We start from the raw sequence: 115,343 nt of genomic DNA, 5'->3' as shown, positions 1-115,343 counted from the left end.
TCATTATTAAAAACTCCTCCATAGTATGAATTATATGTTTATATTAACGGTTCCATAGCTTTATGACCTTTACAGCCCAACAAGTTTCACACCGGCAGTATATGCGTCCGATAACGCCGTGGGGTGATCGAGGATAGCTCCCTTGTGTTCTATACCAAGAAAACCCAGGGTCTCATGCTCAGGAGCGCTGATTGACCTGAAAAAGGCCTTTGCCGTTGCTTCGCTACAGCTGATACCAATCTCTTTTTTCATCCCTCCGGCGATAAGTAAAAGCCCCTTCCTGCCATACTGCCCTCCGGAAATTTCCCTCTTTAAAAGGTATTTTTCGCACCAGAAGGCCTGGCACCTGTCAATCATGATTTTCGTTTGAGCAGACAAACCCAGGAAAAAAACGGGTGAGGCGATAATAACCCTGTCCGCCCCCCTGATTGCACCGTAAATTTTTTCCATATCGTCATGGTTTACGCATATCCCCGTTTCTTCACAACCACCGCAATTCTGACAGGGTTTTATGTTCATGAGGTTAAGCCTGAACAGAACAACATCATGCCCACCATCATAGATAGGCTTGAGTGTTTCTCCGAGGAGGAGGTCCGTATTCCCCCCCACCCTCGGACTGCCATGGAATGCAACAACATTCATTGTATTGTTTTATTCGACTTTGTAAAACGCCATCTTCTTTGCGCCGCACACAGGACATACATCCGGCGCTTCGTGCTCTATGGTAGCCCCGCAGACCTTACAGATATAGTAATCTGTTTCTTCGTTTTTTCCAATATTGTCGAGGGCCTTCTTATAGAGCGCTGCATGCATTTTCTCTACTTCATTTGCAATGTGGAAGCTTCTCAATGCACCGTTATTGCCTTCTGCCTTTGCATCCTCAATCATAGCAGGATACATGTGCTGGAACTCATGTGATTCGCCGGTTATCGCCTCCTCAAGGTTCTCTTTTGTGCTCTTTATGCCTTTCAACTCCCTGAGATGGTTGTGAGCATGAACTGTCTCGGCTTCTGCCGCTGCCCTGAAGAGTTTTGCAACCTGTTTGTAGCCTTCATCATCGGCCTTCTTTGCAAATGCAAGATATTTCCTGTTCGCCTGCGATTCCCCGGCAAATGCTTCTTTGAGGTCGTTTTCTGTCCTGGACATAATTACCTCCATTTTTTTAGCGTTTAGCGGTCAGCGGATAGCTTCTGAACCTCTTTAATATACGCTCCACGCTCTACGCTATTATTAAAAGTTTTTATGGTATTCCTTCACCTTCGCTGCAAACTCTTTCCCGAATTCGTAACATTTCTGCTCGTCGTCAAGGGTTGGCTTGTACTGGACCTGAACACCGGGCTCAACAATTTCGAGACCCATCTTCCTGAATGACTCGTAAGCCTCCTTTACAGCACCGCCACCCCAGCCGAAGCTGCCAAAGGCGCCGGCCATTCTCCCTTTAGGCCTCAGTCCCCCCAGGTGATACAAAAATTCTGCCACGGAAGGGAACATGACGTTGTTCATAGTAGGGGTGCCTATGAGGGCGCCTCTTGCCTTCCAAAATTCCTTGATCGCTTCGCTCATAGGGGATGAACGAAGCTTTATAACCCTGCAATCTACACCCTCGTCCTTTATCCCCTGCATAATGGGATATGTCATGTGCTCTGTGCTGTGCCACATGGTATCGTAAATAACTGCCACACGGAGATCCGCCTTATTGTTCGCCAGATCGAGGTACTTCTGAATGATCTTACCGGGGTCCTTTCTCCAGATGATGCCGTGGTCAGGGGCTATCATGTCGATCTCAAGGCCGGCCTTCACAATATCTGCAATCTTTGTTTTAATGAGTTGGCCAAAAGGCATGAGGATGTTTGCATAATAATCGACAATCGCATCTTCCAGCTCAAATTGCGAATGGCATTCCATAAACTCATCATCAAATCGCGCTGCAGTTGCTATGTGCTGCCCGAAGGCATCCTGGGAGATGAGCAGTTTCGCCTCCTTAACATATGTCACCATAGAGTCAGGCCAGTGAAGCATTGGTGTTTCAAGGAAAAGGAGGGTATATTTCCCAATGTTCAGGGTATCACCGTTCTTCACGACCTTGAATGTCCATTGCGATGTGTCAAAATAACGTTCGATTCCTTTCTTTCCCCTCTCGCTGATATAGATGGTTGCTTTGGGAATGAGCTTCATAATCATGTCGATACTGCTCGCATGGTCAGGTTCGATATGGTTTACCACGAGGTTCTGTATCTTGGATATATCAACAATTCTTTTTATATTTTCTACAGTTATAGAGCAAAAATCATGTTTTACTGTATCTATGAGCGTTACCTGTTCGTCTTTAATAAGATAGTTGTTGTATGTCGTTCCGTTCTGTGTGATATACCCGTGGAAATCCCTTATACCCCAGTCAATCGCTCCGACCCAGAAAATGTCAGGTTTTATTTCAACTGGCTTCATGTTACCTCCTTTTCAAAAAACAGTTTCAATATTATTATTGATTAACCCTAAAATATCAAGGGAATATTTGTCCCAAAAAGCTTGACTCTCATCATCATGCTTTGATAGTATTCTTCAGCCAAAACTCATCCAAAATCCCGGAGAAAGGAATAGAAAATGAATATACCAAAAATTCAAGGAATAGATAAGGTTCTCATTATCGGTTCAGGGCCTATTATCATCGGACAGGCATGCGAGTTTGACTATTCAGGTACCCAGGCATGCAAAGCGCTGAGAGCAGCAGGATACAAGATCGTACTCGTCAATTCAAATCCTGCCACCATTATGACAGACCCAGGCATGGCCGATGCAACATATATTGAGCCGTTAACGATTGAGGCTGTCGAAAAAATCATTATAAAGGAAAAACCACAGGGATTACTCCCTAACCTCGGTGGCCAGACGGGATTAAATCTCGCTGCAGCCCTTTCAAAGAAAGGTATCCTTGAGAAGCATGGCGTCCAGATTATCGGGGTCAAGGCAGATGCCATTGAGCGCGGCGAAGACAGGGATGAATTTAAAAAGACGATGAGCAAGCTCGATATACCCATGCCGGAAAGCGCCCTCGCCTATTCTGTAGAGGAAGCTCTCCAGATCGCCGACAAGCTCGGCTATCCTGTTGTTATAAGGCCGGCATATACTATGGGGGGTACAGGAGGAGGCATTGCTTATAATCAAGAAGAGCTGAAGATAATCAGTTCACGAGGAATTTCCGTAAGTCTCATCGGCCAGGTACTCATAGAAGAGGCGGTAATAGGCTGGGAAGAGCTTGAACTGGAGGTTGTCCGGGACGCCGATAATAATATGATTACCGTATGTTTCATCGAAAATATTGATGCTATGGGTGTCCACACAGGCGACTCCTTCTGCTCCGCACCCATGTTGACCATCTCTGAAAAGCTGCAGAAGAAACTTCAGGTATATTCTTACCGCATCGTCGAGGCCATTCAGGTTATCGGCGGGACAAATATCCAGTTTGCCCATAATCCGGTTGATGGCAAGGTAGTTGTTATCGAAATCAACCCCAGAACCTCCCGTTCATCAGCCCTTGCATCAAAGGCCACAGGATTCCCGATTGCCTTTATCTCTGCAAAACTCGCAGGAGGATATAAGCTGAGCGACATTCCCTACTACCGCGGCGGGACACTCGACAAATATACACCATCAGGGGAATACGTGGTTATCAAATTTGCCAGGTGGGCCTTCGAAAAATTCAGAGAAGCAGAAGACAAACTCGGAACCCAGATGAAGGCAGTCGGCGAAGCAATGAGCATCGGAAAAACCTATAAAGAGGCTTTTCAAAAGGCAATTCGGTCCCTGGAAATCAAAAGGTATGGATTAGGTTTTGCGAAGAATTTTAATGAATTGCCTGTTCAAGAGCTTATGAGGCTACTCAACGAACCTTCGTCAGAACGGCAATTCATCATGTACGAAGCCCTGAGAAAAGGCGCCACAGTAGATGAACTTTTTGAAAAAACAAAAATAAAACATTGGTTCATCCAGCAGATGAAAGAATTGGTGGAATTAGAAGAGGAAATCCTGCAATACAAGGGGAAAGAATTTCCCGACGAGCTTCTCGTCAAGGCCAAAAAAGACGGATTCTCAGATAAATACCTTGCACAGATCCTTGGCATGAAAGAACCGGATATCCGTAACAGGAGGATTGCCCTTGGTATGGCTCAGGCTTGGTGTACTGTGCCGGTGAGCGGGGCGGATGCCGCATACTACTATTCCACATATAACGCCCCTGATGAAGTGAAGGTAAGCGACAGGTCCAAGGTGATGATTCTCGGCGGCGGCCCGAACAGAATCGGTCAGGGCATAGAGTTTGATTATACCTGCGTTCATGCAGCATTTACGCTCCGTGATGAGGGATACGAATCGATTATGGTAAACTGCAACCCAGAAACAGTTTCAACAGACTATGACACATCGGATAAGCTCTATTTTGAACCCCTCACCGTTGAAGATGTGCTGAGCATCTACAACAAGGAAAAACCCATCGGCGCTATTGTCCAGCTATTGTCCAGTTCGGTGGTCAGACACCCCTTAACTTAGAAAAGGAGCTGGAAGAGGCAGGCGTGAAAATCCTCGGTACTTCTCCGGAAAGTATCGATCTCGCCGAAGACAGAAAACGGTTTAAATACATAATTCAGAAGCTCGACATCCCGCAACCCGAAAGCGGCACTGCAGTGACCCTTGAAGAGGCGCTGGAAGTAGCAAAAGAGATTGGTTATCCCCTCGTCGTGAGACCCTCCTATGTCCTTGGCGGGAGAGGCATGGAAATCGTCTATGACGATACAACGCTCACAAAATATATAAACGAAGCGGTTGATATATCACCTGGTCGGCCGATTCTCATCGATAAGTTTCTTGAAAATGCCATAGAGGTTGAGGCAGATGCCATTGCCGATGGAGAAGACGCCTTTGTCCCTTCCATCATGGAACATATCGAACTGGCAGGCATCCACTCCGGTGACAGCGCCTGCTCAATTCCGCCCAAGACAATCCCGGAAAAACATATTGCCACTATAAATGAATATACACGGAGAATCGCTATCGAACTGAAAGTTGTGGGACTTATGAACATCCAGTACGCAATCGCCGACGATACCGTTTATATACTGGAGGCAAACCCCAGGGCAAGCAGGACTGTCCCATTAGTCTCAAAGGTAACGGGAGTTCAGATGGCACGTATTGCCACACAATGTATGCTTGGCAGGAAACTGAAGGATATGAATCTCACCCATAAAGAGTATCCTCACGTGGGCATCAAAGAATCTGTCTTTCCCTTCAACATGTTCCCCGAAGTCGACCCAACGTTAGGCCCTGAGATGAAATCTACCGGTGAGGTGCTCGGTATTGCTGACTCTTTCGGGCTTGCTTACTTCAAATCCCAGGAGGCAGCAAATCAGAAATTACCGGTACAGGGTACTGTCCTGATTACGGTATCACCAAGGGATCAGGTTTACGTTCTGGACGCAGCAAGGCTTCTGCATGGGCTGGGGTTCAAGATCGTCGCTACTGAGGGTACCAGGAATTTTCTCATGGAGAACGGGGTTCCCGCACTGCATATTAGAAAAATACATGAAGGAAGACCGCATATAGTAGACGCAATACACAACAAAGAGATCCAGCTTATCATTAACACACCCATCGGCAAGTTCAGCATGTACGATGATTCCTATATCCGAAAGGCAGCAATACATTATAAAATCCCCTATATAACAACAACTGCGGCAGCCAAGGCAGCAGCAGAAGGGATTAAGGCATACATCGAACAAAAGGGAGATACAGGCGTCAAGTCCTTGCAGGAGTACCATAAGGACATTCGTTGATTACCGGGCTTGATTAATCCCGATGTACTGACTATACTTAATAATAGCTTGTAAAATGCTTATGTCTGAGAATTCATCTTTAACATTATGTTTTAAGGGCGCCGGAATTATGAGTTTTGTAAGCACAAAGTTAGGATTTGCAAACATAAATCTCAAATATGTTTGGTTAGACTTTTTTTAGAAAGGAGAACAATCCATGGATGAAAAAGAACGCCTAAATGCATTGGAAGTAGCCCTCAATAACGAGATGAAAGAACGTGAATTCTACCTGAAACATGCGGGTCAGACAAAGAACCCTCTCGGCAAAGCCATGTTCAAGCAGATAGCCGATGAAGAGCTCGAACACTACGAACGTCTGAAAGAGCTCCATAAAAAATGGAAAAAAAAGGACAAATGGCCCGAAACCATTCCCCTCACGGTTAAAAACACAAACATCAAAGAAATCCTTGTCAACACATTCAAAAACATCGACAAAACCGCAAAGGCCGATGCCGGTGACCTTGAAGCGGTCAAAATCGCTGTAGACTTTGAAGAAAAAGGAACACAATTTTACGCAAAATTAAGAGATGCCAGCACCAATCCAAGGGAGAAAGAATTTTTCGAGCTCCTCGCCATGATTGAAAATGAGCATTACCTTTCACTGCGAGATGCAGAAGAATATTTCACCGACCCTACATCATGGTTCATAAAGGCCGAGCATCATACGATGGATGGAGGGTAGCGAAAACCAGTAATCAGTTATCAGTAGTCAGTAGTCGATAGGCATAAAAAAACCAAATGCAGATGGTAGATGCCCCCTTGATCTTCCGGAAGGCCTCTATCAATCTTTCGTCCATACATCCAATCCTCCTTTTTTTGACCATATTTTACTATATATTGCCGGGGTAAGGCATAAATAATCTCTCCTGATGGATATAACGTGGTCACCATTTTCTTCTTGATTTTACGCTTTGAACGGATTATTTATCATCAAAACCGGGGGTGTTTATGAAAATATTAATAGTATCAACTGCGATTATCTTTCACGCTGTTCTGTCAGCGTCATACAATTGTGCGGCCACCGACATTGTAGACAGGATGGCTGAATGTGCAAAAATAGAAAGTAATAACGAGCGGTTGAAATGTTTCGATAATCTGGCCGGACAGAAGACCCCGATGAAGACAACCGCCCAGCCGATACCTTTAAAAACAACCGATGCTGAGATAACACCCGCAGAAAAAACCGCCAGAATTGAAACAACCCAGGATAATTCCAAACCTTCAATTATGTCAAAGCACTGGGAGTTAGATCCTTTAAGCCGGAAAAGTGCCCAGCTTATCAGGATTCATCGCCCTAACTATATCCTGCCGGTCGCATATAACTCCTCATTGAATAATGACCCTATTCTGGATGTTGACCGGAATGCGAAGGCGCAAAACACCGAGGCGAAATTTCAAATAAGTTTTAAGGTAAAGCTCTGGGAAGATGTCATGGACAAAGACGTTGACCTTTGGTTCGGCTATACCCAGCTTGCCTTCTGGCAGCTTTACAATTCAGCCTTTTCCTCGCCAATCCGTGAAACTGATTATGAACCCGAGTTGCTCCTCAACTTCCGCACTGATTATGATATCCTCGGTCTGAAGGGGCGTATCATTAATGTCGGGTTAAACCACCAGTCGAATGGCCGTGCGCAACCCCTATCCCGGAGTTGGAACCGTATTGTCGCAAATTTCGGATTCGAGAAGGACGATTTCAACCTGCTGCTGAAAACATGGTACAGGATACCGGAAAACTCCAGCGATGATGATAACCCTGATATTAACAAATATATGGGATACGGCGAGATATGGGGGACATATTATTGGAAAAAGCACAGGTTCAGCGCAATGTTTCGCAATAATCTAAGGATCAATGAGAACAGGAACGCTGTTCAGCTTGATTGGAGCTTCCCCTTTCCTTACGCAAAAAGCGACCGGGTCAGCGGCTATGTCCAGTATTTTAACGGCTACGGGGAAAGCCTGCTCGATTATAACGCAAATGCGAACCGCATAGGTATTGGTGTCATGCTCACAGACTGGAACTGATAATAGTTTCTTTACTGATAATCCTTATTTTTCAGCGCCTGCCGTGGCCTTCAGGAATTTTTGAAGGAGCGCCTGTACCTCTTTTCCCCTGAAAATTTTATTTTCTTCCATCTGCGATGCCTTATTACGGAAAGAAGTAACATCAGGTTTTTCATCCACAATTATTCCGGCTGCCTTTATTTTTGCAAGAAAATTTGCGGAATTCTCACGGCTCCACCGCCTCTCGTAACGGGCAGCCTCCTCCATGCTCTGCCGAATAAGCTTCTGGTCTTTTTCGGGCAAGTCCTGGTACCATTTGAGGCCAGCCACACCGATATGCGAAGAGTAGACATGTCCTGTAAGAGAAAGATATTTTTGTCCCTTGTAGAAATCATCCAGCCAGATAGCTGAAAGGGGATTCTCCTGACCATCCACGGCTCCCGATTGCAAATCCTTTACCAGCTCATTAAGATCTCCTATAGGTACCGGGTCGGCTCCGAATAACTGCCATAATGCCTTGTGCAGTGCAGACTCCATGACACGAATCCTGAGACCCGTCACATCCACAACACTGTAAACAGTCCTTTTACTGTTCGTGAGATGCCGGAAACCGTTCTCTGAAAAGGCCAGCCCCTTGAATCCCGCCTTCTCCAGCGTCTTCAAAAGCTCTTTCCCCAGAGGACCTTCAAGTACGCTGTCAACCTGTTCATAGCTTTTAAACAGGTACGGGTAATCGATGACACGCACTTCAGGAAGAAATTGATCAAAAGGGCCCGATGTAATAATCCCCATGTGAACCTTGTTCGCCTGAATCTGTTTAAGGATTTTCACTTCAGTACCGAGAGATCCGCTATCATAGATTTTCACTTTATAGGCGGAACGGCTTTCAAGAAGTTCTTTGAATTTATCCGCACAGATGTTCTGGGCAGCTCCCGGTCTTGTGACAACCCCTAATTTTATTTCTTGAGACCAGATGACACCTGAGTAAATAAAGCATACAAAAAACAACGTTATCACCATCCACTTAAACGCTCTCATGACATCCTCCATTTTAAATAACCAATCATCAATCTTCCAAATTACACCTGTCTGCCTCGGCCAAGGCACAGGCAGGAAAGTTTGAATAATTGGCACCAAACCGACAAAAAATTATCAAATTGGGCACATATAGTCTATAAAAAAGCAATCAAAAAATACCTATTAATTAATAAATATTACTTGACAATAATCTTTATTATATTATAATTATTCTCATAAAGATAACGTTCTCAGGTGATAAATGATTAAACGCGAAGATATTGATATGAAGTTAACCCCACAGCGGCTTGCAATCCTTGGTTATCTTGATGGAAACACCTCTCATCCATCAGCAGCAGATGTATTCAGGGCAATTGCATTAAATTTTCCAACCATGTCCATAGCCACTGTTTACAATACACTGGAAACCCTCAAAGAGAAAGGGGTTGTTAAGGAGCTCGGCATAGATTCCGATAAGAAGCGTTTTGATCCAAATCCTGAGCCGCATCACCATTTGATTTGCTTAAACTGCAAAGAAATCATTGATGTTTTTTCCTATTTCTCCCTTGACTTACAGGAAAACGAAAAATGTGGTTATGAAATAGTTGGCAACCATGTGGATTTTTACGGCATTTGTCCGAAATGCAAAGAAAATAAGAAGCTTGATCCAAATATGACATAAATAAGGAGGTCGTTATGGTTTATATGTGTTCTGTATGTGGTTATCAGTATGAAGAAAAGCTTGAGAAGTCAGAATTCGAAAAGCTTCCCGAAGATTGGCATTGTCCTATCTGTAATGCACCAAAGAGTGCATTCCAGAAAGCGAATTCTTAAAAACAGCGCTACTGTAGGGCTGTCTTCAAACTCCTTCCCCTCCCCAACCCCCGTTTGCCTCCCCCCGACCCCGGGGGGAGGCCCTCTCAAACCTTGTGTGAAAACTCTAAAATAAGGGTTAAAATAATGATACAATAAACCTTGCAGGTTCAGTATGAATAAACCGGTTTAGATGTTCAGTGTTCAAGATTCAAGGGTAAAAACAGAGGACGTTAAACTTGGAACATCGAATAATAAAATGGGTTTGCATAGGAGGGTGAAATGGAAAAGAAGGTATTGGTACCCGTTGCAGATGGCACTGAAGAACTGGAGGCAATAACCATAACCAATGTTTTACGGCGCGCCGGTGCAGATGTTACTGTGGCATCGGTAAATAAGTTTCAGGTGACATGCTCGCGGGGAATAAAACTCATTGTAGACAAACCAATCGGCAGTTGTATAAATGAGAACTATGACCTTATTGCATTGCCAGGTGGTATGCCGGGAGCAGAAAAATTGCGGGATTCCGAAGAACTGACAGTTATGTTAAAACACCAGCAACAGGAAGGAAGACTCTATGCCGCCATTTGTTCAGCCCCTGCGGTCGTTTTTAAGCCCCATGGACTCCTTGATGGAAGGCAGGCCACTTGCAATCCCGGATTTGTGCATGAACTGGATATTAAAGATTCCGTTGAGAATGCCGTTGTTGTTGACGGCAACTGTATTACAAGCAGAGGCGCTGGAACCGCAATAGAGTTCGCGCTGAAACTGGTTGAATTGTTGTATGACAAAGAAAAGGTCCGTGAAGTTGCCAGCTCCATGGTCTTCAATAAGATTTGACAATACATTAAATTAACAATACATTTATGGTTAAAAATGCGGGAGATGTAGATGCAGGAGGAAGAAAAGATACGAGAAAAACTTTTAGAAGAATTCGGGGAAATACAGCAACAAGCTCATACGGACGAAAAACCCGAAACATTGCACAATCACCGGGCACACGAGCGCCTTGAAAAACTCGTGGATGAACGGCTGGCAGAAATAAGAATCATAAACAGACAGCTTAATCAGGAAATATCACAGAGAATGCAGGCAGAGGAAACGTCCAGGTCCATAGCAAGAGAATGGCGTGACACCCTCGACGCAGTTCAGGATGCCATCTGGCTCATGGATATAGATCAGACCATCATCCGCTGCAACCAGGCCGCAACAAGGCTGCTCAAGGAAGATTATAAAAAAATCGTTGGAAAAAAATGCTATGAACTCTTTCATGGCGCAACGAGACCCGCTGATGGCTGTCCTTTTTTGCGCATGTACAAATCCAGAAAAAGAGAGACAGCAGTCCTGTCGAAAAATATCAACTGGTTTAAGGTATCGTTAAATCCGCTGAAAAATAACGCGGGAAAAATTACCGGCGTTATCCACGTTACCGCTGATATCACCCATACAAAAAAAAGCAGTGAGGCACTGAAGGAATCAGAAGAACGCTACCGGAATGTCTTTACGGGCGCTAAAGATATTATTTCTACCATCAATAGCGAGGGAATCATCGTCTCCTTAAACCCCGCCTTTGGGGTTATCTCAGGATGGTCTACGGATGAATGGCACGGGCAGCATTGCACCGCGCTTGTGCACCCTGATGAGGTACCGGATATTATGGTGCTGCTCGAGAATGCACGCTCAGGAAAGGAAATGATACAACCCGTAGTGGTGAGATTAAAAACAAATTCAAACAGTTACATAACCGTTGAATTCCTCGCAACGCGCTTATACTCCCGTAAAAAATTAACGGGCTTCCTTGTGATTGCCCGCGACATTACAACGCGATCCCCTGTGTAAGCCCCTGAATAGCTCACGCTGTGAGCGAGAAGGGGAGGCTCCGCGGGCTTTGCCCGTGGAGGGGGCGACGTGAGCCCCTGTAATAGTTTAAAAATACAACTTCAGGATAGGAAAACCGATATCACCCCTGTATTCAGGGTTGCTGAGAAGGTTGTCCCTGTTCTGGTCATACATATTATACCTGTCCGTGGCGCCAGCCTTGAATTCGTCCATATTTATTTTTCCATCCTTATTTCTATCCAAAAATTCATACTCAATAGCCGCATTAGGGTCTTTTGCTGTATTGAATTCATGCCTATCAATAACGCCATCCTTGTTAGCATCATATTCGTTGAATTTTGAAGTTACCGCTGCATCGTATTCATCCCTGCTTATATAACCGTCTTTATTGAGGTCAGCCTTTTCGAATGCATCCTCCTGGGAATATGCATTTCCAATCAATATACATAAAAATGCAAAAACTATAACCGCTATCTTCATATTTTTTCTCCTGGCATCCTGCCTCTATTGCTGGGGCTTGCGTCGCCCCCTCCAGCAGCAAAAGCTGATAGAGCCTCCCCCTCATGCTCGCTTATGCTCGCAGCATAAATTCCAACACCCGTGGAATGCCAAGGGTGTTGGAATTTATTTGACATAATATCCCTCAATTTCATCATACTGTACCCTCACTGTGGGGTACGCCTCATCCTGCCTTTGCCTGGCATCTTTCACAGGCACATCTTTATTCTTGCCGGTTGCCTTTTCCAGCATCGCTTGTGACAACTCATCGCTGGAAATATATCCGTCCTTGTTCTTGTCAATAGCGTCAAAATCCATGGCGTTGCCCATTCTGTCCATCTTATTGAATTCTTCCCTGTTGATCATGCCGTCTCTATTAAGATCATACTGATTGAACGTCGAAAGGACGGAGGATCGATAATCCTGTATGTCCTGCATACTCATATTACCATAATTTCTCATATCTATTCCCACGCCCACAGATGGGACATTCTGTCGAAATGTGGAAAGCACCGCAGTTTCATAGTTCTGCTGACTGATATTCCCGAGGTTTGTTGTATCTACCCGTCCATAGGGGTCAGGCTGGGCATAAGCTATTCCTGCTGTGAACAAAAGAAATAATATTGGTAATACCATCTTTTTCATATATTCTCTCCGGCATGTTTTTTTCAGAGTAAACCTATTTTGAAATTATTTCAATTATTTTCCGTTCTCCAATCACACATCACTCTCTCTTGGCCGTTCAAACGGTTCAAGCGGTTTGTCTGTCCCGGAACGGTTCTGCCCGGGGAACGGCTTAAGCTGTTTGAACGGTTAATCTACTAACACCCTTAATTGTTCTTCAAATTCCCTCGATTTCTCTTCAAATTTATGTGTCATTTCTTCTAATGCATCGAAGAGCGTCTCGATAGTATTTCTTGCCTCGTGAATCGCAATAGACAGCGATGCTATTGTCTTTCCTTCACCTACCTGTGATGCCCTTATAAGGGATGCATTGTCCTGCTCTATCTGTCTTTCCAGCGCTGTTATCCTGTTTTCAAGTTCAGTTATTTTTTTCTGTAACGGGTTCAATGCCCTGGACCGCTCTGTGATGATCCTGGCACGCATTCGTCTCATATCTTTCTGTATGTCTTTCCGGTTTACAACCTTGCTTCTCGTTTCTGCACGTTCAATAGGTTCAAGCTCCCCTCCTGCCCTTTCGTCTTCCCACCCGATACGTTCAAGAAAATCACTGTATGAGCCCTCAAAAAGGCTCACCCTGCCGCCGTCAAAGACAATCAGCCTCGTTGCAACAGCATCCAGTAGCATTTCGCTGTGTGTAACAAGGATAACAGCACCACTATATGCATCTATGGCCTCAACAAGAGCATCCACAGACTCCACATCAAGATGATTGTCCGGCTCATCAAGCAATATAAGGTTCGTGGGACTCACAAGCAGTTTCCCAAGCAAGACCCTGCTCTTTTCACCACCTGACAGAACGGAAACCTTCTTTAATGCATTATCACCTTCGAACATCATAGAACCACAGATATTCCTTGCAGCGCCAAGGCTATGCTCGGGATGGACACTCAATATCTCTTCAAGAACGGTCTTTTCAGGGTCAAGGCGGTCGATATTCATCTGTCCGAAATAACCGGGCTTCATATTCAGGTTGGGTCTGATTGTCCCCTCTTTCGGGAGAAGTTTTCCTGCCAGCAGGCTCAGAAAGGTAGTCTTTCCCTTGCCGTTTTTTCCGACTACACCGATCCTGTCGTGTTTCTTCACCGCCATGCCAAACCCTTCAATGAGAGGATTCGAATCCTCCGAAAAGGAGAAGGAGATGTTTTCCACCTCCATGAGCCACTTCCCGGAAAAGGGCGCTGCCTTAAATTCAAAATCAAGATTTCGCGCCTCATGGAGTTTCTCACGCTTTTCCGTTTTCTGCAGGGTTCTAATTCGCGACTGCACCGCCTTGGCCCTTGTGGCCTGCGCCCGGAAGCGGTTAATAAACTGCTCTAACTCTTTCCTCTTTCTCTCATCGTTGATTCGTGTTTTTTCATAGACTTCTTCGTCCTGCAATATCTGTTGATACAGCTTTTCCGTGCCCCCTGTTATCTTTCTTATCTTCTGCCTGTGAATACCCATTGTATGCGTTGAAATGGCATCCATGAATGCCCTGTCATGAGTCACGATGACCAGTTCATTCTTCCAATTTCGTAAAAATTGAATCAGCCATCGCACCGATACAATGTCAAGATAGTTTGTGGGCTCATCGAGGAGGAGAAGGTTGGGCTTTGATACAAGGATCTTTGCAAGGTTTAATCTCACCTGATAACCGCCTGATAGAATCTTTGGATGACTATTTAACTCATGGGGTTCAAAACCAAGACCAAAAAGGATGGATTTTGCCTTATAGGTCTCATCGCTCCCGTCTTCAGGGGTTTTAAGGTTGAGACAGACCTCTTTTAAAACAGAATTTTCGGTGAAGTTTATATGTTGAGAGAGATGACGGATTCCATAATTCTTCGGAATGGCTACATCACCGGAATCGGACTCTTCTTCCCCGAGTATAAGCCTGAGAAGTGTCGTCTTCCCTGAGCCGTTCCTCCCTGCAAGACCTATCCGTTCACCGGGGTTTATCATGAAGGAAACGTTGTCGAAGATGACCTGCCTGCCGTATGTCTTGGTAAGGTTGGTTACTGTGAGCATCAGGACAAGAATATAATTGATTAACGGTGATTAGTAAAGAGGGGTCTTACGTTTTGTCGATTACGGCTCGCACCTTCTTCAAAAGTTCATCGGGCAAGAGGGGTTTTGAGATATAATTTATTCCAATATTCTTTACTCCCTTATCAAAGACGATATCGGCAGTGTAGCCGCTGATGAAGAGCACGTGAGTGCCAAGCTTTATCTTTTGAATTGCTTCATTCACTTCTTTCCCGTTTTTCTTCGGCATTACCACATCAAGAATAACCATACCAATTCTGTCTTTGTTCTCTTCAAAGGTGTTTATGGCAGCTTCCCCGTCAATGGCTTCAATAACTGTATACCCCTTGCTTTCAAGTACCATTTTTGTAAGTATCCTTACATCTGCATTATCTTCAGCAAGGAGAATCGTCTCGTTTCCGCCTTTAATATCCTCCTTCACCATTACTGCGGGTCTCTCTGACTTTATTCTCACGAGAGGGATGTATATGTTGAATGTCGTTCCTTTTCCCGGCTCGCTATAGACATTTATATGTCCGTTATGCTGTTTAATGATGCCATACACAATTGCCAGACCTAACCCTGTCCCTTTACCCACTTCTTTCGTAGTAAAAAAAGGTTCAAATATTTTGTCGATCATGCCCTTGTCAATACCGATACCTGTATCAGAAACAGAAATGAGCGCGTAGGTTCCTTCTTTGCCAAAGGCGTTCCTCTTAACAAAACCATCATCCATAACGAATTGCCGTGATTTTATGTAAAGCCTGCCGCCATCCGGCATTGAATCTCTTGCATTCGTGGCAAGGTTCATCAACACCTGATCTAACTGTGTCTCGTCTACCAGTACCATTAAATCGGCATCGGCAAGGTCGGTTTTCAATTCAATGTCTTCAGTTAAAAGTCTCGCCAGAATCTTTTGCACTGCATGGATAATATCATTCACGTTATGCGGCTTCAGTTCGATAACCTGCTTCCTGCTGAAAGCCAGAAGACTGTGAGTTAACTGGGCAGCTTTTTGCGCCGACGCGAGTATCTGTTCAACATAAATCCTGGTAGGGTCGCCTACATCCATTTTTATTCGCAGAAGATCGCTGTATCCAATGATTGTGGTTAAAATGTTGTTGAAATCGTGTGCTATACCGCCGGCAAGCTGACCGATGGCCTCCATCTTCTGCGCCTGAAGGAGTTGCATCTCAAGCCTTATTTTTGCATCTTCAGCGTGTTTTCGTTCTGTGATATCGATAAGGGACGCCACATGCCTTTTTGTTTCCGGGATCATTGCAGATGTAATAAAAACATTTCTTACATCACTTTTCCGGTTTACAAACAAAAATTCATAGCTGCGTGGAGCAGCATCAGGCTCTATCCTTCTCAATCTATGGTATTCCTTCATCCTCTCAAGGTCATCCCTGTGGGCGAACTCCATCCAGCTTTTTTTGCCCTCAATTTCTGCCTTTGAATACCCCCAGAGCCTTTCAAACTCCGTATTTACCAGGGATATCGTTGTATCGTCCTCCACAATCATCGTTGCCGTTCCCGTATTCTCAAAGATTACCCTGTATCTCGCCTCCGAGACAATTAATGCCTCCTCTGCAACTTTGCGTCTCGTAATATCCCTCAAAAATATGATATTTACCGTCTCACCCCGGTACATCATTGTTGTTGCAGATACTTCAATATAAACAATTTCGCCGGTCTTTTTTATCCCCTTAAATCCATAGTTTGAGGGCACCTCTTCCCCTTTTATCCTATTCCTGCTCATTTCCGTTACCATTGAAACATCATCGGGGTGGACCACAATCTCCACAGGCTTTCCGATAATATCTTCCGGTCTGTCATAGCCAAAGATCTGGACAAACCTTTTATTGACATAGAGATGGGTATCTCCTTTCACGATGGCGATACCGTCATTAGAGTTTTCCATGGCAGTACGGTAGCGTTCCTCTGATTCCTTTAACGCCTCCTCTGCCGTTTTTCGTTCCGTGATATCGACGGCGATACCCCTCAGCCCTGTTGGCTGCCCTTCCTTCACGATGGGGGCAGAATAGACATACATGGAAAAGGTTTCCCCATTCTTGCGCAGGCCCGTATACTCTTTTCCGGTCACCATTTCGCCCTTCATTATTATTCCGATATCTTGCATGGCCCTTAAACGCTCTTCAGGGACAACCATGCCAACAGCATTCATACCCTTTGCCACATCTTCCTCTGTATACCCAAATTGGTCAAAACTATGGCGGTTCACATATGTAAAATTACCCTGTCTGTCCGTTTCAAAAACCGTCTGCGGAAGGAGGTCAGCAAGCTCTCTGAACCTCTCTTCGCTTGCCCTGAGGGCCTGTTCTGCATGTTTTCCCGAGGTAATGTCCAGCGCTGTAAAAACAACGCCAACGGATAAATCCGATGGGTCTATGGCTGCAGAACTGAGAAAAATGTCTATAACCGTTCCATCTTTTTTTCGCCACCGCGTCTCTATAGATCCTTTTCCTTTACCTCTGATTTCTGCATATTTTTCTGTTCCTACACGGGTAAATTCCTCATTATCCGCATAAAGGATACGTGCGCTCTTTCCTATGAGGTCTTCTTTTGAATAGCCGGTCATAGCCGTAACGTAGTTATTTACCCACACGAATACGCGGTTTATGAGAAGTCCTACCCCGATAGTCGCAGCACGGAGTATGCCCTGCAGCATAGCCTCATTCTTTTTTAACTCTTCTTCAATGGTTTTCCGGCTTGTAATGTCCTCATGGGTTCCCTCGTAACGGATAATCCTGCCTTTCTCATCCCTTATCGCCCTTGAACTTGTGGAAACCCACAGTGTTGTGCCGTCCTTCCGGTAGATCTCGTGTTCAAAGTTTTCTACAACCCCCTGTCCTTCCATGAGACGCTTGTATTCCTCGCGCTCTTCGGGTCTCACATAGTGCTGACCCCCAATGTCTGCAATGGCGAAAATCATCTCTTCCGGAGAAGAATACCTGCACATTCTCGCCATTGCGGGGTTAACACTGACGAAACGCCCCTCAGGCGTGCTCTGGAATATTCCCTCAACGGCATTTTCAAAGATGCTCCGGTATTTCCCTTCACTATCCCTGAGCGCCTGTTCTGCTGTCTTACGCTCTGTAACGTCCCTGAGATATGCAAGGGCAACCTTTTCCCCCTTGTAGGTAATCATGGCGATTGAAGCTTCAAAATAGACTATGCCACCATCTTTTCGCACAGCCCTGAACTCATATCTGGAAGGTGCAGGTTCTCCCCGGTTCCGCATTGTGTTATAACTGATCATTCGTTCACGGTCGTCAGGGTGAACAAAACTGCCGAAGGGTTTGTTTAATATTTCGTTACCATCTTTTAATTCAAAGGTCTCCAGGAATATTTTATTAACGTATATGTATTTGCCTTCTTTCACCATGGCTACACAGTCGTTAGAGTTCTCAATGGCAACCCTGTATCGCTCTTCCGACTCCTGCAATGCCCTCTCTGCCTTCTTCCGCTCGGTAATATCCGTGGCCACATGAATGATCCGTTGCAACCGGCCCGAATTATCATATACCGGCGTACATGATACCAGAAAGGTGCCGTGGAGTGTCTCCATCTCCATTTCTATCGTTTCTGCGTGTCCCGTAGATATTATTTTTTCAAAGGGGCAGCCTTCAGGGGGACGATCGGTTCCATGGAAGAGTTCGAAACATCTTGTTCCGAGAATCTCCTCTTCCGTTTTTCCGATGGCATCAAGAGAGGCTTTGTTAGCTGCAATAATCCCGTGCTGAGGGTCAAGTATTATTGCGGGCTGAACCATCCCATTGAAGAATATTCCCCATTCCTTCTGCATAAACTGGTTATTCTCTTTTTGTTCCTTAGGTTTTTTGCCTCTCATTTAAGTTTCCCCACGCAGGGCCTGCATTTTAATGAAATTGATATGCCTCATCTCAATAATATCATCTAAACACTTTTCGTCAAGATATTAAAATCACATAAACAAAAAAAGTGGGGGTTAATTTATAGGCGTTGCACGCATTGACTCTGCAGATAATCGAGTACTTCCATGAGGTTATTAAACAATGGGTGATCTTCTTTTTCGTTCCAGGCATTCCGCAAGCCGACCCTCACAATCCCCGCCTGCTTTGCCTTTTCGAGGGTAACAGGGCTATCGTCAACAATTGCCCAGCATTTATTAAAAAGGACGGTTTTATCGTAACTCAAGTGCACTTCATTAAATGAAAGATCGTTTATCATCAACCATTTCCGGGTAGCATCGAAGGTCCCCTTTTCTCTGTGGCTTGCAATGATGATATAAAATCCTTCTTCCTTTAAATGTGCAAGAAATGCCTTTGCATCGGGATAGGGGGTGAAGGCATCCTGTCTGGAATGAATATCCTTCAAAATCCCATAGAGGATCCTTTCCGAAACAAATCCCCTCCAGAAATCCCAGGCATACCATCCTGAGGGAGGAGGAATGTCCGGGTTGACATCATGCAATTTTTCATAGAAGACCGGCGCCAGATCCCAGAGTGTATTATCGATATCGACAATGATTTTCCGCATGGGGACTTATTATATACCTTTTTTCTTAAATACTCACGTTTTAATCCCGACAAACAACAATTTTCAGTGAATCTGCAACTACTTGAGATTGCTTTCCCCTCGTCTCGCTTCAACCTTCAGCCTGCCTCTTTTCCCCTTTCGACCGTATACACCTATGACGAAAAATATTTCAGGAAGATTGGAGGGTTGGATATTTTAAGGCCGTAGTTCAACTTATCGCGTTTCTTGGCTCCCATCAATTACCAGTCTTCTATTTTGTCGTTCACATTCAACTCGATAAACAACTTTTCATACTTGGTTTTCCATTCGATATCGCTTTCTGAAATTTTGGTATATCCCATTTTCAATATTTCGACCGCCTTCTTCTTTTTTCCAGCCAGGAAAGCTGTCGATCCAAGTTGATAGAGCTCGACCGGATTGGTGTCTGAGGCAAATGGATTAATGGCTTCCCCCGCGTATTCATATGCTCGGCGATAGAGCCTTTTTTCAATACTTATCAAGCTCATTTGTTTGTAAATACGTCTCTTTTCTTCGTTGTTAGCTCTCAGTAATGCTAATTGTAAATTATCCATTGCTTCTGAGGGCATATTCAATTTATGAAGCGATGCCGCTTTCAACGAATAGCCAACTGACACTTCGGGGAAATTTTTGATTATGGTATCTGCATGCTTGAGGGCTTGCCTGTAATTGCCTTCGCTGCTGCAAATTTCTCCCATAAGCTGGTTAGTCAGGAGACCATCCGGATAGACCTCAAGCAGTCGGGTTATTTCTTTGACTATCTCATTACGATCAGGGGCTTTTGCGATAGACTCCATCTTTCTTCCTGGAAATTCCCAAGGATCAACCGCTCTTAACTCGTAGGCAACAGCAAGTTCTGGCAGGAGATCCCTATTAATATAAAGTATCTCGGCTTCGTCAAAAAAAACTGGTCGATATTGTGGAAATCCTGATATCACCGTCCTGAACTCCCTGTTATGCTGTGGAACCGTAATGAAGGAAGGATTGTACTTGTCCAATACCTTCTTCAAAACCGGCTTGCTGGAGAAAAGGTTGAGGGCAGCGAACATATCCTTATCTGTAAAGAGGAAAGGAACTTCCATGTCCATGAATATCTTGCATTTAGGATACAGCATCCATTGAAGATAGCCACCATTATTGGGATGATTCAAGACATTGCCACCAACCGATACCTGATTCAGGAATGCTGCAATTCCCCGTGGCAGATTAATATGAGACACCGGGTACTGCGGCAGAACACGAAGACCGTGTTTCATAACTACGAATGGCAGAACTGTGATCAAAGATATGCCTAAGATATACATAACCTGTTTCCATCTGTCCGAGCGGGGGAAGGTAATTCGCGGAAAATTATCCATCAGAAGCGGCAACGACAGAAGCGCGAATTCATATTGGAATCTCAGTCCTCTCTGCATTAGATAAATCCCGCACACACACATAATAAAGTGACTTACTCTTATTTGTCGCTTCACCAAACACGTAAGAAAAGCAACAACTACCAACAGCAGCAATAAATTGAATACCGTCAAATCAGCGGACATTCCGCTGAACACCTTCAAGGAAAACAGATCCTGCACTGGTATGGCTCTGAGCTCTGTTATATACAGAGACGCGTAGTCTGTGGCGACGAAGGGCACACGCAACAGGCTTATACCGTATGGGTTAAGCAGGAGAAAAGTGGGCGAAACAGCTATAACTGCATGGTACAGAACTTCCCTTCTGGCTGGAATGGTCTTGGAATTTATGTGCGTAATTATGAACTCAGCAACATACGCAAATACAATCAGCAGGAGTACCGGGTATTCGATACCGTGCAGGTTGCCCCACAATACAATCAGAAAGGGCAAGATATAGGTGGCTTTCCGGAGCCGAAATTCGATAATATAAATGGTTGAGAGTATGAACAGATACGTGAACATATGCGGCCGTATAATATGAAACCGTCCCTGGAGAAACAGGAAATAAAGCACAAAGCAGGTCAATATATAGATATCTGAGTTGGCAGTTCTCGGTACCCTGGTCATATAGAAAAACACTATCAGGGCTACTCCGAGATAGAGTAGTGCCCGGACAGCTATCAGGCCATAATAACCTGATACGTCATAAACCTTAAATACCAGGACCTGAAACAACCAGAAATAATCTGTCCAGGGCCGCTCGGGTGAAATAAACGAGAAAAAATTATTACGAGGCAGTGAATTGGTTTCAAGTATATATCTTCCGCTATTGAGGTGGTACCACAAATCAGTATCAAGCGGGACAATAGGCAACCTCACAAAATAGTAGAATCCGCTCATTAGAAGGCTTCCGATAAAAAACACGTGATACCAGGTTAGACCGAAGATACACTCGGTACTGGCAAGCCGGACGAATCCCTTGACGCTTTGCAGTACAAAGCTTCTTTTGTTTTTGAACCACTCTATGAAATTTATTTTTTTATTGCTCATGTGGTTGGCACACAGGATGCTCGCCTTATGGCGTTCTGGCCCATGTTCCAAGAGCAGTGGCGTTGCCACCGGTACGCGTGAAGGTGTAGGTGGTACCACTGATTACGTTAGTCCAGGGACCGGCACCGGCAAATGTCACTCCCGTAACATTGGCGACCACATTAGCGCCGGTAAAGTTTGCAGCAGGAACCACACCGGTAAGCTGACCAGAAAACAGAATGTTTTCAGAACTCCGCAAAGCGGATAATATACCGTCGGCTGTCGCATCTTTCGCCTGGGTCTGCATGTTAATATACTGCGGAATTGCGACGGCCGCCAGGATGCCCAGGATGATGATGACTATGATAAGCTCAACAAGTGTAAATCCTCGTGTGTCCATTTTCTTCAGCTTCATCTCGAATACACCCACAATCTGTTCTCAAAAACTATTGTTTCAACGGCATTTGCTTCTATGCTTAGCATTGAGTGATGCACGGAGGCCGAATTGATCGTCCCGTACATCGTTCAATGCATGGTTTTAACCCCTTATGGCGTTCTGGCCCATGTTCCAGCTTCAGTGGCGTTGCCACCGGTACGTGTGAAGGTGTAGGTTACAGTACTGATTACGTTAGTCCAGGGACCTGTGCCGGCAAATGTCACTCCCGTAACATTGGCGACCACATTAGCACCGGTAAAGTTTGCAGCAGGAATCGTACCCACGAGCTGGCTTGCAAACAAAACGCTCTCTGCACCCTTTAAACCAGCTAAGATGCCGTCTGCCGCTGCATTTCTCGCCTGGGTCTGCATGTCAATGTACTTCGGGACTGCAACTGCTGCGAGGATACCAAGGATGATGATGACTATGATAAGCTCGATTAAGGTAAAACCTTTGTTGTTTCTTAATGTTTTCATATTTTATGCCTCCTTATTTTTTTCTTTCCGTCTTAAATTCCCTGAAACAATACAATCGTTGCCTTTTCTCACCTCCCTCAATGTCTTTATCATAAGAAAATGCTCCATTTAATATCCTTCCTGTTCCTTCCTGATAATCATGACAATGTACTTTGCAACCTTCATGCCACGTTCAGGACGTTGAGCGGATAGCGGATAGCCCCCGCCAAGCGAGCCCCCACTGCGTGAGGACAGGAACAGGCGTAGAGCTTAGAGCGGGGAGCGTATAGCATATAGCGGGAGTGTGGAGCTACAAAAATTGTAGCAAAGCAACAATTTAGCTCAGAGATCATAGCTGATAGCAAAGGTATTAAAACCATGAGCTATGAGACATAAACCATGAGTTATGAGTTATGAGCCATGCGGCAAGGATGAACTTGGAATTAATTTGACTTCCAGATGGCAACCAACAGCATGAGCATACTTTTTGAGGGTGGTCAGGGAAGGAGCATGCTTGCCCGCAGATTCCAGGCGTGAAACGGCGCTTTTAGTCGTCCCCATTAATTCTGCGACAGCTTCTTGGGTAAGGCCCGCTTTTGAACGCGCCGCAAGCATCTCACGGATAAGGGTGTACTCTTCTCCCAAATCTTCGTATATCTTCCTGAACCCTTCCCGCCTTTTGGCATTCTTGAGAAATACCTCGTGGTCATGGGAAATAGGTTGATATTTCAATTCAGCCATTCTGCACCTCTTTCATCCTTTTCCGGGCAATCCTCAAATCCTGCTCCGGGGTATTTTGTGTTTTCTTTACAAATGCATGGAGTATCACAACACGCTGGCCGGCAATAAAACAATACAACGCTCGACCAATGCCTTCCCTACCGCGTGGCCTCAACTCGAAAAGTCCGCCACCAATGGCACGTGAATGCGGCATATGTATATTAGGTCCGAACTCCATTAGCAACTCTACAATTCTCGCATAATCCGCCAATATACCGTCGGGCCAGCTTTCGATCTCAGCCTTGACACGCAAATGAAAATACTCAATAGAGTAGCTCATAGAATAAAGGTTAGCATATTTGCTAACAACCGTCAACTGAACTTTGGAATATTATGTAAACCATCAGCTATTCACTATTCACTGCATCTAAAATACCATACTTCTTTACCCGATACCACATGCTCCGCTCGGAGATCCCAAGGCGTTTTGCAGCCCTTACCTGGGAACCGTTTGTCTTTTTCAGTGCGTCAATGACCATTCTTTTTTCCAAGGCAGATATCGCATCATCGAGCAACGTATCGGAATATGCCTTCCCGTCAAGCCTGTAATCACCTTTTAAATGAAGAGGCAGATCGTCACGGGTAATCAGGTTTCCATCGCACATAATAGCTGCCCTCTTTATTGCATTTACAAGCTCTCTCACATTCCCGGGCCAGTCATATTCAAGAAGCAGATTCCATACGTCTTTTGAGATATTAAAGAATGTGCCTGCATCTTTTGAGATATTAACCAGATAACTGTCCATCAAAACAGATATGTCTTCTTTTCTTTCTCTCAATGGCGGGATCACAATATGAATCTGGGCAAGACGAAAATAAAGGTCCTCTCTGAACCTGCCTTCCTTCATCTCCTTTGCAAGCTCCTTGTTTGTAGTCGCTATGATCCTCGCATCGATTTTTCGTTTTTTGATATCACCAAGTCTTTCTATTTCTTTTGTTTCGATGACCCTCAACAATTTCGCCTGGAGATAGGGGCTCATCTCGCCTATCTCGTCCAGAATGATCGTCCCACCATCGGCTAGCTCAAATTTCCCCTGTTTCTGTTGTACTGCACCCGTGAAAGCGCCCTTTTCATATCCGAAAAGCTCACTTTCCAACAGATTATCCGGAATAGATGCACAATTTACCGTAATAAGTTTACCTTTTCGTTTCGATAAGGTATGAATCAGTTTTGCAATCTCCTCTTTGCCAACCCCGGTCTCGCCGGTAATGAGGACCGTGATATCCCTGTCGGCAAATCTTTCAACACTCCTGAAGATTTCCCGCATACCCGAAGATTTGCCCACAACCCCATGATATATGTAATCTTTCAGTTCTTCTTCCTTTGATAATTCCACTTCCTTTATTAATTTTCTCGTACCCAAGGTTCTCTTCACAACAATCTTGAGTTCATCAAGGGCAATGGGCTTTATAAAAAAATCCGTGGCGCCGCGCTGGATTGCCTCCATGGCGTTTTTCTTTGTTCCATAAGCTGTAATAATGACAATCGGAGTGTCTGTCTTCTTTTTAATTTCATCAATCGCTGAAAGACCGTCAATACCGGGGAGGTTTATGTCCATAATGATTAGGCTGATATCATTTGCTACGGTGAGGAATGCATCCTCATACGATTCAAAAGACAGAGGGGTATAGCCTTCCCCTTTGAGAGCCTCTTCGAGGAAAAACCTCACACCGGGATCATCTTCAATAATTACAATCTTTTCGTTCATATCTCTCCAAAATAATAGGGGTCGAGGGTTCAAGTGAAAACAAATCCGTGATTCGTTAGAGGCCGTAATTCGTGATCGGAAATCTGAAAATGAATTGCTCGTTTCGCCGTTTCGCCGATTCGCCGATTCGGTTCTTTCCTTCCACTTTTCACCTGTCCCCAGGTAGCTGTATCGTAAACATCGTGCCCCCTTCCCCGCTTTCGACCTTGATATCCCCACCATGTAATTTAACATTTCTCATGGCAATGAATAAGCCCAACCCCTTGCCACCCTTCTTCTTTGTAAAAAAGGGCTTGAATATTGAGTCAAGGTCGTTTTCATCTATGGATGAGCTTTTATTAAAGACAGATATTGTTACAGGGTCACTAAAATCTGTTTTCACTCTTACAAAACCACCGCTCTTTTCATATTCAAAGGCGTTTTTAATAATATTGTGTATAGCCTGAAATAATTTGTTCGAATCTCCAACAAATAATACAGCATCTCCTTTTTCAAATTCAAACTCTACTTCCTTAAAATCCCTGCTTACCGCTTTTATTACCTCTTCCACTATCCTGTTTATATCAACTTCATCCGTTTCAAGCTCGGCATCGGTAAAATCAAGGAGTTCTTTCGTAAATACGTCTATCTTCCTGGCGGCATCCAAAATAGCGTCTGCATATGCTTTAGTCTCAGAACCTTCCATCTTCTCTTTTAAAAGCTCACTCATACCGGTAATTGTACTCAGGGGGTTCCTTACTTCATGCGCAACCATAAGTGACATATAGCCCAGCGGAAGCAGGTAATCAAGTCTCTCTATCCCTTCAATGACATTTGTTTTGTCTCCGCGTTTTCCTGTTTCTTCTGATTTCACAAGTTCTATTAATCTTTCAATCAATTGATATATCTCTATCATCTGCCCACGTTCAGACTTCTTCCCCTGAAATCGCACAAGCTGTTCGGCACGGGTAAGCAATTCTTTAAGGGGTTGAGTCACCGCAAGAACCACAAATAATGAACAGAGAGAAGCAAAGAGCGATACGGAGATAATCCAGATATAGTCTGTCCTGGGATTTGTATAAAAACTTCTTGCTGTAACCGCAGCAAGGATACTGGTAAGAAAAACTACCACAGGTATAATAGTGTTTAAACTGTAGCGTAAATTCTTCGGGTCTTTAAAAAACTTTTTCAACCACCACCCTTTAATGCCCCCATCATATTCCACCATGGCATGAAAATAGCGAGCGCCATGAACAACACCATAATAGAAAGCCCTGCTGTCATAATAGGTTCTATCCATGCCGAAAGCCTGGTTACCGAATAGGTAATCTCCCTGTCGTAGTGTATGGATACTTCCCGCAGCATTTCTTCAAGTCCACCTGTCTCCTCACCTGTCGAAACAAGATGCAGGACAAGGGGAGGGAAAATTTGCGCCTCCTTCATGGGTTTTGTAATACCTTTTCCTTTTTCAACCTTTCCGCTTATCTCGTCGATCTTCTTTGCTATAAATTCGTTCCCTACTGTTTTTGATACTATCGCTAATGTTTGAACAATGGGGAGACCTGCTCTGACGAGGTTTTCCAGCATAAATGCAAACCTGTTCATACATATTTTAAGGATAATGGGACCGATGATGGGAACTTTTAACTTCAGCCTGTCAATAGTCATAGCGCCCTGCTTCGTCCTTTTATAAAAGATAAAGGCTGCCACGGTTGCGATAAATAATACTATTACAGGCAGGGTATACTCCTGGGCTATATCACTCATAAACAGGAGAAGCCTTGTGGGCAGGGGAAGCGCAACCTTTGCACTTTTGAAAATGTCTGCAAATTTAGGCACTACAAATTTGATGAGCACAACAAATGCGCCTACAAGTGTAATGATGACAAACATAGGATATCGCATGGCTGATTTCAGCATCTCCTTGGTCTTCATCTGAAACTCAAGGACACCCGAAAGGCGCTCAAATACCTCCTCAAGGGAACCGCTCACTTCTCCCGCCCGTATCATGCTCACATAGATTTCAGGGAATACGTTTTTATGTTTTGCAAGTGAATCAGAGAAGCTCTGCCCTCTGTCAATGTCCTGATAAACGTTTTTAATTGCCTCTTTCAGCCTCGAGTTTGTCGTTTGCTCTTCAAGCGCCTTGAGACCGGAAATAAGCGGGATGCCTGCCCTGACAACCGTCTGGAGTTGCCGTGTAAAAAATATCAGGTCATCATACTTCACCTTATTGAATATGGCAAAGTTTGTGTTGATAGAGGATGATGCGCCCTTCTTTTCTTCAGAAGCAGAAATTGGAAAAAGACCCATTGTATCAAGCTGCGTATAGATGGCCCTTTTATTTTCACCATCCATCACACCAGTTATCAAAGCGCCCTTTTCGTCCCGTGCCTTATAGGCAAATTTCGCCATATCTTATAAACCGTCGTAGTTCGTACTTCGTCGTTCGTACTTCGTTAAGAGCCTTTCTCGATGTACGATGTACGGCATTTTCTCAATTCACCTGCGTTACATTCAACGCTTCTTCCAATGTGGTACGGCCAAGACGAACCTTCTCCATGGCATCATCATACATTAACATCATGCCCTTATCCATGGCTATTTTTCTTATTGCATCGCTGGATATCTTTGTCAAAACGAGCTCCCTGATATCGTCGTCCATGACAAGCACCTCGTATACACCGGTCCTTCCTTTGTATCCCGTATACTTGCATACAGGACATCCTTTCCCCTTGTAGAGCACCGCATCCGGACCAATGTTCAATTTCTCACGGACTGCCTGTATGGGGTGATAGGCTGTTTTACATTCTTCGCAAATTTTTCGAAGGAGCCTCTGACCTATGACACATGAAACAGATGATGCAACGAGAAAAGGTTCGACCCCCATTTCCACGAGTCTCGATACAGCGCCCGGCGCATCATTGGTGTGCAGGGTAGACAGGACAAGATGACCGGTAAGCGCAGAGTGGATTGCGATTGTTGCTGTTTCTTTGTCACGGATTTCACCGACCATGATAATATCCGGGTCCTGACGCAATATGGACCTTAAACCGGATTCAAAGGTAAGACCTGCCCTCGGATTAATCTGTGCCTGGGCAAGCCCGTCAAGGGTATACTCAACAGGGTCTTCAACGGTAATTATATTTTTTTCAGGAGAATTCAGATGGTTTAAAATGGCATATAAGGTTGTAGATTTACCACTTCCCGTAGGTCCCGTTGAAAGGATAAATCCATAAGGTTTTTGAATTACCATTTTTATTTTTTCCTCATCATGGGGAAGGAATCCCAGCTTCTCTATACCGTAAAGGGCTGCACTCTTGTCAAGAAGCCTTAAAACTGCCTTTTCTCCATGAATAGTGGGAAAGGTGGAGACCCTCAACCCTACTTCCTTTGAGCCTTCCCTGATATTAAATCTACCGTCCTGCGGGATCCTTGTCTTTGCAATGTCCATTCCGGCAAGTATCTTTATCCTTGAGATAATGGGGAGAAACATCTTTTTTTCAGGTGACGGCACCTCCCTCAATTTCCCATCTATCCTCATCCTCACCCTCATCCGCTTCTCCTGAGGTTCTACATGGATGTCACTGGCGCCGTCGTTCAACGCCTGGGCAAGAAGGCTGTTTACAAACCTTACGACAGGTTCTTCCTGTGCCATATTTACAGATATAAGTTCTTCTTTGTCCTCATCTTCTTCTTTTACCAAAGTAAGGTCTTCGCCCTCTCTCATCTTTTCAAGGGTCTCTTCCACAAGAGTCTTTAAACCATAATACTTTTCGAGGGCGCGCTTCATCTCAGCATCTGTGACAATACAGGGCTCAACCTCCATTTTTACCGCCCTTGCAACTTCGTCCATGGCATTAATGTCAAGGGGGTCAACCATGGCAAGTCTTAATACATTAAACCGCCTCTCAATGGGCAGCACCATATGGTTTTTCACAAGCTCCTGCGGGAGCAATTTTAGAAGTTCCTCGGGTATCTCTTTGTTGTCGAGATTAACAATGGGTATATGGAGCTGTTGACTTATTATATCGAGGATCTCTTTCGCAGACAAAAACCCAAGTTTAATAATAACTTTCCCGAGCTTTTCACCGTACTTTTTCTGCTCGGTGAGGGCCCTGAGAAGGTCATCCTCAGATAATTTGTTTGCGTCTAATAAAATTTCACCTAATCGTTTTCTGATTCGTTGAATCACCTTTCCTCCTCCCGCTGTACAATCTTCCTGTTTGCAAGCTCATTGAGGCCCTGCTCCATCGTATGCATCCCATATTCCCTCCCCATTTCAATGGCAGGATATATCTGCTGGGTTTTGCCCTCTCTTATCATACTCCGTATGGCCGGTGTTGCAATAAGAATCTCTGTGGTTGGTATCCTCCCCTTCATGTCTATCCTTTTTATAAGCTTCTGTGTAACCACAGCCTGGAGTGTTATGGAGAGTTGCGAACGTATCTGTGATTGCTGGTAAGGCGGAAAGATATCAATAATCCTGTCTATCGTTTGCGATGCACTTGTTGTATGCAGCGTTGAAAACACAAGGTGCCCGGTCTCAGCCGCCGTAATAGCCGCCTGCATGGTTTCTAAATCCCTTATTTCGCCGATAAGGATAACATCGGGGTCCTGCCGTAAAACATGCCTCAGGGCGCTTGCAAAGGATTGCGTATCACCCCCCACTTCCCGTTGCGATATAATGCTCTTTTTCGGTTTGTACACATATTCAATAGGGTCTTCTACCGTTACGATATGGAGGGGCTGTTCCTGGTTAATCACATCAATCATTGCGGCGAGCGTTGTCGATTTTCCACTCCCTGTCGGGCCCGTAACAAGGATCAGTCCGTTTTGTTTTTTAATAAGTTCCCTTAAAATCTTTGGAAGATTCAGGTCCTCCAGCTTCGGTATCTTCATCGGTACATGACGTATCGAAAATGCGATGGAGCCCATTTGAAAATATAAGTTAAACCTGAAGCGGGCCTCGCCTCCAAGCTCATAGGCGAAATCATACTCTTTTTCATCCATAAACCTGTTTCTTTTGTTTTCATCCTTCACTGTATCGTTCAGGATAGCCATGAGACTGTTCTCGGTAAGGGGCTCCCTGTTCAGGTAAACAAGGTCACCGTGGACCCTCATCGCGGGAGGGATACCTTTTATGAGGTGTAAATCCGATGCCTTTATTTCAATCATGGTATACAGCATGTCAATTATATTCATCGCAACCCCTATACAAAATATATGTTTGTAAACACAATCTCCCTGATATCGTCTTCGAAGAGCAGCATATAGTATTTCAACATTGTTCCGGCATACGGTTTTGGAACCGGTATTACCAGGGAATGCCAGTCATGGTCATTCATTAGTTTTGCAGGCTCATTCGGCATCTCAATCGCCTCTTTCTCCTTCGTAAATAACTTCATACTAAAATTATAAGAGTTTTTCCCCAACTTAACATCTAATATTTTATAGGTAAGGCTAAAAAGTGATTTTACGGAAAAAGGTTCTTTCCTTCCGTTTACAATCGTGTAATCAACGATAAAGTGGAGGTCACTTTTTGAACGCCCGCTATCCCTGAAAACCAGACCTAAGGGGGTATTGATCAGGTTGCCGGATGAATCAAAATAACTCAGGTTCTTCCTGCTGCAATCAGCTTCATAGAGAACCGTCTCTTTCTGAATATTGAAAAACCCCTCTCCACCGAATAATTCCTTCTGTGATGAGGTCTTTTCGATAACCTTTTCGATAAAACCTTTTTCCTTTGACGAATACTCAATTGCATCTGACACATTAATCAGGTTTTTTTCATAGAGTTCGAGAAGCGCATTATTCATTGTCACCATACCCTCATACTTCGATATGTCCATAACCGGGGGTATCTGGTGAATCCTCCCCTCCCTGATGAGATTTTTCACAGACTGGGTATTTATTAATACCTCACAGGCACAAATGAATCTCTTTTCATCGATGTTTCTCAACAGCCTCTGGGATACTATGCCTATAAGCACATTGGCTATTTGGTTTCTAATTTGTTTTTTTCCGCCCTGGAATCCCCCCGTCTCCCCGAAAAAATCTATAATCCTTTGAATGGTTTGAACAGCACTGGATGTATGCAGCGCCGCCAGAGTCAGGTGTCCTGTCTCAGCGATTTCGAGCACTGCTTTCATGGCATGCCCATCCCTTATATCACCGACGACAACCACATCGGGGTCTTCCCTGAGCACCCTTTTCAATGCCTCATCATATGACCTCGTATCCCTTCCAACCTCCCTCTGACTCACGATGGATTTTTCCGGTTTGTGAATGAATTCAATAAGGTCTTCAATGGTAACGATATGACAGACCCTCTGCTGATTAATGAGGTCAACCATAGCTGCAAGGGTTGTTGATTTTCCGCTCCCTGCAGAGCCGGTGATAAGAATAAGGCCATGATTAAACGTTGTGAATTTCTTTAATATTGCCGGAAGTCCGAGGCTATCGAAATGGGGAATTTCATACGGGATTGGCCGCAAAACAATGCCGATACCCCCATGCTTAAAAAATGCGCTTATCCTGAAGCGTCCTAATCCCTCGATTGTATGGCTATAATCAAGTTCCTTCTGCGCTTTAAATGTTTCGTACTGCCATTTTGTAGTAGTGGTCTGGAGGATGCCGTCTATCTCATCATCGTCCAATTCTGCGCCACCGAGTCCCACAACCCCGCCTCTGTTGGCAAGGGGCGAAAAACCCGAAAAGAGGAAGATACTCTTTGCCCCCTGTGAAGCGCCTCTCTCAACGATTTGCTGTAGCTTGATTTTCCTCAAGTATCTTTAACCTGTTAACGACTGTGTTTCTTTCTTTCCTGTTACCCCCGGCATTAAGGTAATACCTGTAGTATTTTATCGCATCGCTATACTTCCCTATCTCATCCTTTATAATTGCCAGAGACAGATAGACAGATGCGTCTTTTACAGGTCTTTTAATTAATGATTCCAACAAGTTAGATGCTTCGTCATACCTTTTCTCGCCCCTTAGAATAGCAGTAAGATTTATATAAGGCTCTACCTTGTCCCTGTCCATCTCGATAGATTTCTCAAAATATTCTTCAGCAACCTTGGTGTCTCCTGTTTTCATCATAACAAGCCCGATGTTATTATATGCCTTTGCATAATCCTTCTTGTATCCCAGGCATTTTCTGAAGTTAAGCAGGGCCTCTTTCGTGTTACCCTCCCTCATGGCTATGACACCGAGGTTGTTGAGGGCTTCAACATAATCAGGCTTTTCTTCAAGGATGCTCAGATATAATCCCTTTGCAATCTCCAACCTGCCGATCTTTGTCTCTTCGATTGCCTCGTTGAAGGTATTCATGATTTTTTCGTCATCAACCTTCTTTACCGCTACCCGTGTATCTTCTTGAGGTAACATCGTTTTCTGAGTATCCGGTGCCTGTCTCGGCGCGGCCTTCCGTTTAGGGACATAGGCAGCAACAACTTTTTTCCCGGCTTCAGGCTGTTTTTTCAATTGTGAAGGCTGGAAGTCCGTAACCTTTTTATCTTGGGTTGAGGCGACAGGATATGTGGGAACGCTTATATTAGTCTCGTTTTTTGCCGGAACTTCGGCCTTAGCCGGAGAGACTACCGGCTGCAATCCCCCCTCGCCCCCCTTTCCCCCGCTTTGCGAGGACAGGTGTAAAGGGGGGGATTGGGGGGGATTGGGGACAGCAACGGTAACGGGCTGGCTCTTTACTGCAGCGGTTTGTACCTGTACCTGTTTTTTCTGAAAAGGGAAAAACAAAACAATGAGAATAAGACATACAAGGCCGCCTGCAACTCCGTAGAAGGTCCATTTTTTTTTGTCGAGGGACCCAGTTGTACTCAGCTTGGGAAACCCCATTTGTGTAATCTTTTTTCTCTCTTCCTGCGCCCTCTTTAATGCATCGAGGATAATGCTCATTTCCTATCCCCGCTGTATATAATCCTCGGCGTCAGGAGTACTACCAACTCAACTTTTGTTGATGTTTCTTCTGTATATGAAAACAACTTGCCAAAAAGCGGGATCGACATGAGTCCCGGTATCCCCTTAACATCATTTTTCTTGTAATCCTGTAAAAGACCTCCAATGATAACCGTGTCACCGTCTTTCATCTTGACCATCGTATCCGTCTCCCGCACATCGAGGACAGGGACCGAGGTATATGTAGTAGGGCCTACTCCGGTATTGATCGGTTGTAGAACTTCACTTACCTTGTTGGTAAGCATTGGATGGATATTCAGGATGATATTCCCGATGTCATCTATCTGGGGAATAACGTCCAGTATGAGGCCTACGTTAATAAACCTGGGGGTGTAAGTAACTGTAGGCGTGGCTGCTCCCGAACCGGTGCTCTGCTGGACATCGAAGTAGACATCCTGCTTTGCAACCTTGATGACTGCCCTCTGGTTATTCATGGTAACAATCTTGGGGCTGGATACGATATTTATTGTTCCCTGGGTTTTCAGAAGTTCAACAAAGGTATTGTTTATGTCCAAGTGTTGACCGCCTACAAAAAAGGCAAAAAACGGCGAATCTGTGGCGGTTTGAGCCCCGCCCGGCAGGACTATGGGGGATCTCAATTGTTGACCCACATTTATGGTATAATCCCATAATTTGCCATTAAGAAGCTGCCAGTTGATACCCTCCTTGTACCCATCGTTCAACTGAACTTCCACGATTTTGGCCTCGATCATTACCTGCCTGTGTACTATTGCCTCGATGCCCTCAAGAAATCTAACCACTGACTTCACGTTCTTGGGGTAATCGGTGACAACTACCATATTCGCCTGGTTATTCACAAATACTGTGCCCTCTTTGGAATTAAGCTTTTTAACATTCTCCTCAAGGATTTTCCAGATATCTGAGTCCGTTTCACTCCTCAGAATAACGGTACTCCCTGAAGCACCGGCTCCGGCGGCTCCTGTCCCGGAGGTAGTTGACGTTCCTCCCGTTGGAGCTGCGCCCCCTCCCGTTGATGTTCCTCCTGTATTCCCGAACACAGTGCTGAAACCTGTCTTTCTCAACGCTAAGTAGTTGATGGGAAAAATCTTTGTCTCAAGTTTGGGTTTTGAAACATATGCTGTTCTACCTTCTATCTTATAGCTGAATTCCAATGGCTCGACAATATATTCAAGCGCCTTTTCAAGTGTCACATCCTTCAAATCAACCGTGCATTCGCCTTCCACATCCGGTTCTATTACCATATTGTAATTTGTCTGTTTGGCAATGGCACGCAGTACATCCTTCACATCGGCTTCTCTTAAAGAAAAGGAATAAAGCTCCTTTGGCTTAATAATTTCTATCTTCTTTTCCTGCTCCACTGATGCGCTTACAGGACTGGCGATATCCAAGGACTGGCTCACAGGGGACGGGGTATCTTTTGCCTTCTCCGTGTGGGTACAGGAGACAAAAATACACAACAATGCAATAAAACAACAGAGCTTTTTCATCACTTTCCCCTCTTTTTTACTTTTATCTCAATATCTGTTGCCGGTGTTTCTTCAATCGTGATTACCCTTTTCACACCTTTTTTAATAAGGACAACCGTATCATCGCCTATTTCCTGAACTTTTTCACTACCAATCATATCGCCTTTTTTAACAACTTCATTGTCAATAATAGCAACTTTCCCGTTCCTTCCTTTGATAATTGCAACAAGCCTGGCAGACCCTTTTGATTGTTGTTCGTTAAGCCTTTCCTCAACGTACCCAGGAAAAGCAAAAGGGTCTCTCCCCCATGCCGCATCATTCAGCTTAGCATAAACCTGCGCCCGGAGCTTCGGATTCTCTGCCCCCGCGGCTGGTTGCGGAGCACCAAGAAGCGTTTGCAGAGCGCCAGGCACGCCTGTTGCAGCGCCCTGCGGCTGTGCAGGGACAGCCTGGCCCGCCTGTGGTTTCGGCGCCGGAACAGGCGGGGGGTTTTTCCCGGAAAATACAAAGAGATAGAGAATAATACCGACTGCAAATACAAGGGTAAAAATAACCGGTTTACTTACCTTCAAGGACACCCGACCTCCTTGCTGTAAATTCTACCGCAAATTTTCCCGTTAGAGCAGGATATTCCTTTTCATCGTATGATATTTTTGCTTTTAAAATCCCTCTATAGACCTTTCTATCCTCCAGATCATCGAGAAACTTCCCCATATTTATGTATTTGCCCTTCAGGCCGATTTCAAAAACCGGGTGTACGAGCAATAACCCGGGTCTGCTTTCAAGTGATGAAAAATTACTGCTAAAGCTGCTCAGGGATACTGCCTCTTTTCTTATATCCTTAAGTAATCCGATCATAAAATCCGGGAATTCGTCGATCGTAGGTAATTGCATCTGTAGTTCAATGATTGACGATTTAACCTGTTCTTTCCGCTTTTTTACATCGATGGCGTCTCTGATATTCACTTCAATTTTTTGTTCTTCCTGCTTCAGATTCGAAAGTTCTTTCTCTTTCTGTTTTATCTTTGCCGAAAATGGCATATAGAAAATAAAAACCCATAAAACAATAATCATCACAGGCACTACAAGCCAAACATAGAACATCTTGAATTTAAATTTCATACATCATACACCGTGCGGTCAGCATAAACTCCAAAACCTTTTGCCCCTTGATATCCTTTATCTCTTTTTGGGCAATATCAACGTTATACAAAAAACCCATTTTCTGTAATCTGACCAATATATTCATCAGGGCAGTTTCCGCTAAATCGACATCACCATAAATATATCCCATTATTTTTATACCATAATCTTTTTCGGATGCCTCGGCAGCCTTCTTGGCAGCCATCGCAGCAGCAGCATCTTTCTGGGGATCGCCGGTCAGGGCTTCTTTGAAAACCCCTGGCATTCCTTCTTTAATGGTCTTCTCTGATTTGAGTAATGCTTCCTTTATTGGATCCTTCGGAATACCTGCAATTATCTTGTTATATCTGTCAAACTCTAATTCTTTCAAATGTATGTTTTCCGGTAACGTTACAGATAGATATTTCATCAAGGCAATAAATGTGACATCTTTCTTTTTGATTTCATTTTGAATTGCCATAAACTCATTGTACTGGGTACCCGTCGCTGCCAAATTCGAGAATGTAACATACTGCTTCTTTTTTCCATCAATGACAGTTTTCTCTGCCTGAAGGGAAATATTTGCATGGTTCATTTTGTTCAAGATATTCAAAGAAAATACAATCAGCACCGAAACCATTGCAACCGTCCCGATCCTGATCCATTTACTGTAAATCTCCTGCTTAACCTGTGCCTTGATCTCTTCGGGCAGCAAATTGATAAGGCCTTCATGGTGGGCACAGAGAATATAAGACGGTAAATACTCATCATCAATGTCAACCGGAGGACGCAACACATCTATCTCTTCTATCAAAGACTCTGCCAGTTTACTGGAAAAACCGGGAATTTTTGCCCCTCCACCGGTGATAAACGCCTTCCTTACCGGTTTTTCCGGGTACCTCTGGCTGTATACACTGAAAGTCCTTTGAATCTCCCCTGACAGCCTTTCAAGGGGGACACTTAAAGCAACGAGGGCTTCATCGTGAAATCCAAAATCACGTTTATACTTCTCGGCATCATCATAAGGAAGGTTCAGGCCACTCATAAGGGCATCAGTAAAGCTCTCGGAGGCAGTCATTATATCCCTTACAAAGCACAACTCCCGGTTATAAAAGATATAAATACCGGACTGTCTGCCGCCAACATCGATAACGGCAACAGAATTCTTGTCGTCCTTCTCCATAACCGGTGCAAAGGTAAAGGCAATATCCGTCAGTAGACTGACCCTCTGAAAACCTGCCTGGTTGATAACAGACAGGATATTATCGACATCCGTCTTTTGAATACCCGTAAAGAGCACTTCCTGCTTTTTTGTACCCCTTTCGTCAACCTCACCAAGCATTGAAAATTCATAGATCATCTCTTCAAGGGGCGTGGACAACACCTTTGATACGGACCAGTTAAGGGCATCCTTCAGCTCATTCTTCGGAAGTATTGGTATTGTAAAAATCCGTTTTTGTATATCCTGCGAGGTAAGGCCTATCGAGACTTCAAGCTCATTGCCTTCTTTTATTACAATATCGTCTAAGATTTCTGCTAAGTTAGCATAATCACCGGTGTAGGGATAACTCCCCTTTGAGATGATAGTCCCTCTCTCTTTCTTGCCTCTCCATCGCAGGTACTTAACGCTGACTGTTCCTATATCTATGCCAAGCTGATCCAAATTGGTTAAACTCCAGGTGCTATTAGTTTAAGCTTCGGAAAATATGTTCTGTATCGCGTATCATCCCTTGTGAGCAACGACATCCCAGTTACAGCAGCATGAGCGCCGATGTAGAAATCCGGTAGAGGAGCATGTTTTTCTCCTCCCTTTCTGCGATAGTCGATAAAACACTTTCCTGTCAGAAATGCCGCCTCCCATGGAAGCTGATCCCTCCTGTAATATTCCGGCGACAACGCTTCTTCGAGGTCTTCAATATTTTTAAAACAAATCGATATTTCAGCGTAAATAATCGGATTAATAACAAGAATATTATCATTTGCACAATAGGCTAATGTGTCTGATGACCATTGAAACCACTTTTTGTCCTCTGTCACAACATCGAGGATAACATTGCTGTCCACAAGGATTTCCAAGCTTAGCCCCTTGTTAATTCCATAATCTCATCGGTAGTCATTTTTATTGTACCCTTCCCGCGCATTCTTTCAACAATATTTTTTCCCCGTCCGTGGTTTTCTTTCGTTTTTATCAGACGCAGCTCTTTTCCGGTAATTTTAAATACGACCTCGGTCTGGGGCAATAGCCCTAATTGCTCTCTGATTTCAATCGGTATTGTTACCTGTCCTTTTGACGTTATTTTCATAGGTATTCCTCCTTACTACTCTTACCGCTTTGTCAAACCCCTATTTTGCCGCCCGCTTGCGCTCGACAAATGCGGACAGGAGTGGACAACTTCTGATGAGTAATCTTTAAATTTTCACTCTGCCCGAAGGGCATGGAGTATATCGGGTGCAAGGTCGGCAGCCGATATAAAATACCGTCCAGCTTTTGTCCGCTCTTGTCTGTGGCAAAAAAGTTTTTCATGATTTTTTACATTACCACTCTTACTATTACTATTCTTACCAGAATTTTAAAAATATTCAAGGAAAAACGCATAGGTATGGAGAATAATCACATCAAACATAAAAACATATTCCTTAAGGGTTTTTCAAAACATCGTAGGTGCCAACTTTCCGGAGAATATAGGTGTCTTCTGCGATTTGAAAAGTGAAGCGATATGACATGGTGACCCTGCATTCCCAAATGTCCCGAGGGTCTTGCATCTTCTTTAAATTCAAAGAGGGGTGTTTTGGATTGGATAATAAAAGCTCCAATTGTTTATCTGTTATTTGTTGGATATCCTGGGGCAATTTACGGTAATTCCTGATGAAGTTTTTAGTAAAGAGCAGCTTCATATTTTGGCAGTTTTCAGGGCATTCAAAGCATCTCCAATATTATCAAAAGGACCTATTGTGTTACCCTCGGCAATATCCTTGTCAGCCTCAGCCTCGCCTGCCTGCCATTCTTTAGTGTGGAAATAGGCTTCATCCGGGTGAATCATTTTAACCGGCTTAAGCACTAATTCGTTATTGTGCTCCCCAATTTCTAAATAGTCACCTTCGGCAATTTTAAATTTTTTCCTGATGTCATTAGGGATTGTAATTTGAGAATGCCTTTTTACCTTAACTAAAGACATAATTTTACCTCCTATAATTATTAATTTATGAATTTATTAAATTCATAATATCATATGTAGAATAAAAGTCAAGGCTTTGGTTAACAGAATAAATTCGAAAACTCTCTGTCATAAAAACGCATTCCTTTGCACTTCCGGTGGTTCGCTTCCGGATGCTTTTGTTAATAGGAACAAGACGAGCCAAAGGTTTCCCAGACTTTGCAATAACAACTTCTTCGCAGGTTCGGTTCTTCCCTCTTGCTCACACCTGAGGGGGCTTTTTCTTCTCAGGCGCAGGTTCCGGGGCAATCGGTATCCGCAGTTCCACTAAAGCACAGAAAACATGCAGAAGGTCGGGCTTTGTGTATTTTGCAATACCCATTTCAATGCGTGATTCAAAGGATCGTAAGCTTTCAATCTGCTTCTTCATAGGTATGGGCTTTGTAACACCTGGGGCTGGCTTGACCTTCTTGTATGCTGTGAGCAGATTGCTCAGGGTGGCATTGGTTACAGGTTTTTGTATGACTGTGGTGAAGATGTTCATAAGATCGGGACAATCGAGGTTTGCAGCGAAAAGATACCCCTGGGAAACGGGGAGATTTCCTGATCGGATTTCGGCCTGAATCTCAGGAGAAAGTTTCAGCAGTGATAGCCCGTTGAACAGCGTCTTTGTTGACTTTCCGGAGATTTGAAGAGCAGTCGCAACAGTTGCGACGAAATTTGTCTGACACAAGTTCGGGTTTTCTATCGTATTTTATTAAGTCGCTCATTACCCCATCTACATCATATCCCTTGTCGGGATGTTTCGCCTGAATATATGCCAATATCCCCTTTGCCTGATCCATTGGATTAAAGTCTTCCCGCTGGAGATTCTCAGTCAACTGGAAGGCAAGGATTTCATCCTTCTGAGTTACTGCATCGATGACCCGAACGGGGATGGATGGGAGTCCAAGCTTCTGTGCGGCAAGATAACGGCGTTCTCCGCAGAGGAGCAGGTATTTGCCGTCTTTCGGTGTTACAAGGACAGGCTTAAGATACCCCGGTCTTTAATGGACTCCATAAGGGCCTTGAAGGAATCACTCTCCGTATCAATCCCTGAGCGAATCTGTTCTTCCACAATAATACTTTCCAGAGGCAGGTACAAAAACTCCGGACTTTCAACCTTTTTCTGTGCAATCATTCTTTATCCTCCTTGTTTAGTGAACAGTGAACAGTCGTTAGTCAAAAACCTATCCACTTTAATACCCTTACTTTGTCGTTCGTCGTTCGTACGTAGTACATCGTTTAAAAACACTAAGTACTTATGTACGATGTACGATGTACGGTTTCACTATCTTCATCACTATTCACTGTTACCACTCCCCGGTTAGGAACAGGGGCTTACGGTTTGAATGTGATTCTGAATTTCCTTACATCCGCAATCTGAGTGGCAGCGCCGGTAGCCACTGTCCACCCGAAAAGGAATTTATTGAATGCGGTATTGTATGTTGAATCAAGTGTAATTGTCCTTTCCAGAAAGGGACCATAGGAACCATACTCAGTCCACACGACTGTGCCATCAGTGCGCGTTGCCCCTGAGCCGGTTGGCCAGGCAGGTTCTGTACTACCGCTCGTACCAGCCGTTGTACAGATATAATGATGCCCATTTGCAGTTGTAGGAGGGTAAACAACTGTACCCACAGAGTAAGCTGTCGATTTAGACCAGGACATATCATAATCGAGAGATACATTGCCAAAAACATCGTTCGTGTACATGTCACAATTTGCCGTCCCATCGGTGCAGGTTTTAATCCATGACCTGATTGTGTAAGTTTGGGTGCCGGAATTGCGAACCACCTCCATCCTGTAAGCGTATTTGGGGTTCACCGTAGAGGAGTTACCTGTGTCTGCCAGCCAAGTCGTCGGGTTGGTAGGGCTTGTGTAGTAACTGTTGCTTGATGTTGTGTTCGTCGGACCGGTGCCGCTACTGTTCCCTGTATTTCCTCCGGTGCCGGCAGTATGTTTGTTGTCATCGTAGGTACAAGAGTTCGTAACGAAATTAATGGCGCCGTTTTCCTGCCATCTTACATTATTGTCCCACGGTGATATCCAGTTAGTTGTTGTGCTCCAACTGGGCTCACTTCCGGAGCTTTTTCCTTTGTTTGAACCACTACCCTGAACATCGTAAACCTTGTAGCGATGTCCATTCCGTGCTGTGGGCACAACCCGGTCAAGAGGGGTCAGTGTGTATTGCTGGCTTGGCCTCCATGTATACTCTGTCCATGTAATGGTATTGTCGGACCGCGTTGCCCCCTGGGTCGATGGCCATGTCGGTTGTGTTGCACTGCTCGTCCCAGCACTTGATCGGTACAGGTAGGTATTACCCCCTGTTGTTCCGTAGACAACTGTATTAGCCAGAAAAGAAAATGAGCTCAACCATCTGGTGTAATAATCCTGACAGCTTATCCTGTTATTATCCCCCCAGAAGATATATGCCATGTGCTCGTTTGAAGGGTCGTCGCACCTGCTTCCCGCACCACAGGGATCAGAGGGAGGAGAGCAACCTCCGGGGTTTGGATAAATATCAAACTCAACGGCAAATTTTGGCGGTTGCAAACCGTTTCCGGTGCCACCCCTGAATGCATTGATATATCCACTGCCGTCGTATAAACGCGAATCACCACCATACGCCATGAGTTCTCCCATGTTAGTATCGCCTCCGATAGAGCTCACAGTGTTGCTGGCGCCATTGATGATTGCAAAGGTAAATCCGTCACCTGTTGAACCGGTGGCAAACTGAAAAACAAAATAGGCCCTGAAACCGGTTCTAAAATCACAACTCCCCGAAACACAATTCCCGGCAGTGCTATTCCCGCCATACCATATAGCGCCATAGGTTTCCGTTGCCCCCTCCCCCTGGCCAAGGCTTATTACGCCGGTTGTCGCATTCACTACAATCGCCTGACCGGATTGCGACTCCATCGGGACAAAACTGGCCGCCATGTCTGCAGGACTATCAAAATTTACATCACCTGACGAGGACGAAGCTGCATAGGTGGCAAAATTTGTCAGGGTCACCACCCGACTCATGTTGTTAAAGGTGCCGGTAGAGGTCAGGATTTCATTTGGGGATGTACCGCTTATTACCGTCGAGAAGGTGCCGCCTCCAAAAGATATATTTGTAAGGTTGTTTACCAACGTAAGGAGACCTTTATTTGGATTACTCGTATCTTGTACCCACGCTATAGTACATTCAATACCCACATTGGCAATCTCATAGGCTTTGAAGCTATTCAGCGCAAAGGGATAACTTTTCTGCTTCGACGACATAATTGTGGCAACCCCTCCGCCTATAAGGGCCATGCCAAGCATGATTACAATCAGCACAACAAGGGAAACGCCTCTATTATTAAAAAACGTCTGCATAGTTCCCCCCAAAGCCCGATGGTGACGGGATATTTTTCGGGCATACCACTGTCTGGTATTCAGTTTCAGTACCCGTACCCCTCCGAAGTGTTATGAAATAACAGTTTGCAACAGGACTTGTCACGGTAAAAACATTCACATTGTCGCCCATGAGTATACTGCCTGAGATGTTTCCGGTTCTGTTCAATTGGGTTCCCGAGAGGCTGTACGAGATTGTGGTGCTTGTATCTCCTCCTGTCGCCAACGCAGAACTCGGTATCTGGAAAGAAAGGGGGCTTGTTGAGGTAACTGTTGTGGCATCCCTAAGCTCCCTTGATATCCTTTCAATGATATATACTGCTTCTTGGTGCATGTTTCTCCGGTCTCTCATCTGCGTGTATGTGCTCACATAATTTCCAAAAAAGGCAAAGGTAAAAACACCCAATATGCCAAGGACTACGATTGTTATTATCATTTCTATCAAGGTAAATCCTTTATTCATTTTAGAAGGCATGATTGGTGACCATCCCCGTTGACGTATAGGTGTTGCTTTGTGGAGCCGGAGTCGTTACTGTCACTACAATTTGTATGTAGGGTGCTGCAGGGACAGAAGCGCTAAAGGTGGTTCCATTAAACGAACGAAACGATGGCGTCCAGGCACAGGTTGTGTTTATATTCCACCCTGCCGGGGCGCTTACGCCAATAGCAGCACATGTAGGAGGGGCTGCTATATCTAATGCAAGCTGGGTATACCCTCTTTTTGTAGCAAGTTCCATGGTCTGTTCGGCAAGGAGCATTCCCCTTGTATAGTCTTCGGGTTGTGTCCCCTGTTTCATGGCAGAGGAAAATGCTATATAGGTAGCAGGGAGGAATATCCCGGCAATGATGATGAAAATAATAAGTTCGATGAGGGTAAAACCTTTGTTCGTGGGACGTGGGACGTGGGACGTTTTTGATGATTTTCCCTCGACCCTTGAACCCTTGAACCCTTGAACCCTTGTTTCTTGGCCCCTTGGCCCCTTGGCCCCTCGACCCCTTGAACTGTGAATCGGCCGTAATTCGTAATTGGTAATTGGTTTTTTTCTACTATTCACTATTCACCATTCACTATTCACTGCTTTTCATGAAGTCACCACCTTCCCTGTTATACGATAAACGGTGATTGTGTGTCCCCCTAATGTGAGAGTGAGGTTCGATCCCCCCGTCAACTCACCTAAGGAGTTAAAGGCAAACGTCACGGTAGTACCCGCTGACGTACCACTGGGAAGAGTTTTTGTCTCAATCGTTACGCCGCTGTTGTTTTGTATCGTGTAGGTTGCAGAACCGCTGGTAAATACAATACTCCTGTTGCTCCTGTTTCCAAGCGCGAGCATCTGTACATACTGAATATCGGCAACCGCCTGGTCAACGGCCGTAATGTTGGCAGTCTGGGACGGGGTAAGCGATATTTTTACTGCAATTGCGGCAACAAGAATACCGGCAAGGATGATAACGATGATTAATTCAATGAGGGTAAAGCCTTTATGATTGAGCGGAGAGCGGAGAGCGGAGAGCGGAGAGTTATATCCTTTTTGCTTTTTACTCTTTGCCCTTTGCTCTCTGCCCTCTGCTGGTTTCATATCCACTGCCTTCAACCTTTCCACGCAGGCTAAAGCCTGCGGCTGCCATGCACTATTCACTGTTCACTATTCACTGCCTTTATCTGCTGAACCATTTATACTTGAGTATGGTAAATACCGCCTTTACCCCGTCTTTCCAGGTAATCTTCTTGCCTTCCTCGTAACTCCTTCCATAATAGGAGATGGGAACTTCATAGACGACACAGCCTTTTCTCGCAACCTTGGCGGTAATTTCAGGCTCGAACCCGAACCTGTTTGATTTGATCTCGATTCCTTGAAAAACCTCTCTTTTGAAGACTTTGTAGCCGGTCTCCATATCGGTAAGGTTTAAATCGGTAGCCATATTGGAAATTAAGGTAATGAGCATATTGCCCACATAGTGCCAGAAATAGTGCACCCTGTGGGTACCCCCCAGGAACCTTGAACCATATACAACATCAGCCTTGCCCTCAAGGATGGGTTCAAGCAACGTCGGGTAATCCTTGGGGTCATATTCAAGGTCTGCATCCTGAACAAGAATAATATCTCCACTGGCAACATTAACGCCAGTCCTTACCGCACCGCCCTTTCCCATATTTTTTTCGTGGAAGATGACCTTCACTTCGTTCACGTGATGGGTGATGGGTGATGGGCCTGCCCCGGAGTGCTTTTGTCCGAGGTGATGGGTAATGGGTTTCTCTTCGCTCCCTGCTCTCTGCTCTCTGCTCCCTGCTCTCTGCTCTTCTTCGCCGATACGCCGATACGCCGGTTCGCCGGTTCGGTCTTGCGGCGTCTCCAACTGTGAACTGAGCCACTCTCTCGTTCCATCCGTTGACCCGTCATCGACAATGATAATTTCCTTATCATAAGGCGCATCCATAACCCTCCGGACGACTTCCTCGATAAAATTTCTCTCATTATATGCAGGAATTATGATGGAAAGCATCATACAGGAACATTATACATAAATATCTGATAATATGAAATAATGATTGCATATTGTATCCAAAAAAAATAAAATTGATTTAATCCATGGAAATTCCATATCTCGAATATCTTGGCCTTTCTGAAAAGCCCTTCGGTCTTACCCCTGATACGGGTTTCTATTTTGAATCCGAAACACACAAAGAAGCCCTGGAACATCTTAAGTTCTTTCTCGGTCAGAGGGAAGGGATTGCCCTCATATATGGTGAAGTGGGCAGCGGCAAGACGATTCTCTCCAGGATGTTCCTTAACTCTCTCGATAAAACCCTGTACAATACCGCCCTCATTCTTAATCCTATAATGGATGAAGAAGAATTCATAAAAGAAATCATGGGAGAGCTTGGTATTTCCTGGGAAGACTCATCAAAAAAAAGTCTTCTTGACGGTCTGAGCAATTTTTTCATAGAAGAGCATAAAAAAGGCAAAGACACTATCCTTGTCATAGATGAATCGCAGGTACTCTCCCGTAACTTACTGGAATTGATTAGAATCCTCTCAAATATCGAAACCGAAAAAGAAAAGATTCTCCATACGGTTCTATTTGCCCAGACTGAATTTATGGATACATTACACGAACCTGATATGAAAAATCTGTCTCAGAGAATCACTGTCGTATATAAGCTCAAAAATTTTTCACAGAAGGAAACCAGGGCTTACATAAATTTCAGGCTCTATAAGGCCGGCTCTAAGGGTTCCCTCCAGTTTTCTGATGGGGCCGTAGATCTTATACACAATACATCACAGGGCTGTCCGAGACTCATTAATATGATTTGTGACAGATGTCTGCTCGTCCTCTACTCCCAATCAAAAAATATTGTGGATGAGAAAACCGTGGAAAACGTCATCAACGATGAGAGCATCATATTCCTGAAACAGACAGGCGCAGGGACAAAGCGAAGCAAAAAATATTTCATTCCGCTTGGTATCATTATTCTCTTGTTTCTCTGTCTTGTCTTCGCATTCTTTTACACTGATACAATTCATAAAATGATGGATTACTCACGGAAAAAGGCATCTCAAATTAAAACCGCAGAAATATCAAAAACAACAAATGCAATATCAACCCCTTCGAAAACATCTGCATCTTCCGACCCCTCTTATCTCATCTCTGCTGAACCGGGGGAATATGTTCTCATCTGCGAGAAAGATGCTAAAACTATCCAACTTTATAAAAAGGGAAATTCCGGCTTCGATCTTCTGAAATCCTTTCCCTGTGCTATTGGGAAAATACACAGCTATAAACAACATTATGAAGACCCTTCTATCCCTGAAGGTATTTTTTTCTTCACAAAATTTATTTCCAGCGACGGCCTTCGACCTGCCTACGGGTATGGGGCCTATGTCCTGAACTTCCCAAACCTCCTCAATTTTAAAGATGGTAAAAAAGACGGGCGGATATGGCTTCATGGACATTCAAAAAATAAAGGGCTGAGCAACGACCCGGAAAATACAAAACTCGGGATAGCTATTGGAAATGACTCCCTGAAGGAGATTCACGCGATCATCAGGCAAAATGGAGCGCCTTTTGTGATAGTCAGGAGAATCGACTATATTGACAAAGTTGTCCGGGAAAACATACAGAGAGAGATAGAGTCCTTCCTCGATTCATGGAAAAAATCCTGGGAAAGTATCAATACAGAAAAGCTTCTCGCTCATTATTCCAACGACTTTCTCGGCAATCATAGAGAAAACTTAAATGCCTTTAAACAAATCAAAGAAAAAGTGAATAAAACCAAACGGTTCATACGTATTGATATTGAAAAGCCATGCATTTTCCTCTCGCCTGGGTTTGGGGAGACGGTCGCCATTGTCAGGTTTTATCAAAAATACTCTTCCGACAACTTTTCAGACGGCTCCCTCAAGGTACTCTATATACAGAAAAAAGGGGCAGAATGGAAAATCATCGGCGAAGACACTTTGTAAATAACCAATAACCAAATCAAATTCCAAATTCCAAATATGATTATGGCTATGTTTGGTTATAGGTTGTTTGTTATAGGTTATTTGTTTGACAAAGGGTATCTGTTACATATAAAATACGTGACGCTAAACACCAACAACAAAATCAGAATCGAGAATGAAAAAAATAAACACCTTTATAAAATTATTTTCACTTAAGATCCTCACCATCACCACCATTATTCTCTTTTTCACAAGCATCACATTCCTGATCCTTTTTGTTCGCGAACAGCAGGAGACAAAAAAACTTTTAGCTCTGGTTTTGGAAAAGCAAGACAGGATTTATGCCCCAACCCCTCAGCTGCCCGAAAAACCGAAGCAGGAAGAGGTAGCGCCCAAACCAGAACCAAAGACTGAGCCAAAACTTGAACCTAAGCCTGAGCCTAAACCTACCGAGATCCCGAGCAAACCTCAGACCCAGGTTGAAGCAAAAGCCAAAACACCAGCTCCTCCAGTTGTAACCCCGGTTCAGTTTGATTCCAATACAATCCCCTCCTCCCTGATTTTTGCTGCGACAAATGAATACGTATTGTTGTGCGAAAAGGATACAAAGATGCTTTATCTTTTCCGTTTTGTGAATAACGCCTTCACCCTTGTAAAGAGTTATTCATGTCTTACAGGTGCAAATCACAGAGACAAGCAAAAACCTGGAGATGGGGCAACCCCTGAAGGTGTCTTTTTCTTTTTGAGATTCATTCCCGGAAAAAATCTGCCCAAACAATATGGTTTTGGCGCTTTTGTCATGAATTACCCCAATTTCCTGGCACGAAAAGAAGGCAGGCAAGGGAATGGCATCTGGCTTCACGGGCATGACTCTGAAAAAAATATCGGGAAAGATATAGTCAATACAAAGGGATGTATAGTTGTTGACAACAAAGCCCTGGAAGAAATCTCAAAACTTATAAAACCGAGGGGCACTCCTATTATAGTCGTAAGCAGGATACAAACATCGGACAAGACAAACCAGGACATTTTTTCAAAGGAAATAACCACTTTCTTAAATTCCTGGAAACAGTCATGGGAAAGTTTAAACACAAAGAAATTCCTGAGCCTTTACTCTCATGACTTTATAAGTGGTGAAGGAATGAGTTTCGCTGCCTTTAAACAGCAAAAAGAGCGGGTCAACAAATACAAGAAATTCATCAAGGTCTCCATCGAAGAGCCGGCAGTTTTTATGCCTCCCGAATACGGCGGAAAGGTTGCCGTTGTACGTTTCCACCAAAAGTACAATTCTGATAATTTTAAGACTGAAAGTTCTAAAATATTTTATCTGAAAAAAGAACAACAAAAATGGCAGATTATCGGCGAATCGATGTTTTAATGAAACACTTTCAAAACTCAAAAGGAATCTTCACCCTATTTTGTAATTTATTGGCAGGGGGTTTTCTTCTGCTTGTTTTTACTGCCACGGCATCCGCCGCATCACCTGAACAACCGAGGAAGGTACAAAGATTCTTCAGTGGAACAAATCAGGAGGTAATGGTATACACTATTCACGGGGAAAATCACGGCCCCACCCTTCTCGTTTTCGCGGGCATACATGGAGATGAAAAGGCATGCCCATTGGTCGTAGCAAAGTATTCACATATCAAATTAAAAACGGGGAACCTCATCATTGTTCCCCGTTTAAACGCAATAGCCAACCAGAAGAAGAAGCGGTATGGTCTCGGAGGAGACATGAATCGCCTTTTCGGTCAACCGGAAAACAGTAAAAATCCCGACATGAAAGTGGTGAATCTGGCAAAAACATTGATCAAAAAAGCTGATTACGTTGTAAATGTACATCAGGGAGACGGATTTTATTCACCCACATGGGTCGATAGCAGAAGAAACCCCTCGAGATGGGGACAATCTAATGTGATCGATGCACCGAACTTCGACCTGCCTAACGGAGAAAAACTTGAGCTTGAAAAATTTGCAGAGAGGGTAGCACAAAGAACAAATACAAAAATAAAGGATGCAAAATTTCATTTTCAGGTAAACAACACCGATACGGGAAGCGAAAACACGATCCATAAAGAACAAAGAAAATCACTCACCTACTATGCAGTAACAAAAGAACACAAAGTTGCCATTGCCCTGGAAGCTACAAAGAACTGCACCCCTGCTCAAGCCACAAGTTTTTTAATGACAGCCATCAACGCAATTATTGAAGAAATCGGCATTGCACCTGACAGATTTCCTTTGGTAACCCAACCCTCTCCCGGCAAAAAACCCAGGAAGTCATAACCGGGACGTAGTTAAACGTACCACATTTCCATTTCAAAATTATCTGAAGGAACGATAATCATGAGGTACCCCCTTACAGGTATCCTTCCAACCATCATCTCCTTTATCTTTAACGAGACCCATACTTCGATTTTATCTCCTGTTTTAACCCCAAGGGATTCAAAACGGGTTGCCACTTCCAGAACCTCTGAAAAAACCATCTCCACCGGAAAGGTGCTTCTTACAATGTTCCCTTTCACGCTGTAGCTTGCCTCAAAAGTTTGTTTCACAGTCAACCCTGTCTCAACGTTCAATCCTATCTCAAATGACAGGTCCTCAACATCCTGGATAAAGGATCTGTCAATATCAACCCTTAAAAAGAGAGAGTGTTCATTAAAACCATAATATAATCCTTTAATGAGCAATACAGAATCATGCATGGCCACCCCATGCCCCTTCCCTTCCATAAGACCCGAACCTATCCATTCAAAATAATTTGTTACCCTGCCATCGATTTTCGGTTGCAGAAAGTTAGACGGTTCCCGCACAGGTCTTACTTCCCTATCTTCAAGGATAACCGGTATATTGAGCCTTTCAGGCGGCTCTTTTCCAAGGAATCTGTAAACATTGGAAAGATTTTCACGGAAGAGGAAATCAAAAACATCGTCGCTTTCAGAGGAATGCTCATCTCCATACCACCAGTTCCAGTCACTTCCCTCTGCTATATAAATAGATTCCCAGGCATCCTGATTACTTTTGTCCGGGTCTGCCTCACCCAGAAAATCCCTTGTTTCGGTGAGCAGGGACCAGCTTGTGTTATCCTCTACATGGCCGATCCAGATAGAAAAATTGTTGCTGATCCATGAGCCTGCAAAGCAACGATGGAAAGTGCCTGTATCCTTTGCCTCTTCGAGGTATTCCGAAACGGTGGGACATACAATGCCTTTTTCCCTGAGCAGTCCTTCATAAAGATATTTAAAAAAATCCCTGCCGTCATTCCGGTAATGCTCCCAGGCATTTTCTCCATCCATGACAATTGTTATGAGGGGTTTCTGAATCCTGCCTGAAACGGATTTCCCGATTGCTTTAATCCTGTTGATGAGATCCGTGGCAGCATCCCTGGGATCTGATTTTGAATAGTGAAACGAAATTAAATCAGAAAGGCTTTTATCCCTGAAAATAAGGTGAATCTTTTTCCCATCCTTTTCGTATATGTAAGGTTTATACAAAATCTCCGGGTTCAAAAGAAAACCATTCCCATCCCTTCTGCATTCAAGATTAAGGCTTCTAAAAATTATCTCCTCGTCAGTAGCAAGCCACTCAACGCCATGTTCCATATATAATGCAAGGGCATCGTCACTCACAGAGCCCTCCGGTGGCCACATGCCCCTGGAATTGAATTGAAAAACCTGATAAAAGAGGTCTTTGGCCTTCTGCATCTGGGTTGACGCATCTTCCGGTTTACGAAAAGGCTTTTCCGGGAGTTGAACGTTAGGCATGGCCTCCCTTGCCACCCGGTTGTCAATAAGCAATGGAATAATAGGATGGTAAAACGGAGAGGTGGAAAGCTCAATGGTACCATCCGTTGCAAGCTCTTTATGGAGCGGAATAATGCCCTTTAAAATGCCTCTTTGCACATCTGCAACGATTTTTTTGTCTTCTTCGCTGAAGCCTCTTCCTTTTGTCTTCAGATATTTCAGACTATCATACATCTCATAAAACAGAGGGTCTATCCAGGAAAGGAAAAACAGTACCTGTATGTCCCGAAAATCCTCATCTGTGAAATAACTCCTTATCTTGTTGATATCTTCCTTGGGATAATAGAAGCCACGCTTTCTCAAAAGCTCAAAGTATCGCGGGAAGGGTTTGATCATGTTATCCCAGTGTGCATTAAAGAAATTCATTAACAGGTAGACTTTTTCGGAATCAGCGAGGTCCTTCGGCGCCTTTTTGAATATCTCAACGTATTTATCTTTCACATTGAGATCTTCATAATCGATAAGCTGCAGGAGCAGGGAAGGGACAAGGTTAAAATTCTGTCTCAAACCTTTGAATTCCTTCAGCAGGTAAGGCATATCAAAATAATCCTTTGTACCGTGCAGCAGAACCCAGGGAAGGAGGTACTCTCCTGTATACAAATTTTTGTAATAAGGTTGATGCATATGCCAGACAAACGAAAGGTAAATGGTATCCATCTTTAAATGCCGGGAAGCTCCTTTATGATTATTTTAAGTCTATGTGCCGAAACGTTAACATGTCGTCAATCTCAATTAAGCCAACAGTGCCTGCCTGCCCGGGAGAACCCTTAAAGGCGCCGGGATTAAACATTTCCACATTCCCTTTTCTCTTATGGAAAGGAACATGGGAATGTCCAAAAACAATAATATCAACATTCTGAAACTCTTTAAAAACAAGATTGCTTAATCCGTAAGGTGAACCTCTCCCGTGTATAATCCCTATCCTCTTCCCGCCTATCTCTTCCACTCTTTTTTCAGGGAGGATATCCCATAAATCAAAATCATCCATATTTCCTCTTACGGCCCCCAGGCGCCAATTCGAAAGATAGTCGTAGACCGCTCGGCTTGTCATATCCCCTGAATGGATTATCATATCAACATCGTGAAAAACCCTTTCCATGATGTTCTTAAACTCATCAGAGACTCTATCAAGGTGAGTATCAGAGATGACGCCAATTTTGAGCATAACAGTTTACATTACTTTATAGAAAAACATTTTACATGTCAACGACAGTAAAATGTTTGGTATACTAAAAGCCGTGAATAGTGAATAGTAGAAAAAACCAATTACGTAAGCCTTAATCCTGCCAAAGGCAGGACATTACGAGTTACGTATTACCAATCACGAATCACGAATTACGAATTACAGTTTTTAACATGAATGAATATACGATAGAAGCACCTGATTATGCCGGTGCAATACTCCCAGATGGTCTTGAGTTAAAGGGGCAAACCGTTTTTCTTTCTCCACCAGGTTGTTGCGCACAGACAACATTACCATTCTGGGCGAAGATAGTCGGGAAGGTCAGAAACACTACCGAGAGAGAAATGTTGATCAATGTTGCCATACATTTAATGGATGCTGGCGATAAAGCGATGAATACATATTTCGATATTATGGCACTTGAAGCAGGAAGAACCGGAGAATTCGATGTAAAACTCGTTGAATACAATAAAAATATGAAAAAATATTCCATAGAACTCAAAGAGATAGGAGAAGGCGAGCTGTAATCAGACCTTTTGATAGATATGAAGCCTGTACACCCTGTCACTTTCAGGAAGGCTGTATAATGTATCTTCCTCCAGATAAAAGCCTGCAATATCCTGAGGTGCTTCGTTTTTCCCTTTCACGATAAAGGCTCTCCCACCCTGCTTTAAATGCTTGCCTCCACTTTCAATGATTTCACCGGCCGTTCCGAACCCTTTTGCTACAAGCGCATCAACCCCTATGGGCTCGAGCATTTCAATCCTTCCCTGAACAGGGGTGAACCCTTTCAAATTAAGACTTCGTTTGATATGCCTTTGAAATTGAATCTTCTTGAGACTCTTATCTACGGAAAACACTTTCTGCGACTCGTATGTTTCGCCTAATATTTTAATGGGGATGGCAAGGATTCCGCTCCCTGAACCCATATCGAGAATGGCTCTGTCCTCCTTCACTCTGCTGAACATAAAAAATGCGTCATAGAGAAGTATTTCAACGATAGAGGGCGGGCTTTTAATGCCGGTAAGGTTTATATGCTCATTCCACTTCCCGAGTTCCTCGACATAAAAACAGAGTTTTATTAAAATCTCATTGTTATACTGTATATTAAAATAATCCAATCCTTTCTCTATAGCTCTCCGTATTTCCACAATATATTAAGGATAGCATAATTAATTTTCTTCTGTTATAATTAAGCATGCAAAAGCTTATTATACTCTTAATATCATGCCTTCTGCTCGTATCCTGCGGCTCCAAAACTGTAAAAAAGACGGGTAATCCGGGCGATCTTTACGTAGAAGGCGTCAATTTCATGAAGCAGAAGAAATATGACAAGGCGATAGCAAACTTTTCTGCAATACGGGAAAACTATCCCTTTGATCCTATCTCATTTGTCGCTATGGTAAAGCTTGGAGATGTATATTTTGAAAAGAAAGAATATATACTGGCTTCAGGAGTATATGAGGACTTTTTAAGCGCCCACCCTCAAGACGAAAATGTCCCTTATGTGCTCATTAAGGTGGGGGAATGTTATGAAAATTTATCCCTGACCCCTGACCGCGACCAGGCTTATACTTTAAAGGCCTTAGAAAGGTTCACATATCTGAAAAACAGATTCCCTGCGAGCAGTTATGCACAAGTTGTGGACATAAAAATAAAGAAATTGACACAAAAACTTGCCGACCGTGAGGTATATGTGGGCGAGTTTTATTACAAAACTTTCAAATACAACGCCGCCATCATAAGGCTTGAGTACTTTCTAAAAAAATACCCCGATATGAACGGAGCAGATAAAGCGCTCTATTATATCAGCATGTCCTACAGAGCGCTCGGTGAAATGCAAAAGGGCGAATACTTCGCGAATATTCTGAAAACCCAATATCCAAAAAGTCTTTTTGTAAAGGCTGCTACACGGGAAAGAAAAACCCTTCAATTAGCAAAAGCAGACACGCCCCTCTACCCGGTTGAAGAAAAGAAGAAGAGGGATATCGATTTAAGACCTCAGATGGTTCAAGCTCAGACACAGCCACAGCAAACACAAGAGGAAGACAAAGAAAACAAGCTCTCCTTCTTTGATACGAATAAACCGATTGATATAGTGTCGGATACGATGGAAGGTTTTGACAAGGAAAAGTATGTAATTTTTAAGGGAAGTGTCGTTGCAAAACAGGAAGACCTCTTCATATTCTCTGATACAATTGAAGCCTCTATGAACGAAGAAACCAATGAAATCGAAAAGGCCCATGCCAAAGGGAACGTAAAAATTGTAAAGAAGGAAAGGACTGCAACAAGCAATGAGGCTATATTTGATAATGCAAAAGGTGAGATCGTATTAAAAGGAAACGTAATAGTGTACTCCGGACAGGACAGACTAACCGGGGAAGTAGTTACCTATTATGTAAATGAAGACAGGGTTGTAGTAGAAGGAGAAAAGGAAAAGAAGGCACGTATCCTCGTTACACCGAAAGAACCGTCAAAACAGTAAACAGCAGACATCTTAATGCATTTTTTATAGGTCTTATATGACCTATTGCAGTTTAAGGCAAAAATGGTATCGCCTGATCCTTCACAAACACCAATGCCTGGCAGACGGCAATCAGGTTTTCACTATCCTGCACAGTTATGTAATAAGAGGCTGTCTTCTTTGTTCTGTTGATTTCCTTTGATTCGGCTGTAAGGATAGTGTTTTTCTTGGGAGGCCGCATATAGGTAACATTCATATTGAGTGCAACTGCAATATTATCGTGACTGTTGGATGATATTTCAAAGGCCTCGTCGATGAGGGAAAACATGGCACCACCATGGGCTGAGCCATAGATGTTATCCATCTGCTCCGTATATTCCATCTCACAGAGTGCATATCCTTCGCTCACTTCTTTCAGCTTAATGTTGAGCAATCTGGCGAAAGGCTCTTGCTCAACCCTTTTAAAATAGGTTTCTCTCTTCTTCCCGTCCATATCAGCCAACAACCTTCTTTACCAGGTTCTCCACATTCGCCCTTGGTTGTGCGCCGACAACTCTGTCAACAACCTCGCCTTTGTCGAAAAGAATAACCGTAGGTATTCCCCTGATGCCATATTTAGCTGGAGTCACAGGGTTTTCATCCACATTCATCTTGAGGACTTTTACTTTTCCTTCATATTCAACAGCAACGGCATCAATGACCGGGCCCATGGCCTGGCATGGTCCACACCAGGTTGCCCAGAAATCTACGAGAACCGGCGTCGTCGACTCCAGAACCACACCCATGAACTCACCATCAGTCACTGCTTTTGCATTACTCATAATCACCTCCGTTTTTAGCTTTTAGCCCTCAGCAATTAGCTGTTAGCAAAACGCTACAGACTTATATTTTGTATTTAGATACGTCTTTTTAGCGTTTTTGTCAATCTTTAAGAGATACGGCCTTTTTATTCCTTAAACATCTTTAATCGCAGAGAATTGGTCACCACCGACACCGAACTGATCATCATGGCCAATGCCCCGTACATAGGCTCAAGCCGTATACCGAAGTACGGGTACAGCACACCGAAGGCAATAGGAATACCGAGAATATTGTATATGAAGGCCCAGAAAAGGTTCTCTTTGATGACCCATAGGGTCTTCCGGGAAAGCCTGATGAGACTTATCAGTTTTGAAAGCTGCCCTTTCATGAGAACCACATCGGCAGACTCAATGGCAATGTCCGTCCCTTTCCCCATAGCAACACCTACATCGGCGGTCGCCAGAGATGGTGCATCATTAATTCCATCTCCCACCATGAGGGTAATTCCTCTCCTTTTAAAATCTTCAACGATATCGGCTTTCTGATCAGGGAGAATCCGGTAATGATACTTTTCAATACCGACCTTCGCGCTTATGGTCTTTGCCCCTTCCATGCTGTCGCCGGTTATCATTACCGCCTCAATACCCATCTTTTTCAGTTCGTCAATCACCCATTTCGATTCTGCCCTCACAGTATCGCTGAAGGCAAGAATTCCCATGAGATTATCGTTATTCCACACAATTACAGGTGAAGTACCTTCTCTTTCCTTTGCCTGATATTGCTGCACAATTCCGTCATCAAGGGGTTTGCCTGTTTCTTCAAAAAGGGATATATTGCCAACATAATAAGCCTTTCCATTAATTTCGCCTTTAATCCCTTTGCCCGGAATAGCCTGAAAATTATCCACCCCGGCAGATTCAATTTTAGATTCTTCTGATTTCCTCCTCAACGCCTCTGAAAATGGGTGTTCAGATTGTTTTTCAAGATTATAGGCCGTGAACAAAATATCTTTTTCTGAATATCCTTCGAGTGGAATAACATGGGAAAGCTCAATCACCCCTTCAGTGAGTGTCCCTGTCTTGTCAAAAAGTACATACCGAACTTTATTCGTAAGTTCAAACGCCTCTGCACTTTTGATCAATATCCCCTTTTTAGCCCCAACTCCCGAGGAAACCATGATTGCCGTCGGCGTTGCAAGGCCAAGCGCACAGGGACATGCAATAATCAGCACGCTCACAAAAGATAAAAGGGAATTCGTCAGTTTCGGCTCAGGTCCAAAAACGTACCATACAAAAAACGCTCCAATGCTTATCAATATGACAACGGGCACAAATACGCCTGCCACCTGATCGGCAAGTCTCTGCACAGGGGCCTTTGTAAACTGGGCCTCCTCCACAAGCCGGATAACCTTGGACAGGACAGTATCCTTCCCGATTCTCGTCACTTTTACCACCACCGAACCCTTGCCGTTTACTGTACCGCCGATGACTTCGTGACTGACACCTTTATGGACCGGAATACTTTCGCCGGTGATCATCGACTCATCCACATATGTGTTCCCCTCTGTCACCTCGCCATCAACAGGCACCTTCTCGCCAGGCCTGATTAATACGTAATCACCCACTTCGAGAGTATCAACAGATACCCTTATTTCCTTTCCATCCCGGATAAGCGCACACTCTTTCGGGGATAATTCGTATAACATTTTAATTGCAGTATACGTTTTGGTTTTTGCCTTGGATTCAAGGTATCTTCCAAATAGAATCAGGGTGATAATGGTAGCGCTGGAGTCAAAGTATGTGTGTGGTTCCATGCCGGCACGCATAATAACGTGGGGGAAAAACGTTACAAAGGCGCTGTAAAAGAAGGCCGCTGACGTACCAACCGATATAAGGGTATTCATATCTGCGGTAAAATGTTTCAGGTTAAGCACGGCCGGCTTATGGAACCTCATACCAAAATAGAATTGCACAGGCAAGGTTAAAAGGAAGAGGATAAAATTATTATACGGCAGGACCATCCACATGGAAAATACCATAATGACAGCGCTGAAACATGCTGACCAGATAAATGCCCTCTTTAATTCTGTCTCCTCTTTTTGTGCCCTCACCGTCACATCGCTTTCAATATCCACGTCATACCCGATATCACGTATGAGGGAAATGATCTCTTTAAGCTCAATATCCCTTTTGGGAATTATGACAGCCTTTTTCAAAGGGAAATTGACCCTTGCCTCTTTGATATTTGCAAGCTTGTTTAATTCCCTTTCAATACGGGAAGCACATGCAGCGCAACTCATACCCATAATAGGCAGTTCAAACTTCTCGGCCATCTATAAAAACCTCCGCAAATCAATACAGAGAATATAAGACAACATAAATGGAATAACAACCAAATTACTAAATTTTGAATTTGTTCAAGATTTAGATATGTCCCTCCTTTGTCGGGATTAAAACGTACAGATTTGGGATTTAAAAAATGGTAGTTGACATTGGTCGTTTGCCTGTATTATTCTGTAAGTTCGCATGAAAATCAAAAGAAACTATATCTTTTTTCTCATACCTCTCTTCATCTCTCTTTCTTTATTTTCTACACACTTCGTTGCCACAAAGGCCTTCTGCAACGGTGACGACAATAAAGAGATAGTCATCAATGCAATAGTAAATTTTTTAAAAGACAAACAGGTAAGACTCAGCAATGACCGATTGTCAAGAATGGCAAATACGCTTTACGATGAGTGCAGATTGTACGATCTCGATTACCGGTTCGTTTTAGCAATAATAAAAGTCGAAAGCAATTTCAGACACAACGCTACATCCCGTGATGGTGCAAAGGGTTTGATGCAGATAAAACCTTCCCTGGCAAAAATGATTGCGAAGAACAAGGGTCTTGAATTCAAAGGTTCAAAGGAATTGCTTGAACCCGATAACAACATACGGATCGGGACACATCATATATCAAAACTGGTCGAAGATTTTGAGAGTCTCCGTGAAGTCCTTTTCGCATATAATGTGGGCGCAAAGAAGGCTAAGGGTAAGTTGTTCAAAGACAATGAACCAAACGGCCCCTTCACAAAAAAGGTCTTAAAAGAATACCACCAAAATATCTCCATTTTGCCGGAACCGTAATCGTCAAATAGATGTTCGAGGAGGAAATAATGAAGGTCAGTCTTACAAAAAAACAGTATAAAGCGCTCTTGAAACTCGTTATGCTTGGGGATTGGATGGCAAATACAATTCCAGGCGACTCAAACGGTGAGGACGAAGAGATTGTGCAATATCTGCTCTCCCTGGCAAAGGATTTCGGCTATGAGAATTATGTTGAACTCGATGAAGAATTAAAAAAATACTTCCAAACAGAAGATTTTGAAAATGATACGGAGATTCTTGAAATTATAGGTGATTATCACGAATATGCTTTGTGGGAAGGACTGGTCCTCGAATTTTCACGGCGTGATCTCATTGCGAAATATGGGGAAAAAGCCGTTGAGACGATGTCCGACGAAGAACGCATCGAAAAAGAGATCCCTTTAATCAAAAAATATGAAGAAGAATTCAGGGAATATGGCCTCGACAACCTGGCAATAAAAACAACTACTAAGCCAAAACTTGTAAAAGGGAAAAAATAAAAAAAACGGAAGGTCACACCCACTTACCACATTCTTACCATGTTATGTATTTGATTTTATTAAATTATTATGGCGGAGAGGGTGGGATTCGAACCCACGGTACGCTTATCAGGCGTACAGCCGATTTCGAGTCGGCCCCGTTACAACCGCTTCGGTACCTCTCCTTAACTGAAAAAATCTTTTTAGTAAGGCTTCACTCTTTTCTTTTAAAACGCCACCTTTAACTTCCACTTTATGGTTAAGGGAAAGCTTGCTCACGTCGATGAGTGAACCGAATGCACCTCTTTTTGAGTCAAAACAACCAAATACAACACGTTTTATCCTTGCCTCCATAATTCCGCCGGCACACATGATACACGGTTCTTTTGATACAAAGAGAGTACAGTTTACCAATCTGTAATTCCCGGTGGCGCACGATGCCGCTTCAATGGCAAGCATCTCGGCATGAGCAGCAGGCGAGTTTCTTTTTATGGTAAGGTTATGTGTCTTCGATATAACATCGTTCTCCGGAGAAACCAGAATTGCTCCAACAGGCACTTCTTCTTCCTCAAACGCCTGCGCCGCCGCCTCCAGACACATTTCCATAAAATCATTATCGTCCATTATTACAATATACCTGTGATGGGTAATAAAATCAATGTTTTTGCCTTTGAACCCTTATTCGAGCCTGATTCCTTCAAACAGGTGATGGGTAGACCGCATAACACTCTCTTTCATTTTCAGGATATAGTCAGGCCTGATCCCATCCTTCCAGCGTGGATAGCCTCCGACCCAGAGATATGCTAAGAGTTCATGGAATCCAACCCTGCTGAATATGTACTCACCTATTTTTATCTCCCGGGATGATAATGTTACAATCACAGGTATCTTCGTTAAAGAAGCGTAGCGTTTAATGATACCATCTATAAGCTCTCTGGTTTTATACCCTTCCGGATTTTGTTTAAACTTCTCCGGTTCGTGAGGAAAAGGGAAGTGTCCGTACACCTCCCCTATAAACCCGCTGAAGTATACCCCGCTTATCGCTGCCATAAGGTTGCCGATATCCTTTTCTTCGAGAATATAGGTGCCCCAGGTCATATCTGATGGTTCGTTCGGCTTCTTACCGGCCATTTCAATGATATGCCCTGTAAAATCACTGGCAAAGAAAAAATAGTTGTTTAGAAGTATCATATCCGTTTCAATATTAAAGAACCCGAATGGAATTTCACCGTGGTTGAGAGATTTGAATAAAAGCGGCACACGACCTCCTGAATTGAGTGATGTTGATTATAGCATTTTTTAAATGTTTCTATAACTATTTACTATCTACTATCTACTTTTCACTGTCTTTATTATGTGCTATAAAATAACCATGGGCGATTATGCAATATATCTGAGGGTCGGTGATCGTGTTTACCATAAAAAATTTACCAAATGGGGTACGGGTGTTGTTATAGAAGAACGCAGGTCTGAAGTCCCGGGCGGTTTTTGCTATGTAAGAATTAATTTTCAGGATGGTAAAGTAAGGGTATTTGATAATAATTACAATAGCGTAAATTGCTGTTATTATGCAGGCGTTAAGAAGGTTCACACTGAAACACTCGAAAAAATAACCGGATTAAGACTTGATGTACTTGAATAAAGGGGCAAGGTAATAAGGAGTGTAAACTGGATATGACTGTTGAGTTAACCAAATTCGTACGCGGTGGCGGCTGAGCGTCAAAGATAGGTCCGGGTGACCTTACAAACATACTCTGCGGGATTGAAATCCCTACTGACATAAACGTGCTTATAGGCATTGAAGGCTTTGAAGACGCCGGGGTATATAAAATTACCGACGACATTGCCCTTGTGCAGACAATTGACTTCTTCACGCCTGTTGTAAACGATCCATACTGGTTCGGGCAGATAGCAGCGGCCAATGCCATGAGCGACATTTATGCCATGGGTGCTATACCGAAAACAGCATTAAATATGGTCTGTTTTTCGGTGAAAAAATTCGATATAGCCATTTTAAAAGAGATTATCCGGGGCGGCATTGACAAGATACGGGAAGCAGGCGCCAGCCTCCTGGGCGGCCACAGCGTTGATGATGAAGAGATAAAGTACGGACTCTCGGTAACAGGCATCGTGCACCCGGATAAGATCCTGAAAAATGAAGGGGCATTGCCCGGGGATCTGCTTGTCCTCACCAAGCCCCTTGGCACCGGTATTTTGAATACAGGGATTAAGGGTGGCCTTTTGAGTGAAGCATCAACCAACAGCCTTGTTCACGTCATGGCAGCGCTTAATAAAACGGCAGCGGAAGTCATGCTCTCGGTAAGGACACATGCGGCAACAGACGTCACAGGCTTCGGTCTTGCCGGTCACCTCAAGGAGATGATCAAGGAATATATCGGCGTTGAGCTGTTTGCAGATAAACTGCCCTACTTCGAAGAAGCCGTTGAACTTGCAAGGACGGGTTTTATTCCCGGCGGCCTATACAGGAACAGGGATTTTTATAAAGTTTATGTGGAAAGCAAAAGAGATGATTTCTTTTACGACATCCTCTTTGACCCGCAGACTTCAGGGGGTCTTCTCATGGCTATCCACCCTGATGATATCCAGAAATTTGAAGAAAAGGCATCGAAGCTACAACTGAATTACTGGATCATAGGGCGGTTTACCAGCGAGTCAAAAGGGAATATCCTGCTTACCTGAAGTTGTACCTTTTCCCTTCCACCTTTCACCTTTCTTTCGTTACCCTTCTTTTACCTTCTCCCTTTCAACTGTTATGCGCTGCAATGAAGCACCCTCTATGGCCTTGATGGCAATATTCTGTACCTGAAGGCCTGCTTCGTTCGACTTCTGAGTCAATTGTTTAACCAGGTCTTCCTGCTCCTTAATCTTTGCTTCAAGGGCTGCAACCTTCTGCTGGTATAGCTTCCTTTCGCCTTCTATTTCTTTCGAAGCAAGCTCCGTACCATGTTTATAGGTAAAACTCAATCTTTCAGTTACGGTTTTTTCTGTATCCTTAATTGCCTTTTCGAGTTCTTTCGGGAACGATTCAACCTTTGCCTTCAACTCTTCAAATTCATCCTCTCTGCTCGAAAGAGATGCTTCACGTTCAGCAAATTCCCTCTCCAAAGCCGCTTTCTTTTCCGTAAGGGCCTTTTCAAGGGTGGCTTTCTTCTCCTCATAGACATCGGTCTCTTTTTTTCGTTTAAGCTGGAGGTTGTACAGATAGTCATCTTCCTCCCGCTGTCTCTCCTTTTTGATCTGTGTCTCCCGCTCCTTTTTTGCAAACTCGAATTCTTCCTGCTCTTTCTTCCACAGGAGTCTTTTCTCGGTCATATCATTCTCAAAATTAGTTTTCTTCTGCTCTATCTCAGCATCGAAGGTAACCTTCTTCTCCTTTTGGGCTACAAGGAGCGTCGTCAGTGATTCCGCCTCTGCCTTAATGCTGTACATCTCTTCAATCGCTTTCGTTTCAATCTCAATGGCCTGTTGCAACTCTGTCAATTTTTTATATTCCGTAATGAGCCTTTCACCCAGGCTGTCCATGGATTTTATGATTTCCAGCTTGAGTTCAGCGAGATTTTTTACAATCCCTTCAATAGAATGCTGCGAAGCCTTCTTTACGGTCTCTTTTTCTTCAACTTCCTTCTTGACTGCCTTGCCATCCATAGCCTTCTGCTCTTTCATCTTTTCAAGCAGATCGTTATAGGCATCCAGTATTTCAGTTTTTGTGCTTTTTTCCGTTAGCGTTTTTGTCATACAACCCTCCTCTTTAGAAACAATATGTGTTTATTGTTCGGCTTTTGTTTATTGTATTTCCGATATGATAATAGCTTGACACCTGAATTGCAAGATGAAACTTACCCATAAAGGGCAAGAAACTTTACGATAACTAACCTTTACTGCCCAGGCCGGGAGAATTTCAAACGTGCATATTGTCTGCTTTTAATAAGGGTAGCTCAAAATTATAATATGTAATATCATCAATTACCGCTCTATGGCAATGGGTAAGAAAGATGTATACAGACAATGCTCCTTCTCTAAGCACCTGCATCACAATACGTCTGATATGCTCTATCTGTGAAACATCCCCGCCGGGATCGATGATAATCATCTGGCGCGGTGTTTTTAATATGGAGGTGCTGGAACATACAATAGAGGGTTTGCGGATTATGGGGTATATATCAACTTCAAAGGTTCCCGGGACTCTTGTCCATGAGTTTGGCTGTAGCATATGTTCGCCTCAGTGGCCTTTTTTGCCTGCCCGGAGGTATAAAACCCCTATCAGACCGCAGACAAGTCCGATTATCAGTGAGAAGAAACTGCTAATGGAACCACCCGAATAGATCATGTATGCGAAGAAAAACAAGGCAACACACAGGAGGAGTGTCGCCTTGATCCGGTTTGTTTTCTTCTGTTGCGCTTTGCCTGGAACCGTTTTAGCGTTTTTCTTTTTCAGCGTTTTTTTACCCATATGTTATTCACCTGACAATACTATATTTTTCAAAGAATTTCATCAAACCGTCCGAATATGTTTTACCTGATATGAGAAATCCATCATTATGACCGCCCTTTATGAGCAGAAACTCCTTTGGCTGGGATGCCTTTTCGTAAAGCACCCTTCCCTGTTCAAAGGGTACTATCTCATCATCGGGGCTGTGGATAAAAAGCTTCGGGCATGGTATCGAGCTGACCTTGCTCACCGATGCGTACTGATGTTTCGCTATGAGCTTCACGGGAAGCCAGGGGTAGAACTTTGCGGCCAGGTCAGGCAACGAGGTAAAGCTCGACTCCACGATCAGGGCAGCGGGTTTCTTCCTCATTGCAAGCTCCGTTGCCACCGCACCCCCAAGGGAATGACCGACCACTATGATGTCCCGCGGAGTTTTTCCATATTCAGTTACGAGATAGTCCCATGCAGCCTCTGCATCAAGGTAAGTCCCCTCCTCAGATGGAACGCCATTGCTCCTCCCGTAACCCCTGTAATCAAAGGCGAGGATGCTTAACTGCAAACCATTCAGCATCTTAATATGCTCCAGAAAATGCGATACATTCCCTGCATTTCCATGGCAAAAAACGACTGTTCCTTTCTCGTCCTTCGCAGGGATATACCATCCTGAAATGGTAAAACCATCCCTTGTTATAAATGTGACGTTCTCATAATGGAGATTTATATTTTGAGGGGTATGCGTAATCTCCCTTTCGGGAAAGTAAATCATGCTGTCCTGCTTCCAGTACATTGCAGCTACAATGAAAGAATAAGAAGCCAGCAGGATTATTCCGACAGAAACCATTGTTTTTTTCATTTTTTGTGTATATAGACAGGAAAGTTTTACAAGCTTTTCGTGATAATTTTATCCCTCAATGATTTTACATCCATGGGCTTGCACTTTGCGTGTCGCCATATCCCATTACCTACATTGAGTCCATCGTTTTTGATCCACCGGTGACAGACATAGCAGATGTATCGTTTTAATTCTTGAAACAAGGGCTCCTGGAGATACATGGTTTTGGTTTTTCTTGACATAGCAGCTACTTCTTATGCAAGCATAAACCCTGCAGGCGAGAATTGCAAGATTAAACTTATAGAAATACCCCCCGGAACAGTGAATAGTGAATGGCAATCAAAAAAACATTGAACGTTGAACAGCCTTTCGCAGGCCGTACGGTTTAATCCTGCCGAAGACGGGACAATGGGATGGAGGCAGGCAACATCCACAGCCGCTCGCTTCCTGTAACAAACAAAGACAGCCTTTTAAATTTCATAGCAGCTTTCAAACGGTAATGAATGACCTGAAATAAAGAATTCTTCTAAACCTCATAAGGGTATTATCCGATAATGATAATGAAGCGCACACCCCTATATCGACTCTATATATAATTGGCGGAGGCAACATGTACCCACATGGTTATTGGTTTGACATTTTCGCATACAAGAGATAGTATTTTTCGTGTCTAATGTGTTTCCGCACTATTTACCACCATAGGGAGGACTAATGAACGACACATCCAGGACAAAACCGGAACTGATCAAAGAGATATCTGCCTTAAAAAAGAGAATTCAGGAACTGGAACAATCGGAAACCGAGCACAAACGGGCGGAGGAAGAACTGAGATTCTCCCGGCAACAACTGCGGCTGCTCATCGAAGCCGGTCCGGATTATTTCTTTCTGAAAGACCTTAATCTGCGTTACCAATTGGTCAACTCCGCAAATGCCAGATTCTTTGGGCGCGAGGAGGCTGACATCCTAGGCAGGACCGATGTCGAACTTATGCCCGAGGGGGCCGCTGTCGCATGCCAGGAGAGCGATCGACTGGCCATTCGCGAGAAGAGAACTGTGGTCACGATCGAGCCGGTTGGGGACAAGTTCTATGAAACCTATAAGTTTCCCGTGATTGTTGCCGACGAAATTGTCGGGGTAGCCGGAATTATCCGCGACATCACCTACCGAAAGCAAGCCGAGGAGTCACTGAGAGACGTTCAGGCTCGTTATCGCCTGTTGTTTGAGCATGCGCCCGACGGTATTGTGATTGTTGACCCTGCTACAGCGCACTTCGTGGAATTTAACGAAACGGCACACCGGCAGCTTGGCTATTCACGCGAAGAATTTGCCAGGTTGAGTATCCCCGATTTTGAAGTCGTTGAAAGTCCCGAAGAGACCCTGAAACACATCGAGAATGTTATACGTGAAGGCAAGGATGATTTTGAAACCATGCATCGTACACGGCAGGGTGAAATCAGGAATATCCATGTGACGGCACAGATGACGAAGATCTCCGGACATGCCGTGTATCATTGTGCCTGGCGTGATATCACTGAGCGCAAGCGGGCCGAGGAGGCATTAAAACGATCGGAGGGCCGCCTTTCCAGCATTATCGAGTTTCTTCCCGACGCCACCTTTGCGATAGACCTTGAAGGCAAAATTATTTCATGGAACAGGGCTATCGAAGAGATGACAGGTTTTTCTGCGGAAACGATGCTCGGCAAGGGGAACTATGAATACGCCATTCCCTTCTACGGAGAGAAACGCCCCATTCTCGTGAACTTCCTATTTTTGTGGGATGATGATATTGCAAAGAAATATTCATTCATAAAAAAGGATGGCGACACGCTCTATACCGAAACGGACGTGCCCTGTGTGCGCGGACAGAGCAGAACGCTATGGGGCAAGGCGAGCCCACTTCGTAATGAAATGGGAGATGTCATCGGGGCCATCGAGTCCATACGTGACATCACCGAGCACAAACGGGCACAGGAAGACCGGGAAAAGCTTATCCTCGAACTCCAGGAAGCCCTTAATAAAGTAAAAACGTTGAGCGGGTTGCTTCCCATTTGCGCTTCCTGCAAGAGAATACGCAACAACAAGGGATACTGGGAACAAATAGAAGTCTATGTACGAGATCACTCGGAGGCAGAATTCAGTCATAGTATCTGCCCTGAGTGTACAGAACGATTGTATCCGGAATACTTTAAGAAAAAATGAGGAAATAACAAAGTATTTGCTTGTTTCAGCTGGTAATCATCAGCTTATATTGTATTTCAAAACGCAACATTCATAAGTGTAACGGCCATTTTTTCGTAAAACGCATTCCGGTCTTAAATGATTGACGCAAGGGGTGCAGGGTGCCCTCATGCCCCGTAAAAATCACAATAATCTTGACACTTTTATTCCCAATGTTATGATACATAACAACATAGAGACTTCAGAAGACAATTTTACCGATCACGAATCACGGCCCTTCGCCTATTGCCTCGCACATGCCTCTTTTCCCTTCAGCCTTCCTTGCATTCAGCCTGCGTGAAAGGGGAAAGGAAAAGAGGCAGGCTGAATGAGCAATGACAATGAGTAATGACAATGAGCTTGATAAAATGTCTTTAACTGTTCACTATTCACTAACGACTATTCACTGAATCACTGCCAATATCCGAAATCGGCAATCCCCCAGTCTTGGTGATTTTTGTTAAGGAAATGTATCCCTGGAGCGAATTGAGCCAGTAGAACGGGTCAAAAATGTGAAGCTGATGGGTGGAAGGGAACATTTCCTTATGATACATCATGGATTCTTCAAGACATCGTCATGATTGCCGACAACCCGCAAGAAAATTGTGTCATCTATTATTTCAAAAATTACCCTGTGGAAGTCATCTATTCTTGCTTCCCAGATACCGCTGCTGCCTTTTACTTTTTTTTGTGTGTAGGAGAACGACGGGTATCTAATATTCTTTGACAGGAGCGCTATATTTAAGCCTCTTCAACAAATCCTTTATAGTGCCATCACCAATAGGTGGAATAAGCTTTGTTTTTCTGGTAAGCTATGAGACGTTTTAACTCAGGAATACCATGGACAATTTCGACGTCATAGTCATTGGTGCAGGTCATGCAGGGTGTGAGGCTGCGCTTGCCGCAGCCCGGATGCAGGCAAAGACACTCCTCCTGACAATCAATTTAGACCATATTGCATTCATGTCCTGCAATCCTGCCATAGGAGGGCTGGGCAAAAGCCATCTCGTGAAAGAACTCGATGCCCTCGGCGGTGAGATGGCAAAAAATATCGACGCAACGGGTATCCAGTTCCGTATTCTCAACATGAAAAAGGGGCCTGCTGTCCGTTCAACCCGCATCCAGGCAGACAAAATGAAGTACGCCCTTCGAATGAAAAAAGTACTTGAAGAGCAGGAAAACCTCCATATACGACAGGGTATTGTGGAGAAGCTTCTCGTAAACGACGACACTGTAACCGGTGTGGAAACGCAGTGGGGAGAAAAGTTCTTCGGGAAAAGCGTCGTAATAACAACCGGGACATTTCTGAGAGGATTAATCCATATCGGGCTTGAACATTTCGAGGCAGGGAGAATGGGGGATTCCCCGTCAGTGGGTCTCTCTGTCTGTCTGAAGGAACTGGGCTTTAATATGGGACGTTTAAAGACCGGGACATGTCCGCGGCTGGACGGGAAGACAATCGACTTTTCAAAGCTCGAACCGCAGCACAGTGACGATCCCCCGAAACCATTCTCCTTTCTCACAGCATCAATCGATAACAGGCGCATGCCCTGTTATCTCACCTACACGAACAGCAATACCCATGAAGCGATACTGGCAGGATTAGACAGGTCACCACTCTATACGGGAAAAATCAAGGGGACAGGAGTCAGATATTGCCCCTCCATTGAAGATAAGATAGTACGCTTTAAAGACAGGGAGCGACACCGCATCTTCATGGAACCTGAAGGGCTCGATACGATGGAATATTATCCGAACGGCCTTTCAACAAGTCTCCCCCTCGATATTCAGACAGCAATGCTTAGAAGTATTCCAGGCCTTGAGCATGTTGAGATTACAAGACCCGGTTATGCCATCGAATATGACTTTATTTATCCTACACAACTTTATCCGACCCTGGAAACAAAGCTTATAAAAAATCTCTATCTTGCCGGCCAGATTAACGGAACCACCGGCTATGAAGAGGCCGCTGCCCAGGGCTTGATGGCTGGCATCAACGCTGCCCTGAGGGTACGAGGGGACAATATATTCTGCCTGAACAGAGACGAGGCATACATCGGTGTAATGATCGACGACCTTGTGACAAGGGGAGTTGATGAACCCTATCGGATGTTTACTTCAAGGGCTGAACACAGGTTGTTTTTAAGAGAAGATAACGCAGATTTGAGGCTCACCGAAAAAGGATATGCCGTGGGTGTTGCGCACAAGGAACGTTATGAAAAGGTTCTTGAAAAGAAACAAAAAATTCACAGCACACATGAGATACTCAGGTCGATACGGCTGAAGCCAACAAAAGAAACAAAAGAGATGCTTAAGACTCTCGGCCTTGAAACTATTAAAAACCCCTTAACGCTCGAAGAACTCCTCCAAAAACCCGAAATGACTGTGAACGAGCTGAAACGGATCGATCCCCAGTTTAACTTCATCGAGGAAGATATTGCTTATCAGGTGGAGTTAAATGTAAAATACCGGGGCTATATTGAGAGACAGCATGACATGGTGAAAAAGACAAAAAAGCTTGAAGACACAAAAATCCCCCCTGACATTCCGTACGGGGATGTTTCCGGTCTCTCGAAAGAGGTGATTGAAAGGTTTACAAAGGTTAAACCCTTCACGCTCGGGCAGGCATCGCGGATTCCAGGCATAACCCCCGCGGCAATTACTGCTCTCATGATTCATTTTAAAAAAACAGGGGTGCTGTGAAAAGCAGCGTTGAGTGTCGAGTGTTGAGTTGGGAAACATGGAGAATACTGAACGGTGAGCGGAGATTACAGTGGAAGATAACAAAAGGTTTACTACAGAGTGGCTCATATCTCAGGACGTCGATGTCTTCGGCACAGGTGACATGTCCAGCTATGACAGGGAACTCTTAGGGCTGGACGAATCAGCAAGGGAACGGTTACCATTTGCCATATCTTTTGGCCTTGTATTGTCAAAGGGCATACTGGATACCATCATTGACGGACCCCATCTATTATACCTGCATCACTACCGGCAGTTGAATTACAGACTTGATATGATTGGCTATTTTTTATCCAAGGAGATTGAAAAGAAGGGGTATAAAGCCCTGCCCTTTGCTGCATCCCAGTTAATAGACTGGCAAAACCAAAAGGCGCACATTTCACACAAGCATATCGGGATCATTTCAGGTATCGGTTGGATTGGCAGAAATAACCTTTTAGTTCATCCCGTCTTTGGCTCCCATGTAAGGTATAATACGGTACTTACCGATATGCCGCTTATTGCTGACAGGGCATTAGACAGGGATTGCGGTGAATGCATGGCGTGTATTGATACATGCCCTGCAGGGGCAATCAAAGATGCGCCATCAGAATTTGACCATCAAGGATGTTACAATATGCTCACACACTTTAAAAACAAAAGGAACCTCGGTCATCATATCTGCGGCATATGCATAAAGGCCTGCAAGGGAAAACGATGAAGGCGCTTATTGCACTTGAAGACGGGACAATCTTTGAAGGAAAGAGCTGCGGCATAGAGGGTGAAAAAGAGGGCGAGATTGTCTTCAACACCAGTATGACCGGTTACCAGGAGATTATGACAGACCCCTCTTATAAAGGACAGATCGTTACCATGACCTGTCCGCTCATCGGCAACTATGGAATAAATAATGAGGATGTGGAATCCAGCAGTCCGAAGGTGGAAGGTTTCATCATAAGGGAATTAAGCAGGATCACAAGTAATTACCGGGCCACAGACGACCTTGCAAACTACTTTATAAAACACAACATAATAGCCGTTGAAGAAGTCGATACGCGCGCCCTTACGAGACACATACGTGCGAAAGGGGCAATGAAGGGCATTATATCAACAACAGACTTGGACCCAACAAGCCTTATCAAAAAGGCAAAGGCATCGAAGGGGATTGTAGGTATAGATCTGGTAAAAGAGGTAACGTGCAAGGAACCTTATGATTGGAACAACGACGAAGATATTCAAGGGTCAGGGGTCAGGGTTCAGGGTTTTTTAAATCCGCAATCCCGGGTACCCGCTTGCGGGTGCCAAAATCCGCAATTAAAGGTTGTTGTTATGGACTTCGGGGTGAAACTCAACATTCTAAGGATGCTCGGGAAGGTTGGTTGTCACGTCGCTGTAGTCCCAGCACATACAAAGGCAGATGATATTTTAGCCATGGAGTGCGATGGAGTGCTTCTCTCCAACGGTCCAGGTGACCCTGAAGGCATTCCGTATGCAATAGGGGAAATTAAGAAGCTTCTCGGAAAAATCCCCATATTTGGCATCTGCCTTGGCCAGCAGTTACTCGGCCTTGCCTATGGCGGAAAAACATACAAGCTCAAATTCGGACACAGGGGCGCAAACCAGCCCATAAAAGAATTAGATACCGGCAAAATTTATATAGCATCTGAAAACCATGGTTTTGCTGTTGATATGGACTCGATAAAACATGAACCCGTGAGGGCCACCCATATTAACCTTAACGACAATACGATTGAAGGGATTGAGCATGAGGCATATCCCGTTTTTTCCGTCCAATACCATCCGGAGGCCTCTCCTGGACCCCATGATTCGTATGGACTTTTTGCAAAATTCAAAGAAATGATGGAAGAATTCAAGAAAATGACGAAACGGTGAATGGGAGAAACGGAGATTGTAAAGATATTTGTCGCCGATACGCCGGTTCGCCGGTTCGCCGGTTCGGTTAAATAAGAGGTAACTATGCCCAAAAGAACTGACATAAAAAGCATACTGCTCATTGGCTCAGGTCCTATTATCATCGGCCAGGCATGTGAGTTTGACTATTCAGGAAGCCAGGCATGCAAGGCGCTCCGCGAGGAAGGGTACAGGGTAATCCTCGTTAACAGTAACCCTGCTACAATTATGACAGACCCTGATATGGCAGAGAGGGTTTATATAGAGCCACTCACCCCGGAGGTCCTTGAGGAGATTATAAAAGTAGAAAAGCCTGATGCGATTCTCCCCACCATAGGCGGCCAGACCGGTCTCAACCTTGCCACCATTCTCTCGGAGAGGGGGATTCTCGAAAAATACGGCGTTGAACTCATCGGGGCAAATTACAAGGCCATCAGGAAGGCTGAAAACAGGGAAGAATTCAAGGCAGCCATGGAAAAGATCAACCTCGAAGTGCCAAAAAGCGGCCTTGCCCACAATATGGACGATGCAAGAAAGATTGCAAAAGATATCGGCTTCCCTCTGATTATCAGGCCAAGTTACACCCTCGGCGGCACGGGGGCCGCTGTTGCATACAACATTGAAGAGTTCGAAGTCCTTGCCCTGCGGGGGCTCGAAAGCAGCATGACAAGTGAAATCCTCGTTGAAGAATCGGTAATCGGCTGGAAGGAATACGAACTGGAAGTCATGAGGGACAAAAAAGATAATGTCGTCATTATCTGCTCAATCGAGAATTTTGACCCCATGGGGGTACACACAGGCGACAGCATAACGGTCGCTCCGGCACAAACCCTCACCGACAAGGAATATCAGTTCATGCGTGACGCTGCCATTGAAATAATAAGAGAAATTGGCGTTGAAACCGGGGGTTCGAATATTCAGTTTGCAATCAATCCGGATGACGGCCGTATGGTTATCATAGAAATGAACCCGAGGGTGTCGAGGAGTTCTGCCCTCGCATCCAAGGCAACCGGTTTCCCCATAGCAAAAATCGCTGCCAAGCTCGCCATAGGCTATACCCTCGACGAGATACCCAATGATATTACAAAAAAAACACCTGCCTCCTTCGAACCGACCATTGATTATTGCGTTGTAAAGGTGCCTCGTTTTACCTTTGAAAAATTCAAAGGGGCGGATGAGACCTTAACCATCCAGATGAAATCGGTTGGTGAAGCAATGGCCATAGGAAGGACATTCAAAGAGGCCCTTCAGAAAGCGTTCAGGTCCCTCGAGGTAGGGGTTTTCGGGATAGCGGATGACCGCCTGCCGGGGATTCTGAACCATGACATTATAAGGAGGAAGCTGATAACCCCTAACAAGGACAGGATATTCTATCTCCGTCACGCCTTTATAGCGGGTCTGGACATAGAAGAGATATTCAATCTGACAGGGATAGACAGGTGGTTCCTGAAGAATATAAACGAGATTGTTGATTTTGAGTTGGAATTAAAAACATATAAGGATGGCCTTACAGAAGATATAATGCTCAGGGCAAAAAAATATGGTTTTTCGGACAAGCAGATAGGCAATATACTGGGGTTAGATGAGCCCGAGGTTCGAAAATGGAGATTAGAGAGGAGCATTAAGGGTGTTTTCAAGCTGGTCGACACATGCGCTGCGGAATTCGAGGCATATACGCCCTATTACTACTCAACGTATGAAAAAGAAGACGAATCCAGGGTATCGGCAGAGAAAAAAATAATGATTTTGGGCGGGGGTCCTAACAGGATTGGGCAGGGCATAGAATTTGACTATTGTTGTGTCCATGCAGCATTTGCCTTAAAAGAACTCGGATATGAAACAATAATGGTAAACAGTAACCCTGAAACAGTAAGCACTGATTATGACACGTCAGACAAATTATATTTTGAGCCCCTTACCTTTGAAAATGTCCTCGATATTGCAGAAAAGGAAAAACCTGATGGCGTGATTGTGCAATTCGGAGGCCAGACGCCGCTAAATCTTGCCGTTCCTTTACAAAAAGCAGGTGTAAGGATTATAGGCACAACACCTGAAAGCATTGACGTTGCAGAAGACAGAGATAAATTCAAGAATCTCCTGAAGAAACTTAACCTTACGCAACCGGAGAACGGCATAGCCGCATCTTTTAAAGAAGCGAAGGAGGTGGCAGACTCTATTGGCTATCCGGTTGTGGTTAGACCATCCTATGTCCTTGGCGGGAGAGCGATGGAGATTGTCTATTCTGATGATGACCTGATAAACTTTATGGAAAAGGCAGCGGAGGCTTCCCCCGGAAAACCCATTCTCATAGATAAATACCTTGAAGACGCCATAGAGATAGACGTTGACGCCGTTGCAGACGGGGAAAAATGCATCGTTGCCGGTATAATGGAACACATAGAAGAAGCAGGTATCCATTCAGGCGACAGCGCCAGTGTGCTCCCGCCTTATTCTCTTGATGACAACATTATCGAGAGGATAAGGATATATACCCGCAAGCTCGCAATGGAACTCAATGTTATCGGGCTTATGAATATCCAGTATGCTGTGAAAAATGATATCATTTATGTGCTGGAAGTCAACCCGAGGGCCAGCAGGACAGTGCCCTTTGTGAGCAAGGCAACAGGGATTCAGTGGGCAAAGGTAGCCGCAAAATTGATGGTAGGCATGAAACTGAAGGATTTAGGAATAGAAAAAGAGGTGGATATAAAACATATTGCAGTAAAAGAATCTGTTTTCCCCTTCAACAAATTTTACGGAGTTGATACCATTTTAGGTCCAGAAATGAAGTCAACAGGTGAAGTAATGGGCATTGATCAGAATTTCGGTGCGGCATTCCTGAAATCCCAACTTGGCGCAGGGCAGAACCTCCCCTCAGAAGGCAATGTCCTTTTAAGCGTAAAAAACAAAGACAAAAGAAATATTGTTTTTATTGCGAAGAAACTTTCCGATTTAGGCTTTAGAATACATGCAACGAAAGGTACCGGTAAGATTCTTATCAATAACGGTGTTGATGTGAAATTTGTGAATAAGGTCTCAGAAGGGAGGCCACATATCGTGGATATGATAAAAAATAGCGCCCTCCACCTCATCATTAATACACCAAGCGGCAGGCATCCTAAAATAGACGAAATATCAATCCGGGCAAATGCAGTGCAGTACAAAATCCCTTACACAACAACCTTATCAGGTGCACAGGCGGCAGTGAATGCCATTGAAAGCATGAAAAAAGGAAACATCCACGTGAAGGCCCTACAGGATTACTACCTTTAAAATCAGGGTTCAAGGGTTCGTGGGTTCAAGGGTTCCAGTGGTCCACTCGGACCCTCGACCCCTCTGGTTTTATGCTTTTATGTCTTTTATCTTTCTCTTAACAATCTTCCCCTTATCTTTCGGGAAATCTGCTTTCAAATAAACATTTTTCGGAAATATTTTTTCTATCTGTCCTTCCATTTCTTTCTTTGCAAAGGTAAATTTTACCTTATCACCTACGTTCATTCTCTCCTCCGTTTTTGCTAACACCTTTAGATTCTGTTTTTGCCTCAGCCTTAGTTTCTGCCTTAGTTTCTGCTTTTGCCTCAGGTGAAGCTGCTGCAGCGACATCCTTTTTTGTTTCAGCTTTCTCTGTATCTTTCTTCCCATTATCAGAATGGGCGCTTTTACCAACTGTATCTACGGGTTTCTTATAATCAGTTGCATACCACCCTGTTCCTTTCAACTGGAAGGAACAGTTGGAAATCAGCTTATTAAGAACTCCTCTGCAGAATTTGCACTCTCTCAAAGGGTTATCACTAATCTTCTGAAATATTTCGAACCGTTTACCACAGTTTGAACACTCATATTCATAAATTGGCATTTCTAACCTCCAAACACGATAAAAATCGTTTTAATAAATATAACTACTGTACAACCCATCGTCAAGGTTATTAAGGTCAAATGAACAGTCTATTGCAGGGGCTATTTATTCTCAGCCTTCACTAATACTGCATATTCAAACCCGTCGAGAAGGGCCATAAAGGATGCCATGTTTATGTTCTCGGCAATCTCTGATACACTCCATATTTCCAGCCCGTCGGTAAACACAATGGACACCTCCACTTTCGCAGAAGTACCTGACCGTGCATCGTGTACACGCGCTGAGTAATCAACAAGTTTCACTCCCTGAATAACCGGAAAGATGGAAGAAAGAGACTTTTTCAGTACATTGGCAAGTGCATCAACAGGTCCCACACCCGTTGATGCTTCATGCATCTCGTCGTTATCCGTTTTTATGATGACCGTTGCCTCCGGTCTCAGCCCATCATCAATAAGCCTGTAAGTGCCTACAACCTCGAAAGGTTTTCGGTATGTTTCCAATGAGCGGAGAATATTCAATTCTTTCGTTGCGTCTCTGGTATTCAATAACCTTTTCAAACTTCCTTCTCCTTTAATTCTTCTTAATTATTCGCAGGCTAAAGCCTGCGGCTACCATGCCCTTTGACTCTCAAAGCCTGCGGCTATCTTCGCCGATACGCCGTCACGCCGATACGTTCTCTTCATTCCGCGTTGCTCGGTCGGCCTTCTCCTCTTCGATCAGCAGTTTGTAATCAATCCCGTCAACAAGAGCCAGCCAGCTTGCTTCAATGATATTTTCCGATACGCCCACGGTACCCCATGAACGTTTTCCGTCACTGCTCTCAATAAGCACCCTCGTGACCGCCTGTGTCCCGTCTTTGGTAGACAACACCCTCACCTTGTAGTCCACAAGTTTCATCTCTTTCAATTCAGGATAAAATTTATACAGGGCCTTCCTTAATGCATTATCCAGTGCATTTACAGGGCCTTTACCAAGCGCTGCCGTATGCTCTATCCTTTCGCCGACCTTAACCATGATAGTCGCCTCAGAAACGGGGTGGTCTTTTTCCTTCTTTTCCATTATGACCTTAAAACCGATAAGGTCAAAATACTTCCTGTGAATACCCAGCGTCTTCTTAATAAGAAGTTCCAGCGACCCTTCCGCCCCTTCGAACTGATACCCGTACATCTCGAGCTGTTTAACCTTTTTCAGCACATCTTTTGCAAGTTTTTTGTCCTTCTCGATATCGATATTAAATTCCCTGGCCTTATATATGATGCTGCTCTCGCCTGAGAGGTCGGAGATAAGGACCCGTTGAATGTTCCCCACCATTTCAGGCTTGATATGTTCATAGGTCTCGGGATTCTTTCTTATAGCGCTTACATGTATCCCGCCCTTGTGGGCAAAGGCGCTCTCACCAACGAATGGCCTGTGCTTATCAGGGATAAAATTCGCCATCTCGTCCACAAAAAGGCTTAAACCCCTTAAATGGGCAAGCTTATCTTTTTCGATGCCTTCGCACCCCATCTTGAGAATCAGGCTCGGTATAATGGAGCAGAGATTGGCATTCCCGCACCGTTCACCATAACCGTTCACAGTGCCCTGTACGTGGCTGCAACCCGCCCGGACAGCCATTAATGTATTGGCAACACCCAACTCCGAATCATTATGAGTATGAATCCCGAGTTTTGTATGAATAATATCCCGGACTTCCTGCGTAACAGCATAGACCTCAAAAGGCATGCTCCCTCCGTTTGTATCACAGAGGATTACAGCATCTGCCCCTGCATCCGCCGCAACCTTAATAACTTTCTTTGCATAGGCCGGGTTCTTTTTGTACCCGTCAAAAAAATGCTCTGCGTCAAAGAATACAACCTTACCGCGTTGCTTTAAATAGGCTACAGTCCTCTCAATCATCTTCAAATTCGTGTCAAGGCTCACCTTGAGGGCATCCCTTACATGTAAATCCCAGCTTTTGCCCACTATGGTGACGTATTCTGTATCAGCTTCAAAAATAGCCTTTACAATCTCATCTTCTTCAGGATTGGCGTTGGCCTTCATGGTGCTGCTAAAGGCAACGATTTTTGCATTTTTCAGGGCGAGTTTCTTGATTTCCTTAAAATACAGGAGGTCTTTCGGGTTTGAACCAGGCCACCCGCCCTCAATGAAGTGTATGCCGAACTCGTCGAGCCTTTCTGTAACCCTCAGTTTATCGCTGAGGGAAAAGGCAATATCTTCCGACTGAGCCCCATCACGCAATGTGGTATCGTAAAAATCAATTTTCATTTCTCTTCCGCAACATGCTCGACATCAAGCCCGAATGTTTTATGAAGAACCCGTACAGCAAGTTCTCCGTATTTACTCTCTACTACACAGGAGATTTTAATCTCCGATGTGGTTATTGCCTCAATGTTTATACCCTCTTTTGAAAGGGCAGAAAACATTTTCGATGCAACCCCTGCATGCGACCTCATTCCTAATCCAACAATTGACACTTTGGCTATATTCTCGTCTATCGCCACACCGCCTGCTCCTATTGCAAGGGCAGCCTCTTCCGTAACCTTAAGGGCTTTCTTCCCGTCTGCTTTTGCAACGGTAAACGTGATATCCGCTAAATTATTACGACTCACGTTCTGGACTATCACATCTATCACGATGTTTGCATCGGATAGGGCGCCAAATAGCTGAGCTGCAATGCCTGGTTTGTCAGGCATTCCGGCAATGGTTATTTTTACTTCATTCTTATTATAAGTAACACCTGTAACTTCCAATCTTTCCATATCTGAAACCTCCTTACATACTAATGTCCCTTCACCGTCCGTGAAGGAAGATTTTACAAGAATTGGTACATTATATCTCGCAGCAAATTCAACAGACCTTATCTGCAAAACTTTTGCCCCGAGGCTTGCCATTTCAAGCATTTCTTCATATGATATCTTATCAAGTCTTCTTGCCCGATCGCATACATTCGGGTCTGCCGTATACACACCATCCACATCCGTATATATTTCACAAAGATCTGCGTCAAGGGCTGCAGCCAATGCCACTGCCGATGTATCCGATCCTCCTCTGCCCAGGGTTGTAATATTACCTTTTTCATCCACACCCTGAAAACCGGGGACAACCACAACTCTGCCCTTGTTTAACTCTGACATAATCTGGTTCTTGTCTATATGTGAAATCCTTGCCTTTGTAAAACTGGAGTCAGTAACAATTTTTGCCTGATGCCCGAGCAGTGAAACGGCATCACAGAACATAGTCTTTAATGTAATGGCAAGAAGCGCAGAAACCACCTGTTCACCGGTAGAAATCAGTACATCAACCTCCCTTTCATCAGGGAATTTATTAATACTGTGTGCCAGGTTGAGCAGCCTGTCTGTCTCGCCGGCCATAGCAGAAACAACCACAACGATATCATTGTCTTCTTCCCGGTACGCGATGATCCGTTTTGCTATGCTCTTTATCCTTTCAAGATCAGCTACCGATGTACCTCCATACTTTTGCACAATAAGCATTTTTTACCTCCATTATAAATTAGCGTGGAGCGTTTAGCATAGAGCGTTTAGTTTTAAATCCTCTACGCTATAGATTACTTCACGCATAATGCTGTCTATTTCATGGTTTAACAATCAATATTCTCCGTTCCTCTTCTCCCGCTACTTCAATCTCAACCCTTATCACACCGTTCCACCACGTTGCCCTTTCAGCCCATTCTACCACAACTATGCCGCTTTGAAGAAATTCTTCTACCTGAAGGGCCTCAATTTCATCTCCTTCGATCCTGTATAGGTCGACATGACACATGTCAAGGGCTGAGCCTTCGTACACATTCATGAGGGTGTAGGAAGGGCTTACCACATACTGCCAGTCTTTTACCCCTATGCCCCTTGCAATACCTTTTGCGAACTGGGTTTTTCCGGCGCCAAGCTCACCGTAAAGCGCATAAAGGTCGCCCTGTTTTGCATTTTTGCCAGTGTATTCGCCTATATCCCATGTTTCAGAGGGATTTTTCGATATAAATTCTTTCCTTTCCATCCTTTATCGCCCTTATTGCGTCACCCAATCCGGAAAGCAAATCACCGGCAAGGAGATCTATATCCGTATTTGTTTCAACCCAGCTATCCGCAAGATACCCGTGAAGGTACATGCCCAGCAGGGATGCCTCTGTGGGGGTGTATCCCTGGGAAAGAAATCCCCCTATAAAACCGGTCAGAATGTCTCCGCTTCCACCTTTTGCCAGGGCCGGATTGCCGGTAGGGTTTATATATATCTCTCCGTCAGGGCTGAAAAGAATTGACCTGGCCCCTTTCAATACAAGATATACGCTGGTATCTTCAACAAACCTCCTGCCCACGGTCATCCTGTCTTCGTTTATCGCTTTCGGAGAAAGGCCAATAAGGCGGCCGAGTTCTCCGGGGTGTGGAGTCAGCACAGTATTTCTTTTTGTACCCTTGAGAACATCCATGTGACCCTGGAATGCATTTATTCCATCGGCATCAATCACAAAAAGCTTATCAATTTCAGTATAGAGCTTTCTTACCAGTTCCATTGTTTCCGGGTTCTGTGAAAGACCGGGCCCCATAATGATCACATCTTTGTCTTCCACAAACTCCCTTACCTTTTTATATGAAGCCATTGTGAAAAAACCTGTTCCCTTATCCTCAACAGGATATGTCATGACCTCTGTAAGTTTCGCCTCCATTATGTCATTGAGGCTCGCAGGTATGAGAAGTGTTACCAGCCCCGCACCAACCTTCAGGGCAGCCAGTGAAGCCATATAGGCTGCGCCTGTCTTGCCGGGCGATCCTGCGATGACAGCAGCATGGCCATAGATACCTTTGTGTGACCAGGGAAGCCTTTCTTTTATACATCTTCTCAGCATATCACCATCAACAAGTTGCGCATCAACGCCGAGTACGTCCTCTACGAGGACTGGTATAGAAATATCAATAACCGTCAATCTTCCCGTATGATCCCCGCCCGGATAAAAAATCTGGCCGAGCTTCGGATAGGCATAGGTAAACGTATGGGTTGCCTTGATGGCGCACTCCAGGGGAGCCCCTGTCTTTCCGTCGATTCCTGACGGAATATCGATGGCCATAACGGGCTTGCCTGACCGATTAATTTCCTCGATGACAGTCTTTTCCTTCCCCTCTACAGCCTTTGAAAGGCCTGTCCCGAAGATGGCATCCACTATGATATCGGCATGTTTAACACCCATTTTTATGGCATTAAAATCGTTTTCAACCTCAACAATCTCCCCCTGAAGGGATTCATAAAGGTTCATATTCAGAGCAGCGTCTCCTTTCAAATCACCTTTCTTGCAGAGAAGAAAAACCCTGACGCGGTAACCATCCCTCATGGCATATCTGCCGACTACAAACCCATCGCCGCCGTTGTTTCCCCTTCCGCAGACGATTACGATGCGTTTTTTTCCGGCAAGATAACGCTCTTTGATGAGCCTGTATGTATTCCGGCCTGCATTCTCCATAAGTACAGCCGATGGGATCCCCCATGTCTCAATTGCATATTTATCATACTTCGCCATCCGTTCAGGTGACAGCACCTTCATAACTACTCCCCTCTTTTCCCTTTGTTTTGTTGAATCGGCGTATCGGAGTATCGGCGAACCGGAGAAATTCTTATCTGCTTTGTGTTTATCATATTTGTTTGCCCTGACATTTTCGCCGTTTCGCCGTTTCGCCGGCTCTCCGGCACGTTTTTTGTCATTTAAATCACCACCACCGACACAGCATATTCCCGTTCGTGTGATATGCTTATCCCGTCATACCGTGTCCCGTGAAACTCTATATAGGGCCTTCCTCTGCTCTGCAGCACATTAATATCTTTCCACGCCAGCCTCCTGCCAATGGCCTTCATGAATGCCTCCTTTGCAGCGAACCGCCCTGCAAAGGATTCGTCTGCCCTCTTTCTTTGTGTTGCATATGCAATTTCTTCCCCGGTGAACACCTTATCCAGAAACCTGTCCCCGTATTTTTCCACTACATCTGTTATCCGTGATACATCAACTATGTCAATACCAACCATCACTCTCCACCAATTCATCGATTACATTCCGACAAAATACCACACATACTGTCGGTTGTTAAACGACATATTTTATCATCAAGTGATTAACTTGAAAAGGCAAATTCACATCAGTGCATCAATGCCAGCATATCCCTCACTGCCCTGTCGAGTCCTGTGAAAATGGCACGCGCGATGATACTGTGACCTATGCTTAACTCGTCAATTTCGGGTATTGCAACGATTTCGCTTAAATTATGGTAGTGCAATCCATGGCCGGCGTTTACTCCGAGCCCCAGTTCCTTCCCTCTTTTTGCAGCGTTTACAACCTTTTTTAACTCTTTATCGCATATCATCTCGTTTTTAGCATCACTGTAAGCGCCTGTATGAATTTCAATCATATCCGCCTTGATTTTGTGGGATGCAATAATCTGTTCCTCTTCGGGGTCAATAAAGAGGCTTACCTTGATGCCCTTTTCTCTGACCTTTTCTATAACTTTCTTTATCTTTCCGGAAAGACCGGCCACATCAAGCCCGCCTTCTGTTGTCAGTTCCTCCCTCTTTTCCGGTACGAGGGTAATCATATCCGGTTTAATCTCCCTCGCGATACCGACCATCTCGTCTGTTGCAGCCATTTCAAGATTGAGTTTTGTCTTAACTACCCCTCTCAGAATTTTCACATCCCTGTCCTTTATATGACGCCTGTCCTCTCGCAAATGGATGATAATCCCTGATGCCCCTGCCATCTCGGCAATTCCTGCGGCATATACAGGATCGGGATAATATATGCCTCTCGCCTCTCTCAACGTTGCAACATGATCTATATTCACCATGAGCTTTTTCATCACTGCCTCCTTAACACAACCTTAACAGTTTCCGGTTTTACCTTCCTTACCAACATATCCTTAATATCCAGAGGAATCTCAATGATTTCTTCATCGGCCACGAAATTCCCGTCCACTGGAATTGTTTCTATAGAATGTATTTTTTCCAGCGATTCTTTTGATCCCTCCACAAGGGCATATTGCGGTGACCACGATTTTATTTTATAAATACCTGTCCATTTTTTGTCCAATGTTATAATGGTTTGCAATCTCTTTTCCATAATCCTGTCCAATTCTATCGCAACAAAGTCCGGTTTCAATGCTCCAACCTTAACACCCTTCGGTGTCTTAACATCGGTTTCCTGCAATGTGAACACATGGCGACCCTCTTTCACATCACTCAGGTTTAACGTTAATCTTATATCACGTGCACGAATGCCTTTGAGTATTGACACAGGGCCATCTACCGTAATAAGCACCTCTTCATTTTCAATCTTTTTAATGATAAACTCTTTGCCAAGCTTATCAACACCAATTTTTACAGAAAAACCCATCTTTGACTCACCCATATATGACACTGCAAACCAGAGCATGGCGGCAAGAACGAGGGATAGCACCTTTAGTTTGAAATCCTTGAATATGTATTCTTTAAGTAAGTCTAACACGTTCCCTTCTTCCCCTCGAACCCTTTCCTACTGCAAATTCCAATAATCAAATAACAATATACAAACAACCAATCAAACCAATTCAACTAATCAAACCAATATTAACCCTTCCCCATTTCATTCATCCCAGATGTTCCTTCAACGCCCTCTTCAACTCTTCACCGCTCATGTTCGTAAAAATATCTCCCCTGAAGGCATACGACAACTTCCCGCTCTCTTCTGAAACAACAACCGCAAGAGCATCTGTCACTTCAGTAATACCTATGGCCGCTCTGTGCCTTGTTCCAAAACGCTTATCAATATCACCTTTTAACGCCAGGGGAAGAATACAGCCTGACGCCCGTATCCTCCCCTCCCTTATTATCATTGCGCCATCGTGCAACGGTGATTTCTGCTGGAAAATACTTATTATTAATTCTGCATTCACCTCTGCGTCAAGCATAATACCTATCTCCATAAATTCTTCGAGGCCAATCTCACGCTCAACAACTATCAATGCACCTGTCTTCTTCTGCCCCATCGCAACACATGCATTTGACAGTTCATCATAAAACAACGTTTCCTTAACATAACTGATCTTTTTAAAGAATGGGCTTCTTCCGATAGCAAGGAGGATTCTCCTGATGTCGCTCTGAAAGATAACCACTATGATAAGTACGATAGAGCCTACAAAATTATTCAGTATCCATCCAACGGTAAAAAGCTCGAATTTTTTTGAAAAATAAAAGAAAAAGAACACGATGATGAACCCGATAATAATCTGTACCGCCCTCGTCCCTTTTATAAAGACAAATGTCCGGTATATGATGAACGCAACGAGCAATATATCTAAAATGTCCTGCCATCTCAGTGATTGGATCATAGCTTTAACCTTCAGCTTTCATTATTGCACATACAAGCTGCACTACCTTCCGTGCACTTTTAACGTCATGTACCCTTACTATGTCTGCACCGTTCCATATCGATACGGCGACACTCGCCAGCGTGCCTTCCATTCTCTCCTCCAGCGGCGAATCGGTGACGTGCCCGATAAAAGATTTCATTGAAGTGCCGATGAGGAGAGGCATTTCCAGCTCCTTGAATGCCTTAAGGTTTTTTATAATTGCAAGGTTGTCCTGAACCCTCTTTCCAAAACCGATACCTGGATCAAGGATAATACGTTCATTGGCTATTCCATGTTTTTGTGCAAATTCGATCCGCTCTCTGAAAAATGCCTTTATTTCAGAAATTACATCTTCGTAATGGGGATCTTTCTGCATATTCCCCGGTGTCCCTTTTATATGCATAACAATGGTCTGCACACCGAACTCACACACAGTATCCGCCATGTCTCTGTCGAATGAAAGTCCGCTGATGTCATTCACTATATCAGCCCCTGCATTGCAGGCTTCTCTGGCAACTTTTGCCTTGTATGTATCTATGGAAATAATGCTATCAGACCGGGCTCTTATGCCCTCGACAACCGGGATTACCCTTTTCAATTCTTCTTCAATTGGAACAGGCTCAGAAAAAGGCCGTGTGGACTCGCCGCCAACATCAATAATATCAGCCCCTTCATCGATCATTAAAAGGGCATGTCTTATTGCTTCTTCAGTTGTATTGTGCTTCCCCCCGTCAAAAAAGGAATCAGGTGTAATATTCAAGACCCCCATGATAAGCGGTCTATCTTTCCACGCTATCACCCTCTCCATTCATACTGTCCTTAATTATGGTATCTATCTCCTGACCATCGAGCGTCTCTTTGTCCAGAAGGGCATTTGCTATAGTATGCAATGCATTTATTTTTTCAACAAGGAGCCTCTTTGCCCTATCGTAACAATTCGTTACCAGCTTTCTCAATTCTTCATCTATTTCCTGGGCGGTGCTTTCACCGAAATCCCTGTGTCTCCCGATCTCCCTTCCAAGAAAGATATGTTCCTCATTTTTCCCGTAATTGAGGGGTCCGAGCTTTTCACTCATACCCCATTCACATACCATTTTTCGCACAATCACTGTTGCCCTTTCGATGTCGTTACCCGCCCCTGTGGTCATATGATTGAGAACAAGTTCCTCTGCTACCCTCCCGCCAAGCAGGATAGTGACATTATCAAGGAGGTATTCCCTTGAGTAGGTATGCCTTTCATCGATAGGAAGCTGCTGTGTAATGCCGAGAGCCCTCCCCCTCGGTATTATGGTAACCTTATGGATCGGGTCTGCATCGGGTATCATTTTCGCGACAAGGGCATGTCCGGCCTCATGATATGCAGCGTTTTTCCTCTCCTGTAACGGTATTATCATACTTCTTCGTTCAGCGCCCATGAGGACCTTGTCCTTGGCATGTTCGAAATCATCCATTTCAATCTCTTTTTTCTCGCGCCTTGCTGCTACAAGGGCAGCCTCATTGGCAAGGTTTGCAAGATCTGCCCCTGAAAAACCGGGCGTTCCCCTTGCTATGATTGAAAGATCAATGTCTTTTGCAAGGACAATTTTACGTGTATGGATACCTAAAATAGCCTCTCTCCCCTTCACGTCAGGAGTAGAAACGACAATTTGCCTGTCAAACCGTCCGGGTCTTAACAATGCCGGATCCAGGACATCGGGCCTGTTCGTTGCCGACACAACGATAACCCCTTCGTTAGACTCAAAACCATCCAGTTCAACGAGAAGCTGATTTAATGTCTGCTCTCTCTCGTCATGCCCGCCACCGAGACCTGCGCCCCTGTGTCTTCCAACGGCATCTATCTCATCAATGAATATGATGCATGGTGCGTTCTTCTTGCCCTGATTGAAGAGGTCCCTCACACGGGACGCACCGACACCGACAAACATTTCCACAAAATCAGAACCGCTTATATTGAAGAAAGGCACGTTGGCCTCCCCGGCAATTGCCCGCGCAAGCAAAGTTTTTCCTGTACCCGGCGGACCGACAAGAAGTACGCCTTTCGGTATTCTCCCGCCAAGTTTTGTAAATTTCTTTGGATCTATGAGGAATTCGATGATCTCCTCGAGTTCTTCCTTGGCCTCTTCAACACCGGCCACATCCTGAAAAGTAACCTTATTCTCCTTGCTTGTGGATAACCTGGCCCTGCTTTTTCCAAAGGCCATGGCCTTGCCCCCGCCGCCCTGCATCTGTCTCATGAAAAAGATCCAGACACCTATGAGGAGGAGCATGGGGAACCATGAAATAAATATATTCTGCCACATGCCCGAATCATCGTCAGGTTTGGCGTTGATTTTCACACTGTGTTCCCTCAGCATCTTCATCAGCTCAGGGTCGTCAGCGGCATAGCTCTTAAACTCCTTACCGTTTTTGTATGTCCCCAGGATATTTTTACCCTGAATGGTTACGGAGATTATATTGTTGGATTGCACAGCCTCGACAAAGTCACTAAATATGATGGTGTCATAGACCTTTTTCGGCTTATAGTAAACATTAAATATAAAAAGACCAAAAAGGACGATAAATAACCATATGAAAAGATTCCTGTTTAATGGATTGGTATTAGGATTTTTCGTCACGCATCTTTATTACCACAAAACCCCTTTGTTATCAACCTATTTAAACAGATACCAAAGTTTTGCTTGACTTGAACGCGTAAAATGTATTAATTTAAGCAAATTTTTAACAGGGTGACGTTCGAATGAAAACATATTTTCCAAAAGAAGGCGAATTAATTAAGAATTGGTATCTGGTAAATGCAGAGGGGGCCGTTCTCGGCAGACTGGCAGCAAAAGTTGCTGCCATATTAAGAGGAAAAACCAAACCTACATATACACCACATGCTGACACAGGTGATTTTATTATTGTTGTAAATGCTGAAAAAGTGAAGCTTACCGGCAACAAGCTGTCTCAAAAAACGTACAAAAGACACAGCGGTTACCCGGGAGGGTTGAAGGTTGTAAATGCAAAGACTATGCTTCAAAAAAAACCGGAAGATATTATCCTCATCGCAGTAAAAGGCATGCTTCCGAAGAATAGTCTTGGAAGACAGATGTTAAGCAAACTGAAAGTGTATAAGGGGGCTGAACATCCCCATAAAGCCCAAATGCCAAAGGAATTAGAGATAAAGGAGGTAACCGGTGCCTGAAAAGAGGTACTATGCTACCGGCAAGAGAAAAACTGCAGTAGCAAGAGTGTGGATAAAACAGGGTGAAGGAAATTTCGTTATAAATGGAAGAATTCTCAATGACTATTTTCCTGTTGAAAACTTAAAGATTATGGTGAATAAGCCACTTGTGCTCACCGGTAATTCAGGAAAATTTGATGTTGTTGCAAATATCTATGGCGGTGGCATTCCTGCCCAGGCATGGGCATTGGCTCACGGCATCGCAAAAGCACTGCTGGAGTTTAATGCAGGCTTGAGAATAACTCTCAAAAAGCAGGGGCTCATTACAAGAGACCCACGGGCAAAAGAGAGAAAGAAATACGGCAAAAAGGCCGCGAGGGCAAGCTTCCAGTTCTCAAAGAGATAATCTCTCCCATGTGGAATGTTGGTATTATAGGGGCAACCGGATATACAGGGATTACCCTTATCTCCCTGCTCCTTACCCATCCCCTGGTAAAAATAACACTCATAACATCCAATACATACAAAGGCAGGAAGGTATCGGATATATTTCCGCTCCTGAAAGGCCTTTTCGAGGAAACGCTTGTCCCAACCGATGAAGACCATCGGGGTAAATGCGATGTGTACTTCCTGTGCCTCCCCCATGGGACCTCCATGGAAACAGCAAAAACCCTCTATAACGATAAAGCAGTCATCATCGATCTGAGCGCCGATTTCAGGTTCGAAGACCTCAACATCTATGAAAAAACCTATGTGACACATACCGCACCGGAACTTGCCCGGCAGGCTGTTTTCGGTCTCCCGGAACTTTACAGGGATAAAATAAAAGGCGCTAAAATGATCGGCAATCCTGGCTGCTACCCTACTTCTGCCATACTGGCGCTCTATCCCCTTTTAAAAGAAGGTCTTCTGACCGGGGACATCTTTATTGACTCAAAATCAGGGGTAAGCGGCGCAGGCAGGGAGACAAAGATTGGGAGTCTCTTTTGCGAGGTATCTGAGGGTTTCAGGGCTTACAACGTAGGTATACACCGCCATGAGCCGGAAATACAGAAAGAGGTAAAGAAGTTTCAGGACCTGCAGATCATGTTTACGCCACATCTTTTGCCTATGAACAGGGGTATCCTTTCAACAACATACAGCAGATTAAAAAGCCCGCAAACAACCGGGAACATTCTGGAATTATACAGGACAACTTACAAAAAGGAGCCCTTTGTCAGGGTCATGGACGAGGGGGCATATCCGGACACGAGGTTTACCCGATTCTCAAACTTTTGCGATATAGGTCTTAAAACCTTCGAAGACGGCAGAATCGTCATTGTTTCCACCATCGACAACCTCATTAAAGGCGCATCAGGCCAGGCCATTCAGAACATGAATGTGGCCCTGGGGATTGATGAAGCCCTCGGCCTGAAAATCGTTCCTCAGTACCCCTGATTTTTAGAGGTCCTTTAAAAACAGCCAAATATGTGCTATACTTAATACATGAAACCGATTTGCACAAACCGGAAGGCATATCACGAGTATCATATTGAAGAAACCTTTGAGGCGGGACTTATGCTTACAGGAACAGAGGTAAAATCGCTCCGTGAAGGAAAGGCCAACCTGAAGGATAGTTATGCAAAAATCAAGGACGGAGAGCTTTTCCTCGTCAATGCCCATATAAGTCCCTATTCATGTGGTAATATTTACAACCATGAGCCGAAAAGGGATCGAAAATTGCTGATGCACAAGAGGGAGATCAACAGGCTCTTCGGAAAGGTTAAGGAGAGGGGCTACACGATAGTAGCACTTACCATGTATTTCGATAAAAGGAACAGGGCAAAGATGCAAATCGCCCTGGCAAAAGGCAAAACCCTCTACGATAAGAGGGAAAGTATAAAGCGGAAGGACGAAAAGCGGCTTACTGAACGGGAAATGAGGTTCAGGTGAAACTGAACGCTAACAACAAGGGGGCGACTGGCTTCGACAGGGATGCAAGGGTCAAAGAGGCATGCCGGGTTACTGCTTACCCGAAATTAAGCGGAACTAACATAACTGCAGACTCTAACGAGTACGCACTAGCCGCTTAGTCGCGGCTACATCATCCGGACTTTCCGCCTGCTTTAAGTCCGGTATGGTGTAATGCAAGCAGGATAGTTCAGCCTGAAGCCTATAGGGCGGGATGAAATTAATAGGCTGGAATGATGAAAAACCTGTCAGCGGGTGTTTCACCGTTCGAGACCCAAACCACTGACTAAGCATGTAGGCTTTTTGAAGTCTTCTTTTCTGGACGCGGGTTCGATTCCCGCCGCCTCCACCATTATTTTATAATAATATCAATAAGTCAGTTTTTCGATGAAAAAGGCAATTCCTGCAAAGCATAGCTGGTTAATATGGTTTGTGTGTCTCCTCGTCATGAGCGTAGCCGCAGGCTGGTATGTATCACATTATCTTGGGAACATAGCAAAAAAGGAAATTATTGATGGGAACGAGGCCTCTACAAATACTCTATCTATACTTCTGAACGCCGAATTCAGTAACATGGAGGGAGCTGTGAAAGCCCTCGCCGGTTCCCCATGGATCGCCCCCGCATTGATGACAAAACGCACAGGCGATATTGAACATGCCTACTCGGTGCTGGTAAGATATAATACGGCGGTGGATGCCACAGTGAGTTATCTCATGGACAGCGCGGGGACGACCGTCGCATCATCGAACCGCAACGACCCGGACAGCTTCGTCGGTCATTCCTATGCCTTCCGGCCCTACTTCAAGGAGGCTGTCCTGGGCAATACCTTCAGTTATCTTGCTGCGGGAACTACATCCCGAAAAAATGGTTTTTATTCAAGCGCACCGGTTATGGATGACCAGAAGAATATCCTTGGCGTTGTTACGGTTAAAAAAGAACTCCATGGCATTGAAGCCCATATGAGAAAATTCCCTCACTGTTTTCTCATTGACGCAAATGGGATCATCTTTCTTTCCAGCAAGCCCGATATGACCTTCAAGAGCCTGTGGCCTGTAAACAGGGAGGTTGAAAAAAAGCTCCTTGCTTCAAAACAGTTCGGCGAAAGGCGCTTTGACGCCGTCATGGATCTGGAGATAACCGATGGAATGGATGCAACCCTTGACGGAAAGGGTTTTATTGCGTCACGAAAACACATCAACCTTGGAGGATGGTCCATCGTCCTGATGACACCCAGAGATAGAATCAATGTATACCGTCTGACAGGTGTTCTGACGGCAGGGTTTATTTTTCTTCTAATTGCTATACCTCTCATCATCCACTACAGGACAGTAAAATTAATAGAAAACATCCGGCAAAGCGAGGAGCGTTATCGTTCACTTTTTGAAAACATGCTGGATGGGTTCGCATATTGCAAGATGCTGTATGACGAACAGGGCCGCCCTGTGGATTTTGTCTATCTCGATGTCAACGAAGCCTTTGAGCGGCTGACAGGACCGAAAGATGTGGTGGGGAAAAAAGTCTCTGAGTTGATACCAGGTATCAAAGAGTTGAACCCGGAATTATTTGATATCTATGGTCGGGTCGCCTTGACCGGCAAGACCGAAACGTTTGAGATTAACTTCAAGCCATTGGCAAAGCAGCTATCCGTATCGGTTTACAGCACGCAGAAGGGATACTTTGTGGCAGTGTTTGATGACATCACCGAGCGCAAGCAGTTTGAAGAAAAAATCATCTATGAACATAAGCGGCTTCAAATGCTGTTAGAGAGTGCGCCATTCGGCATTATGCTGGTTAGTGAGAATGGTTTAATTTCATATGTCAATCCAAAATTTACAGAGATATTCGGTTATGAGCCGGATGAAATTCCTGATGGAAAAACGTGGTTTAAGAAGGCATATCCTGATGCAGAATACAGAAAAAGCGTAATCTCTACATGGATAGACGATATGAAGGAAATAACACCCGGAGAGAAAACCCCTCGACTTTTTACTGCCACCTGCAAGGACGGGACAAAAAAGTCTGCCAATATTATTACCGTGAAGCTTGAATCAGGGGAGTACCTTGTCACCTTTGAAGACCGCACGGAGCTTCAAAAATATCAGGAAAGCCTTGCATATTTCGCTATGCATGATGTGCTTACAGAGCTTCTAAACAGGCGTTCTCTGGAAGAGACCTTAAACCGTTCTATTGCCAGGGCAAAGAGGGGTAATATCAGTTCCCTCCTCTATATGGACCTCGACAACTTCAAGGACGTAAACGATACGTTAGGACACAGTACCGGCGATGAAGTTCTCATCACCCTTACCGGCATCCTCAAGGAAGCGTTGAGGACCGAGGATATCGTCTTCCGTTTAGGCGGCGATGAATTCGCCGTGTTCCTCGAAGGGATAGACGGCAAGGAAGCTCTCCTGGCGGCAGAACGTTTGCGTGCTTCCGTTGAAGCGTATCGTTTAGAACTGGACCACCGGGTATTCCCTTTAAGCCTGAGTATCGGCCTTGTAGAGGTCAACGGGACAGCCGGGGCTGGCGAGCTCCTCTCTAAAGCTGATACCGCTATGTATGCAGCAAAAGAGCAGGGAAAAAATAGAGTGATAATTGCAACATGAATAAAGTGCAGACAGAAACCGGATTGTTGAGCTATATAAGAACTTTTGCCGATAATGGTCTATCTCAGAAAAGGCATTCGTACTTCTTTTCGGTTATACCCTTTATCAGTGATCTTTCCTCAGTTGTCCTTCAAGATGATCAAGGGCAATCCTTAACGTTTTACATGGTTCTTTTATGCCCTTTTCAACACAGGCAATATAGTTGCCGCTGGCACCAACTAATGAGCCCAATTTTCTCTTTGACAATCCACAGGTTTTTCTCAGTTCCTTAATTGTATCAGGTGTCCATGATGACATTACTGACATATCTATGTATTATCAACTATTTTCAGTGTTTGTCAACATATTATGGGATTTATAGATTCCCACGGGCTCGCCCGCGGGAATCTACCCAGCGAGTAGCGCGAGCGAGAGGGGGAGGCCGGGGCACCCGCTTGCGGGTCGTGGCTTTGCCTGTGGAGGGGGTGACGCAAGCTCCTGTAATAGAGAACTATACAAGAACGGATGCTGTCTTGACTCACCATATAAATTCTGTTAATGTTAACTTAGAAATCTAAAAACCATGACAAAACAATCGGGCTGGAAGCAAAGATCAAAGGAAAACATAAAAGAGATATTCGAGTTTTGCGAAGGGTATAAGGGGTTTCTCGATCTGGCCAAGACAGAGAGAGAAGCGGCAAGACTGATAGAAAACACCCTCATCAAAAAAGGGTTCAACGATGATTTCAGACATGAGAATACATACATGATCAATAAAGGTAAGACTGTTTTTGCCTTTATGAGAGGGAAATCCCCACTCACTGAAGGATTGAATATCATCGCAGCCCATATAGATGCACCGAGGCTTGACCTGAAACAGAATCCGCTCTTTGAAGACGTTGACCTTGCCCTCCTTCGTACCCATTATTACGGAGGAATCAAGAAATATCAGTGGGTTGCAATACCCTTAGCCCTCCACGGGGTTGTTATAAAAGCAGACGGAACAAAAATTGAGCTCTCCATAGGAGAAGAAGACAGCGACCCTGTATTCGTTATCGATGACCTGCTGCCGCACCTTTCACGAAAAGCCCAGGATGAAAAAAAACTATCAGAGGCAATAGAAGGGGAAAAGCTTGCGGTTCTCTTCGGCAGCATCCCCCTTGTGGGCGTTGAGAAAGAGGGAGTAAAGAAAGGCATACTCAAGCTTTTGCATGACCGGTACGGCATCATGGAAGATGATTTCATCAGCGCCGAACTGGAGGTCGTGCCTGCCTTTAAGGCAAGGGACGTCGGCATCGACCGGAGCATGATTGGCGCTTACGGCCAGGATGACAGAGCCTGTGCATATACACTCCTCGAAGCGTTCTGCGACACCTGTGACCCGGGCCGTTCATGTCTTGCAATCTTTACAGATAAAGAAGAGATAGGCTCAGAAGGCGATACAGGCATGCAGTCCAATGCCCTTCAAATATTTTTATACAACATCCTTGAAGGTATGGATCTGAAAGCAGATGAGGTAACGGTGAGAAAGATGCTCTTTAAATCAAGGGCTGTTTCGGCTGATGTGAACGGCCCCGTAAATCCCATGTACCAGGATGTACACGAAAAACAGAACGCCTGCTATCTCGGCCGCGGCATTTGCGTGACAAAGTTTACCGGTCACGGCGGTAAGGGTGGCGCAAGCGATGCCCATGCAGAGTATGTCGGTGAAATACGAAGGCTCTTTGACAGAGAGGACATACTCTGGCAGACCGGCGAGCTCGGGAAAATCGATCAGGGTGGAGGTGGAACAGTAGCGAAGCATCTTGCCGTTTACGGCATGGATATTATCGACTGTGGCACCCCGATCCTCACCATGCATTCCCCCTTCGAAGTATCAAGCAAGCTCGATGTATACGAAACATACAGGGCTTTTCATGTCTTTTTCAAATCGTAACTAAACCATATGGAGGCACCATAAACATTATGATGGAAAGCGAAACATTTGATATACCTACGATCATACCACTTCTCCCTGTGAGAGATATGGTCATGTATCCTTCAGTTATTCTCCCACTGTTTGTGGGGAGAGACATGTCTATCAACGCCGTGGAAAAATCTTTATCCAAGGACAGGTTGATCCTTGTAGCCGCGCAAAAGGATTTGACCGACGAAGACCCACTGCCGGAAAGGATATACTCCGTGGGTGTGGTCTCACAGATCATGAGGATGCTGAGACTCCCCGACGGGAGGGTAAAGGTTCTTATTCAGGGATTAAAAAAGGCCACTGTCAAGGAATATGTCCAGGAAACCCCTACTTTTTTAGTCAGGATAGAACCCATTGAGGAGCCTATCATCACCGAGATTACCCTCGAAATCGAAGCACTTATGCGTTATGTGAAGGAAGAGATGGAGAAGGTTGTTTCAATGGGCAGAATGGTACCCCCTGATATACTCATGGTTCTCGACACCATTGATGAGCCGGGAAAACTTGCCGACATTGCAGCCGCCAACCTCGGGATTGCAGTCGATAAGGCCCAGGAAATCCTCGAAATAATAGACCCGATTTTACGCCTGAGAAAGCTCTCGGAAATCCTCGGGAAAGAGATAGAACTCCTGAATATGCAGGCCAAGATACTCTCACAGGCAAAAGACGAGATGACAAAGAGCCAGAGGGATTATTTCCTGAGAGAGCAGATGAAGGCAATCAAAAACGAGCTCGGAGAAAGCGACGAGAGGACTGAAGAGATAGAAGACCTGCAGAAACGGATAAAAAAGGCGAAGATGCCCAAAGACGTTGAAAAAGAGGCAAAGAAACAGCTCGACCGGCTCGACATGATGCACCCTGACGCCATGGAATCCTCCATGATAAGGACGTATGTCGAATGGCTTGTAGAGCTTCCATGGAGCATATCAACAAAAGACAACATTGATATAAAACCGGCGAAGAAAGTGCTCGACGAAGATCATTATGACCTTGAAAAGGTAAAGGAGAGGATCCTTGAGTTCTTAAGCGTCTTGAAGCTGAAAGGAGAAATAAAAGGACCCATTCTCTGTTTTGTGGGACCTCCCGGTGTGGGAAAGACATCTCTCGGAAAATCGATTGCCAGGGCGGTAGGGCGAAAATTCACGAGAATCTCTCTGGGTGGCGTTAGAGATGAGGCTGAGATAAGGGGCCACAGGAGGACATACGTGGGCTCCATGCCGGGAAGAATAATCCAGAGCATCAAACAGGCCGGCGCAAACAATCCTGTGTTCATGATGGACGAGATTGACAAGCTTGGTAACGACTTCAGGGGAGACCCTGCAAGCGCCCTGCTTGAAGTACTCGACCCTGAGCAGAACAATTCATTCAGCGACCACTACCTTAACCTACCCTTTGACCTCTCGAAGGTCATGTTCATCACAACGGCAAACAGGATTGATACCATACCCTCTGCCCTGAAAGACAGGATGGAGGTCATAGATATAGCGGGGTATACGGAGAAGGAAAAGCTTGTTATCGCTAAAAAATACCTTATTCCGAAACAGCTCAATGAGAATGGACTGAAGGAAAAGAACCTCGCATTTGCAGACCACGGCATTGCAAAAATCATACTGGACTATACGCGTGAAGCCGGCTTGCGAAGTCTTGAAAGGAAGATTGCCGCCATCGGAAGAAAAGCAGCACGAAAAATTGCAGAAGGTGATAAACGAAAAATTGTGGTGACAACTAAAAACCTCCATACATTCTTAGGACCCTCAAAATATCTTCCTGAAAGCGATTCAGAACTCGATTCTATCGGTGTAGTGAGTGGCCTTGCATGGACAGAATTCGGCGGTGATGTCCTCTACATCGAGGCATCATGCAGAAAAGGGAAAAAAGACCTGACCCTCACCGGCAACATGGGTGACGTAATGAAGGAATCCGTACAGGCAGCCCTGACCTACATCAAATCCAAAGCTGAAGCGCTCGGCATCAACGGAGATATCTTCGATACGCTTGAGATGCACGTGCACACCCCTCAGGGGGCAATTCCTAAAGATGGTCCATCGGCAGGTATCACCATGGCCGTTGCCATGATAAGCGCCATTACAAAAAGGCATGTGAACAGAAAGATTGCCATGACAGGAGAGATTACCCTCACCGGAAGGGTTTTACCCATAGGCGGCCTGAAAGAGAAAACGCTCGCCGCCCTCCGGGCACGAATAGAGACAATCATTCTACCCGATGAAAATATGGGAGAACTCGTTGAAATACCCGGATATGTGAAGAAAAAAATCAAGTTCGTGCCTGTGAAAAATATGGATGAAGTGGTAAAGGCTATTTTCGGAGAAAAATAAAACCGATCCATGATGCTGGTTAAAAATAGTTTAATTGGTTGAACAAACAGGACATATTTTATGATCAGGGAAGCTTCATTCTATGAAAAACTTGACGACAATAAGGTACATTGTCATCTCTGCCGGCATAACTGCCTAATCGCCGAAAGTAAGCGTGGTATATGCAGTGTCAGAGAAAACAGGAGTGGCATCCTCTATTCTCTGGTTTATGGGATGCCCTGTTCCTATCATGTAGACCCCATTGAAAAAAAGCCTTTCTTCCATTTTTACCCCGGTTCTAAGGCCTTTTCCATTGCCACAGCGGGATGCAATTTTAGGTGCCTCCATTGCCAGAACTATGAAATCTCCCAGATGCCAATGGACAATACACAGATCGTCGGACAAAAAATGTCCCCACAAGAGGTGGTGGAGCTGGCGCAGAGGTCAGGATGCAAAAGCATATCCTATACCTACACCGAACCAACAATATTTTATGAATATGCCTTTGATATTGCTAAACTCGCCAAAGAAAAAGGGATTGCCAACAATTTTGTAACAAATGGCTATATTCAAGATGAGCCGCTCACTGCAATAAAACCGTTCCTCGATGCAGCTAATATCGACCTGAAGGGTTTCAGTGAAGACTTTTACAGAAAGGTTTGTGGCGCCGACCTCTCGCGTGTCCTCGACACGATAAGGCTTTACAAGAAACTTGGTATATGGATTGAGCTTACGACACTCATCATCCCCGGCCATAACGACAGTGAGAAAGAATTGCAGGGTATAGCCAAATTCATAAAGGATGAACTCGGCGCAGAAACCCCCTGGCACGTAAGCGCCTTTTATCCCACCTATAAACTCCTCGATGTGAACAGAACATCACCTAAAGCCCTTCACAGGGCACGTCAAATTGGCATGGAAGAAGGGTTACGGTACGTCTACGAAGGGAATATCCCCGGTTCAGATGGTGAAAATACCTATTGTTATAATTGCAATAAACCTGTCATAAGGCGCTACGGATATTCGATTACCGATTATAACATTAAGGATGGCGCCTGCACTTTCTGCGGGGCAACAATTGGCGGGATCGGGCTCTAATAACCTTTACCCTCCCCTAAAGCCTTAAGAATTAAAACAATATACCGCACATTTCTTTCCTTTGACAAGACATGTGGCATATATGGTATTTATGTTTTGCTTGTGCCGTGGGAGTAACGCAAAACGATGTTTATCATGGTGGAATATGGATGATCAGAAGAAAAAATACAGATGGATAGTGTTCAGTGCCTGCCTCGCCGCATTTATTACTATGCTCGACTCTTATATCGTGAATATTGCCCTGCCCACAATATCCAATGATTACCACGTGGGAACCGGCACGGTCTCTGGTGTTTCCCTGTACTACCTCCTCTTTTTGACGGCCACATTGCCTCTCTTTGGCAAGCTGGCCGACCGCATGGGTCTTAAGCGTATATTCCTCATAGGCTATGCGATCTTTACCATCGCCTCACTCCTCTGCGGCTATTCCCTCAATATAGAGATGCTCTTCATCTCAAGAGGTCTCCAGGGCATCGGAGGGGCCATGCTGACCATATGCGTCTATGCCCTTATCCCTGCCTTTATTCCCGAGCACCTGCGCGGTTGGGCCTTTGGCCTCATGGCCTCTTCCGCTGCCCTCGGCATTACCCTTGGCGCACCTCTGGGCGGTATTATAACGGGATTTGTCTCATGGCCCTGGATATTTCGCATCAATCTTCCCATCGGCATTGCGGCAATCTGGATTGCCATCAAAATGTTGCCTGAAAACAGACCTTCCCATGCCAAGCCCGGAGGAAGCCTGGATTTAACAGGGGTGATCCTCTCATTTCTCATCATAAGCGGGTTCCTCTTTGCCTTGAACAAAGGTAGTGAGTTCGGGTGGATGTCGCCCGCTATTATCGGTAGTTTTATTGGCGCTTCCATTCTTCTTATCCTCTTTCTCCGCCACGAAGCCAGACAGAAGGAACCCCTTATCGATTTCCGGCTCTATCGGATCAAGTCCTTCCTTTACTCCAACCTGTCTGCCATGATGGCCTTCATGTTTATGGCAGGAAGCTCCTTCCTCTTGCCTTTCTACCTCCAGACCGCACGGGGTCTCACCCCGCAGGCAGCCGGTCTCATGATCCTCTTCTATTCCCTCGTCTACATGTCTATGGGTCCTGTTTCAGGCAGACTGTCTGACAAAATGTCGGCTAGGACGCTTTGTATGATTGCCATGGCGGCAGGCTCCGGTGCAGCCTTCTTTTTCTCATTTCTGCTCGGCCGGGACAGCTTCGTTCCTGTGGTAATCTATCTTAGTACCCTGGGAGTAACCTTCGGACTCTTTATATCGCCGAATAACAGGTCGCTCATGGGAGACATCCCTCAGGAACATCACGGTGTTGCCTCTGCACTTTACAGCACTTTTAGTCGCCTCAGCATAACATTTGGCGTCTGTATTTTCGAAACGATTTTCTCCCTGTTTTTGCCGGAAACCGGGAGCGGTCCCCTGAGTAGTACTGCCAGCATATCCCAGTTGATGACAGGCTTCCGGGTCTGTTTTTTTATCGGAGGATGGGTTTTTATGGCAGGGCTATTTTTCTCCTCCCGTTATCCTGTAATCGCCAAACCTGCCAATGCCGGAAAGGATGGGGAACATATCTGATTCGAGTCCTTCGGGGGAAAAAACATCAACGCTACCCTATCCCGAAGAGCACCTCATGATGAATAGCGAAGGTCTGTAACCGCTTCTCCAGAACTGTTACGCCTATACCAACTCCCGGGGGAACGGCAATGTATCCCTCTGTATCGAGCGCAGCCGATGGTTCCACGATATCCTCTCTGTAAAATCGTGCGGTCTCTGCTGTGTCGCCTGGTGCATCAAAACCCGGCAGCGTCTGAAGCTGAAGATTCACCGCCCGCCCCAGGCCCGTTTCCAACATACCACCGGACCAGACGGATCCGCCTGCCTTTGTCACGTATTCGGCAATTGCCCGGCTGTTGACAAGCCCTCCTACCCGTCCCTGTTTGATGTTGATTATACGGCAGCTACCGAGTGCCATAGCGGTTCGGGCATCATCTATGGTCTTTATCGATTCATCCAGACAGATCGATGTACTCAATTTTCTCTGAAGAAGGGAGTGTTGGTACAAATCATCGTAGGTATAGGGCTGTTCTATCATGGCAAGGTTGAAGCCGTCCATTGTCCCGATTAGCCCTTCATCTGACGGCGTGTAATTTGCGTTTGCGTCAACTGTGAGGGGAATATGTGGGAACCAGTCCCGCACAGCTTCCAGTATTGCGATATCCATTCCTTTTTTGATTTTCAGCTTGACCCGATGATACCTTTTCGTCAGGGCATCTTCAATGGTCCTGATAAGTGCGGGAATATCTTTGGCTATTCCAATACTGATACCTGATGGGATTCTCGTCTTTTTTTCTCCACCCAGGAGGACGGAGAGGGATATACCCTTCTGTCTGGCCAGCACATCAAGGAGCGCATTCTCCAGCGCGGCTTTTGCCATTAAATGGCCTCGCACCAGTTGAAAACCGGAGAAAACACCTGCCAGGGTATCAGCCTTAGCAAGAGATGGGGCAAGGAACTCCTTAATCACGTGGAGGGCTGTTTTTGTCGTTTCGTAGTTGAAAAGCGGTGCATAGGTGGCTACACACTCACCCCAGCCGATCACTCCCCCGGCATCAACCCGGACAATGAGCGCCTCTTTCTCCTTCTGCACCCCAAAGCTTGTCTCAAAAGGAAAGTTTAGAGGTACTCTCAAGATAAAGACCTCGATCCGATCCACGCGCCCAAAAGACTCTTCCATCATAACCGCCTCCTCCTTTTCACTATCTCTAAGCACTGCTATACCCCTTCACCTTCCTTTTCTTCGTTAATCACTGTTACGCGCCCCTTTGCCTCTCGCAGCATATAATCAAGGAGTTCGCGCGAAAAAGGCGAGTAGATAGTAATGTTGTCTGTTCTTAACTCTGGTATTCTGAGATACTGCAAACAGAGGGCATCGCTCTCTTCAAAGCCATGAGGCAAAACCCCTGAGAAAAAGAAACCAAGGGCCTCAAGGTTTGCCGTAGCAATGGCCACCGAGGGATGACCAAGGGGCAACTCGGCGAGAACAAGTTCTATGCCCTGATCATGGAAAAGGCGCAGGAGGTTCCGCATCTCCCGGGAAAGGTCCCTGCCGGGAGCCCTGATATGTACATAGGCCCTGGCGCCATTCTGGTTTACCTTAAAGTCGAAGACCGTTCTTTCGTTGTTATAGTCCTGATCTACCGGCTCTGAATCGCTTACCTCCACAGGGATATTCAGATTCTCATATATCCTCGTGATCATGGCGCGGTGATGGGGTGGTACAAAGATGCGTCTCATACATTCTTCATGAAAGGCACCATAAAAGATAACAACAGGAATCCTCTGGGTCACCTTCCCCTTGATACCTTCAAACTGTGTTCCTGCCGGGCTGTAGGAAAGATGGATCCCTGACTCGCGGGCGCCAAATTCGAGATTCACCTTCTGGGTATAAGGATGAACGGTTACGGTAAGCGCATAGTATCCGTCGAGACCCCACTGTGTGCCATAGTCTATGGCAGCCTGTTTCAGTCTCTTGTAAATGCCGGCGCCGCGAACAAGGGGCGACACAAAGGCCTGTCCTGACTCTGCAATTCTCCGGTTCTGCCCCATCATAAGGGCAATATGACCAATGACAGACCCGTCGGCCAGGACGGCCACAATGCTCCGAATCTCACCAGAACGATTCACCCTGATGAGTTGCTCGGGTATATAGAGAAAATCCCTGAGATAGGAGTACCGGTATGCCTGGTATACACAACGCGCCACCTGAGGGGCATCCTCGTCTAAGAAAGGACGGATTACCATATCCTTATCAGTAATATGCATCGGCTCCTGGCCCGTTTGGACAGGCTCGGCCGTATACCCGATCCCTTCGCGGGGAAGATGAAAAAGAAACTCGAAGGCCTTGCCTTCCTTGCCCAGGTTCAGATACCGGAAGCCGTCGCAATAGGTTTTCATGAGGTAGGTGCCGAGGCCCTTAGAGTCCGGGTTTAAGGGATCGTATTGAGGAAGGTCGAAGCTGTCCATGGGCATACCTTTATCCTGTACCCGGAAGACAAGGGCGTCCCCCTCGAGGGAGGCCGAAACATAATAATAGGCTTCCTCGTTGGGACTGTATGCATGACGAAGCACATTCGACGCAGCTTCCTCGACAACCAGCTCCATCCCTCCCGTGGTCTTCTCAGGGAAACGAAACTCCTCGCCTGCTGCACGCGCAGCCGCCCTGGCAACCCTAAGCAAATTAACGCGGTTTGGCAGTCTCAAACGAAAAAGTTCCATAGCATTACCCCCATTATATATCTCATTTTGTGAGAGAGTTACGATCTCTTTAAAGATTACTTATACCATGACCTCGATGGGAAAGCTATGAAGATGAGGCGGGATGGAATAGGCACAACGAGAATGCGTGGACATCCTTTATCTCTTCAAGCCGCAGATAATTTATGTAACATGGATAAAGACTGTTTGAATCTCATCAAAAAGTTTCAAAAGTGAAATCTCTCTATGCAAGGTCTGTATTGACTTTCCGGTGATTTCTACCATTGCTCCAACCGTTGGAGCAACTTCCTCTGGCAGGTCTTCGGGCCTCCTATCATAAGCCACCAAATCGCTCGTAGGGCTACCCACATCGTACCCCTTTGCCTGCCTGTGCCTGCGTTGTGGCAGACAGGTTACAAATTGCCCCAAAAACAGCACTTTAAGCCAATATTATTATTAGGTTTTTTCAACTCAAAACTCAACACTCAAAACTCAAAACAGCTTTTACGGCTTGGTCCGACCCCAATTTACGTTATCAATTTTCTTATAGTCGGTTCATCCCCGCACCTGCGGGGAACGTATTTCAAGGTGATTTTCCACGCGCTGATTTGTTAATATGGTATGGCAAAACGGGTAGATTGGGGTCGGACCAAACCCCAGTGAAATAGAGTAGCAAATGCATTACACGGGGTAAACCAAGTTTTATAAGCAGTGTTGAGTTTTGACGGCCTGTGCCCAAACAACCACCGGGTACGTTTGAGATAGCAAGCCGGAAGAACTTTTTGCGAGTCGCGACTTCGAGCATACCTTGGGGGCCACCCGTGATCGTACCTCCACGGGTGGCCGGCTGAAGGTAGTGCCTGAGGCCGGTGCCGCGTCTGGGACGGCCTGATTTGTTCTAAGCCGGGTACCCCCCGCTTGCGGGTGGACAAGTCAGAAGATTGAGCGGAAGTGAACTCACAGCAGGGTAAAGCACGCACAGGAAGCAGGGAGGGAAGCAGTGTTCCGGCGTACAATTGACTTGGGCAACAGGCAAAAATGTTTTGTATTCCTTAAAATCGCGTTTCGGTTTATAATTCAGTATGATGAAGAGGGTTATTGTAATCGGGGCCGGGCTTGCCGGGATGGTCGCAGCCATAGCAGCCCACGAAGAAGGGGCTCAAGTCATTTTGACTGACAGGGGTTCCATTGGCCTCGGGACAAATACAGCCTTAGCCGGCGGTGTTTTTACCGGGCCCACGGGAGGCTATGACACCGAAGCATACATAAAGGATACGATCCGGATTGGGAGAATGATTAACAATACGTCCATGGTAAAACTCATTGCAGAAAGGGCTTCGGACGCCTTCGATTTCCTCCGTTCTTCCGGGCTTCCCATGATGGATTTCCACAGCATCACGGCTGTGAGAACGCCACACCTCGATCATATTCCAGGACTTCTGCTTGTAAAAAATATGGCTGAGAAGGTAAGGAAACTCGACAGAGTTACAATATTCCCCGGGTTTTATGTCACGGATATTATCAAAGACGGCAACAGGGCATGCGGTGTAGAAGGCTTCAACAAAAAGGGAGAGGAGGTAACCCTTTTCGCTGAAGCCGTTATAATTGCTGCCGGTGGGGCAGGGGCGATCTATCTCGTTAATGACAACCAGAAAAATACCATGGGACAGGGTTACCGGCTTGCAGCAAAGGCAGGCCTTGAACTCTTTGACATGGAGTTTGTCCAGTTCTACCCTCTCGTGCTGGCTGATAAACACCTGCCATCAATGATTCTCTACCCTCCATTCCCCGAGGAAGTGCGCCTTCTTGATTCCTCGGGAGAGGACATTCTGAAAAAACATTCCCTCGGCAGTTTGAACGAAGCCATCCATACAAAAAGAGATCTGTTTTCCATCCTCCTCTTTGAAGAAGCTTCCATGGGGGGCGTATATGCGGACTTCAGTGATATACCTTTATCGCTTTGGGATGAATACCCCCAGACTCTCCTTGCAAAATTAAAATTCCCTGTTCGTACAAAACCTGTTCCCATCTCCCCTGCAGCCCACTTTTTCATGGGTGGAGTAAAAATTGATGAGGGTGCCAGGACAACAATCACCGGTCTTTTTGCCTGCGGAGAGGTTGCATGGGGGCTCCACGGGGCAAACAGAAGAGGCGGCAATGCCCTCACGGAATGCCTTGTCATGGGAAAAATTGCGGGACAGAACGCCGCACAATTATCTGAAAGTAAGGTTGCCATGTGCAAGGGAAAACCTGATGCAACAGCCATAGGAAAAAATGATATTTACAACGACAATGCTCACTCCCCCAACAAGACATCCCTCATGGAACTCCGCCGTAATATCAGAGAAATTGCCTGGAACAATGCAGGGGTTGTAAGATCTGAAAATAGCTTGAAAGAGGGATTGGCAGCCGTTGAAAAGATCAATGTACAGCTTTACGCAACTGTTCCACGCAATGTCCCTGAAATGAGGCTGAAAGAAGATCTTCTGAGCGCCTCTTTTGTCCTCAAAACAATACTCATTGCAAGCCTCGGCCGTAAGGAAAGCCGCGGCAGTTTTCAGCGTAAAGATTTCCCGTATGAAGACAATTTAAACTGGCAAAAAAATTCATGTCTCTCTTATGACCCTGAACGGGAACATTTTTCCTTACGTTATGTCTAAACACTCTTTAAATGTTCGCAGGCTAAAACCTGTGCCTACCTTCCTTATGCTCTTCGCTCTCTGCTCAATCATATTGTGAATTTTTTCATAAAGTTCATTGACATTCCCGAAAAAAGTGGTTTACAATAAACAATCCTTAAGCTTAGCATCGTATATGGCAAAGTGTATATGACAACGTATGGTTAAGCTGAGTTTTAATAGTTATAAACAAAATTTTTAAGGAGGTTATAGATGAGTAAACGCAATATGTTTTTTTCGTTGTTTCTTTTTGCTGCCATGCTGTTAATGACAGCACCACTCGCCCTTGCCGGCGAAGCAGACATCGTGCTGCCGGATCTCTCCCAGGTATCCTTTAATATCTTCGGTGGGTTGAGCGGTCTGTCCATCATGTATTTCGGTATTCTTATCTGTTTTGTCGGTCTTATCTTCTCGATCGTCCAGGCGAATCAGACAAAGAACCTCCCTGCCCACAGGGCCATGCTGGAGGTATCAGAGATCATCTGGCAAACCTGTAAGTCCTACCTTGCACAGCAGGGTAAGTTCCTGGTCATTCTCTGGGTCCTCATCGCAATATGTATGGTTTACTACTTTATGGGACTTTCACATGCGCCATTCGGCAATATGGTCATCATCCTCCTGGCCTCCGTTCTCGGTATACTCGGCTCATACGGTGTGGCATGGTTCGGCATGAGGATCAATACATGGGCCAACTCCAGGACAGCCTTTTCATCCCTGCGCGGCAGGCCCGTTGACGTCGTTACTATTCCCCTTAACTCCGGAATGAGCGTGGGACTCCTCCTTGTAAGCGTGGAGCTTTTCTTCATGATCTGCATCCTTGTGTTTCTTCCGAAAGACCTTATCGGTCCGAGTTTCATCGGTTTTGCCATCGGTGAGTCTCTGGGTGCAAGCGCCTTGAGAATCGCAGGCGGTATCTTCACGAAGATTGCCGACATCGGCTCCGATCTCATGAAGATCGTCTTCAAGCTTCCCGAAGACGACCCGAAAAACCCCGGTGTTATCGCCGACTGTACCGGTGACAACGCAGGCGACAGCGTCGGCCCCACCGCAGACGGTTTCGAGACATACGGCGTTACCGGTGTTGCCTTAATCGCCTTCCTCGCCCTTGCCTTAGCAGCAAATCCAAGCATGTCGGGAACCCTGATCATCTGGATATTCGCAATGCGTATTCTTATGATCATTACCTCTCTTGTTTCATATTTCATCAATAAAGGCATCACCTCTTCCCTTTATGGCACAAAGACAAAATTTGATTTTGAACAGCCCCTTACCAATCTCGTATGGATCACCTCGGCAGTCTCAATCATTGTTACCTTCTGGGCAAGCTATATGCTCCTTGGTGACATGGACGCCAAGTATCCCGGCCTGTGGTGGGCGCTTTCCATCATCATCTCCTGCGGCACCATTGCCGGCGCATTGATCCCTGAGTTTACCAAGGTCTTCACAAGCACCAAATCGCGTCACGTGCAGGAGTGCGTCAGTGCGGCACGCCATGGCGGTGCATCACTGAATATCCTCTCCGGTTTTGTTGCCGGTAACTTCTCCGCTTTCTGGGAAGGCTTGACAATCCTCACTCTCATGTTCATCGCCTACCTTGTTTCCCAGCATCCCTCAATTATGGCAGTCATGCCTGCGAAATTCACATTTGCGGCTCCAGTATTTGCCTTCGGCCTTGTGGCCTTCGGTTTCCTCGGCATGGGTCCTGTAACAATCGCCGTTGACAGTTACGGTCCCGTAGCAGACAACGCCCAGTCAGTGTATGAGCTTTCCAGAATTGAAAGCGTTCCTAACATTGCAGCAGAGATCAAGGGTCAGTTCGGCTTTGAGCCCAACTTCGATACAGCCAAAGATTACCTCGAAGAAGCTGACGGGGCAGGCAACACCTTCAAGGCAACGGCAAAACCGGTGCTTATCGGTACAGCCGTCGTCGGTGCAACTACAATGGTCTTCGGCATCATCATCCTTCTTGAGAACATGTTCGGAGATGTTGTTGCCAAGCTGAGTCTCGTGCAGCCCCAGATCATCCTCGGTCTTCTCATGGGTGGCGCTGTTATCTACTGGTTTACCGGCGCAGCGACCCAGGCAGTTACAACCGGTGCTTACAGGGCTGTCGTATTCATCAAGAAAAATATCAACCTCGACAAGGAAGAGGCCTCCATCGAGGACAGCAAGGAAGTCGTAAAGATTTGTACCCAGTACGCCCAGAAAGGCATGCTGAATATCTTCATCGTGGTCTTCTTCATGGCCCTTGCATTGTCCTTCTTCAACCCTTACTTCTTCATCGGCTATCTCGTTGGAATCGCCTTTTTCGGGCTCTTCCAGGCCATCTTTATGGCAAACGCCGGTGGTGCCTGGGATAACGCCAAGAAGATCGTCGAAGTTGATCTGAAAGAGAAGGGGACCCCGCTCCACGAAGCAACCGTTATCGGTGATACAGTTGGCGACCCCTTTAAAGATACATCGTCTGTCTCTATGAACCCCGTTATCAAGTTCACGACCCTTTTCGGGCTTCTCGCGACAGAAATAGCCGTAACTATTCAGTCTCAGACGCTAAAAACATCGCTCGGCGCCATCTTCTTCATCGTGGCACTCGTCTTCATATATCGCTCATTCTACAGCATGAGGATCGGCGACGAAACGCTTGAGTAGTTTATAGACAAACAGCAAAAAAGCCCCGTGTTCCCACGGGGCTTTTTTATTATATTTTCAAAATCCTTAATTTTTTGAAATTTAAGCCGATAACATATTTACAGTTCTCTTTGTAACTGTAAATATGGGGGGTTATCCATGAAAGTTGGGGAAATACTTTTTAAACAGGGTTTTGTCGAAGAAGTATCCATCGTAAATGCCTTAGCAATCCAAAATGCAAACAATAAAAACATCGGGGAAATACTTATCGATATCGGTGCAATACAAAAAAACACCCTTCACGAGGCGTTATCATTTCAGAAAGCTCTTGAGATGGACAGGTATGAAAACAAAGTAAATTTTCTTGAAAATAATATGCCTTTTAATCTTCTTGCAAGGGCTGACCTTGAAGAGGTTGCAGAAAGCATGGAATGGGAATCTTTTTTACCTAAAAAGATTATATTCTCACAGGATAAAGGGTCTGACAAATTTATTGTAGTGAAAAGCGGCCTCGTAAAGGCTTGCATGGAGGAAAATAGCAAAGAGATTATTATAGGGTTTCTCGGTGAAGGTGAATGTTTTGGTGAGATGCCTATGCTCTCCGATTCTCCAAGGACTCCAAAGTACGAAGTGATAGAGGACTCATTGTGTTTGAGCCAGAGAAGAGAGGCTTTCCTCCGTATGGTTCAAAAACATTCAATTTTTTATAATTTCTTTCACCGGTTGCTCAATTATCGAATGAGCAAGGTTTATAAGGAGTTTCTTGTTTCGAATACGAGCACTGTAAATGTGGAGTCCACCCTGTATAAAAAACAGGTGAAAGATATGCTTCCTTCAGCTCAAATATTCTGTAGCCATAAAGCAACAACGAAAGAGGCCGCCAGAGAACTCCTGGATAATGGGTTAGAAACGATCATAGTAACCGACGATTCGACTGCTACAAAAGGCATTCTTGGTTATAGAGATATTGTCAAAGCGGTTTTACTGGAAGGAAAGGACCCCCAGCAACCGATAGAGACAATAATGGAAAAACAATACAAAACAATCGATGCAGAAAGCTTCCTTTATGATGCCATTCACGAAATGGTTAAGCACAAAACCAATCAACTCATCGTACTGGACAAAGGAAAAACGGTGGGATTACTTACCACATTTGATATCCTGAAGCATAAAGGCATTGAGGTTTTGTCTTTGTTGAAAAATATTGATGAGGCGCCAAGCATCTCCGAATTGGACGCAGTACGGTCCGGGGTGGAAAAGGTATTGGCTATTTTAATGGCTGATGGCGCTCTTGCATCGCACGTGTGTAAAATTATAAGTGAATTTAATGATAAGATTGTAAAAAGGGTAATCGCTTTAGTCGAAAAAGATCTCGGTTATCCCCCGTCTTCATACGCATGGTTAGGATTGGGCAGCGAAGGGAGAAAAGAACAAACACTGCTCACAGATCAGGACAATGCGATAATCTATCTCGATTCTCCCTCCGGGGACACCGAAGAATATTTTAAAACATTTTCCCATCAAGTAACAGATGCGTTAAACAAGTGCGGTTTCCCTTTATGCAAGGGTAACGTTATGGCAACAAACCCCAAATATTCCGGGAGTATAATACAGTGGAAGAAAAGGACGGCAGAATGGATACTCTCAAGGTCACTCTCAGAGAACGAGATTATTGATATATTCGTCTTTTTTGATTTCAGAACGATATATGGAAACAAATTTCTTGAATTTGAGCTGAAATCGCATATGATGAAGTTAATCAAAGAAAATCAGCTATTCCTGAAGTTGCTGGCCCAGGTAATTACCTCTATTCCTATGCCATTGGGGTTTTTTAAGAATTTTATTGTAGAAAAAAACGGTAAATATAAAAATACGCTCAATATAAAAAATTATGGGCTCCTCCCCCTGAATACATGTGTAAAGATGCTTGCATTTCAGCAAGGCATCTTTGAGACGAATACATTAGAGAGGATAAAAAAACTGAACAAGGATACAATAATAAAAACCGATCTGGCGGAATTTTTAGAACAGTCTTTCGAAACCTTTCTCACCCTGAAAATCAGAAACGATTTGAACGATAGAGACCGTGGGAGAGACTTCAGCAACCGCATCGATCCGGCAACGCTTACCGCAAGACAAAAACAATTGCTGAAAGAGGCGTTCCTCGCTGTTTCTCAACTGCAAAAAATAACGCAAGAATTCCTTAAGGTTGAAAACCAGAATTTTTATAATTAACAACACTCATTGGCTTCTCTGGCTACATACCCTTATTTTTTTGTCTGTAGACCTTTTCCGTTGGGAGTGCCCGCGGGCACATGACAATCTCTTTTTTTATCGTTGACAACTAAAAAGTCTTTCTATAACATTGCGTTATTAGGTGTTAGACGGAAAAAAAGATATGGCAAAGGGAATCGAAAAAAATTGGTTTAACGAAATATCGTTAAAAAATAAGAACCTTCATTACAAGCTGTATCTAATTGTTGGTCTTTTCTTTGTTTTTCCGGTTTTTGGCATTCTTTTCTATGCCATTAAACACGATTTTCTCAATGACGAATCATTACGCATATTTTTAGTTGCCTTCCTTGTATTCTCTTTACTCGGTATCATAATGCTCCGCCGTATATTTCAAGCAGTGGCAAATATTTCAAAAAAAATCTCGGAAAGGATTGTCGAGGAAATCTCAGATTTTCAGCCTGAGAACGGCATCGATGAATTGACGAATATCATTCAGTCTTTTAATGCCATCGAACATCAGTTTAAGGTTACCTTTGAGCAACTCGAAAAGAACGCATCAAAAATATCAACCCTTAAAGAACTTTCAGACCTTTGTTATATAACCTACGACACAGAAGAACTCATGTATATAACATTAGAGCGCGCCTTGAAGCTGGTAAATGCCGATTTAGGTTCTGTGCTCATGCTTGAGCGGCCAGACCGCAAAAAATTTATCGTGCAGGCAACTATTGGACTCGGAGATCTCGTCAAAGTGGGAGACCGGATTGATTTTGAAAAGAGCATCTCAAAGTATGCAGTCATCAATAAATCCCCTCTTCTTGTTAATGATATTGAAAAAGACAGCCGTTTCGGAAGGAATAACCGCCCTCTTTACGGAACAAAATCCTTTATATGCATGCCCCTCAAAACTATTAATGATATTATCGGCGTTATCACGGTTTCCCGGAGAAACGACGATATGCTTTTTATGCCGGAAGATGTGGAAGTGCTCACATCTCTCTTGAGCGGCGCAGCTTTCACATATGAGAATCTTCGTCTTCTTAAGGAAAATGAGCAAAATGATGGGTTTCTAAGGCAACTGGAGAAGATTTTCAATGTCATCAACTCGAGCTTCAAGGATAGCGAGCTCATATATGCTATTCTGAATGAAATACAGGCACTGGTTCCTTTTGAAGCAGCTATTATTATGATGAAAGAGGAAACCAAACCCCATGACCTTGTGGTTTTCGATTTCTTTTCTCACAGGCCGATCAACCTGTCCAGAGGGTCTTATTACAATTACAAAGATACAGTTTTTGATAAGGTAATGAAACAGGGAGCAACCATTAACGTGAACGATACCGAAACTATGACCAATGAGATCGAAAAGGAACTCTTTCTTGGTCAGGGATATAAGTCATGTCTCCTGTCTGCCTTAAAGATACAGGGCAACGTAGAAGGGGTGCTGGTCCTTTGTACATCAAGACCGGAGGCCTTTCAAAAAACAACGGAGTTCATCGGCTTAGCGAAAGACAGTCTTTCTTTGGCAATCGAAAGGAACAAACTGTCTGTTGTTGTTGTAAAGCGTGATCAGGAGTTGGACACCCTTAAAGAGATCGGAAATACCCTTGCCATATCCACATTCGATATCGACAAAGTCCTCAATTATGCAATGGATATGATTCGTGTTGTCATGGATGTAGGGGCTGGATCGCTGTTTTTATTGCACGACAGTGAGCTTGAATTTAAGATTACCTTCGGTAACAATATCGAAGAACTGACAAAATTCAAACTTAAACTTGGGCAAGGCATCTCCGGTTATGTTGCCAGTCAGGGAAAACCGCTTATCGTGAATGACGTAACACTGTCTCCCCATTTTTTTTCTGATATTGACAAATTTACCGGATTTGAAACACGATCCGTATTGTGTGTACCCATGATCTCACAGGGAAAAGTGCTCGGTGTCATTGAGCTCATCAATAAAATCAATGGTGATTTCGGTCCGGGCGATGAACACCTCCTCCAGTCCATTGTCTCATCACTGGTTATTGCCATGGAAAATGCCCGTCTTTATCAGGAGACAATATCGATGACCGAACATGAGCGGGGGATCAGACAAATGTTTCAGAAGTTCGTCCCTATGGAGGTTGTCGATAAAATTGTTTACGGGAAGGACACAGAGAAAGCGATCATCGATGAGTTCAGAAGTCTTACCCTCCTGAACATTGATATCCGGGGATTTTCCAAACTTGCAAAAGAAATGGGACCGCAAAAAACCGTATCGATGCTTAACTACTTCTTTTCAATAATGGGTAGCACCGTGTTCAATCACCATGGCATTGTTGACAAATACCTGGGTGACGGCTTTCTTGCTATTTTTGGTGCACCAGTTTCAAGCACCATGGATGCCGATAACGCAATTGCCGCAGCCCTCGAAATGAAAAAATCCATTGAAACGGTAAGTGATCATTTTCTTCAGGAACTGGGGGCTCCCCTCGTTATAGGGATCAGTATCCATACCGGTGAGGTTGTAATTGGCAATATCGGCTTCGACAAGAAAATGGATTATACGGTGATCGGCGATTCGGTGAATACCGCTTTCAGGTTGCAAAATCTTGTTAAAACCTTACCGAACGGCATCCTTATAAGTGAAGATACCCGCCGGGCTGCACAGTCCCATCTGGATATCAATGAACTTGGCGAATATGAGATCGACTCAACAATCGGTACACTGAAAGTATACGAACTTCTGGGTCAGGAAAAATATTAGTTGCCTGCTCTGATGGAAATGATATCACCATCCCGGACAATATACTCCTTCCCTTCGAGACGCCACACCCCTGCCTTTTTACATTCCGCAAAATTACCATATTTTATAAAATCATCATAGCCAACTGTTTCAGCACGGATAAATTTATTGTAAAAATCTGTATGGATAGTCCCTGCTGCATCCTGGGCACTCATACCTCTTTTTATCGGCCATGCACGGCATTCATCTTCCCCGACCGTTAAAAAAAAGATCAAGCCCAGCGTCCGGCAGGCAAGCTGTATGATGCGGTCACGTATCGTTTCCTTAATGCCGTATTCTATCATGAAATCAGCACACTCTTCGGGTGGCATAAGCGCCAGTTCCGCTTCAAGTTTGGCGCAAGCAACAATAATGGGGATATCGCCGGGCAATAACAGTTTAATGTCTGACAGGATTGTTTCAGCTTCATCAACTGTCATTTCATCGCAATTCACCACCAACATCATAGGCTTTTGCGAGAGGAACTGGAAGCCGCGAAGCATTTTCCCCTCTCCATTTAAGGTTTGCAGGACAGATAATGGTTTTTCTTCATTAAGGTGGGCCAGGCACTTCTCAAGCATGGCCTTTTCCTGCTGGACAAGGGGGTTATCCTTTTTCCCGCTCTGCTTGTTGATGCGCTCCAGGCGTATTTCGATCTGCGCCATATCAGAAAGGATAAACTCAGTAAAAATCGTCCTGAATTCAGCTACAGGGTCAACGGGTAATCCATTATCAAAATGTCGCAGAATAAGGATAAAAGCATCACTTGTCCGCATTTTCTGGATTGCCTTAGGGCTAATCGTTTCATTCTTTACATCGCCTTCTTCTATCGTTGCTGTGTCGGATATTTCTATACGTGCGTGGACAGTCTTTTTTGGATTGAATGTTTTAGCTAACCTCTCAAGGCGCTCATCAGGTACATCAACGGTTACTATCGTATTCGGGGCAATGCCATTATCTTTTTTTATGCCGCTTAAAGCCTGAAAAAGCATTGTCTTCCCAGAACCGGCGGCTCCGATTATTGAAATGTACATTGCCACTCCTCATGGAAAATGATATCAAACGAGACCATATAATACACAAATCTGCTTTAAATTACAAGGGATTTTCATAGCAGATGCACCAAAGCCCTCCTTTTAATGAGTAGAGTTGACGCCTAAAAGGAAATGCCACCAGGGTTATCCCGAGACAATTGTAAATGTTTACGTTTTTTGAAGGTACTGACGTCTCTTTTCGGGGCTGAAACGTTCGATGGCATAGCGGAGCATGGTCCTCGGCATTTCCTTGAGATGTTTGCGCAAAAATGTTTCCTCCACCTCTTCCGAGCAGCGTTTTCCCACCTCTCTCAGCATCCAACCCGTTGCTTTATGGATAAGATCTTCCCTGTCCCGGAGCAGGATACTTGCAATGGTGAAGGTATCCTCGTATTTCCCCTCTTTGATAAAACGAAATGTGGCGATGATGGAGATACGTCTCTCCCAGAGGCTTTCCGACCGTGCAAGTTCATATAGTATCTCTTTTGGCCTTCTTTCGAGGTAAGCGCCGACAATCTTTTCGGCAGAAAGATCGACAAGGTCCCAGTTGTTGATAAATGCCGTATGCTTGAGGTAGAGCCGAAATATTTCCTCTTTTATTTGGGTATTGCCTTTTTCAAATTGTGCGATAAGGATGAAAAGAGCGATGAGCCGCTCTTCGTGAGTCTTTGATTTCAGGAGGGCGCTAACCTCCTCGAAAGCGAGATCGGCGTACTTTTTTGCAATCTTGCGTGAGTCAGGAACAACGATGCCGAGAAAGACGTCGCCCTCACCATACTGGCCAGGGGCGGTCTTGAAGAATCGCCGGAGCACCCTTGCCTTTTCCGGGTTTGCAAGAAGTTCCACATCTCTCCTGAGCGCATCGAGCATGGAAGATAGTATTGCCAGGATATGTCTTTCCAGTCAAGAGCAAACGGCCTGTTGCCCAAATATGGTATTCGCAGAAACACTGTTGTTGCTCACCGTGTTCGCAATTAAACCTTACGCTCCCTGCTTCGCTGCGCTTTTTACCGCACCCGCAAGCGGGTACCCGAGGCTCGAATTTCATGGTTTATCTCCATTGGCCTAACGCTACGCATAACCGGCAGGCAATGGAGCGTAGCGGAATTGCCAGTCCGAGTTGATGCGGTTGTTATCTGCGCAATCATCAATATTCCAAGATTTGGGCCGTTAATGAATAAAAGCAAATTGTTTTTCGTAGAACTCCCTGGCAACAGCCTGTTTTTCGGCTACATAGGAAAAAATCTCGTTGTAATTCTCAAAAAGGAGATTAATTATTCTGGTATCCAAAAGGCTACGATCAGAAAACTGTTTAATAATACGAACAATATCATCTTTGGACATCCCTTTTCTGTATGGCCGGTCTTCAGCCAGCGCCGTAAATATATCTGCGACCATCATTATCCGGGCTCCGGTACTTAGCTCGGCTGCCATGCAATGAAAGGGATATCCGGAACCGTCAAGTCTTTCATGGTGATAAGCAGCCCATTCCGTAATCTGCTTAAGTCCCCCAATGCTATTAATTATAAGATAAGTATAATACGTGTGAGATTTCATAACATACATCTCTTCTTTTGTAAGGCCTCCAGGTTTATTCAGAATACTATTGGGAATTGCCAATTTCCCTAAATCATGCAGATCTCCGGCAACTTCCATAAACCCTATTTCTACGTCCGTAAGTCCGAAAATTTTTGCTAACAAGGATGCGGCTGCGGCAACACCTGAAGAATGAGTTGAAGTAAAACGGGACCGGAAATCAATTATATTTCGAAAAAGCTCGGCTATTATAGAAATATCCGAATAGTCTATTTCTATCTTTCTGAAAGGACCTTCATTAAGTAAAATAGAATACAATCGGGGAGAAACCAGGTCCAACCAAAATTCTTCGCTATGAGATATCGAGAGGAAAAGATCCACAACTTGAGGATGCAATGAAGAGCCGGACAAAGATTCTATCTTTGAAATAATATCTTCGTGTTGATGAAGAATATAATGCTCACGATTTATTGCGCGTTCGAGATAATCGGCAAGAAATAACAACTGTGACTCAAGAACAACGGGATTTTCAATTGACTCTCCCCAGTGCTGCCACTCTTTGTGGTGAAACCTGATGATTCTTGCCGAGTCCTTTAACCAGGGTATGTTATTGAGCAAAAGCTCGCCACGAATGCAATGTTCTTCGGGATTTTCGACTTCACAATTCCGAAGGGAGATTTTTTCTTCCAATGAAAAAGCGCCGATATCATGAAGCAGCGCTGCTATAAAAAGTTTTTCTAATCTTTCATTTGAAAGGTTTGCGGCCTTCCCCATTTTCCACACGACAAGCGCTGTCCTTTGTTGATGTTGTATCAATAAAGGACTGGCCAAATCCATAGCGTCGGAAAGTGAAAGAACCAGATTCCCTAAATTAACGGTAATATTTCGTTGCATATCATTCTCCTGAAAAGATTTGTACAGCTAACATCGGGTATCACCGGGAGGCCTGCTTTATGGCCGATTGGCTGCACGCACTCGTTGGAACGTTTCTATGTCTTTCGCCTTTATCGCCATGTTCTTTCATGTCTTTGCCTTTCATTATAGCTTCTATTCCGTCTTTTGTCTTTATTCTTCTCTCGCCTTCCGAAGGGAGGAGGGAAACCAGTGATTCTATCGCCATGATACCAATTTGGATTCAAAGATAGAACGAGGCGACGAGGAGGAGGCGACGGAGGCGTACATTTCAGTACGTCGAGGAGATGACGACGAAGGCAACGAAGTTATATGAATGAAGGCGAATTGGTATGAGTCCTCTCTTTGCCCACCGGCACCCCCAAAGGTTATTTTTCATGGGGTTTCCATATTTTTATTCACAGTGAATAAAAAAAAGATCAATGCTCCAAACCAAGGCCAGCATTGGCTTTGCGGGGATTTTAAATTCAGTAGCAACGTTTGCTACCAATGTTGCGGACACGTTGTCCGCAGGTGTCAGCCATAGGAGGTCAATGACTCTCTGCCGTATCATCTGGTTCCAACATGTGGGTCAGCGAGAGGCCTGCTTTATTGGGGGAGGTACGCGATTCGCTGCATCCGGTCGTTATTTGGTCTTTGTATTTATACTTTTTTCGTATAAGAATTCTGGGTCAATGTCCAAATGGTTAACCCATTCGATACTGTCAAATTTGACTGCTACAGAAGAGAATACGGATAGATTTCGTAATTCGGCGAATTTACCAATACTCAAATAGGGGGAGACATCAAAAACCCTTTGTTCTCCATTTCCAAATTCAAGTAGCAATTTATAGTCATCTAAAGGTTTTACATTTTTTACAGGTGGATACATGTCTACCTTCCTCTATCTCAAGGGCTCGATTGGAAAAGGAAGTTCGCCTTTTGAGGCCAGTTTCCAATCTGCCAATAGCTCGTCCTTGTGGATTTCTGCCCAAGCCAGAACAAGCTTTGTTTGTCTTGGGGGTAGATTTCCTGTCGATACCTCGCAAGCAATAACATCAATGATTGCCATGAAATCCTGGTAATATGCATGAATGTGCGGAGGGTTATGCTCTCCCGGAGAACAGTACATACGGATTATGATTCCGTAAAACATAGAGATGGTCGGCATAGTGTTTTTATTATATCATTTTTGTATTCATTAACATTAAATTATTTCACATAACACAAAGATCAGCCAGAGGCCTGATTTCAGGCCGATTGGCTGCATCTACTTGATACTATTCAAGGCCTCCTCCAGACATGGTAGAATCGGTTTGAGAGGAACCAAAATACCCAATTAAGGAGGAAGCCTTATGAACTTTTACAAAGGTC

At 44.6% G+C, this 115,343-nt stretch carries 103 protein-coding genes, 1 tRNA gene, 1 other RNA gene and 3 pseudogenes (1 of these 108 running past the window's edge); 35 read left to right on the top strand and 73 right to left on the bottom strand.

The features are described 5' to 3' along the window. The 4 genes from NTX75_08135 to NTX75_08120 all read right to left on the bottom strand — a co-directional run. Window positions 1-4, bottom strand: the start of a protein-coding gene (locus tag NTX75_08135; GenBank protein ID MCX5816194.1) for a branched-chain amino acid aminotransferase. 1,055 nt of this gene lie to the left of the window's left edge; the window shows 4 of its 1,059 coding nt (coding positions 1-4); it begins with the start codon at window positions 2-4; its stop codon lies off the left edge, out of view. 65 nt (window positions 5-69) lie between these two features. Continuing rightward, window positions 70-642, bottom strand: a complete 573-nt coding sequence (locus tag NTX75_08130) for a flavodoxin family protein (protein ID MCX5816193.1) — start codon at window positions 640-642, stop codon at window positions 70-72. Between the two features lie 9 nt (window positions 643-651). Further along, on the bottom strand, window positions 652-1,146 hold the full coding sequence (locus NTX75_08125) for a rubrerythrin family protein (protein MCX5816192.1): 495 nt from the start codon (window positions 1,144-1,146) through the stop codon (window positions 652-654). Between the two features lie 84 nt (window positions 1,147-1,230). After that, entirely contained in the window at window positions 1,231-2,445 is a 1,215-nt protein-coding gene (locus NTX75_08120; protein ID MCX5816191.1) for an FprA family A-type flavoprotein, read from the bottom strand. Between the two features lie 162 nt (window positions 2,446-2,607). Here NTX75_08120 and carB (NTX75_08115) point away from each other — a divergent pair. From carB (NTX75_08115) to NTX75_08105, 3 genes and pseudogenes are all read left to right on the top strand, one after another. Next, window positions 2,608-5,822, top strand: a pseudogene (carB, locus tag NTX75_08115) (carbamoyl-phosphate synthase large subunit). Between the two features lie 196 nt (window positions 5,823-6,018). After that, complete coding sequence (locus NTX75_08110) at window positions 6,019-6,543, top strand: ferritin family protein (protein MCX5816190.1); 525 nt, start codon at window positions 6,019-6,021, stop codon at window positions 6,541-6,543. Window positions 6,544-6,809: 266 nt separating this feature from the next. After that, the gene (locus NTX75_08105) at window positions 6,810-7,886 is read left to right on the top strand and encodes a phospholipase A (protein ID MCX5816189.1); all 1,077 of its coding nucleotides are present in this window, start codon (window positions 6,810-6,812) and stop codon (window positions 7,884-7,886) included. Window positions 7,887-7,910: 24 nt separating this feature from the next. On the opposite strand, the gene NTX75_08100 is transcribed toward NTX75_08105, so the two are convergent. Continuing rightward, window positions 7,911-8,903 (bottom strand): DctP family TRAP transporter solute-binding subunit, encoded by a 993-nt coding sequence (locus NTX75_08100; protein MCX5816188.1) that lies wholly within the window; start codon window positions 8,901-8,903, stop codon window positions 7,911-7,913. Window positions 8,904-9,144: 241 nt separating this feature from the next. On the opposite strand from NTX75_08100, the gene NTX75_08095 reads away from it, so the two are divergent. The 4 genes from NTX75_08095 (at window position 9,145) to NTX75_08080 (ending at window position 11,534) form a co-directional block, all read left to right on the top strand. Then, the gene (locus NTX75_08095; protein MCX5816187.1) at window positions 9,145-9,564 is read left to right on the top strand and encodes a transcriptional repressor; all 420 of its coding nucleotides are present in this window, start codon (window positions 9,145-9,147) and stop codon (window positions 9,562-9,564) included. A gap of 14 nt (window positions 9,565-9,578) precedes the next feature. After that, window positions 9,579-9,716 (top strand): rubredoxin, encoded by a 138-nt coding sequence (locus NTX75_08090; GenBank protein ID MCX5816186.1) that lies wholly within the window; start codon window positions 9,579-9,581, stop codon window positions 9,714-9,716. Between the two features lie 261 nt (window positions 9,717-9,977). Further along, on the top strand, window positions 9,978-10,535 hold the full coding sequence (locus NTX75_08085; GenBank protein ID MCX5816185.1) for a DJ-1/PfpI family protein: 558 nt from the start codon (window positions 9,978-9,980) through the stop codon (window positions 10,533-10,535). A gap of 51 nt (window positions 10,536-10,586) precedes the next feature. Continuing rightward, entirely contained in the window at window positions 10,587-11,534 is a 948-nt protein-coding gene (locus NTX75_08080; protein MCX5816184.1) for a PAS domain S-box protein, read from the top strand. 87 nt (window positions 11,535-11,621) lie between these two features. Here the strand turns inward: NTX75_08080 and NTX75_08075 are convergent, their stop codons facing one another. From NTX75_08075 to NTX75_07925, 31 genes and pseudogenes are all read right to left on the bottom strand, one after another. Next, a complete protein-coding gene (locus NTX75_08075) occupies window positions 11,622-12,014 on the bottom strand; it encodes an EF-hand domain-containing protein (protein MCX5816183.1) in 393 nt (130 codons plus the stop codon). 144 nt (window positions 12,015-12,158) lie between these two features. After that, window positions 12,159-12,677: a hypothetical protein gene (locus NTX75_08070; protein ID MCX5816182.1), complete on the bottom strand. Its 519-nt coding sequence runs from the start codon at window positions 12,675-12,677 to the stop codon at window positions 12,159-12,161. A gap of 168 nt (window positions 12,678-12,845) precedes the next feature. Then, the gene (locus NTX75_08065) at window positions 12,846-14,723 is read right to left on the bottom strand and encodes an ATP-binding cassette domain-containing protein (protein ID MCX5816181.1); all 1,878 of its coding nucleotides are present in this window, start codon (window positions 14,721-14,723) and stop codon (window positions 12,846-12,848) included. Between the two features lie 46 nt (window positions 14,724-14,769). Beyond that, window positions 14,770-18,594, bottom strand: a complete 3,825-nt coding sequence (locus NTX75_08060; GenBank protein ID MCX5816180.1) for a PAS domain S-box protein — start codon at window positions 18,592-18,594, stop codon at window positions 14,770-14,772. Between the two features lie 122 nt (window positions 18,595-18,716). Next, on the bottom strand, window positions 18,717-19,262 hold the full coding sequence (locus tag NTX75_08055) for a hypothetical protein (protein ID MCX5816179.1): 546 nt from the start codon (window positions 19,260-19,262) through the stop codon (window positions 18,717-18,719). 239 nt (window positions 19,263-19,501) lie between these two features. After that, complete coding sequence (locus NTX75_08050; protein MCX5816178.1) at window positions 19,502-21,727, bottom strand: tetratricopeptide repeat protein; 2,226 nt, start codon at window positions 21,725-21,727, stop codon at window positions 19,502-19,504. 25 nt (window positions 21,728-21,752) lie between these two features. Continuing rightward, the gene (locus tag NTX75_08045) at window positions 21,753-22,136 is read right to left on the bottom strand and encodes a prepilin-type N-terminal cleavage/methylation domain-containing protein (GenBank protein MCX5816177.1); all 384 of its coding nucleotides are present in this window, start codon (window positions 22,134-22,136) and stop codon (window positions 21,753-21,755) included. A gap of 347 nt (window positions 22,137-22,483) precedes the next feature. Further along, window positions 22,484-22,618, bottom strand: a pseudogene (locus NTX75_08040) (prepilin-type N-terminal cleavage/methylation domain-containing protein). A gap of 390 nt (window positions 22,619-23,008) precedes the next feature. Continuing rightward, the gene (locus NTX75_08035) at window positions 23,009-23,338 is read right to left on the bottom strand and encodes a helix-turn-helix transcriptional regulator (protein ID MCX5816176.1); all 330 of its coding nucleotides are present in this window, start codon (window positions 23,336-23,338) and stop codon (window positions 23,009-23,011) included. Beyond that, window positions 23,331-23,657 carry a type II toxin-antitoxin system RelE/ParE family toxin gene (locus tag NTX75_08030; GenBank protein MCX5816175.1) on the bottom strand — a complete coding sequence of 109 codons (327 nt, stop codon included), beginning with the start codon at window positions 23,655-23,657 and terminating at the stop codon, window positions 23,331-23,333. The genes NTX75_08035 and NTX75_08030 overlap by 8 nt, the downstream gene beginning before the upstream one ends. Window positions 23,658-23,724: 67 nt before the next feature. After that, the gene (locus NTX75_08025; protein ID MCX5816174.1) at window positions 23,725-25,086 is read right to left on the bottom strand and encodes a sigma-54 dependent transcriptional regulator; all 1,362 of its coding nucleotides are present in this window, start codon (window positions 25,084-25,086) and stop codon (window positions 23,725-23,727) included. Between the two features lie 148 nt (window positions 25,087-25,234). Further along, entirely contained in the window at window positions 25,235-26,257 is a 1,023-nt protein-coding gene (locus tag NTX75_08020; GenBank protein MCX5816173.1) for a HAMP domain-containing sensor histidine kinase, read from the bottom strand. Continuing rightward, complete coding sequence (locus tag NTX75_08015; GenBank protein MCX5816172.1) at window positions 26,254-27,480, bottom strand: type II secretion system F family protein; 1,227 nt, start codon at window positions 27,478-27,480, stop codon at window positions 26,254-26,256. Before NTX75_08015 ends, NTX75_08020 begins: the two co-directional genes overlap by 4 nt. Window positions 27,481-27,562: 82 nt before the next feature. Beyond that, entirely contained in the window at window positions 27,563-29,260 is a 1,698-nt protein-coding gene (locus NTX75_08010) for an ATPase, T2SS/T4P/T4SS family (protein ID MCX5816171.1), read from the bottom strand. Then, window positions 29,257-30,270, bottom strand: coding sequence for a type IV pilus twitching motility protein PilT (locus NTX75_08005; protein ID MCX5816170.1), 1,014 nt, complete (start codon window positions 30,268-30,270; stop codon window positions 29,257-29,259). The genes NTX75_08010 and NTX75_08005 overlap by 4 nt, the downstream gene beginning before the upstream one ends. Window positions 30,271-30,278: 8 nt before the next feature. After that, window positions 30,279-31,853: a PilT/PilU family type 4a pilus ATPase gene (locus NTX75_08000; protein ID MCX5816169.1), complete on the bottom strand. Its 1,575-nt coding sequence runs from the start codon at window positions 31,851-31,853 to the stop codon at window positions 30,279-30,281. Continuing rightward, window positions 31,822-32,982: a tetratricopeptide repeat protein gene (locus NTX75_07995; protein ID MCX5816168.1), complete on the bottom strand. Its 1,161-nt coding sequence runs from the start codon at window positions 32,980-32,982 to the stop codon at window positions 31,822-31,824. Before NTX75_07995 ends, NTX75_08000 begins: the two co-directional genes overlap by 32 nt. Beyond that, window positions 32,979-34,511, bottom strand: coding sequence for a secretin N-terminal domain-containing protein (locus tag NTX75_07990; protein ID MCX5816167.1), 1,533 nt, complete (start codon window positions 34,509-34,511; stop codon window positions 32,979-32,981). The genes NTX75_07995 and NTX75_07990 overlap by 4 nt, the downstream gene beginning before the upstream one ends. After that, window positions 34,511-35,062 carry a hypothetical protein gene (locus NTX75_07985; protein MCX5816166.1) on the bottom strand — a complete coding sequence of 184 codons (552 nt, stop codon included), beginning with the start codon at window positions 35,060-35,062 and terminating at the stop codon, window positions 34,511-34,513. Before NTX75_07985 ends, NTX75_07990 begins: the two co-directional genes overlap by 1 nt. Further along, window positions 35,049-35,612 (bottom strand): type 4a pilus biogenesis protein PilO, encoded by a 564-nt coding sequence (gene pilO / locus NTX75_07980; protein MCX5816165.1) that lies wholly within the window; start codon window positions 35,610-35,612, stop codon window positions 35,049-35,051. The genes NTX75_07985 and pilO overlap by 14 nt, the downstream gene beginning before the upstream one ends. Beyond that, on the bottom strand, window positions 35,602-37,275 hold the full coding sequence (gene pilM / locus NTX75_07975) for a pilus assembly protein PilM (protein MCX5816164.1): 1,674 nt from the start codon (window positions 37,273-37,275) through the stop codon (window positions 35,602-35,604). The genes pilO and pilM overlap by 11 nt, the downstream gene beginning before the upstream one ends. A gap of 5 nt (window positions 37,276-37,280) precedes the next feature. Next, window positions 37,281-37,688 carry a type II toxin-antitoxin system VapC family toxin gene (locus tag NTX75_07970; protein MCX5816163.1) on the bottom strand — a complete coding sequence of 136 codons (408 nt, stop codon included), beginning with the start codon at window positions 37,686-37,688 and terminating at the stop codon, window positions 37,281-37,283. Window positions 37,689-37,690: 2 nt separating this feature from the next. Further along, entirely contained in the window at window positions 37,691-37,915 is a 225-nt protein-coding gene (locus NTX75_07965; GenBank protein ID MCX5816162.1) for an AbrB/MazE/SpoVT family DNA-binding domain-containing protein, read from the bottom strand. A 588-nt stretch (window positions 37,916-38,503) separates the two neighbouring features. Then, the gene (locus NTX75_07960) at window positions 38,504-38,788 is read right to left on the bottom strand and encodes an AbrB/MazE/SpoVT family DNA-binding domain-containing protein (protein MCX5816161.1); all 285 of its coding nucleotides are present in this window, start codon (window positions 38,786-38,788) and stop codon (window positions 38,504-38,506) included. A 241-nt stretch (window positions 38,789-39,029) separates the two neighbouring features. After that, on the bottom strand, window positions 39,030-39,500 hold the full coding sequence (locus NTX75_07955; protein MCX5816160.1) for a hypothetical protein: 471 nt from the start codon (window positions 39,498-39,500) through the stop codon (window positions 39,030-39,032). Window positions 39,501-39,782: 282 nt separating this feature from the next. Then, the gene (locus NTX75_07950; protein ID MCX5816159.1) at window positions 39,783-39,947 is read right to left on the bottom strand and encodes a hypothetical protein; all 165 of its coding nucleotides are present in this window, start codon (window positions 39,945-39,947) and stop codon (window positions 39,783-39,785) included. Between the two features lie 200 nt (window positions 39,948-40,147). Beyond that, entirely contained in the window at window positions 40,148-42,172 is a 2,025-nt protein-coding gene (locus NTX75_07945; protein ID MCX5816158.1) for a hypothetical protein, read from the bottom strand. Continuing rightward, entirely contained in the window at window positions 42,156-42,665 is a 510-nt protein-coding gene (locus NTX75_07940; protein MCX5816157.1) for a type II secretion system protein, read from the bottom strand. The genes NTX75_07945 and NTX75_07940 overlap by 17 nt, the downstream gene beginning before the upstream one ends. Further along, the gene (locus NTX75_07935; GenBank protein ID MCX5816156.1) at window positions 42,655-43,245 is read right to left on the bottom strand and encodes a prepilin-type N-terminal cleavage/methylation domain-containing protein; all 591 of its coding nucleotides are present in this window, start codon (window positions 43,243-43,245) and stop codon (window positions 42,655-42,657) included. Before NTX75_07935 ends, NTX75_07940 begins: the two co-directional genes overlap by 11 nt. 27 nt (window positions 43,246-43,272) lie before the next feature. After that, window positions 43,273-43,830 carry a prepilin-type N-terminal cleavage/methylation domain-containing protein gene (locus NTX75_07930; GenBank protein MCX5816155.1) on the bottom strand — a complete coding sequence of 186 codons (558 nt, stop codon included), beginning with the start codon at window positions 43,828-43,830 and terminating at the stop codon, window positions 43,273-43,275. A 19-nt stretch (window positions 43,831-43,849) separates the two neighbouring features. Beyond that, window positions 43,850-44,698 (bottom strand): glycosyltransferase family 2 protein, encoded by an 849-nt coding sequence (locus NTX75_07925; GenBank protein MCX5816154.1) that lies wholly within the window; start codon window positions 44,696-44,698, stop codon window positions 43,850-43,852. An 83-nt stretch (window positions 44,699-44,781) separates the two neighbouring features. Here NTX75_07925 and NTX75_07920 point away from each other — a divergent pair, with 83 nt between their 5' ends. The 3 genes from NTX75_07920 (at window position 44,782) to NTX75_07910 (ending at window position 48,921) form a co-directional block, all read left to right on the top strand. Beyond that, window positions 44,782-46,656: an AAA family ATPase gene (locus tag NTX75_07920; GenBank protein MCX5816153.1), complete on the top strand. Its 1,875-nt coding sequence runs from the start codon at window positions 44,782-44,784 to the stop codon at window positions 46,654-46,656. A gap of 154 nt (window positions 46,657-46,810) precedes the next feature. Continuing rightward, window positions 46,811-48,013, top strand: coding sequence for a L,D-transpeptidase family protein (locus NTX75_07915; protein ID MCX5816152.1), 1,203 nt, complete (start codon window positions 46,811-46,813; stop codon window positions 48,011-48,013). A 158-nt stretch (window positions 48,014-48,171) separates the two neighbouring features. Continuing rightward, a complete protein-coding gene (locus NTX75_07910) occupies window positions 48,172-48,921 on the top strand; it encodes a succinylglutamate desuccinylase/aspartoacylase family protein (GenBank protein ID MCX5816151.1) in 750 nt (249 codons plus the stop codon). 11 nt (window positions 48,922-48,932) lie between these two features. On the opposite strand, the gene NTX75_07905 is transcribed toward NTX75_07910, so the two are convergent. Further along, window positions 48,933-51,095 (bottom strand): glycoside hydrolase family 57 protein, encoded by a 2,163-nt coding sequence (locus tag NTX75_07905; GenBank protein MCX5816150.1) that lies wholly within the window; start codon window positions 51,093-51,095, stop codon window positions 48,933-48,935. A gap of 28 nt (window positions 51,096-51,123) precedes the next feature. Then, window positions 51,124-51,603: a metallophosphoesterase gene (locus NTX75_07900; GenBank protein MCX5816149.1), complete on the bottom strand. Its 480-nt coding sequence runs from the start codon at window positions 51,601-51,603 to the stop codon at window positions 51,124-51,126. Window positions 51,604-51,794: 191 nt separating this feature from the next. Here NTX75_07900 and NTX75_07895 point away from each other — a divergent pair, with 191 nt between their 5' ends. Continuing rightward, complete coding sequence (locus NTX75_07895; GenBank protein MCX5816148.1) at window positions 51,795-52,148, top strand: hypothetical protein; 354 nt, start codon at window positions 51,795-51,797, stop codon at window positions 52,146-52,148. On the opposite strand, the gene NTX75_07890 is transcribed toward NTX75_07895, so the two are convergent. Next, window positions 52,149-52,742 carry a class I SAM-dependent methyltransferase gene (locus NTX75_07890; GenBank protein MCX5816147.1) on the bottom strand — a complete coding sequence of 198 codons (594 nt, stop codon included), beginning with the start codon at window positions 52,740-52,742 and terminating at the stop codon, window positions 52,149-52,151. A 77-nt stretch (window positions 52,743-52,819) separates the two neighbouring features. Here NTX75_07890 and lptA point away from each other — a divergent pair, with 77 nt between their 5' ends. Next, a complete protein-coding gene (lptA, locus tag NTX75_07885; GenBank protein ID MCX5816146.1) occupies window positions 52,820-54,106 on the top strand; it encodes a lipopolysaccharide transport periplasmic protein LptA in 1,287 nt (428 codons plus the stop codon). A 52-nt stretch (window positions 54,107-54,158) separates the two neighbouring features. Here lptA and NTX75_07880 read toward each other — a convergent pair whose 3' ends face one another. The 3 genes from NTX75_07880 to NTX75_07870 all read right to left on the bottom strand — a co-directional run bounded on the left by NTX75_07880 (window position 54,159) and on the right by NTX75_07870 (window position 57,218). After that, complete coding sequence (locus NTX75_07880; GenBank protein MCX5816145.1) at window positions 54,159-54,578, bottom strand: PaaI family thioesterase; 420 nt, start codon at window positions 54,576-54,578, stop codon at window positions 54,159-54,161. A gap of 1 nt (window position 54,579) precedes the next feature. After that, window positions 54,580-54,906, bottom strand: coding sequence for a thioredoxin (gene trxA / locus NTX75_07875; GenBank protein MCX5816144.1), 327 nt, complete (start codon window positions 54,904-54,906; stop codon window positions 54,580-54,582). Between the two features lie 125 nt (window positions 54,907-55,031). Continuing rightward, window positions 55,032-57,218, bottom strand: coding sequence for a heavy metal translocating P-type ATPase (locus NTX75_07870; protein ID MCX5816143.1), 2,187 nt, complete (start codon window positions 57,216-57,218; stop codon window positions 55,032-55,034). A gap of 193 nt (window positions 57,219-57,411) precedes the next feature. On the opposite strand from NTX75_07870, the gene NTX75_07865 reads away from it, so the two are divergent. After that, a complete protein-coding gene (locus NTX75_07865; GenBank protein ID MCX5816142.1) occupies window positions 57,412-58,014 on the top strand; it encodes a lytic transglycosylase domain-containing protein in 603 nt (200 codons plus the stop codon). 29 nt (window positions 58,015-58,043) lie between these two features. Then, on the top strand, window positions 58,044-58,514 hold the full coding sequence (locus NTX75_07860; protein ID MCX5816141.1) for a hypothetical protein: 471 nt from the start codon (window positions 58,044-58,046) through the stop codon (window positions 58,512-58,514). A gap of 70 nt (window positions 58,515-58,584) precedes the next feature. Here the strand turns inward: NTX75_07860 and NTX75_07855 are convergent. The 3 genes and pseudogenes from NTX75_07855 to NTX75_07845 form a co-directional block, all read right to left on the bottom strand. After that, window positions 58,585-58,678, bottom strand: a tRNA-Ser gene (locus NTX75_07855). A gap of 1 nt (window position 58,679) precedes the next feature. After that, window positions 58,680-59,117: pseudogene (gene tadA, locus NTX75_07850) on the bottom strand (tRNA adenosine(34) deaminase TadA). A 54-nt stretch (window positions 59,118-59,171) separates the two neighbouring features. Beyond that, window positions 59,172-59,753 carry a hypothetical protein gene (locus NTX75_07845; protein MCX5816140.1) on the bottom strand — a complete coding sequence of 194 codons (582 nt, stop codon included), beginning with the start codon at window positions 59,751-59,753 and terminating at the stop codon, window positions 59,172-59,174. A 112-nt stretch (window positions 59,754-59,865) separates the two neighbouring features. Between NTX75_07845 and NTX75_07840 the strand changes: the two genes are divergently transcribed. Continuing rightward, entirely contained in the window at window positions 59,866-60,135 is a 270-nt protein-coding gene (locus NTX75_07840; GenBank protein MCX5816139.1) for a DUF3553 domain-containing protein, read from the top strand. Between the two features lie 83 nt (window positions 60,136-60,218). Further along, entirely contained in the window at window positions 60,219-61,193 is a 975-nt protein-coding gene (gene selD, locus NTX75_07835) for a selenide, water dikinase SelD (GenBank protein MCX5816138.1), read from the top strand. Window positions 61,194-61,232: 39 nt separating this feature from the next. On the opposite strand, the gene NTX75_07830 is transcribed toward selD, so the two are convergent. The 5 genes from NTX75_07830 to NTX75_07810 all read right to left on the bottom strand — a co-directional run bounded on the left by NTX75_07830 (window position 61,233) and on the right by NTX75_07810 (window position 64,017). Beyond that, entirely contained in the window at window positions 61,233-62,249 is a 1,017-nt protein-coding gene (locus NTX75_07830) for a hypothetical protein (GenBank protein ID MCX5816137.1), read from the bottom strand. 163 nt (window positions 62,250-62,412) lie between these two features. Next, on the bottom strand, window positions 62,413-62,724 hold the full coding sequence (locus NTX75_07825; GenBank protein ID MCX5816136.1) for a hypothetical protein: 312 nt from the start codon (window positions 62,722-62,724) through the stop codon (window positions 62,413-62,415). Window positions 62,725-62,733: 9 nt separating this feature from the next. After that, a complete protein-coding gene (locus NTX75_07820; protein MCX5816135.1) occupies window positions 62,734-62,964 on the bottom strand; it encodes a hypothetical protein in 231 nt (76 codons plus the stop codon). 7 nt (window positions 62,965-62,971) lie between these two features. Then, a complete protein-coding gene (locus NTX75_07815; GenBank protein ID MCX5816134.1) occupies window positions 62,972-63,784 on the bottom strand; it encodes an alpha/beta hydrolase in 813 nt (270 codons plus the stop codon). A gap of 38 nt (window positions 63,785-63,822) precedes the next feature. Then, the gene (locus NTX75_07810) at window positions 63,823-64,017 is read right to left on the bottom strand and encodes a hypothetical protein (GenBank protein MCX5816133.1); all 195 of its coding nucleotides are present in this window, start codon (window positions 64,015-64,017) and stop codon (window positions 63,823-63,825) included. Window positions 64,018-64,486: 469 nt separating this feature from the next. On the opposite strand from NTX75_07810, the gene NTX75_07805 reads away from it, so the two are divergent. The 5 genes from NTX75_07805 (at window position 64,487) to carB (NTX75_07785) (ending at window position 73,897) form a co-directional block, all read left to right on the top strand. Beyond that, window positions 64,487-65,974: a PAS domain S-box protein gene (locus NTX75_07805; protein ID MCX5816132.1), complete on the top strand. Its 1,488-nt coding sequence runs from the start codon at window positions 64,487-64,489 to the stop codon at window positions 65,972-65,974. An 858-nt stretch (window positions 65,975-66,832) separates the two neighbouring features. Next, window positions 66,833-68,695 (top strand): tRNA uridine-5-carboxymethylaminomethyl(34) synthesis enzyme MnmG, encoded by a 1,863-nt coding sequence (gene mnmG / locus NTX75_07800; protein ID MCX5816131.1) that lies wholly within the window; start codon window positions 66,833-66,835, stop codon window positions 68,693-68,695. A gap of 70 nt (window positions 68,696-68,765) precedes the next feature. Continuing rightward, window positions 68,766-69,434, top strand: coding sequence for a hypothetical protein (locus NTX75_07795; protein MCX5816130.1), 669 nt, complete (start codon window positions 68,766-68,768; stop codon window positions 69,432-69,434). Next, window positions 69,431-70,606, top strand: a complete 1,176-nt coding sequence (carA, locus tag NTX75_07790; GenBank protein MCX5816129.1) for a glutamine-hydrolyzing carbamoyl-phosphate synthase small subunit — start codon at window positions 69,431-69,433, stop codon at window positions 70,604-70,606. The genes NTX75_07795 and carA overlap by 4 nt, the downstream gene beginning before the upstream one ends. An 84-nt stretch (window positions 70,607-70,690) precedes the next feature. Next, a complete protein-coding gene (carB, locus tag NTX75_07785; GenBank protein MCX5816128.1) occupies window positions 70,691-73,897 on the top strand; it encodes a carbamoyl-phosphate synthase large subunit in 3,207 nt (1,068 codons plus the stop codon). Between the two features lie 69 nt (window positions 73,898-73,966). Here the strand turns inward: carB (NTX75_07785) and NTX75_07780 are convergent, their stop codons facing one another. From NTX75_07780 to ftsH, 13 genes are all read right to left on the bottom strand, one after another. Next, a complete protein-coding gene (locus NTX75_07780; protein ID MCX5816127.1) occupies window positions 73,967-74,122 on the bottom strand; it encodes a hypothetical protein in 156 nt (51 codons plus the stop codon). After that, window positions 74,109-74,480 carry a zinc ribbon domain-containing protein gene (locus tag NTX75_07775; protein MCX5816126.1) on the bottom strand — a complete coding sequence of 124 codons (372 nt, stop codon included), beginning with the start codon at window positions 74,478-74,480 and terminating at the stop codon, window positions 74,109-74,111. Before NTX75_07775 ends, NTX75_07780 begins: the two co-directional genes overlap by 14 nt. A 101-nt stretch (window positions 74,481-74,581) precedes the next feature. Further along, complete coding sequence (locus NTX75_07770; GenBank protein ID MCX5816125.1) at window positions 74,582-75,037, bottom strand: hypothetical protein; 456 nt, start codon at window positions 75,035-75,037, stop codon at window positions 74,582-74,584. A 103-nt stretch (window positions 75,038-75,140) separates the two neighbouring features. Further along, window positions 75,141-76,745, bottom strand: a complete 1,605-nt coding sequence (gene cimA, locus NTX75_07765) for a citramalate synthase (GenBank protein ID MCX5816124.1) — start codon at window positions 76,743-76,745, stop codon at window positions 75,141-75,143. Further along, window positions 76,742-77,974 carry an aspartate kinase gene (locus NTX75_07760; GenBank protein MCX5816123.1) on the bottom strand — a complete coding sequence of 411 codons (1,233 nt, stop codon included), beginning with the start codon at window positions 77,972-77,974 and terminating at the stop codon, window positions 76,742-76,744. The genes cimA and NTX75_07760 overlap by 4 nt, the downstream gene beginning before the upstream one ends. 100 nt (window positions 77,975-78,074) lie before the next feature. Next, window positions 78,075-78,494 carry a tRNA (adenosine(37)-N6)-threonylcarbamoyltransferase complex ATPase subunit type 1 TsaE gene (tsaE, locus tag NTX75_07755; protein MCX5816122.1) on the bottom strand — a complete coding sequence of 140 codons (420 nt, stop codon included), beginning with the start codon at window positions 78,492-78,494 and terminating at the stop codon, window positions 78,075-78,077. After that, window positions 78,457-80,031 carry an NAD(P)H-hydrate dehydratase gene (locus NTX75_07750; protein ID MCX5816121.1) on the bottom strand — a complete coding sequence of 525 codons (1,575 nt, stop codon included), beginning with the start codon at window positions 80,029-80,031 and terminating at the stop codon, window positions 78,457-78,459. The genes tsaE and NTX75_07750 overlap by 38 nt, the downstream gene beginning before the upstream one ends. A 158-nt stretch (window positions 80,032-80,189) precedes the next feature. Beyond that, window positions 80,190-80,525, bottom strand: coding sequence for a holo-ACP synthase (gene acpS, locus NTX75_07745; GenBank protein ID MCX5816120.1), 336 nt, complete (start codon window positions 80,523-80,525; stop codon window positions 80,190-80,192). 92 nt (window positions 80,526-80,617) lie between these two features. Further along, entirely contained in the window at window positions 80,618-81,331 is a 714-nt protein-coding gene (locus NTX75_07740; protein ID MCX5816119.1) for a pyridoxine 5'-phosphate synthase, read from the bottom strand. Beyond that, on the bottom strand, window positions 81,331-81,975 hold the full coding sequence (locus tag NTX75_07735) for a CdaR family protein (protein ID MCX5816118.1): 645 nt from the start codon (window positions 81,973-81,975) through the stop codon (window positions 81,331-81,333). Before NTX75_07735 ends, NTX75_07740 begins: the two co-directional genes overlap by 1 nt. A 121-nt stretch (window positions 81,976-82,096) precedes the next feature. After that, window positions 82,097-82,837, bottom strand: a complete 741-nt coding sequence (gene cdaA / locus NTX75_07730; protein MCX5816117.1) for a diadenylate cyclase CdaA — start codon at window positions 82,835-82,837, stop codon at window positions 82,097-82,099. Between the two features lie 4 nt (window positions 82,838-82,841). Further along, window positions 82,842-83,666: a dihydropteroate synthase gene (gene folP, locus NTX75_07725; protein MCX5816116.1), complete on the bottom strand. Its 825-nt coding sequence runs from the start codon at window positions 83,664-83,666 to the stop codon at window positions 82,842-82,844. Continuing rightward, a complete protein-coding gene (ftsH, locus tag NTX75_07720) occupies window positions 83,638-85,473 on the bottom strand; it encodes an ATP-dependent zinc metalloprotease FtsH (GenBank protein MCX5816115.1) in 1,836 nt (611 codons plus the stop codon). Before ftsH ends, folP begins: the two co-directional genes overlap by 29 nt. A 122-nt stretch (window positions 85,474-85,595) precedes the next feature. Here ftsH and rplM point away from each other — a divergent pair, with 122 nt between their 5' ends. From rplM to NTX75_07690, 6 genes are all read left to right on the top strand, one after another. After that, window positions 85,596-86,042, top strand: coding sequence for a 50S ribosomal protein L13 (gene rplM / locus NTX75_07715; GenBank protein ID MCX5816114.1), 447 nt, complete (start codon window positions 85,596-85,598; stop codon window positions 86,040-86,042). Beyond that, window positions 86,035-86,427, top strand: coding sequence for a 30S ribosomal protein S9 (gene rpsI / locus NTX75_07710; protein ID MCX5816113.1), 393 nt, complete (start codon window positions 86,035-86,037; stop codon window positions 86,425-86,427). The genes rplM and rpsI overlap by 8 nt, the downstream gene beginning before the upstream one ends. An 8-nt stretch (window positions 86,428-86,435) precedes the next feature. Next, window positions 86,436-87,458: an N-acetyl-gamma-glutamyl-phosphate reductase gene (argC, locus tag NTX75_07705; protein MCX5816112.1), complete on the top strand. Its 1,023-nt coding sequence runs from the start codon at window positions 86,436-86,438 to the stop codon at window positions 87,456-87,458. 48 nt (window positions 87,459-87,506) lie between these two features. Beyond that, window positions 87,507-87,953 (top strand): SsrA-binding protein SmpB, encoded by a 447-nt coding sequence (gene smpB, locus NTX75_07700; protein ID MCX5816111.1) that lies wholly within the window; start codon window positions 87,507-87,509, stop codon window positions 87,951-87,953. A 19-nt stretch (window positions 87,954-87,972) separates the two neighbouring features. Beyond that, window positions 87,973-88,323: a transfer-messenger RNA gene (gene ssrA / locus NTX75_07695) on the top strand. Window positions 88,324-88,358: 35 nt separating this feature from the next. Beyond that, complete coding sequence (locus NTX75_07690) at window positions 88,359-90,578, top strand: diguanylate cyclase (GenBank protein ID MCX5816110.1); 2,220 nt, start codon at window positions 88,359-88,361, stop codon at window positions 90,576-90,578. A 105-nt stretch (window positions 90,579-90,683) separates the two neighbouring features. Here the strand turns inward: NTX75_07690 and NTX75_07685 are convergent, their stop codons facing one another. After that, window positions 90,684-90,875 carry a hypothetical protein gene (locus NTX75_07685; GenBank protein ID MCX5816109.1) on the bottom strand — a complete coding sequence of 64 codons (192 nt, stop codon included), beginning with the start codon at window positions 90,873-90,875 and terminating at the stop codon, window positions 90,684-90,686. Between the two features lie 265 nt (window positions 90,876-91,140). Between NTX75_07685 and NTX75_07680 the strand changes: the two genes are divergently transcribed. The 4 genes from NTX75_07680 to NTX75_07665 all read left to right on the top strand — a co-directional run bounded on the left by NTX75_07680 (window position 91,141) and on the right by NTX75_07665 (window position 97,521). Further along, complete coding sequence (locus NTX75_07680) at window positions 91,141-92,493, top strand: aminopeptidase (GenBank protein MCX5816108.1); 1,353 nt, start codon at window positions 91,141-91,143, stop codon at window positions 92,491-92,493. 29 nt (window positions 92,494-92,522) lie between these two features. Further along, window positions 92,523-94,859 carry an endopeptidase La gene (lon, locus tag NTX75_07675; GenBank protein MCX5816107.1) on the top strand — a complete coding sequence of 779 codons (2,337 nt, stop codon included), beginning with the start codon at window positions 92,523-92,525 and terminating at the stop codon, window positions 94,857-94,859. A 63-nt stretch (window positions 94,860-94,922) separates the two neighbouring features. Next, on the top strand, window positions 94,923-95,936 hold the full coding sequence (gene amrS / locus NTX75_07670; protein MCX5816106.1) for an AmmeMemoRadiSam system radical SAM enzyme: 1,014 nt from the start codon (window positions 94,923-94,925) through the stop codon (window positions 95,934-95,936). A gap of 145 nt (window positions 95,937-96,081) precedes the next feature. Then, the gene (locus NTX75_07665; protein ID MCX5816105.1) at window positions 96,082-97,521 is read left to right on the top strand and encodes an MFS transporter; all 1,440 of its coding nucleotides are present in this window, start codon (window positions 96,082-96,084) and stop codon (window positions 97,519-97,521) included. Between the two features lie 31 nt (window positions 97,522-97,552). Here the strand turns inward: NTX75_07665 and menC are convergent, their stop codons facing one another. The 3 genes from menC to NTX75_07650 all read right to left on the bottom strand — a co-directional run bounded on the left by menC (window position 97,553) and on the right by NTX75_07650 (window position 100,629). Then, window positions 97,553-98,716 carry an o-succinylbenzoate synthase gene (gene menC, locus NTX75_07660; protein MCX5816104.1) on the bottom strand — a complete coding sequence of 388 codons (1,164 nt, stop codon included), beginning with the start codon at window positions 98,714-98,716 and terminating at the stop codon, window positions 97,553-97,555. Between the two features lie 2 nt (window positions 98,717-98,718). Next, window positions 98,719-100,221 carry an ATP-binding protein gene (locus NTX75_07655; GenBank protein ID MCX5816103.1) on the bottom strand — a complete coding sequence of 501 codons (1,503 nt, stop codon included), beginning with the start codon at window positions 100,219-100,221 and terminating at the stop codon, window positions 98,719-98,721. Between the two features lie 162 nt (window positions 100,222-100,383). Beyond that, the gene (locus NTX75_07650; protein ID MCX5816102.1) at window positions 100,384-100,629 is read right to left on the bottom strand and encodes a hypothetical protein; all 246 of its coding nucleotides are present in this window, start codon (window positions 100,627-100,629) and stop codon (window positions 100,384-100,386) included. Window positions 100,630-101,282: 653 nt separating this feature from the next. Here NTX75_07650 and NTX75_07645 point away from each other — a divergent pair. From NTX75_07645 to NTX75_07630, 4 genes are all read left to right on the top strand, one after another. Next, window positions 101,283-102,860: an FAD-binding protein gene (locus NTX75_07645; protein ID MCX5816101.1), complete on the top strand. Its 1,578-nt coding sequence runs from the start codon at window positions 101,283-101,285 to the stop codon at window positions 102,858-102,860. Between the two features lie 246 nt (window positions 102,861-103,106). Then, complete coding sequence (locus NTX75_07640; GenBank protein ID MCX5816100.1) at window positions 103,107-105,527, top strand: sodium-translocating pyrophosphatase; 2,421 nt, start codon at window positions 103,107-103,109, stop codon at window positions 105,525-105,527. A gap of 138 nt (window positions 105,528-105,665) precedes the next feature. After that, the gene (locus tag NTX75_07635; protein ID MCX5816099.1) at window positions 105,666-107,741 is read left to right on the top strand and encodes a DUF294 nucleotidyltransferase-like domain-containing protein; all 2,076 of its coding nucleotides are present in this window, start codon (window positions 105,666-105,668) and stop codon (window positions 107,739-107,741) included. Window positions 107,742-107,904: 163 nt separating this feature from the next. Beyond that, complete coding sequence (locus tag NTX75_07630; protein MCX5816098.1) at window positions 107,905-110,490, top strand: GAF domain-containing protein; 2,586 nt, start codon at window positions 107,905-107,907, stop codon at window positions 110,488-110,490. Here the strand turns inward: NTX75_07630 and NTX75_07625 are convergent. From NTX75_07625 to NTX75_07600, 6 genes are all read right to left on the bottom strand, one after another. Next, window positions 110,487-111,542: a DUF933 domain-containing protein gene (locus tag NTX75_07625; GenBank protein MCX5816097.1), complete on the bottom strand. Its 1,056-nt coding sequence runs from the start codon at window positions 111,540-111,542 to the stop codon at window positions 110,487-110,489. The two genes, NTX75_07630 and NTX75_07625, sit on opposite strands and share 4 nt — an antisense overlap. Window positions 111,543-111,710: 168 nt before the next feature. Next, window positions 111,711-112,412, bottom strand: a complete 702-nt coding sequence (locus tag NTX75_07620) for a DNA alkylation repair protein (GenBank protein ID MCX5816096.1) — start codon at window positions 112,410-112,412, stop codon at window positions 111,711-111,713. Between the two features lie 300 nt (window positions 112,413-112,712). Beyond that, window positions 112,713-113,972: an HD domain-containing protein gene (locus NTX75_07615; GenBank protein MCX5816095.1), complete on the bottom strand. Its 1,260-nt coding sequence runs from the start codon at window positions 113,970-113,972 to the stop codon at window positions 112,713-112,715. Window positions 113,973-114,012: 40 nt separating this feature from the next. After that, on the bottom strand, window positions 114,013-114,198 hold the full coding sequence (locus tag NTX75_07610; protein MCX5816094.1) for a hypothetical protein: 186 nt from the start codon (window positions 114,196-114,198) through the stop codon (window positions 114,013-114,015). A 417-nt stretch (window positions 114,199-114,615) separates the two neighbouring features. After that, on the bottom strand, window positions 114,616-114,861 hold the full coding sequence (locus NTX75_07605; protein ID MCX5816093.1) for a DUF2442 domain-containing protein: 246 nt from the start codon (window positions 114,859-114,861) through the stop codon (window positions 114,616-114,618). Between the two features lie 12 nt (window positions 114,862-114,873). Then, a complete protein-coding gene (locus NTX75_07600) occupies window positions 114,874-115,140 on the bottom strand; it encodes a DUF4160 domain-containing protein (GenBank protein MCX5816092.1) in 267 nt (88 codons plus the stop codon). Window positions 115,141-115,343 lie beyond the last annotated feature (203 nt).

Source organism: Pseudomonadota bacterium (genome assembly GCA_026388315.1).
Taxonomy (GTDB): Bacteria; Desulfobacterota; Syntrophorhabdia; order Syntrophorhabdales; family Syntrophorhabdaceae; genus MWEV01.
Note: the sequence above shows the minus strand (reverse complement) of the source record. Positions and strands in the feature narration are given on the sequence as shown.

Coding starts and splice junctions, on each gene's coding strand:
- NTX75_08130 (MCX5816193.1), bottom strand. CDS start 642: ATGAATGTTGTTGCATTCCATGGCAGTCCGAGGGTGGGGGGGAATACG.
- NTX75_08125 (MCX5816192.1), bottom strand. CDS start 1,146: ATGTCCAGGACAGAAAACGACCTCAAAGAAGCATTTGCCGGGGAATCG.
- NTX75_08120 (MCX5816191.1), bottom strand. CDS start 2,445: ATGAAGCCAGTTGAAATAAAACCTGACATTTTCTGGGTCGGAGCGATT.
- NTX75_08110 (MCX5816190.1), top strand. CDS start 6,019: ATGGATGAAAAAGAACGCCTAAATGCATTGGAAGTAGCCCTCAATAAC.
- NTX75_08105 (MCX5816189.1), top strand. CDS start 6,810: ATGAAAATATTAATAGTATCAACTGCGATTATCTTTCACGCTGTTCTG.
- NTX75_08100 (MCX5816188.1), bottom strand. CDS start 8,903: ATGAGAGCGTTTAAGTGGATGGTGATAACGTTGTTTTTTGTATGCTTT.
- NTX75_08095 (MCX5816187.1), top strand. CDS start 9,145: ATGATTAAACGCGAAGATATTGATATGAAGTTAACCCCACAGCGGCTT.
- NTX75_08090 (MCX5816186.1), top strand. CDS start 9,579: ATGGTTTATATGTGTTCTGTATGTGGTTATCAGTATGAAGAAAAGCTT.
- NTX75_08085 (MCX5816185.1), top strand. CDS start 9,978: ATGGAAAAGAAGGTATTGGTACCCGTTGCAGATGGCACTGAAGAACTG.
- NTX75_08080 (MCX5816184.1), top strand. CDS start 10,587: ATGCAGGAGGAAGAAAAGATACGAGAAAAACTTTTAGAAGAATTCGGG.
- NTX75_08075 (MCX5816183.1), bottom strand. CDS start 12,014: ATGAAGATAGCGGTTATAGTTTTTGCATTTTTATGTATATTGATTGGA.
- NTX75_08070 (MCX5816182.1), bottom strand. CDS start 12,677: ATGAAAAAGATGGTATTACCAATATTATTTCTTTTGTTCACAGCAGGA.
- NTX75_08065 (MCX5816181.1), bottom strand. CDS start 14,723: ATGCTCACAGTAACCAACCTTACCAAGACATACGGCAGGCAGGTCATC.
- NTX75_08060 (MCX5816180.1), bottom strand. CDS start 18,594: ATGAGAGGCAAAAAACCTAAGGAACAAAAAGAGAATAACCAGTTTATG.
- NTX75_08055 (MCX5816179.1), bottom strand. CDS start 19,262: ATGCGGAAAATCATTGTCGATATCGATAATACACTCTGGGATCTGGCG.
- NTX75_08050 (MCX5816178.1), bottom strand. CDS start 21,727: ATGAGCAATAAAAAAATAAATTTCATAGAGTGGTTCAAAAACAAAAGA.
- NTX75_08035 (MCX5816176.1), bottom strand. CDS start 23,338: ATGGCTGAATTGAAATATCAACCTATTTCCCATGACCACGAGGTATTT.
- NTX75_08030 (MCX5816175.1), bottom strand. CDS start 23,657: ATGAGCTACTCTATTGAGTATTTTCATTTGCGTGTCAAGGCTGAGATC.
- NTX75_08025 (MCX5816174.1), bottom strand. CDS start 25,086: ATGAACGAAAAGATTGTAATTATTGAAGATGATCCCGGTGTGAGGTTT.
- NTX75_08015 (MCX5816172.1), bottom strand. CDS start 27,480: ATGGCGAAATTTGCCTATAAGGCACGGGACGAAAAGGGCGCTTTGATA.
- NTX75_08005 (MCX5816170.1), bottom strand. CDS start 30,270: ATGAATATAATTGACATGCTGTATACCATGATTGAAATAAAGGCATCG.
- NTX75_07995 (MCX5816168.1), bottom strand. CDS start 32,982: ATGAGCATTATCCTCGATGCATTAAAGAGGGCGCAGGAAGAGAGAAAA.
- NTX75_07990 (MCX5816167.1), bottom strand. CDS start 34,511: ATGAAAAAGCTCTGTTGTTTTATTGCATTGTTGTGTATTTTTGTCTCC.
- pilO (MCX5816165.1), bottom strand. CDS start 35,612: ATGAAATTTAAATTCAAGATGTTCTATGTTTGGCTTGTAGTGCCTGTG.
- NTX75_07965 (MCX5816162.1), bottom strand. CDS start 37,915: ATGAAAATAACGTCAAAAGGACAGGTAACAATACCGATTGAAATCAGA.
- NTX75_07960 (MCX5816161.1), bottom strand. CDS start 38,788: ATGTCTTTAGTTAAGGTAAAAAGGCATTCTCAAATTACAATCCCTAAT.
- NTX75_07950 (MCX5816159.1), bottom strand. CDS start 39,947: ATGATTGCACAGAAAAAGGTTGAAAGTCCGGAGTTTTTGTACCTGCCT.
- NTX75_07945 (MCX5816158.1), bottom strand. CDS start 42,172: ATGCAGACGTTTTTTAATAATAGAGGCGTTTCCCTTGTTGTGCTGATT.
- NTX75_07940 (MCX5816157.1), bottom strand. CDS start 42,665: ATGCCTTCTAAAATGAATAAAGGATTTACCTTGATAGAAATGATAATA.
- NTX75_07925 (MCX5816154.1), bottom strand. CDS start 44,698: ATGATGCTTTCCATCATAATTCCTGCATATAATGAGAGAAATTTTATC.
- NTX75_07920 (MCX5816153.1), top strand. CDS start 44,782: ATGGAAATTCCATATCTCGAATATCTTGGCCTTTCTGAAAAGCCCTTC.
- NTX75_07915 (MCX5816152.1), top strand. CDS start 46,811: ATGAAAAAAATAAACACCTTTATAAAATTATTTTCACTTAAGATCCTC.
- NTX75_07910 (MCX5816151.1), top strand. CDS start 48,172: ATGGTATACACTATTCACGGGGAAAATCACGGCCCCACCCTTCTCGTT.
- NTX75_07905 (MCX5816150.1), bottom strand. CDS start 51,095: ATGGATACCATTTACCTTTCGTTTGTCTGGCATATGCATCAACCTTAT.
- NTX75_07900 (MCX5816149.1), bottom strand. CDS start 51,603: ATGCTCAAAATTGGCGTCATCTCTGATACTCACCTTGATAGAGTCTCT.
- NTX75_07895 (MCX5816148.1), top strand. CDS start 51,795: ATGAATGAATATACGATAGAAGCACCTGATTATGCCGGTGCAATACTC.
- lptA (MCX5816146.1), top strand. CDS start 52,820: ATGCAAAAGCTTATTATACTCTTAATATCATGCCTTCTGCTCGTATCC.
- NTX75_07880 (MCX5816145.1), bottom strand. CDS start 54,578: ATGGACGGGAAGAAGAGAGAAACCTATTTTAAAAGGGTTGAGCAAGAG.
- trxA (MCX5816144.1), bottom strand. CDS start 54,906: ATGAGTAATGCAAAAGCAGTGACTGATGGTGAGTTCATGGGTGTGGTT.
- NTX75_07870 (MCX5816143.1), bottom strand. CDS start 57,218: ATGGCCGAGAAGTTTGAACTGCCTATTATGGGTATGAGTTGCGCTGCA.
- NTX75_07865 (MCX5816142.1), top strand. CDS start 57,412: ATGAAAATCAAAAGAAACTATATCTTTTTTCTCATACCTCTCTTCATC.
- NTX75_07860 (MCX5816141.1), top strand. CDS start 58,044: ATGAAGGTCAGTCTTACAAAAAAACAGTATAAAGCGCTCTTGAAACTC.
- NTX75_07840 (MCX5816139.1), top strand. CDS start 59,866: ATGGGCGATTATGCAATATATCTGAGGGTCGGTGATCGTGTTTACCAT.
- NTX75_07830 (MCX5816137.1), bottom strand. CDS start 62,249: ATGACAAAAACGCTAACGGAAAAAAGCACAAAAACTGAAATACTGGAT.
- NTX75_07825 (MCX5816136.1), bottom strand. CDS start 62,724: ATGCTACAGCCAAACTCATGGACAAGAGTCCCGGGAACCTTTGAAGTT.
- NTX75_07820 (MCX5816135.1), bottom strand. CDS start 62,964: ATGGGTAAAAAAACGCTGAAAAAGAAAAACGCTAAAACGGTTCCAGGC.
- NTX75_07815 (MCX5816134.1), bottom strand. CDS start 63,784: ATGGTTTCTGTCGGAATAATCCTGCTGGCTTCTTATTCTTTCATTGTA.
- NTX75_07810 (MCX5816133.1), bottom strand. CDS start 64,017: ATGTCAAGAAAAACCAAAACCATGTATCTCCAGGAGCCCTTGTTTCAA.
- NTX75_07805 (MCX5816132.1), top strand. CDS start 64,487: ATGAACGACACATCCAGGACAAAACCGGAACTGATCAAAGAGATATCT.
- mnmG (MCX5816131.1), top strand. CDS start 66,833: ATGGACAATTTCGACGTCATAGTCATTGGTGCAGGTCATGCAGGGTGT.
- carA (MCX5816129.1), top strand. CDS start 69,431: ATGAAGGCGCTTATTGCACTTGAAGACGGGACAATCTTTGAAGGAAAG.
- carB (MCX5816128.1), top strand. CDS start 70,691: ATGCCCAAAAGAACTGACATAAAAAGCATACTGCTCATTGGCTCAGGT.
- NTX75_07780 (MCX5816127.1), bottom strand. CDS start 74,122: ATGAACGTAGGTGATAAGGTAAAATTTACCTTTGCAAAGAAAGAAATG.
- NTX75_07775 (MCX5816126.1), bottom strand. CDS start 74,480: ATGCCAATTTATGAATATGAGTGTTCAAACTGTGGTAAACGGTTCGAA.
- cimA (MCX5816124.1), bottom strand. CDS start 76,745: ATGAAAATTGATTTTTACGATACCACATTGCGTGATGGGGCTCAGTCG.
- NTX75_07760 (MCX5816123.1), bottom strand. CDS start 77,974: ATGCTTATTGTGCAAAAGTATGGAGGTACATCGGTAGCTGATCTTGAA.
- tsaE (MCX5816122.1), bottom strand. CDS start 78,494: ATGGAAAGGAAAGAATTTATATCGAAAAATCCCTCTGAAACATGGGAT.
- NTX75_07750 (MCX5816121.1), bottom strand. CDS start 80,031: ATGAAGGTGCTGTCACCTGAACGGATGGCGAAGTATGATAAATATGCA.
- acpS (MCX5816120.1), bottom strand. CDS start 80,525: ATGAATTGGTGGAGAGTGATGGTTGGTATTGACATAGTTGATGTATCA.
- NTX75_07740 (MCX5816119.1), bottom strand. CDS start 81,331: ATGAAAAAGCTCATGGTGAATATAGATCATGTTGCAACGTTGAGAGAG.
- cdaA (MCX5816117.1), bottom strand. CDS start 82,837: ATGATCCAATCACTGAGATGGCAGGACATTTTAGATATATTGCTCGTT.
- folP (MCX5816116.1), bottom strand. CDS start 83,666: ATGGAGAGGGTGATAGCGTGGAAAGATAGACCGCTTATCATGGGGGTC.
- rplM (MCX5816114.1), top strand. CDS start 85,596: ATGAAAACATATTTTCCAAAAGAAGGCGAATTAATTAAGAATTGGTAT.
- argC (MCX5816112.1), top strand. CDS start 86,436: ATGTGGAATGTTGGTATTATAGGGGCAACCGGATATACAGGGATTACC.
- smpB (MCX5816111.1), top strand. CDS start 87,507: ATGAAACCGATTTGCACAAACCGGAAGGCATATCACGAGTATCATATT.
- NTX75_07690 (MCX5816110.1), top strand. CDS start 88,359: ATGAAAAAGGCAATTCCTGCAAAGCATAGCTGGTTAATATGGTTTGTG.
- NTX75_07685 (MCX5816109.1), bottom strand. CDS start 90,875: ATGTCATCATGGACACCTGATACAATTAAGGAACTGAGAAAAACCTGT.
- NTX75_07680 (MCX5816108.1), top strand. CDS start 91,141: ATGACAAAACAATCGGGCTGGAAGCAAAGATCAAAGGAAAACATAAAA.
- lon (MCX5816107.1), top strand. CDS start 92,523: ATGATGGAAAGCGAAACATTTGATATACCTACGATCATACCACTTCTC.
- NTX75_07665 (MCX5816105.1), top strand. CDS start 96,082: ATGGATGATCAGAAGAAAAAATACAGATGGATAGTGTTCAGTGCCTGC.
- NTX75_07655 (MCX5816103.1), bottom strand. CDS start 100,221: ATGGAACTTTTTCGTTTGAGACTGCCAAACCGCGTTAATTTGCTTAGG.
- NTX75_07645 (MCX5816101.1), top strand. CDS start 101,283: ATGATGAAGAGGGTTATTGTAATCGGGGCCGGGCTTGCCGGGATGGTC.
- NTX75_07640 (MCX5816100.1), top strand. CDS start 103,107: ATGTTTTTTTCGTTGTTTCTTTTTGCTGCCATGCTGTTAATGACAGCA.
- NTX75_07635 (MCX5816099.1), top strand. CDS start 105,666: ATGAAAGTTGGGGAAATACTTTTTAAACAGGGTTTTGTCGAAGAAGTA.
- NTX75_07630 (MCX5816098.1), top strand. CDS start 107,905: ATGGCAAAGGGAATCGAAAAAAATTGGTTTAACGAAATATCGTTAAAA.
- NTX75_07625 (MCX5816097.1), bottom strand. CDS start 111,542: ATGTACATTTCAATAATCGGAGCCGCCGGTTCTGGGAAGACAATGCTT.
- NTX75_07620 (MCX5816096.1), bottom strand. CDS start 112,412: ATGCTCGATGCGCTCAGGAGAGATGTGGAACTTCTTGCAAACCCGGAA.
- NTX75_07615 (MCX5816095.1), bottom strand. CDS start 113,972: ATGCAACGAAATATTACCGTTAATTTAGGGAATCTGGTTCTTTCACTT.
- NTX75_07610 (MCX5816094.1), bottom strand. CDS start 114,198: ATGGCGATAGAATCACTGGTTTCCCTCCTCCCTTCGGAAGGCGAGAGA.
- NTX75_07605 (MCX5816093.1), bottom strand. CDS start 114,861: ATGTATCCACCTGTAAAAAATGTAAAACCTTTAGATGACTATAAATTG.
- NTX75_07600 (MCX5816092.1), bottom strand. CDS start 115,140: ATGCCGACCATCTCTATGTTTTACGGAATCATAATCCGTATGTACTGT.